The organism is Flavobacterium sp. J372, assembly GCF_024699965.1.
GTDB lineage: Bacteria > Bacteroidota > Bacteroidia > Flavobacteriales > Flavobacteriaceae > Flavobacterium.
Window position 1 is genome coordinate 2140856 of record NZ_JAJOMZ010000004.1, and the last position, 114588, is coordinate 2255443.

The following is a 114588-nucleotide window of genomic DNA, read 5'->3' on the forward strand; positions in this document are numbered from 1 at the left end:
TTCGCCATGAAGATGATTTTTGTGAAGCACACATACCTGGTTCAATATTTATAGGCCTGAACGGAAATTTTGCCCCATGGGTTGGTGCACTTATCATGGATGTTAACCAGCCATTACTGCTTGTAACCCCTGAAGGTAAAGAACAGGAGGCCATAACCCGCCTGGCCCGCGTTGGGTTTGATAATACATTGGGGTATCTTAAAGGTGGAATTTCAGCCTGGAAAAATGCAGGTTTTGAGACTGACAGCCTTGCAAGCATATCGCCGGAAGAATTTGAATCAGCCATAGCCAATGAGGAGCATACAATAATTGATTCACGCAAGCCCGGGGAGTTTTCCGGCGGGCATATACTTGAAGCTGTGAATATTCCGCTTGATAATGTAAATGAAAGATTAAATGAAATACCTGACAGGCATTTCTATATTCATTGTGCAGGCGGCTATAGAAGTGTGATTATGGCCAGCATACTTAAGGGCCGCGGAATACATAACATGACTAACGTACAAAAAGGTTTTGCGGGTATTAAAAACACCAATATACCAACAACGCTTAACAGTGCTGCCTGCAGCTAATTATTTCAATCGCAAAATATCTTAATGAAGTAATTTTAGATACATTTGCACCATAACAAATACAGAAAAATAAATGAAAAAGTACATTTTATTTTTTGCTGTAGCAGGCATGATAGTATCATGTAACAAGCTGGCAGAAAATGAGTTTGAAATTACAGGGAAAATTGACAAGTCACTTGACGGTAAAAATGTAATTCTGGAAAAACAAGGCGGAATGATGGGCTTTGTACCTGTTGATACCGCAAAGGTTGAAAATGGTAAATTTACTTTTAAAGGTACAGTAACCGACCCCTCTCTACACGTTTTAAATGTTGACGGTATGGTTGGCAAAACAGAGATTATTCTTGAAAACGGCGAGATAGAACTTGATGTTGACAAAGATTCAATCTTCAAGACAAAGCGTAGCGGTACATTCAACAATGATAAGCTTGATGAGTACTACACCAGCATAAACAAGATGCGCCGTGAAATGATGGACTTCCAGAAGAAGAACAAAGATGCAATGATGAAGGCTTATCAGTCTCAGGATACTGTTGCTATGAATAAACTTAACAAGAAGTATCAGGAACTTTCTAAAAGAATGCAGGATAATGCGATTGATTTTGTTGAAAAAAATCCTAAGGCATATATAAGTGTGCTGCTTATAACACAGATGGTTAGCATGCAGACAAAACCGATAACTGAACTTAAGAAATACTACGATAAGCTTGATGCTGACCTGAAGAAAACCAAAGAAGGCAAAGAGCTTGCTGAAATGATTAAAAACAATGGTATGCCTGCACCTATGGCACCACAATCTCCGGAGGGCAAAGCGGCTGCACAGCCGGGAAAGCAGGCAGCGGGGTTTAGTGCGCCAAACCCCGACGGAAAAACTGTTTCACTTAAAGAAAGCCTTGGTAAAGTAACCATTGTAGACTTTTGGGCATCATGGTGCGGCCCATGCCGTAAAGAGAATCCAAGTGTGTTGGCGCTTTATAACCGTTACCACAGCAAAGGCCTTAATATCATAGGCGTTTCGCTTGATGATAATAAAGAAAGCTGGAAAAAAGCCATTGCTGCAGATAAGCTTGAATGGACACATGTAAGCAATCTTAAAAAATGGGACGAGCCTATTGCCAAGCTATATCGTGTTGAAAGTATACCTGCCACATTTATACTTGATGCAAAAGGTAACATAGTTGCTGAAAACCTTCGTGGATCTGACCTTGAAGCTAAAATTAAAGCACTGATTGAGGCCAAATAATTTCTTTAAATATTTATATTGAAGGCTGCCATTGAGCAGCCTTTATTCTTAAACAGCTTCACTCCCAGCCTATTAAAAAATACTTATTAAAATACCTTACAATATCTTTGTTTTACCTGAAAAACAATATATATTTGCAACCGCTTATGAGGGGAGATACTCAAGCGGCCAACGAGGACGGACTGTAAATCCGTTGGGAAACCTTCGCAGGTTCGAATCCTGCTCTCCCCACGAAATGGGTTAAAATACGGAAAAACAAGCTTTTCCAAATTTTTCAAAAACCCTCAAAAAAACGTGTAAAACCTGCAAATTCAAGGATTTGCAGGTTTTTTTTATTTCCTGCACTCTACCAGATTTTTCAAAAGGCAGCAAAAGTTTTGTGGCAAAATCGTGGCACATTTGCCCGACAAAAAAAAGTGCCACAGAATTGCATGTAAAACCCTGTATATCAACCAGTAAAACAGGTTAACGACTTGATTTTGAGACGCTGTATTTCTACATTTATTAATCTAAAAAGTTGAATTATGTTAGAGAACAGTTTTGGGTTGTCCTTCTTTCTGAAGACACCCCGCAATGCAAGCAATGTCAGGAACATCTACCTTAGGATAACCGTTGACGGCATTCCACGGGAAACTTCTACCAAAAGGAAGTGGGATGTCAACCGGTGGGATCAGAATTCCGAAAGGGCTGTAGGAAACAAAGAGGATGCAAGGGCATTGAACTTTTTCTTGGACTCCCTGCTGATGAAAGTAAATGAATGCAAGACAGAGCTTTTTTACAGCGGCAAACCGGTCACCTCTGAAAAGATTATGGATTATATCTTGGGGAGGATTACGCCCCGTGTAAAAGTCCTCGAAGAGTTCGAATCCCACAACCGGGAGATGGCTGCACTTATCGGAAAGGGGTACGCCGAAGGTACGCTCGACAGGTTTAGCATTACCATTAACCACCTAAGGGAATTCCTGCGCATTAAATTCAATCGCGTGGATATGGAATTCGCGGACCTTGATTTGCAGTTTATAAAGGATTTTGAATTCTATCTGAGGTCGGTAAGGAATTGCAGCAACAACACCACGCTAAAATACCTGGCCAATTTCAAAAAAATTGTGCTTCGTGCAATTGACAAGGAAATAATACTGAAGGATCCGTTTAAGAATTTCAAGGGCCGTAAGACAAAAATGATTAAGAAGCCTCTATCAAGCCAGGAGCTATACGCGTTGGAGAATCATTACTTTACTACAGACAGGCTTGACGTGGTAAGGGATGTTTTCGTATTCCAATGCTATACTGGCCTCGCTTACATTGATGTTTACCAGCTAAAGAAGACAGAAATAAAAGAGGGTATTGACGGCAAACCATGGATCATTTCTGCCAGGCAGAAGACCGGCTCAGAAACGAATGTCCCCTTATTGCCTCAGGCGCTAAAGATAATTGAGAAGTATAAGGATAACGCGCTATGCCGCCAGCGCGGTACTGTACTACCCGTTTCGTCAAACCAAAAAATGAACGAATACCTTAAGGAAATAGCCAACCTGTGCGGTTTTCCCTTTACCCTGAATACGCACATGGCAAGGCGCACCTTCGGTAGCACTGTCACGCTCGCGAACAATGTGCCCATCCATGTAGTAAAGGAAATGCTGGGCCATGCATCTGTGAAACAGACGGAAGCTTATGCTATTACTGAACAAGCTTCTATAGGAAGGGAAATGGCATTGCTTGACAAAAAGCTTAATAAAAATGATAACAAGATGTCTAAGGCTGATATTGCCATATTGGGCAAGCTGGAAAAGGAAATCCGTATGATAAAGGAAAAGTATAATATCCACACTGTATGACCTCACAAAAAAAGCAACCTTATTTACAAGGTTGCTTTTTTAAATCCAGTTCGCTCCGGACTCCCGGGTGATACGAGGGCCGGTACACAATGTAGCCCAATTGTTGCAGGCTTTTAAAGTATTTGTGGTATGTAGGCAGCGTAGTGATGTGGGCAAGGCGCATAATCCTGCTCCGGCTGACTTTTACAGCTTCCGCCCTGCCCTGCTTCAGTGCGAGGAACAGTATTGCCGTTAACAGGCAAAGGTGCCACGCGGTAAGCCTGTTGTCTTTTTCAATCGTTGCGATGAAGCGCAGAAGTTCATTGGTTGTCATGGTCAGGATTTTCATCAAATAAACGCATAAGGTCCTCTTTACTGTAGTAGTAGGAACCCAACACCTTCTTGAAACGTACTTTGCCCGTTATCCTCAAATTTTGCAACGTTCCAGCCGATATATCAAGCAGTTTCCTGACTGCCCTGCTTTTCAGCCATTCCGGATCGGCCTTTTCCTTCCTTTCCCCCTTAGCGCCTTCGATGATCTTGCGGACGGTGCCGATCAGTAACGCGCCGAATTGCTGGAGGTCTTCTTTTGTGATTCCGTTCTCCATAGTCTGATTCTTTTATGCTTGCAGTGCTTAGTCATTAAAATGTATGGTGCTGGCCCTATTCTTCTTTTTCGAAGGTTTGTAGTTCAGGTACCCATAGTCGCTCAGGTCGTGCATGCAGCGGCTGTAGGTTCTGAGCGCTGATATCCTGGCAATCTTCATGATTTCATAGCTGAATGCCCTGATGGGATTAGAGCATCCCCTGTCAGCACTGTATTGTACCAAAGCGGCAAATATCCCGATGTGGGTTGTGCTGATGCGATGGTCGTCCTGGCTTCGGCCAAGAAAGGCTGACAAGGGATTCATAGGCTACATCTTTTGCGTTTTGCGGCGCTGCTTCTTTTCCTGCTGCTCACCCGGTATGTCTTCTTCACCAGCGGACTGCTTCGCTTTTGTATCCTGCTTTTTGGAGATGTCAGTTTTTTGACCCTGCTCCTGCTCCTTCGCCTGGCGCGTGTCAAGTCGCTTTTGGTTGGCATCGTAAAGGGTAAGCGTCTTGAATTGCGGGGTTGCCTCGATGTATTGTTTCACTTCCTGGCCATCCTTTACAAAAGTCGCGGACTGTCGGTTGCCTTTTTTAAGGGAATTGATTAGGTCGTCTTTGTGGGAGTCGTTGCCCAACTCCTTGATGGGATGCTTTGACAGCACGGCTTCGATATCATACCCGTAATTCTCATGGTAATGCTTCTGGCGGAAATTCCCATTGGCATCAGCATCCTTAAAGTCCAGCTCGACCCCGGCATACCTCAACGATGTAATGGAACAATTGGAAGGGCAGATCGCCTCTGCCAAGATTGCCCTGGCCAGGCTGTCCTCTCCCCAACTCTACTATGTGCTTTCAGGGAATGATTTTACCCTGGACATCAATAACCCTGATTACCCCAAGATCGTCTGCATGGGCAATAACCCGCAGAAGATACAGATATACGGAGCGGTGCTGTCACTCTATGTCACCCGGCTTGTAAAACAGGTGAACATGAAAGGAAAATTAAAGAGCAGCCTTGTCTTCGATGAGTTCCCTACCATCTACCTCAACAATATGGACAGCCTTATCGCCACCGCACGCAGCAATAAGGTCGCAACATGCCTGGGCATACAGGATTTCAGCCAGCTCCGTAAGGATTATGGGCGGGAACAGGCCGATGTGATCATGAATATCACGGGGAACATCATAGCGGGCCAGGTAACCGGCGATACGGCCAAGCAGCTCTCGGAACGCTTCGGGAAAATCATGCAGGACAGGGAAAGCCTTTCCATCAATAGCAACGATACTTCCATCAGCCGCTCAAAGCAATTGGATGCGGCTATCCCGCCCTCTAAAATTGCAGCACTAAGCTCAGGGGAATTCGTGGGTATGGTTGCCGATGACCCCTTATGCAAGATTGACCTGAAGGCTTTCCATTGCGAAATACTCAATGACCATGAAGCTATAAAAAAAGAAGAGGAAACGTATCAGGAGATCATGCCGGTAAGGAAAATAGATAACCTGATGGTGCAGCGGAATTATGAGCAGGTAAAACAGGATGTGCAGGAAATAATACAGTCGGAAATGGAGCGGCTTCTTGCCGACCCGGCGCTGGCGCATCTTGTGGTCAGGAAATAAGAACTAATAATGGAAATTATGATACAACAACAATTCGAGGAAGTTGCCGGGCTCATAAAAGCTGCCCGCAGCAATGCGCTTAAAGCCATAAACAGGGAAATGATTGACCTGTACTGGAATATTGGCCGGTATATCAGCGAACGTATAGAAAGCGCTGAATGGGGGCAGTCTGTAGTGGAGGACCTGGCCGGCTGGCTACAGTCCAAACAGCCGGAGCTCAAGGGGTTCTCCGGTTCAAACCTGTGGAGGATGCGGCAGTTTTATACCGCATACAGGGATTTTCCAATTCTCGCACCACTGGTGCGGGAAATTAGCTGGACCCATAACCTTGCCATATTTTCACGGTGCAAGGCTCCTGAAGAACGTGAGTTTTATATCCGCCTTTCCAAAGAGGAACGCTATAGCAAGAGGGAACTGGAAAGGCAGATATCAGCAGGGCTTTTTGAAAGGACAATGCTTGGGAATGCAAAACTCGCACCGGTGGTGCGGGAATTTCATCCCGAGGTGGCGAACGCTTTTCGGGACAGCTATATTTTCGATTTCCTGAATCTGCAGGAGCCCTATGATGAAAGCGATTTGCAGCAGGGGCTGGTCAGCCAGATGAGGAACTTTATCCTGGAATTAGGAAAAGACTTCCTGTTTTTCGGGGAGCAATACAAACTGCAGGTCGGCAGCAGCGATTTCTATATCGACCTGCTCTTTTACCACCGTAGCCTGCAATGCCTGGTAGCCTTTGAACTGAAGGCCGATAAGTTCCGCCCGGAGCACATCGGGCAGCTGAATTTTTATCTTGAGGCCCTGGACAGGGATGTAAAAAAGGCGCATGAAAATCCCAGCATCGGAATATTGCTCTGCAAGGATAAGGATAATGAGGTTGTGGAATATTCCCTTAGCCGCAGCCTTTCCCCTACCATGGTTGCCGAATACAGGACCAGGCTGCCGGACAAGCGCATGCTCCGGGATAAGCTGCACGATATCTTCAGCCAGATTGATGAAGGGGATAAAAATGAAAAGAAGTAGGTACATCCTACTTCTTTTTTGCTCTTAAGTTCTTCTTCCCTATACGTGGCTTTTAGTACGCCTTCAGCTAAGCACTGATACTACACCCTCAAGCCGTGCCTCATCCCGGTAGGCTGCTATGAGGCTCAGGGCCTCGGCATGCGATTCAGCTAAAAAAGTGTTGATGTAATGCTCCTCCCCTTCGTCACTGATATGGATGATATCGGTAAACCCCTGTCCAATGAGGGCACCCTTCAGGCGGATGACCTGCTTTTCCTGTTCCCTTGTAAGTTCCTTTTTGATCTTAAGGCGTATCGTTTTTTCCATTTTGGCTGGTATGCTAATTTTTATCTTTCAATTGTACTATCTCATTACGGAGTCCCTGAAGTAGGCTCCTGATATCCTCCTTAGAGATATCTTCCCTTTCAAAGTCTTCCGTTTCGATGCTCCCGGCGTATTTCCATATCTCCAAAACCTCTGAGAGATGGATGGTATAGGGCTGGTAAAAAGGGTTGTCTGACTCCAGGGTGAGCAAATTGCCCTCACTTTTGCCAACCCTCTTATACACTATCCCTTCGTCGCTGGTCAAAAGCACATATGTTTTACCTTCCTTAATGTCACTCCTGTCTTCCAGGTATTTCCCGATGATATAGGAACTGTCCCTGTGCGGGGGCATGGAATCCCCATCGATGGGCAATGCCCTGAATTTACCGCTTCCCAGAAACGGCAGTGAGATATGGGGCAGCTTTTCAATGAATCCCGGGTCACTATAGCCTGTAAGGTAGCCCGCCTTTGCTTTGTGCGGTACGATCTCTATGATATTCTCCCCGTTTTTGTCTACAGCGATAGGAAGCAGGATCCTGTTATCGTCAAGCTTCAGCAGGTTGTCCAAATCTATCTTCCTGATGTCAGTGGTCAAAAGAAGGTCTATGCTCATATGGTAATACTGCGACAGCTTGACCAGTATCTCAAAAGGGGGCTGTGACTTCCCTTCTTCATATTTTGCAAGCCTGTCACGTGTAATAGAAAGACTCTCAGCCACGATTGACTGGGAAACCTCTTTTTTCATCCTGAGATGCCTGATGTTGTCAGAGAATAGAGACATATGCGTTTTGGGATTATTTATCGCAACAAATATAATAAGTTTTGGTAATATCTGTCCTAATTTTGTTCAGTACAAAAATGAAGGATTATGGAACGCTCGATTGTACATATGGATTTAGACACGTTTTTTGTGTCCTGCGTGAGGCTGCAAAACTCGGCCCTTGAGGGCATTCCGCTTATCGTTGGGGGCGGTGACCGGGGCGTTGTGGCGTCCTGCTCGTATGAGGCCCGAAGGTTCGGCGTTCACTCGGCCATGCCTATTAAGATGGCGCTGAGGCTCTGCCCTGAAGCCAAAATAGTAAAGGGGGACATGGAATTATTTTCCCGCTATTCCAATACCGTATCGCAGATCATCGAGGAGAATGCGCCTGTAATGGAAAACGCCTCCATTGATGAATTCTATCTGGATATAACCGGGATGGACAAATTTCATGGTTCCTATAAATGGACCAATGAGCTCGTGGCGAAAGTCACCAAAGAGACGGGGCTTCCTTTAAGCTTTGCGCTGTCGGTAAATAAGACAGTCTCCAAGATTGCCACAGGCGAAGGCAAGCCCAAAGGAAACCTTGAGATACCCAAGCCCCTTGTGCAGCAGTTCCTGAACCCGCTTTCCATACGCAAGATACCGATGGTGGGCGATGCAACCTTCAAGCTGCTCTCGCGCATGAGCATCCGCAATATCCAGACCCTTTCAGAGATACCCGCTGAAGCCTTACAGGAAATGCTGGGTAAGAACGGCTTGGAATTATGGAAGAAAGCCAATGGTATTGACAACACCCCTGTCGAGCCGTATCGTGAGCGCAAGTCGCTATCCACAGAAGATACCTTCCACCAGGACACTACTGACATCCTGTTCCTGCGGGCAGTATTGTGCGGTATGGTGGAAAAGCTTGCCTACCAGCTCCGCAGCGAAGGCTGGCTGACTTCAAATATTACGGTGAAGATCAGGTATTCCAATTTCGATACCGAAACGCGGCAGGTCACCCTGCCCTATACAGCGGCGGACCATACCCTTACCCGCGCGGTGCTCGAGGCTTTCGAAAAGCTTTACCAACGCCGTATGAGCCTGCGCCTTGTTGGCGTGCGCTTCGGCAGGCTCGTGCGCGGGTCCTACCAGATCAATATTTTTGAGGATACACAGGAGATGATGTCCCTGTACCAGGCAATGGACAGGATAAAGAACCGCTTCGGCAGTACAGCTGTGATGCGCTGCAGCGGTGCTTTTTTAAAACCTAAAGTGATATAATATGTACCTGAATTGCCATTCTTTCCACAGCCTCCGTTATGGCACAATACCGGTCGATGAGCTTGTACTGCTCGGCAAAGCCTGTGGTGTCCGGGCTATGGCGCTCACCGACATCAATACGGTTACAGGTATTTATGAGTTTTACAAAGCCTGCAATGGATCCGGAATTAAGCCTTTGGTGGGCATGGAATTCCGTGAGGGCCAAAAAATGCTGTTCGTAGCCCTTGCCCTTAACCGCAAGGGGCTTGGCGAGATCAACCGGCTGCGTACAAAGCATAACCTAGAAAGCACTCCTGTTCCTGCACTGGCACCGGGTTTTGAAAATGTTGCGGTCATATATCCTATGGAAAATGCACCGTCTTCATTAAGGCCAAATGAATACATCGGCATCAGGCCTGATGACCTTTCCCTGCTGATACGCCCGCAATGGAAAACAAGGCTTGATCGTATGGTTGCCCTGCAGCCCGTTACCGTCCAGACAAAGACTGAGCATAACCTGCACAGGATACTCCGTGCCATAGACCTCAACACGCTGGGAAGCAAACTCAGTCAGGACGACTACTGTGCTGCAGGTGAGATGATGGTGCCTATAGAAGTATTGACAGGTAAATACAGCCAATACTCCCAGATTCTACACAATACCGCTACGCTGATTGATCAATGCAGTTTTGACTATGAGTTCGGGGTGCCCCGAAACAAAAAACACTATACCGCCGGGAGGGAAACGGACCTTGAGCTCCTTACCGGCTTAGCGCACCAGGGGCTGGCCAAAAGGTATGGAAGTGATAATGCTGCCGCGGCAGCGCGTGTAGAAAAAGAACTGAAAGTGATCCACCAGCTGGAATTCAGCGGCTATTTCCTTATCACTTGGGACATCATCCGCTACAGTAACTCCATGGGGTTCATGCACATCGGGCGCGGCAGCGGCGCAAACAGCATCATTGCCTATTGCCTTGGCATCACCGACATCTGCCCCCTTGAGCTTGACCTGTATTTTGAGCGGTTTTTAAACCTTAATCGCAAAAGCCCTCCTGATTTTGATATTGACTGGTCCTGGAAAGAACGGGACGTGATACTGGATTATATCTTTAAGCGCTATGGTGCGGACCATGTAGCATTCTGCGGCACCAATGTTGAATTCAAGTACAAATCCATATTACGTGAGGTGGGCAAGGTCTTCGGGCTGCCAAAAGAAGAGCTGGATGCCCTATCCGGCACTCCTATGGACCGGCATGACAAGAATGAAGTGGTGCAGTTGGTGCACCGCTACGGGATGATGCTGGAGAAATACCCGAACCAGCGCTCGATGCATTCCTGCGGTATCCTGATTTCTGAAGACCCGATTACGGATTTTACAGCCCTGGAGATGCCCCCTAAAGGATTCCCTATCGTTCAGTTTGATATGCATGTGGCGGAAGATATCGGGTTTGACAAATTTGATATCCTTTCGCAAAGGGGTATCGGGCATATTGATGAGTCTGTTAAGATCATAAAGAAGAATCGTGGTATTGATGTCAATATCAGGGATACTTCCATCTCAAAAGATGAGGCTTCCTGTAACGAATACTTAGGGCAGGGCAAAACCATCGGTTGCTTCTACATTGAGAGCCCTGCGATGCGCGGCCTCCTGCGGCGGCTCAAATGCAATAATTACAAGATTTTGGTGGCAGCCTCGTCAATCATCCGCCCCGGGGTCGCCCAAAGCGGCATGATGAAAGAATACATTTTCCGCCATAACTATCCGGATAAGTTTGAATATTTTCATCCTGTTTTTGAAGAGCAGCTGGGCGAAACTTATGGCATCATGGTATACCAGGAAGACGTGATCAAGATTGCACTGCATTACGGCGGGGTTGCCGCAGCCGACGGGGATATCCTTCGACGTGCCATGAGCGGCAAAGGGCGTTCAAAGGCAGCCTTGCAGAAAGTGAAGGATAACTTTTTTGCATCCTGTGCTGCCAAAGGGCACCCCGAACAGCTGAGCGCGGAAATTTACAGGCAGATCGAATCCTTTGCCGGCTATTCCTTCTGCAAGGCCCACTCGGCTTCTTATGCTGTAGAAAGCTATCAGAGCCTTTACCTGAAAGTACATTACCCTGTTGAATTCATGGTGGCGGTCATCAACAACCAGGGAGGCTTCTACCGCACGGAAGTATATGTACACGAAGCGCGCATGTCCGGTGCTGCCATCCATAATCCCTGCATCAACAAGAGCGAGGTGGAAACTACCCTATATGGCAAAGATATTTACCTGGGATTTATGCACCTTCAGGGATTACAGGGTGAAGTCGCCCATAAGATAGTACAGGAGCGGAATGAAAATGGCAGTTACACTTCCCTCGAGGATTTTATCAACCGTGTGCCGATTGGCATTGAAGGCCTTCAGCTGTTGATTTACATCGGCGCATTGCGTAGCACAGGCAAGGCAAAGAATGAGCTGCTGATTACGGCAAGGCGCATTATGATTAATTTTAAGCCTGAAAACCGCCAACCCCAGCTCATCTCCCAGCCGGCACGTGAGTTCAGGCTGCCCGAGCTTAAGCGCTCGCCGTTTGAGGATGCTTTTGATGAGATTGAGCTGTTGGGTTTTCCCGTATCGGTAACACCGTTTAACCTTCTGAAAACATCCTATCGTGGGGATGTGATGGCATGTGATTTGGTTAATCACCATAAAAAGCAGGTAAGGATGCTTGCTTACCTGGTCTCACGCAAGCATGTCCCAACCAAGATGGGCGCTATGTATTTCGGGACTTGGATCGATGCCAAAGGGGATTTTTTTGACACGGCACATTTTACAGGAAGCCTGAAAGAATATCCTTTTAAGGGAGGCGGTTGCTATCTTCTCTTAGGTACTGTCGAGGTGGATTACCACTTCCCCACCATCACCATATCCAAAATGGAAAAAATGCCCTTTATGCCCGATCCGCGCTACAGGGAGACTGATGCCGAGAGTTCCCGGACACAGGAGAAGCTGCGCGAGGATGTATCGATGACCCAACGGGCACCCTACCCACAGGAGCAGGAAATCAACCTTCCGAGGCATAAGATGAAAACAGTGATTAATTAAAGTGACCGCTATGATTTTATTTGACCAGACTGATATATTTACAACAGGGACGGCTGGCAGGAAAATATTTGACCTGCCGGACCTGGAACTCATGCAATATGATGGATTTATCCCAAAAGCGCATGCTGACAGCTATTATACTATACTGCTCAGCAATACCCCCTGGCAGGAATACCAGATGCCGATGTATGACAAAATGGTTACGGCTCCCCGGATGATCGCATGGTATGGCGAGCAGGAAGAAGCCGGCGAAACTGCCTTGCCATGGACACCTGAGCTGTTGGAACTTCGGGATCAGGTCCAGCAGGAAACAGGGCTTAGGTTCAATGCAGTGCTGCTGAACCTGTATCGTAACGGCAATGATAGTGTCGCCTGGCATTCGGATAGGGAGCATAAGATCGGCAAAAATCCTAACATAGCCTCAGTGACATTTGGCCAGACCAGGCCTTTCAGGTTCCGGCACAAGAACAACAAAGAGGTTGGGCAATTAGAGATCCCGCTGCATCACGGGACTTTATTGCTGATGTCAGGCACGACCAATACTTTTTGGGAGCATCATATCCCTAAGTCGGCAAAAAACATGCTGCCAAGGATTAATTTAACTTTCAGGCAGGTAAGAAACAATGGAAATTCGAACGGCCTGAAATAGGAATGCTTATATTTGGGTATCTAAAATATTGGGATTAAAAGTAGGTTTTGCTCTTTTATCACATTGGGCCTTCGGGGTGGCGTTCTCTGGCGTGTTAATTCACTCCCTGTTAGAAATGATTGTTGAACACATAAAACGAAGAATTATGGAAAAAGGACTGAACACAAAACGTGGAATTTTAACTTTAATCAAAAAAATCTTAGGTGGGGCCCTTTCGGGAAGCACGCTGTGGAGCGCCACCCCAAGATAGCTGAGTGTGATGGAGATAAAAGCATGCTTACTTCCCGATTTGAGGGCCCGGGGGTTCGATTCCCCCGCTTCCTGCCTCGCTACTGAACAATTTGAGCAATATTGATTGATTTTACTATGAATCCTGAAGAGGTTAAAAGATATTTTGAAAAGAACCCTCCCCCGCAGGAAGTTGCCTGGAAACCATGGGTAAGGATTACCGATACGCAGAAATTTCTGAACAGCTGCTATGTAACTATTGGCGGGTTTAAAGGAAATATTGAGGCCTGCCCTTCATGGTGGCACCTTAAAGAGTTTTATCAGGATATGCTGGAAAAATCCAGGCAATAATCTACCGTGATGTAATTACCGTTCCACAGCTATCTGAAATGAACAATCACAACCGCAGGATAAGATTAACATTACTGCCCTATTGGTCGCGTTTCTCAAACCTTAAATAGCTTATTGCGAAACTGTTCTAGCCCATACCAGGGATAAATAATCCGGGCTGCATTTGGTTAATTATTCCAATTTTACTTTCTTGCTGTGAAATTTACCTTACCAGTACGATGTCCACAAAGCGTAACAATAGTTTTTTGTCTGTAATATATATTATACTGTTGTGTCTGTCATTTTTTGGCATTTGGCTACTATACAAAAAATATATACTCCAAAAAAAACAAAGACAACTCCTAATATCCTATAAGGAAAAAATCAGCGAGGCTAATCACTATGGTAACAACCTTTTGGGCTTTCAAAAATATTTTGCCCGGTGGGATGAGCAACAGTATGCCCAAAAATTCAAAGACTTGCGTAAAGTAATCAAGCCGGGGTACGAAAATTTAGGATTAGATGAACAATATATAGCAGCCATTGAAAAATTCACCTGCACTTTCGATGAAATTAGTGAAATTCGAAAGGCATACAATGACGAGTTTGTAATAAAGGACAAAAAAGCATATCAACATTTGTTTGACAGCCTCGAAGAATATCCTCTATCAGCAGATCAGATAGAGGCTGTCATCCGTGACGAAGACAATAACCTTGTGTTAGCTGGCGCTGGTACCGGTAAGACAACAACCATATCAGCAAAAGTAGCTTACATCCTTGAAAAGAAACTGGCCTCACCCCAGGAGCTCCTGATCATCTCCTTTACCAATAATGCCGTGGAGGAAATGCGCGAAAGATGTAGGAAGTTTTGCAAGCATATCCCAGGGGCTGAAGATCTTGACGTAAGGACATTCAACAGTTTTGGATACCTGGTCAACCGACAATGTTCAAAACAGGAACTTCACCTTGCTTTTGGAGGTAAAGAGGACGCCGCAAAAGCATTCCTACAGGAAAATTTTGATAAACTATTTCTCGAAGATGCAGATTTTCAGCGAAAGGCCACCAACTTTATCGCCTTTTTTAACAGACCGGATCGTGATGAATTCAAATTTGAAACAAAAGACGATTTCATAAAGCACGAGCAAAGCTTCAAAAATGAGACACTTGATGGAAAGAAAGTCAATAGTAAAGAGGAAATGGAGATCGGAAATTTCTTTTGTTTATTCGGAATCAACTATGAATATGAGAAGCATTATCCATTAGAACCTGATGATCGTAACGCTGATTACAGCAGTTATCATCCGGATTTTTTCCTGACCGATTACAATATTTGGCACGAGCACTTTGGTGTGGACCGTGAAGGCAATGTACCCAATTGGTTTAAAACCAAGTCTCCATACCCCACGGCTAAGGAGTATTATCAGGCAGGAATGAACTGGAAGAGGGGCATCCATGCCAAATACGGAACATCCCTCATCGAATCGTACTCCTTTGAAAATGCGGAAGGCAGCCTAATCTCCAATTTAAAGCAAAAATTAGTGCAGCACGGAGTGATTCTTGAACCCCGAAAACCGGAAGATATTCTGCCCTTGATAAAGAAATCGGCATATTATGAGGACTTCATAAACCTTTTCTATACTTTCCTCGGGCTAATGAAGTCAAACGCGAAAGCACCAGATGACATTATCGCTAAAAGCCGTGACCGCAGGCTAAAAATATTTATGGATGTGTTCAAGCCGGTTTACCATCATTACGAAACGCAGTTACGTAACCGATCACATGTAGATTTCAACGATATGATTAATCATGCAGCGGACTATATAGCCACTGGGAATTACAGTAAGCCTTATAAGTACATTCTGGTTGACGAGTTTCAGGATATGTCCCTTGGAAGGTACGAACTTTTAAAAAGCTTAAAAAAGCAAAATCCCGGACTCAAACTATATGCCGTTGGTGATGACTGGCAGTCCATTTTTCGTTTTACTGGCAGCGATATTTCCATCATTACCGAGTTCGAGAAACATTTTGGATTTACCAGTACAACGGCTATATTTCGTACGTACCGCTTCAACGATGAGATTTTAGAGCTTTCCAGCAGCTTCATCCAGAAAAATCCATCGCAAATACGCAAAACCCTGATTTCGGAACGTGAGGCGGAAGAAAAGAGTTTTGCTTTCATCGGGTCGGAAATTACTGGTAACCGCGACGCTCACCAGGAAGCAAAAGAGCTGGCCATACGCTCCGTACTTCAGGAAATCAGCACTTTAAAAAAAGATGCAAAGGTTTTTCTGATTGGGCGCTACCATCATAACATACCGGCGGGATTCAAAGCACTGGTAAAAGACTATCAAGCGCTAAAAATTGAATATTACACGAGCCATGGTGTTAAGGGGATGACTTGTGACTACGCTGTCGTACTGGATGTAAATTCCGGCATTCTCGGCTTCCCTTCAGAAATGGCCGATGATCCATTATTGGGCTTTTTGCTCCATGAGGGGGACAGCTTCGAAAATGCAGAGGAACGCCGAGTATTTTATGTAGCGATCACCCGTGCCAGGCATAAGAATTTCCTCTTATACAATGTGCTTAACCCCAGCAAATTTCTTATTGAGATTATGGGGGAAACGGATGCCCCAGGCTCAATGGCAGGCAAATGCCCGGACTGTTCAGGCCAACTGGTCGAACGTAAAGGCCCCTATAGCGCATTTATAGGATGCTCAAATTATCCCCAATGCGATTTTAGGACGAGGAGTACAATTGCAACCAACAATGCTTAACCTGTAGCCGCACACTGTTCAGCGGCTGCATTACCATATTTTATTATGAAACCAATCGATATTATCGGATTAAAGAACTTCAGGATTTTTGATTTCACAACCGGCTTTTTAGGCGAATTATCATCAATTAATATTTTGACCGGCGCCAATAATTCCGGAAAGAGCTCTATTATAAAAGCCTTGCAAATGCTCAAAAACAGCAGCAAACAAAATCAATTTCCATTACAGCTGGATTTAAATCAGCAGGAACACTTTTAGGCGATTTCAATAATGTCCTGTTTGATAACAAATATCGGGACCTTACGGTTTCGCTTCCTTTCACTTTCCTGGGGATGAAAAATATTTATGTCGCTCTGAAATATGAAGTCCCTGCTTCCAAAAACACTTTTACGGCAAGCCTAAGGGCAATACAGGTCGTGGATAAATCTGATCAAAGTATTGTATTCTCCTTTACCTACAGGGATGCCACAGACCAGGAAAAACAAGATCATAGGGCTATTTTCGATGCTGAGATGACCGAGTATGAAGCACAGAAAGGAGAGACTACTGACTTGATGACCGCATTCATCAATGGTAATAGCCGTTGGCTCATACCTCCCCATCAAAATCCACTGGAAGGCTATATTGAGTGGTCTATGAACCTTGAAAAGCTAAAATCCTATTTGTCGAAACTCAGAAATTTTTACCTCTTGTATATTGAAAACAAAGGAAAGTGGATTGGTTTAGACAAGATTGATGATCGTGCCCACGATATATTCTTTATACCTTCTGTTTTGGTAAATTCTTTCACTAAGGATATTGGGCCGGAATCCTGGAATGACTTCATTGACAATGTCATTGGAGACCTAAAAAAAATTGAAGGCAAGGAGAAAATTGGACAAGATGCCTTCGAGTCGGATGAATATTTTTTGCCCCGTCCCGAAATTGAGGAGGTACTCTACTGGGAAACCTTAAAAATTTTCAAAAGCAAATTAGTATGGAATATTACTGATGATGAAGGGGCTAATCATTCCATTATGGCGAACAGTTTTGAGAGTAGCTGGAAAGCTTTAGCGCAACGGATTAGTACAATAAGCTATGTTTCAAACATAAAAGAGGAAAATGCCAGGATTTATAATGCTAATGTAAATTCGCCTTTTATAAATCTTCTGAAAGAATACAGCAACCTGGGCTATAAGGAAACAGACTTCATCCGAAAATATTTGAAGATATTTGATATAGGTAACGATATCAAAATTGATTATGATCCTAAATACCAGTTGATAAAGGTTATCATAGTTACATTCGATGGTATCGAAAGGGAACTTATTGATTTTGGATATGGCATAAAACAGTTGATACTTATTTTGATCCAGATCAGTATTCTGGCACAGAAGAGTAAAGACTTAAGGCAGGAATATGATGAAGAATACGGCGAGGTTTTTAACGATTATTATGCCCCGGGTATTTTGCTTATCGAGGAGCCGGAATCTAACCTTCACCCTAAATGGCAATCGGTTATGGCAACAATGTTCGCTGAGGCCAACAGCGAATTCAAAATTCAGCTCATCGTTGAAACGCACAGTGAATACCTGATCAGGAAGCTACAGAATTTAGTAGCTGATGGTGAGTTAAAACCACAAAGCGTTAAAATATTCTATCTCAGAAACCTTCATAAGATTGAAGTGGGAAAGGGGCAGGTCGAAAGCCTGTTTATCCAGGATGACGGCAGTATCGATTATACTATGTTTGACAGCGGTTTTTTTGATGAAAGCACTAATTTGGAATTCAGCTTGCTGAATATCCGCCGTGAAAATTTCATAAAGGAATTTGAAGATTTAAAACAAAATAATGACGACAACGTAGATAAAATTGCCGAACTGCAGCAGAAAGTTGATGCCTACACCGACAAGGTAGACCTAAATGCATATAGCCTAACGATTCATAGGCGATTTGACACCTCTAAGCTATCACCCGTAAGCGTCAAGTACCTTGTATCAGGCCAATACCTTTTAAGCAACATCAGTGCAGGAGATGATTTTTCGCCGGTAATCCTCCAGTACGGAAGGACTATTGAGAATGAGCTCCTAAAACTCTTTAACCGGGTTGATTCAAACGGGAACTGGTCTATTGGCAAAATGCAGGCGGCAATGGAACATGCACTTTCACGTAGAGTAATTTTGCGAGGAGCCTTAAATGATGTAACAACTGCACAACGTACCGCTTTGGGAACGCAGCTCCGCAGTACATTTGTTAACCATACAAATTTAAAGGTAGGTTTACTTGACCGCTTGCGAAAAAGACGTAATGAATCCGGACATCCGGGGCATACCAAAACACGGCAAGACGCTGTGGACTACATCCGTGATGCTAACGACTTTCTGGATAAGTGGATTGGTGAAATGCGGTAAAAATAGTATTAAGCAATCTATAGCGATGGCCCTATAATCAAGGTAGAATCGTGCAAGTATTCTTTTTGATACTGATATCACGATACATAATGGCATACCTTATTCAGTTACATTGAAATTAATGGGTCAGCGCTATTACTTATAGTCTAAGGCTTGGCAGCATTTTTTTTTATTTCTTCCTGTACCCATGTGCTAAGCCTTCCACTTTTATTTTCAGCGGCGTAAATTTTTCCGTTGGGCAGGATAACGCATTGGCACTTATCGATCAGCAATTTCAATTTTTGATTTTCCTCAAACACCAACCCGGTATTTTTCAATGATGTAATAAAATGATCGAGGCTATCGTAATTACCCTCCATTACAAATTCCTCTATGTTATCATCGGAACCAAGATCAATTTCACCATTTCTGCAGAGCTCAGCAATGATGACGTGCTGCTTCTCGTCAATCTCAACCGGTAACCATTTTGAATACGCTAAATCCGCCTTAAAAAATTCCTCACCTGGAGAAAAAGCATGATAATGCCATCCCTTGTGTCCCTGCAATTCACCATAGGTAGCATCCATAAAGGCATTCACCTGTTCAACCACCAGGTCATCACCGAATATTTCCGGATCAATACTTTCAAATCTGTATGTCAGCCTGGTCCATAGGACCTCCAGAAAAAATTTCGCAGCATCACGCGATGAACTGGTATAAAATGGCCAGGACCCGTCTTCAAATAGTGGTGCAGCGAAAGGCATTCCATTTTGTTTGTGCATTGTAAACCTATTGCAAATGATGAGATTTGGAAAATTATGCGGACCATAATGCCCTATTATATTTGATACATCAGTTGTGATATTTTCAGCAAGATGCGAATACAGCGATTCCCTGAAATTACGCTCACTGGCAAATCCGTTAAACCCCCAAACAATTCTCGCCGGCAGTAATGCATCAGCACGCAAAGATTGGTATATTGCCTTTTCAGCATCATTTAAGGTACTATAGCTTGTGATGTCTTTGCGGCAGATTGACCGGAACCCATCACGTAGCAACCTGACCATGTAAGGCTCGAGATCCCGATTCTCGTAATAGTCCAATATCAACTTCAAGTTACCATAACTCTCCTTCATATCAGCCGAATACAAATTCTTTTTTACCCCGATTATAGCAATTACCTGATCCGGCCTGCAAACGTATCTGTCGCTATACGGCAATTTGGATGCCTGTCCTTCAATAAGCATAACATCAAATTCCGTTGGGCAGCCCTCTATGAAACTATTGGTTACAACTTGTAAGTCAAGCGATGTAAAAATCGACTTATTCAGAATTTCTTGTGTCAGCCCTTCGTACATTGTGCCAATGGTTACAGGATGTGTGATGTTTTCATCTATAATCGCCTGCTCGATTTCGTTCATTCCTTGCGGGATAAATTTTGTTAGCAGGTCTGCTAATGTGTTTATCTGGATCATATCTGTAAAATTCAGTTTAAATTTTCAGCTACATTCCATCCTGAAATAATAGCTTAACATCTCTTTTGAGCTCAGGAAAAGCAAGTATCGGCATCGGAAGTGCTCCCGCCCTGATGTACGGCGTTGGAATTACCTGAGAAGATACCATAAGCGATTTTACTTTCACAGTGCCCTCCGCTTTAAATAATCCCTGAAGTTGTCCTGTGTTGGCTGTTAGCCATTGGTGTCTCTCCAGATGCTTATGCACCATGCCTTCTTTACCATCCCTGCCAAGATACCTGTCCATTTCTGTCTTCATTTCATGTATATTCTTGGCCTGCGTAGTATTTTTGCATTCGATGCTAAAGACCACACCTGTGGGCTCATGAAGGGCAAGCACATCGACATCGCCGTAAGGCTTATCGGTGTTCAGTGTTCCTCCTGGAGACATATCGACTTCATGGCTGATTACAATGAAATCAGGCTGCGCTGATAGCCATTCATATACGATCCTTCGAAAACGGTCGCCCCTTTCTTTGGTATACGACCCTAAAAGCGCATTGATCTCTTTCTTGCCATTATTAAGCCTGGCTCCTTCAAGAAGGCTGTTTAATTGGTGTTCCGCACCGCTTGCTGCCCGGAATCCCCATGTAAGAAGCGGCTCTCCGGATTTGTCATGATGCCTTATCAGGAAACGACGCAACAGGCTAAACTCACGATTGTACTTCCACGGAAAAACCTCGTTGTTTTGGAATCCCTCCGGTGCCTTCAGATAAGATTCTCGTGGGGAAAGGCTTAGCCGTTCAATGCCACACATAATTTCAGACTCTGGTATTTGTGTCTTTTCAAGCAGTTTTGAAATGAAATCTTTTTCAGGCATTGTAATCACAGATGTCTCCGCTTCAATGCAGAATACTACAGCAAAATGAAACAACAGGTGCATATGGCTCCAACTGATTCCCCAATCGGCCAAAAACGCTTTATCATGCCGGGCAACGGTTTCCAGCACTTCTTCAGAAGGTTCGCCACTTGGGGGAACGTATATCTCAAATTTGTCAGCAAAATTATCAATTTTTCTATCAATTTCTGCCTTTGTATTGGCAATCCCATACGGCGCAATTTTTTCTGAAAATAATAGGGACGTAAAACCTATCCTGCCCGACGGCAATAAACCTACTTCCGGGTCATCCATCTTAAAATGCACTGCATCACTCATCATTCCAAAATTGGTAATCTCATGCATTATTGCCAAGAGCCTGTCTACATCATCAAGCCCGGCGCGCTGTGTACCTTTACTTGGTACGGCAGCAAGATATTCAACAAGGTTTCGAAGCGATACGGAGGTTCTTGTAACTTTTGCCTGTTCAGCGTGAATCTTATCGACTTTATTTTCCAAATCCCCAAAGCAAATTAGTTGAGCCGGGGTGATTGTATGGTCATAATCCCGCTTCTGCACAATTGCTTCATGAAGGTTCAGCAGTAGGGTAAGCAACAATGCATTATCAAATTTACCAGCCTCTTCAGCCAGCTTTTCCAAAAGTACGGATGTTGCTGTATTAAAGAGTGCGCGCTTATCCTCTCCCGAGTCAATTTTTTCAGCTATGGGCATCTTTGCAGCAATTAGTCCCGGAAGCTCATCCATAAGCAATTCAGTCTCGGCATCCTCCATCAGAAATGCAGGCAGAAGCCAGCGCCTGTCTATCATTATATCTTGTTGGCTGTCAGATATCAAAATCATCTTAGCTGGTCCGAGCGGCATGTGACTGTCCAGCAGTTCTTCAATTTGGCGATCGTCTATTGCAACGCCTTCCAGTTCGTTGAAGGTTTTCAGGATATGGCTCATCATCCTCCTTTCACCCTCATTGGTCGGCCCGCTGAAAGAAAGTAGTGATGAAGCAGGTATTCCGATAGTGAGGATATAATTGTTGTAGCCGACAGTATAATCATCCTTATTTCGGTCGGCCATTTCACTAAATGTCAATAGTTTAAAAATATCCTCATGTAGCTGTATCCGCACTTCCAGCGGAAAATCCAGTCCTGGATCAAGCAGCATCCTCAGGGATGGCTCCATTTTGTACAGCCAAAAACCAATTGCATTTGTAAAAAGTCTTAACGTCCCGGCCATTGAATCGTTTCTTATCTGCCTGCTGACGAACCAAATTGGATTCCTATAAAGGTCCAATGCTTCTATAAAATATCCGACATGCTTATAGGGCTTGTATATTGGAGCATAATCAGCGCAGGATACTACCGGAAAGTATCCCATAACGCCTTTACTCAGAGCAGGTAGTGCCTTGAAGTTTTCCTGTCTTTTAGCATGCTTAATTAATTCAGCGCCTTCGTTAGTACCTGTTATCATAAAATCAGGCGTACGCTCATCGGAGAAATAAAAACTGGAACTCTTTTGTTTGTAGAGGCTATATAGCTCAAGGGTTCCCGCCATACTTTGTGTCTTTCTCAAAAAGATATCCAGCGCTTTGGCAAACTTCCATAGGCTTAGGCTTTCCCAATCCTCCCCTTTTGAAAGGTTTACAAAGTCATGGATGTTAAACGGCAAGCGATATTCTCGTTCGCCGGGTTTTTCAATACTGCCGAGATAGAAGCGTCCGCACGAATCGTATAGATGCAATACTAAGAACTCGTAATCCTCAAACCCTGGCTTTGCCTTAAGTTCTGCCATGACAGCTGCAATTCGTTCAGGAATTTTATCGGATACGCTGACAGCTTCGGGATTTTTCCAGTAGTCATCCAGACTCACCGGGCTGTCAAGCACAACATATGCGATACGATTTGTATCAAATTGCAGGATCGCTTCTGTAAGATTTGCTATTTTACTGCCGCTAATGGCAATATCCGTCAGTGCCCATCCCATTTGCCTACAGCATTCAAGAAAATGCCCCCAAGATTCAGCACGGTAGGCATCCAAAACCGGTTCCTGACAATTAAATTTCCTCGCCGCCCTTAAAATAAACTCATTAAGGCTGTTGAGTTGGTTGGATGGCAATACGAAGTAATACTTGCCATCGTACTGAATTATGGGATAAAATAGCAGAGGTGAATCCATTCCGCTTTGTTCAATGGAAGCCTTCCTTTCTTCCGTCAGGACAAAGTCTTTTACAATCCTGATATCGATACCGAGGCTACTACAAATAGTTTGAAGATCCTCATAAGCAATACCGTAATCATTGCCATCGGGCCCGAGTGATAATAATCCGTCCCCCTCTTCCGATTGCATGTAGCTTGTTAGGCCAGCTTGATTTGCGTACAGGTCAGCCAGATATAAAAGCAAAGTTACGCCGTGAAGGATTCCTTGGATGAATGCAGGTGGGAGTGCAATACCGCTATTAAAAATTACCTGCGTGAGTTGCCTGAAAATTTCATTGCTATGGTTAGCTATTCCCGGGAACACAATATTATTACCATGGTAAAAGACAGCGTTTTCCGTAAAAAAACCGCCCGGAGGGTCTTCATTATAATCAAAGGAATGTTCGCTGTCCAGGAAGCTTTTTAGTTCTTTTCTGTCCACATCTTTCCCAGGGCCTAAAGTCTGTAACGCTATATCTGCCAAGGCTTCAATCCTCATGTTCTTACCATGATTTTCAGCTACAAGCTGAAGGCCTATTATCTCGTTTAACACATCATGCGAATCATGTATGACAAAAAAGCTTTCAGTCAACGATACTGCGGACTGATGCTCTCTTTCGTGTTCAGGTAGTTTTTCCACATTGTGGCATTTTTTATTTTTTAAGCCTGATCCACAGGGACAAGGATCATTTCTTCCTATTTTTTTCATGGGGATGTAAAAAGCTAAAAGTAAAAAAATTCGCTCAGCCTGCAATACGTGAAATTACCTGTTTCATAGTGTAAGACACATTTCCAATGCGAAAACGGCTTAAAAGGGCAGCTAAGTTAGCGGGCGACGTGCGCTGCATGCGCATAATGGCCCCGCAATCGCGTGCCCACCCTTCGGGACTTATAGCACTCCGCGCCCTTACCGCCCGCTTTCAACTGGCTTTCTTTTTTTCCGTTTTTTCTTTTGGAAAATGTTATGCGGGATTTGAGGGAGCAGATGGGATTGAATGTCGAATTAAAAACTTTTACATCATGGAGATTACAGGAAGGTTGACAGGGGATGCGGTAGTGCGCAGCCTGTCAGAAGACAGGAAAGTAGTGAACTTTTCGGTGGCGGTCAACGACAGCTACAAGACAAAGAACGGCGAGCGGGTTACGCAGACCGAGTTTTTCGATTGCTCGTACTGGTTGGGCACAGGGATAGCCCCGTACCTGACCAAGGGCAAGATTGTGGAACTCTCGGGGCGTGTGAGCGTACGGGCATGGATTGACGGGGGCGGTCAGGCTAAGGCAGGGCTGAACTTCCACACAGCGAAGATAACGCTGCACGGCGGTGGGCAGGCTGTCGCAAATGAAGGCACGGGAAAACCACAGGAAGCGAAAGCGGCGGCGATGGAAGTGAATGCCGAAGTGGTACAGGGCAAGGAAGAGGAACACGATGACCTGCCTTTCTGAACAGAACGTATTGTGTTTAATTTTTAAATCAGAACATCATGGCACATAACCTGAATTTCAACGAACGTACGCAGGAATATTCTTTTTTCAGCGTGAAGCAGCCTGCATGGCACAGCCTTGGGCAGGTAGTGCAGGATTACCCGACCTCCCGCGAGGCGATAGCCTTTGCAGGGTTGGATTACCAAGTGGTAAAAGCCCCGCTTTTTGCCAAGACCGCCGAGGCGGGTGTTGATTTTGCCGTACCCGACCAGTACGCCACCCTGCGCACCGATACCAATGCCGTTTTCGGTGTGGTGGGCAAAGACTACCAAATCGTGCAGAATTCCGATGCCTTCGCTTTCTTCGATGCCATCGTGGGCGGCGGGGACGGCATCCTGTACGAGACCGCAGGGGCTATCGGGCAGGGCGAACGCATCTTCATCACGGCAAAGCTGCCCGGCTATATCCGCGTGGGCAACGGAGACGATGTGACGGAAAAGTACATTTTCCTGACGACCTCGCACGATGGCTCGGGAAGCATTACAGCCGCCTTTACCCCTATCCGTATCGTATGCCAAAACACCCTGAACGCCGCAATGCGCTCGATGTCCAATGTGGTGCGCATACGCCATACCGCAGGGGCAAAAGAACGCTTGGAGCAGGCTCACAGGGTCATGGGCTTGGCGGACACCCTTGGCGTTCAGCTTGAAAATGTATTCAACCAGTGGGCTAAAGTCAGGATTGAGGATAAGGAAGTCAAAAAACTGATACAGTTGGCACTATGCCCCAATACAGAAACCTACAACCTTTTGAAAAAAGGTGCGGAAGCGGAACTCTCAAGCGTATTCAAAAATGCCTGTGATGCCGCTTTCGGTTATGCGATGGCGAGCGAGGCGCAGCAGCTGCCCACCACTAAGGGGACAGTATTCGGGGCATACAATGCCGTGACGGGCTACTACCAAAACGTGCGCAATTTCAAGAGCGACACCGACAAGATGAAATCACTCTACCTCGGCGGCAAGGGGCAGGCACGGGCGCAGAAAGCCTTTGACCTCTGTACCGCGTTTGCCAAAAGCGGGGCGGCTGCCCTGCACCTGAACTGATGTTTAACCGCAGTCCCCGCCTTTGCGGGTCTGCACAAATCCTATAATTATGAAACCACTTCAAAGCATGAATAACGTGGACAAGGGCAAGCTGCTCGCAAGCCTTTTCCCTGAACATCTGAAGGGCATACTGGACAGCCTGACCGCAGGGTATGCTTTCCTGACAGCGAATGAGGAAGCCCTGCGCAGCACATGGGACAATGAACTGCTGACCTTCGACTTTTGGTACGTGCAGGCAGCAGAAGTTGCCAATACCGTAAACAGGCACAGCCGCGCACTGACCAAAAGCAGCAGCCTTTTTGCCGACCAGTTGTTTGACGGGTACAATGCCATCTTTACCATTGACTGCATCGTAAAGCAGGCGGCGGCATTGCCTCCCCTGCCCGAAAACCAACGCTACGGGCTTGCCGTGCAGCTGCTGTTTAACCATTACACCGCAATGCCATGAGCCGCCTGACCGATATAACCGAACAGGCAGCCATCAGGGTCATTGAGGATATACTCACCCGCTTTGAGGATTTGGATGGTTTGGGCGTAAGTGCCGAAGATGCCTTTGAAATCCGCAAGGCGGAAAACCTTTTGAGGGCGGTTGCCGAGAGCAGCCCCCATTACACGAAACGTAAATAACACGATTATGGCAATGACTAATTTTTTTCAGCCAGGTGGCAGCCCTCAAGTTCGAGGGTTGCCTGAACCTGACCCTAAAGAAGGAGGGCGAGCAGCTGACCGTGTCGGTACTGCTGCAAAACCCTGCCTGCGGGGACAATGCCAAAAGGCACATACCCCCGCTTATCCTGAAAGGTACGCCCAAGGAACTGGGCGAAGGCTTCTTTCCCAATATCGCCGAGCCTGTACAGGCTACCTCGCAGGTACTCGTCAATATGGAGCAGTTCCTAAAAGGACAGGAAGAAGCTAAGAAGCAATCCGCACTCGAGAAGAAGAAAGCGGAAAAGACCGAAAAACCTGCCACGCAAGACCCCAAGGAAAAGAAATACCTTGAGGCGATGGCGCAGGTGGACAAACTGGAGCAGGAGGGCAAATTTAAGGAGGCATGGAGCAAAGTGCCGCAACCGTCCGACTATCCCGACCGCGCCGAGGCACTGCGCGAGCGCAGGGCAAGCCTTTCCAAGCAGTTCGCCCCCGACCTGTTCGGCGGGGAACAGCCACAGAACGTAGCACCTAATACCCAAGAAGATGATAACAGCACAACTGATGCCGAGGCTGTTCCTGATGAAGGACAAGGGGCAGGAGATTGAACTCGCCGACCCCGACAGCAACTGGAGCGTGGACGCGGTAATGCAGTTCTACGCCAATACCTACCCGATACTCACGACCGCAAAAGTCAGCGGCCCTGTGATTGATAACGATGCGGTGCAGTACCGCTTTGAGGGCATGATGGGAACGAAAGGATAAATTAAGAATATGGACTATGCAACAGCACATCGCAGGGCAGCTACGGCTGCCCAAAAGCAAAAGGCAGCAACTGCTCCACCAAAGCGCGGGGCAGTTCCTGCTCGGGCTAAACCGCAGGCGGGATGCCGCCGAGGTGCAGCGCGACAGGATGCAGGCAGCCCCTGCGGGGCTGCTGCCTATGGTTTTCTGAAATGCCGCTTCCTGCCCCACTATACGGGCGAGGGCAAAGCAGCAGCACCGCAGCAGGAAACGGATTTCTTTGGGTCGCTTGCGCTGCTGTGCGACCACTATGGCATCCGCCCGATGGACACCCGACACCTTGGCTACCCCTACAGCCGCGAGGTCGCCCTGTGGGATGCGCAGCGGAAGCTGCGCACTGCCTGCGAGCAGGGCGTGGAGATTGGCACAGTAGAAAACGCGGGGAGGCTATACCTTACGGCAACCGAAAATTACCGTACAGGCAACACGCTTTACTACATCCCTGTCGTGCCGCTGCACCGCCTTATGCGCTCCCGCACCACCCGAAAGGGCGCACAGCTGCTGCTCGGGGTCTGCGCCTACCTCTACCATGTGGCAGGCGTGCCGTTCTACCGTGATGAGGATAGCTACCTTTCTTGGCAATATGACATGATTGGGCAATGGGTTGAGGATGACCCCGAAGGATGGGAACAGGAACACTATTGGCAAAACCGTTCACAGCTGCACGAAGCTACCCACATCGGGAATGTGATGCTGCGCAGGCTAAAGCATGGGTTTCATCCTGTGAGGCTCTCCGCAGCTGCTGATGCCTTTCTGCCGCCCGACCTGTTCGGCAGCAGCTGCCTTGACCTTGCGACCGATGCCCTTCAACTGTGGCGGGATTATCCCGAGGCGCACCTGTGGTGGCATGCCGATACGAGCATATTGCCCGACCCTGACGATTACGATGGTGCGGAATGCATCACGATGGAAAAGTACATCGGCTTCTGCGCCGATACGGCAGGGTGGCTCTACACTACCCTCGCCGAATGCGTGAACAACGAGTTCAACGAATGCAGCGACATACAGGAACCCGTGCTGCACCGCACCTTTGACGGAAACGCGCAGGACGACAGCCTCGACTTTGAATGCAGGCTATTCCGCCTGATAAATAACCTGTGCGAACTGCTAAACGACACCGACAATGGAAACAGCTGACACCCTCTACCACCCCACTGCAGCACTCGTGCTGTTCAAGCCCGAAGGAAGCGATACCGATTTGTATATCGAGTACTATGATATGGACGTAAACGGCGTTCCCGTGAACCCCCGTCCCCTGACGGTGCGGCAGGCGCAGGGGCTGTCAAAAGCCCTTGACACCTCCAAAGAAGTGGCAAAGGCATTCCTCAAGCCAAAGGGCATCGTGCCATCCAAGGTGCTGCACTTTAACCCTGCTGAAAACGGCAGCGCAGTATGGTACACCAAGCCAATGTGCCAAAAGCTGTATTTCTCGCAGCACCTTGGGCTGCCGAGCGGAAAGGTCACCCTGCCTGCCTTGGTGTGGGCAGCAAACAGGCAGCAGCTGCATATCTATGCACTTAAAGGCAAAGGCAAGCCACGGCTCTCCACTCCCCTTTTCCACGCCCCATTCCTAAACCTGTACCATAACGGGAACGTGTGCATGGGCAATGTCGATGTACGGATTTCAAAGGCGGCTTCGCTTGAGGATTTTATGGCGGGATGGGAAGGGTATTTTTTCGGGAGTTATTTCAGCCACCTTATCAACACGCATAATCCCATCAAGGGCGACCTTATCGCCCTTTATAGCCAACTTATGAAAACGGAAGAAGCTTTCCCTGTGGAAGAACTTCTGCCTGTCGGTAAAAACCTTCAACAACTATTGCGATGAAAACGAAAGCGCACTTCATAGCCCCCGAACTTTTGAACCCAACCAACCCCATAGAGGTATGCCTTATCGGGGCAGGCGGCACAGGTTCGCAGGTGCTGACGGGCTTGGCACGGATGAGCCACAGCCTTATTGCCCTCGGGCATGCAGGCTTTCAGGTAAGCCTTTGGGACGATGATGTAGTAACCGAAGCCAATCTCGGCAGGCAGCTGTTCGCCGCAAGCGAATTGGGGCTGCCCAAGGCTTCCGCACTGGCAACGCGCTGCAACCGTTTCTTCGGCACGGGATGGAAAGCGGTCTGTAAGCCGTTCGGGAAGGCTGACAACCAACGGGCAACGATTTATATCTCCTGCGTGGACAGCGCGACAGCGCGGTTCGGGATTGCGGACGTTTTGAAAGGAATGGGCAGCGAACGCCGCTACAGTGATGTGCCAAGGTACTGGATGGATTTTGGGAATGGCAGGGAAAACGGTCAGGTCATACTCTCGACCATCGGGGATATAGAACAGCCTACTTCGGGAAAGTTTGAAACGGTGGGCAGCCTGCCATTCGTGACGGATGAATTTACGGAAATGCTATTACAGGCTGACATCGATGACCTGCCGAGTTGCTCGCTTGCCGAGGCTCTTGAAAAGCAGGATTTGTTTGTCAATTCTACATTGGCGCAGATGGGCTGCTCCCTGCTGTGGCAACTGTTCCGCAACTGCATCACCACGCAACGGGGGCTGTTTTTGAATGTTGCAGGCTTCAGGGCAGCACCGCTGCCCGTTTGAGGCGCGCGGCGCGCCGCGCAAAACCTTCACGGGGTATTGTGCGGCGCTGACTGCCCCAACCTCAGGAATGCTTTGGGTAATATTTATAGGGGGCAGCAACTATAGCTGCCCCCTTGCTGTGCTGTGATGCTCCCATGCTCACAACGCAACATTTCTGTTAAGTTCCTACCATGTAAGAGTGAGTTCACAGTTGCCTGTATTGTCCAGGGAAGTTGCTGCGTAGTGCGATGCCTGGGTGCTGCTGAGCAGGAGGCAGGCATCGGCAGGCAGCTTTTCCGAACCGGGGTGAATAATCCTGATCGTAACGGGACGTCTTGCAAGCAATGCAGCACCCAGGCTCCACGAAAAAATGGTACGGGCATGCTCACTGATATCGCGGAGGTATTCGAGATGGCCTACCGCGAGCTCGAAATTTTCAGACAAGTAAGCAATCGGGTCAGTCGCGAAAGCGCTAACCTCCAGCGTAAGCTTTGCATCGTCCAAAGCATAAAGCTTTGCGGTGTAGGACATCACACCCTCGGCTGTAAACATAAACTTTTCCATTGGCTTAAAAAAAGGAGCTGTAAAGTTAACCGCACCTTTGAAGTGAACATTGATAAAAACAGTCAAAAAATTGCAAGAACCACGCAAGTTTAATGGCAACATAAAAATTTAAAAACCAACCAATTGAAAATTACGATATATTTGACACATGAAATTGTTGGCCTGCATCATCAGCATCTACATCCTCAGCCTGGCATTTGCTCCCGCAGCAAAGCTCGTCATGTCGGTGCATGCTGAAAAGTGCGGAGGCAGTTGCTCATCCAAGCCCGAAACGCAAAAAGATGCGGACGGCTGTGCCGAGCAAACCTGCTCGCCGTTTTCATGCTGCCTGAAAACCCTTGTTTTTATAGAAACCTCTTTTTTCTACAGCCAAAAACCATCTCCCGGTTACGACACCGACGACAACTACGTATTGAAATCCCTTTTCGACTCGGGAAGGGTTAAAGGTGTATGGCATCCGCCCAAATTTGCCCGGATAGGATAGCTTTATTGGTACCGGAAGGCTTCCGGCTGCCTTATTACACACTTTTTTTAAATTTAAATACGTATATCTATGAAAAATATCTTCATGGCTGCCCTGATGCTTATAGCCTTCAGTGCTGCAGCCCAGTCACAGGAAAATAAAAAGCAGCCGGAAAAAGGCTCGTGCTGCGCATCGGAAAAAAATCAGAGGCTGTAGCTACTGCCTCCGGGTGTACTGCCTCTACAGTGCACGCCGATGACAGCACGGCAATACCTGCACCGCAGGATAAACCCAAGCCGTCATGTGCTGCGACAGCCACGGTTTCGGGAAATCCTCCGGCAGAAGGCGCGGTTAAGGGATCGTGCAAGGCTGACGCCTCCTGCTGTGGGGCCAAGCCACAGACCAAAGCTTAATTATTCACGGGAGCGCCGGCCGGCGCTCCCAATATCCTTATACAATGAAAGCATTATATATTATACTGCTCGCAGGTACATTCTCCTGCTATTCCCAAAATAAGACAGTTATGGCCACAGATAACCATTCTTCATGCTCACCGGGTTGTGAGGCGAAAAGCAGGGATACCCAGTTGTCCTGCAAATTAACGAGTCCCGAACTGCAAACGCGCAAGGCAACAATCATCGCATCACTGAAAAGCAAGATAAAAGAGCGGAAAGAGCTCAGCAATGGTTTTGCTTACCGGTTTGATGGCAGTGATGCCGTTGTTGATGAGTTGGCGGACTTTATCAAGACAGAGAGGGAATGCTGCGGCTTCTTCACTTTTACGGTTTCAGTCAGTGGCGATAAAAGTGAAGCCTGGATGGAGCTCAAAGGCCCGGACGGCGCTAAGGAGTTTATAAAGGCTGAGCTTGACCTGTAAAAAGACGCACAGTTTTTATAGTTATGGCTGTCCTTCGGGGCAGCCATATTTTTTTCTGTATATCGGTTTATTTCTCCTTTTGCCTTGTCAATATGGGAATGGCTTTGATGTATACCAGTTCTGAAAGTATTTCGATAATGGTCTGTGTCACAATTACCGCAGCCACAATCCTGTTTTCAGGTGCCGGAAGCGAAAGGGCTAACGGAAGCACTACAAGGGAATTCCTCGTTGCGGTGCTGAACGATACCGCGCGGGAACCGTAATAGCCTACCCTGAAAATCATGGATGAAACCTTTCCCAGCAAAGGCGATAGAACGGCATAGGCCAGGTACACCGGCACGGCATCCACAACGGGTGCAGTGTTTTCCTTTAAGGAAGGTACCTGTGACCCGACCACCACGAAAAAGGTCATTGCCATCGCCGGGACGGGTATCCAGCCTGAATAATCAAGAAGCCTTTCCCCCCACCCTGTTCCTTGATTTCGCAGCCAGCTGTGTCAGCACGGATAACGAAAATGGAATCACTATAAGATACAGGAATGATTTAACGAAAGGGGCCAATTCAATGATCTCTATTGTTTCCCTCCCAAGAAAAACAAGCATATAGATGGGCAGCAAGGCCATCTGCAGGGCAAAAAGAAGGGGTGTTGAGGCCAGCACGGATTTGTAGTCCCCTTTGCCCATGTGCGTAAATACTATCACATAATCGATACAGGGGGTTACCAATACCAAAACAATACCTATCGCCACGGTGCTGTCAGGGGAAAATACCGTGACGAGCCCCCATACCAGGAGCGGTACAAGTATAAAGTTGCCAAAAAGCAGGGCTTTAAAGAAGGACCGGTTTTTCAGCGCACCCTTCAGCTCAAGGAAAGGGATCTGGCAGAACATACTGTAAAGCAGGATTCCGATTACCGGCTCAATCCAAGATTCCAGGCCGTGGCTGCCGGGCCAGTATATCCCAACAATGCCGCTTAGGATAAGTACAACAATATATATATAGATCTGTTGCTCTTCAAGCCACTGTTTTGTCATGTTATTTTGAGTTAATGGTTCGAGGCACATGTCCCGGCTGCGTTAGTGCTTCCTGAAAACGCAGAAGGTAAAATTCTGCACTGTATCAAATGGGGTGCGATGGTCTGATGCAAAGCATTCAATTGGCTCGAAACCGTCTTGGAACATCGCTTTCATTGACTTTTCGGAATATTGCCTGATATCTATACCACTACACTTTTTTGGCCCATTCTCTGAAAATGTGCCAAGAATCAACATGCCATCAGGTGCGATTCCTGATAAAGCTGACCTTGTGTAGTTGCTGATGTCGCCCCCGGCTGTCAAAAAATGGAATGCGGCGCGGTCATGCCATATGTCGTATTTCCTTTCAGGGAGAAAATTAGCAGCATCTGATACAATCCATTTTACCTTATCGGCTTTTTCTCCAAGCCTTTCTTTTGCCCTTGCTATGGCTGCCTCAGAAATATCCAGTACCGTAATATCGGTATAGCCAAGGTTTAGCAGGTGGTCGGATAAGAAGCTGTCTCCCCCGCCCATATCAATGATGGCCGCATCTTTTGATGCAGCATACTTGGTGATCATTTCAAGTGAGGTTTCCGGTACAGGCTGGTACCAGCTTACCGATTCAAGTGATTTTGTAGTATATATATTTTCCCAATGTTCTTTTGTACTGGCTTTTTCTTCCATGTTTTTGTTGTTTTGTAGTGCACCAAGACACGTTTTTATATGATCAATAGCTTCTTCTATTTCCTTTTCGGAGGTATAAAGTCCCAAACTGAAACGGATGGCTGTAGAGGCAACTTCTGTTGATTTACCCATTTGCAGCAATACCGAAGATGGTGTCGCATCCCCGCTATGGCAGGCAGCTCCCGTAGAACAGGCGATCTTGGATTGCAATCCTTCAATAAGCCTGCCCATATCTAATCCCGGAAAACTGATGTTAAGCGTATTGCAAAGCTTTTCTGTAACATGCCCATTGTAGACCGCATCAGGATAGGCATCCTTAATGGCATTATGTAATTTTTCTGTAAGGGCGGTAATACCCCCAGCCTTGGCCAAGGCTGTATCAGCTGCCAGCTCACAGGCTTTGCCTAAAGCCACGATGTAAGGAACATTCTCAGTTCCTGCCCTTAATCCGTATTCGTGGCTCGCACCATGTATTAAAGACTCCAAGTTTACACCCTCTTTCACGATGAGCGCTCCAATGCCTTTAGGTGCGTATATTTTATGTCCCACAATCGTCATCAGGTCAACGCCTAACTCCTGAAAAGAAACCCTCATCTTACCTATCGCCTGCGCTGCATCAGTATGCATCAAAATTCCATTTTGGTGGGCTATCGTAGCGATTCCCTTTACAGGCTGTACTGTTCCGGTTTCATTATTAGCCAGCATTACGCTGATTAATATGGTATCATCCCGAAGGGCAGCGGTTACATCAGCCGGGTTGATCCTACCCTGCCCGTCAACCGGAATAACTGAGATGTCGTAGCCTTCTTTTTCAAGGTATGCGGCAGGTAATGAGATTGCCGGGTGCTCTACTGCAGATATTATGATGTGTTTTCCTTTATAGCGAAGGGCATGGGCGATTCCTTTAAGGGCCAGATTATTGCCCTCGCTACCGGTAGCTGTAAATATGATCTTGGCTCCCTCGGCATCCAATGACTGCGCAACAGCACGCCTTGCAGCAGCAATTGCAGATTTGGTCTTTTCTCCCAGTGCATGGACACTCGATGGATTTCCATAATGCTGCGAAAGATAAGGCAGCATGGCTTTCAGCACTTCAGGTGCAACGGGTGTCGTGGCATTGTAATCGAGATATATCATGTGTAGGTCTATAATTTTTAAGATAAAATATAAGCGTGTGGAATAAAAAAATCCTCTCTATTACTAAACAGCCTTCTCCACGGGATAACCTTTAGACATCCAGTCAGGAAAGCCCTCAGAAAGCCTGTTGGCCTTATATCCATACTCCGTAAGTATTTTAACAGCCTGATCGGCATATATGCAAAACGGTCCACGGCAATAGGCTATAATTTCACTTTCTTTAGACAACTCCCTGATACGCTTAATTATTTTATCGTAAGGCATCGAAAGCGCGGAATGGATATGCCCACGATTAAATTCAGCTTCCGGGCGTACATCCAGCACCAAAACTTGATTTTTACCAATTTTTTCAAGCAAATCTTCGGCAGATATTGGTGCAAGATTGTGAAAGTTCGACCTGAAATCTTTTACCAATCCTTCAATTTCCGTGTTGTTTTCCATACCTAACTCCCTAAGCGAGCGCCAGGCTGCAAAGACCTTTTCATTACGCAGGTGGTAAAAGATAAAATTTCCGTCCTTGCTGGTTTCGACCAGCTGTGCCTTTTTAAGCACCTGCAGATGCTGCGAGGCATTGGCAACGCTCATGCCGGTATAGTCTGCAATGACCTCAACGGAAAATGGGCCCTGAGCCAAAAGATCGACTATCTCCAAACGATGCGGGTTGGCAAGGGCTTTGGAAATCTTAGCTAACTCCTGATATACTGCATCCTTAAATTCTCTCTTATTCATTTCTGATTTCAAACTATTGTAATCCAATCCTAAAAACTTAACCTAAAAGGATTAGTGTTTCTGCGGGCTTTCCGTTATATCTTTAATGTCACCCAGATAAACCCTAACATCTTTATAACCATATTTTTTCAGTATGGAATAAGCCATTGCTGCGCGCGTACCACTTTTACAGTGCACAATTATCGCCTTATCTGTTTTAATCTGTGCAAGATTGTCCTCAAGTGAGGCAAGGGCTATATTTTCTGCTCCTTTTACATGCCCTGTGTTGAACTCCGAGGATGTCCTGACATCAATGACTTTGGTTTTGGTCCCAACTGCCTTCAGCAAATCGTCACGCCCGGCGATTGAAAATTTTTCTAATTTTTGACCTTGCGCATTTACATCGGTTATGTAACCATACATATTGTCCATTCCGATTCGCATTAGTTTACGTGTCAGGTCTTCAATTTCATCTTTATCAGCGATAAGAACATATTGCTGCTCATAATCCAATAGCCAGCCCATAAATGTCGAAAAAGATTTGCTTCCCTCGATATGAAGGCTTCCCGGTATATACCCGTTAGCCACAACTTCTTTTTTTCGCGTATCAATAATGATTAAGCCGTTTCTTTGCGCCTCACTGAATTCTTCTTTCGAAAGTTCATAGTACTTAGGAACTTCCACCAGAAGGCTGCGTGGCTCTCTGTTCCATTGCTTCATGACTGCAAAATACTTAGGTGGCTCTGGCTGGCCATCCAGTATATATTTTACAAAACCTTTTTCATCGTTGTGGAATTGGAAAGCTTTGTTAGTCGCTTTCTCAATTTTTAATGTGGATTGCGGAACACTGCTTAAAGACTTTCCGCAAAATGACCCTGCTCCATGTCCCGGCCAAATCTCCAACTCATCCGGCAATTTAGAAAAGCGCTGTAAAGACGCATACAAGGATTTAGCGCCTTTATCCTGAGACCCGATCTGGCCCGCTACTTTCTCAAGAAGATCAGGACGGCCTACATCACCCACAAAAACGAAATCCCCTGTAAAGGCTTTTTGCGGTTTATCAGAAACCGACTGGTCCATTAGGAGAAACGTAAGGCTCTCGGGAGTATGCCCGGGAGTATGCATAACGGTAAGAACTATTTCTCCCATTGATATCTTGTCTCCATCTTTAAGCGGTGAATGCGGAAATTCATAGGCCCAATTGCTGTCCGTTTCTCCGGATAACAATAATTCAGCTCCGGTTGCAGATACAAGTTCACGTGTGCCGCTAAGGAAATCCGCATGAATATGGGTTTCAGTGACTTTAGTAATTCTAAAATTATGCTTTCTGGCTATTTCTAAATAGGTATCAATATCACGCTTAGGATCAATTACAATAGCTTCCTTAGTCTGCAGATTAGCTATCAGATAACTTGTTTGTGCAAGGCTTTCGTCAAAAACACGTTCAACAAAAGCAGTCTGTGCCATGGACTTGGGGGTTGTGCCGAAAAAGGTAAAAAACAGGATAACTGCTGAAAATCTTATGGAACTCACGATATTTTTATTTGGATTCATAACTATGTTATATTATCAAGTTGCTAATATAAATAAAAACCGTAATCTATTCAATGTTTTTATTGAATAGATTACGGTCAAAATTTAAAAAAACTTTGGCTGGCTGATCCGAAATAGTTCTAAATAAAAAACTCTCATCAGTGATGAGAGTTTTAAGATTACTTTTTGCAGCAACCGTCGAGGTTTTTGTAGCCTGCCGGGTCTGCTTTCACGTCATCGGCATCATAGCCTAACTTGCTGATTGCAGTCTTTACTTTGCCAAGGTCCGTCTTCTTTGTATTGTAGGTAACCTTTATGGTCATCTTTTCCTCATCCAGGACTACCATCTGTACTCCCGGCTCTTTCAAAAGCTTTTGGTTGAAAAGCTGGCCGCAGGTCTCGCACACTTTACAGTGGTCGCAATAGATTGTCGTCTTAATTGTGGCGGTCTGGATTTTTTTCTCCTGTGCAGAAACATTTGTTGAGAAAAGCATTACCGTAAAGGCAATAAGGAATGTTTTAAAAATTGTTTTCATAATTAGATAATTGTTAAGCAAACATAATGATTTTTTATAATAATTTAAATAAACAGGGATGTCACTATTGCCGAGCCAGGCGTGTGCCCTGTATACGGACGGCATTGAGTATGGCCAGCAGCGCAACACCCACATCGGCTATTACAGCCTCCCAAAGGTTTGCCATTCCGGCTGTACCCAAAATCAGCACCAGGGCCTTTATGCCGATTGCAAGGCAGATATTCTGCCAGACGATCCTTTTGGTCAGCCTCCCGATCCTGATGGCGGAGTCTATTTTCGTAAGCCGGTCATTCTGTATCACGATATCGGCGGTCTCGATTGCTGCATCGCTGCCAAGCCCTCCCATGGCGATGCCGGTATCAGCAAGGGCGAGTACAGGGGCATCGTTTATGCCGTCTCCCACGAACGCCAGTTTCCTGCCTGAGGATTTCAGCTGTTCCAGCTTACTGACCTTGTCTTCCGGCAGCAGGTCACCGTAGGCATTGTCAATGCCCAGTTGCCGGGCTACCCTGTCTACGACAGCCTGTTTGTCTCCTGATAATATGGCTGTCGCAATGCCTTTTTATGCAGGGCTTTTATAACCGCTGCAGCGTCATCCCGGATTACGTCAGCTATCGTGATGTGCCCCGCGAATTCGCCGTCAATGGCGACCAGTACCGTTGTTTCTGTAACCTCGTCCAGCGCTGGCGGGTAAGGCACTGAATGGCTCCTGAGCAGCTTCGCATTTCCTGCCAAAACCTCTTTGCCCCCAATAGTACCTTTGAGTCCCAATCCTGGCAGCTCCCCGACATCGGCAGGCCCAGGAAAGGGAGCAATCCCATTACCGGAAGCGTACTCTACGATGGCTTTCGCCACGGGGTGGGCTGAATGCTGCTCAAGGGCACAAACGGCCCGGAGCAACGTATTTTCGTCCAACGTATAGGCATGGATCTCACGCACTTCGAAAACACCTTTGGTAAGTGTGCCGGTCTTGTCGAAGACCACGGCCTGCACCTCGCTTATCGCATCAAGGAAGCCAGCGCCCTTAAATAAGATGCCGTTGCGTGATGCAAGCCCTATGCCCCCGAAATAGCCCAATGGTATGGAAACCACCAGTGCGCAGGGGCAGCTGATCACTAAAAAGACCAGCGACCTGTAGGCCCATTCCCGGAAAACGTAGCCCTCGACAAACAGCGCGGGAACAAGGCAGACCAGCACTGCAAGCGCGAAGATAACCGGGGTGTACACCCTGGCGAAGCGGCTGATGAAAAGCTGTGTCCTTGATTTCCGCACCGTGGCCTCCTCCACCATCTTCAGTATGGCACTCAGCTTGCTGTCGTTATACATAGCGGTTACGGTTATAGCACAGACTTTATGCATATTGATCATCCCGGCCAGCACTGTTTCGCCCTCATACTTGGTATCAGGCTTGCTTTCTCCTGTAAGCGCTGCAGTATTAAATGCAGCACCTGAGGATGACAGGGTACCGTCGAGGCCCACCTTCTCGCCTGCTTTCACTATGATGGTTTCACCTATCCGGACCTCAGAAGGATGTACTTGCATGGTAGTGTCTGCCCGTAAGACCGTGACTACATCCGGCCGTGCGTCCAAAAGGGCGGCGATGCTCCGCTTTGCACGCCCTACAGCGGCATCCTGGAACCATTCTCCAATGGAATAAAAGACCATCACGGCAACCCCTTCACTGTAAGAGCCCAGAACGAACGCGCCGATAGTGGCAATGCTCATAAGGAAAAACTCATTGAAGAAATCCAGCCTCAATGCCTTACGCCAGGCGAGAAGAAGCACATTGTTTCCTGACAGCAGGTAGGCTGTTAGGTACAGGAACAGGTCCAGCGGGAATTGGACTGCCCGGGAGAAGACAGACTCTAGGACAATCAGTGCCAAAAGGATTGCCAGACCCGCCAGCAGCGGCCATCGTCTTTGCAGGGCACCGGGTACAGCTGTACCCTGTGCCTGCGGATTTGGGGCAGCGGCGGAACATCCGCCACCGTTGCCCTGGCAACATGTATCGCTCATAATAATAAACTGGTATTAATAAAGATATCCCCCGGAAGGTTTACCGGGTGGGGTTACTGCACCAGCATCAGGGCACAGGGAAAGATTCCTGCGGCCACGGCTGACCATACTTAAATCAGCTAACGCGGGGAGGCTGCCAGATAGACGATTGTGCGTTCCGCACAATCTGGCACTGGAGCGGATACGAATTCACCTGTTCCTCATGGCTGGGAGGCGGGAATTCAAAAGTTTGCGGTGCGGTGGCAAAAAAACCGCCGCAGCCGTTGCAGAAAGAATACTGAAGGCAGTCACTGCATCCATCATCTGCCTGGCTGCTGCAGCCGTGGTCATCGCTATGGTGCTCCGTATGCGAAAGGGCATCGGAAATGGCACAGCAAGGCAGCGCCGTGGCAGCCAGCATGGAAAATGAAAGTATGAACAGCAGTATCCTCAAGCGCAATGAATCTTTAATGCAAGCAAATATACGACTATTTGCAGGCCATTTCAATTCTTTTGCAACTATTGTGCCGAACCCTCCGCGCCCAAACCTTCCGTTGTTTTTAATGGCTATGCCCGCGCTTTTTCTTCCTGCTGTGGGACGAGTTGGGGAACGTCACCGAAAGCCGCTCCCCTTCTACATCCAGTATGATCATGCAGTGCTCGAAAGAGGCTGCAGAGGCCGGTATGGTCGTAACGAAATAGCCTTTGTCGCTTTTTACCAAGAAGGCCTTCTCGGATGGTTTCTTTCCAAAAATGAACTCCGCCTCGATGCCCGTATACTGAAGCGATGGTTTCCCCTCTGCTTCAAGCACATAGATAGTCAGCTGGCTGCCCGACTGTACCATCTCAAAGTGATAGCCATTCGACTCTTCCACTATCCCGCCGTGACGGGGTTCATCTTTATGTGCCTGCGCATTTGCTAAACCTGTGGCAAGGCACCATAATGCGAGGGTAATCAATAATCTCATATATCCCGGATTTAAGTTATTTATGGCGATAGTCCTGTACATCCTTTGTCAACAGGTCTGAAATAGCCTGAAATAAGACGTCTTCATCGTTCTTATTTGTATCGAAAGCAAGGCTGCCATTGCCGTAGGGCGCATATTTCTTCGGGTTCGTAACATTGAACAGCCCGATGACAGGGATTCCTGATGCCGATGCCAGGTGCATGATCCCACTGTCGGCACCTATGAAAAGGTGGCAGTTGGCGATTACCGAGGCTAATTCCCGCACCTGGGCGGTATAATAGCAGGGTGCTTTGAAGCCGAGCTGCGAAACATTCTCTACAGGCAGGGCCTCAATTACCGCATGCTCGGGGAATTCAGTCTGGATGCGCCTGTAGATGCGCTCCCAGAATGTGGCGCTGAGTTTCTTTGTGTCTGTGGCGTGCGTGAACAGCGCAATGACCTTTGCATTGCCCCTGGCCAGTTTTCTCACGGTTTCACTGGCCTGATTTAATTCTGTTCCGGTTAGCAGGATATCAGGCATCGGTACCGGATACCGGGTTACCGCTTGATGTTGCGTTGTAGACAGGAAATACCTTAGATTATATACCGGCTTTTTCGCCAGATGCCCATAATCCGGGAGATGGGCAGCCTCTTGCTCCGGCAGGTTGCCGTTGATCCGGAAACGCCCCCTTGCAAATGCTGTCGCCATCCTGCCCGATGAAGAGCCGGGATCGATGTTGATGACCAGATCGTAGGGTTTCAATCGCAACTGCAGCCAGCGATACGTATACAGGTACAATCGGCTGAAATGCTTTTTGGGGAGTGCGATAACCTTGCCGACATTCTCATAATTCCGGAAAACCGCTCCGGCGGTATTCCCTTTACGAAAAGGTCTACCGTAGCGCCGGGCAGCAGGTGGTTTATTTCCCGTACAAGAGGGGTAAGCATCAGTGTATTGCCCAGCCTGTGGTTGGGGCGCACCACCAATATCCGCTCAATTGTGGCAGCATCGAGGCCGGGCGGTGCCGCCTCTACTTCCGAACCCAGGCTTTTGGTGAGCGCACCCAGCAGGGAGCGCTTGTGGCTGTTGGCTTTCCTTAAGAAGTTTTTCATCATAACGCAGCGAATTATTGGATTGGCGGTGTGGTCATGCTCAAGCGGCTAAAGTAACAGCCAAATCTGAAGGAATTCTGTAGCGGGACTATGCGATATCCTTACAAATAATGCTTCTCGAGGCTTGCTGAAAAACCTTTTCTACCGTACCTTTGGCGGGCTAAGATTTGTAATGAGGATACTGCATTGGATACCTGGTTTTATTGTTGCCGTGATGTTCGTGACCATCGCGCAGAATTCAGTGCTCAGCATTTTATATGATGTGGATCCCTCACTTTTCATCGCGACGTTCTGCCGCAATACTGACAGGCCGGAACTCCATTGCAACGGAAAGTGCAGGCTGGCAGAAATGCAGCGCGAAGAGAGCCGGCAGCAGGCCAAAGACCTGCTGAAGCAACTCTCCGAGATACCGCTTTTCATTGCAGCCGGGTTTACAAAATTGCCTGAGCTTCCCCTTATAGTTGCAGTTGACCGCAGGCCGGTTAGCTTCAATCCCCAGGATTATAACTTCCTCTACGCAGACAAATCGATCCGCCCGCCCTGCTAGGAGGGCAACATTCCCAAAACTATACTATTAAATACAGCCTGTACAAACCATACAGCGGCTGCGCAGCATTGTGTTGCGCTTTGGGGCATGGTATGCCCACGGACGATTTATAAACCTCAATATTCTTTAATGAAAACAATACAAAAATTCAGATATATCCTGGCTGTTGTTGCAGCCCTTGCTTTTGGCTCATGTTCTTCGGACGATGGGCAAAGTGCCACCGATCCCCTTCAGGGACTCCGCCTTGCTACTACCCTGTCAAACCAGGCGCATAGCCTCGAACTCTACACCTCCAGCGGTACTTTCGAAACCGGCTACAATGCCGTATACGTTAAGGTTAAGGATAATGATAATGGGACTTATGTAGGCAATGTTCCGCTAAGCTGGAATCCCGTGATGCAGATGTCCGGCATGAGCCATTCCTGCCCCGCCTCAGCAGTTAGCCCGGTAGAAGGCCAATCGGCTGTTTATTCAGGCTACATCGTATTCCAGATGGCCGGGAACGCTATGGAATACTGGACACTTAGCCTTGACTATGAGATTGACGGGACTGCCTACCAGGCATCAGCAGCGATAGATGTAAATCCTTCTGCCAGGAGGCGCGTTGAATCGTTCCAGGGTACAGACGGGAAAAATTATGTCTTAGCCCTGGTGGAACCCTCACAGCCCAGGGTTGCCATAAATGATATGTCAGCAGTGCTGTATACCATGGAAAGCATAATGGATTTTATGCCTGCAGCAGGTTATGCCATCCATATCGACCCAAGGATGCCGGGCATGGGCAACCACACATCTCCCAATAATGAAAGCCTGGTGCCGTCCGTGGGCAGCGATGCTTACAAAGGCAGGCTGAGCCTTACCATGACCGGCTACTGGAAGATAAACCTCCGCCTGGCTGACTCGGCGGGTACGGTAGTTAAGGGAGAGCCGGTTACCGAATCCAACCCCTCAAGCAGCATCTTTTTTGAAATAGAGTTTTAAGATGGAAAATATCCTGAATGCATTTCCCCGCAACGCGTGGGGATTGCTGTGCTGCCTCCAAAAGGGCTGTTTGTTCCTATACCCTTTGGCCATTGGTTTGTGGGCTTCGGGAACTGCCGCACAGGAAAGGGCCGGTTTTCCTGCCGATACCGTCCAGCCTGTCCAACTGCAGGAAGTGATGGTGGTCTCCGGCCGCAGCCCGTCCCAAAAGGCAGATAAGCCCCTGGCAACCATCGACCATTACCTTGCGCAAAGCCTTTCCCTCGATATGGTCCGGCGCGGTACCTATGCGTGGGAGCCGTACCTTAACGGCATGGCTTCCGAGAGAAGCGTGACCACCATAGACGGGATGCGCATCTATGCTGCATGCACCGACAGGATGGACCCGGTTACTTCCTACATTGAGGTGACCAACCTTGAGGAGGCGGTGATCACATCAGGACAGCATGGGGCCACGGGTGGCGCGACGATTGCAGGAGGCCTGGACCTACGGCGGAAAAAAAGCTATTTCGGCGAAAAGGAATTCCGGGGGACTGTCCTGGGTGGGTTTGAATCGAACAACCGGCAAAAGATTGCCGGGGCGGATTTTTCATATCGCAGCCAGAAGCTATATGCCGACATTGACCTGATGTACAGGGATGCGGGCAATTACACTTCTGGAAGCGGCAGAGAGCTGTTGTATTCTCAGTTTACGAAATATAATGTTTCGGCAATTACAGGATATAAGATAAGTGAACACCAGCAGCTGGAGGCTTCGGTGATTTATGACCATGCGGTAGATGTAGGCTACCCGGCGCTTCCCATGGACGTATCCTCGGCAAAGGCTGTGATAGGCTCCATGGTCTATATCCGGCACCATCTTTCGGACGTGGTCCAGCGCTGGGAATCTAAAGTGTACTACAACAGCATCGCGCACATGATGGATGACACCAAACGGCCGGATGTCCCGGTCAGGATGGACATGCCCGGCTGGAGCAGGACGGCAGGGCTGTACTCCGTTATTAATGGAATTTCAGGCAATCATCGCTGGAAAGCCAATGTCAGCGCCCACCACAACAAATCAAGGGCAGAGATGACAATGTTCTCTAATACACCCGCTGAAAACGATATGTTTATGCTGACCTGGCCGGGGGTACAGACCAATTATAGCGATATATCCCTTGAGGATGCCATAATCACGGGCCGGAATACGGATGTGACACTTACCGCCGGTGCCGCCGTACACAACAATATCGTGGCGGAGCGCTTCGGGCTGCAAAGCCTTCAGATATTTTATCCCAGGATGGAAAAAAGCAGAACCAGGATGCTCCCGCGCCTGGCGGCCTCAATCCGGCACAGCCGGGAGGCTTTCAGTTATGTAGCCGGCCTTTCCTACGGAGAGCGGGCACCGGGCGTATCCGAAGGCTATGGCTTTTACCTGTTCAACAGTTTTGACCGCTTCGACTACATTGGCAATCCCCTGATGAAAAATGAGAAATCGGCTGCCATAGATGCCGCTGTGTCGTACGATGCGCCGGGGTTCCGGCTGAAGCTCTCGGGCAACTATTTCCACCTGTTCGATTACATTATCGGCAGGCCGGATGCCAGCCTGAGTGCCATGACAATCGGTGCAGCAGGGGTCAAGGTCTACGGTCAGCTGCCCCAAGCCGGGATAGCGAACCTCTCCGCTGAGATGGGCTATGATTTCAGCGAGCGCTGGAAATCATCTGCATCGGTATCTTACCGCAGGGGCTCAGGAGATGGTGTTGGCGACCTTCCGCTCATGCAGCCATTTGCTTACCGGGCGGGACTGGGATACCTCCTTTCGTCCTTCACAGCCAAACTTGACATCTCAGGGGCGGCAAGCCAGCACCGGTTCAACCCCGCGTTCGGGGAAACCGCACTGCCTGCCTATTGCATCCTGAATGTTGGGGTTACGAAAGCATTCAGTTGGGACAACGGATCGCTTTTGCTCAAAGGAGGCATCGAAAACCTGTTTGATACCGAGTATACCACCTTCGCGGACTGGAACAGGCTGCCAAGGATGGGCAGGAATTTCTTTATCAATATCTCGTATAATTTTTAAAACCTAAAATAAACGGTGAACCTGTGAAAGGTTCACCGTTTATTTGTAATTTACTGCTGCATTTCCCGTAAATAATTATTACTCATGCTACTGAACAAAAAAATTTCAATACTGTATTTCATACGACAGATCAAGTTCCAGATACTCTTCATAGTACTTTTTGCCATTGCCATAGGCTTTGTGGACATGCACCCGTGGCTGAAAGGGGTGACTGTGCCAGTCGGCATCCCTGCGCTTTTGGGTACGGCAGTATCGCTACTGCTGGCCTTCAGGACATCACAGTCCTACGAGCGTTGGTGGGAAGCGAGGATCATTTGGGGTGCCATCGTCAATGACTCACGTACACTGGTGCGACTCTCGCTGCAATTCCTTCCGAAAGAGGAGGCAGGCCAAATGGCACTGCGCCAGGTCATTTGGGTGTATTCCCTTTCGGAATCACTCCGGAGGCAGCCGTTTTCAGGTTTTGTGGTTAGCTATCTGGAAAGAGAAGGGATTAAGGCGACAAACATACCCAATGCGCTGCTCGACAGGCATTCCGAACAGATAAAAGCTGCTACCGGCAAGGGGCAGGTATCGGATTTCGGGCAGATACAGCTCAATGAGATCATAACGCGGTTGTGTGACAGCATGGGACGGTGCGAACGCATCAAGAACACCGTTTTCCCCCGCTCCTATAGTGTATTGCTGCATACGCTGATTTACGTGTTTGCTGCGATGCTACCCTTCGGGCTGGATGATGAGCAGCTTGTGGTGGAGATCATACTGACCATACTTATCCCGATAATCTTCCTATCGATTGAGAAAACGGCCATCATCATGCAGGATCCTTTTGAGAATTCACCGGCGGATACCCCCCATGACCAAATTGTGCCAGACCATAGAGACCAACCTGACAGAAATGTGTGGTATGGAAAAAGTCACCAATACGGTGGAAACTACAGGCTACTACCAGATGTAAGCTGTTAAAAGCTCCGCTATGCTAATGTTCTACGTGCTGACGCAGGTGGGTTATGGCAATAGCAACCTGTAGTACAAGGAAAACGATAAGGAGTATGACCGCAAGCCAGATCAGGCCCATCTTGACCTTCCTCACGAGTTTTGCCTTTCTCCAAAAACTGGTTTTGGGGATGGCTTTTTTATGGTTGCGCTGTGCCATGGGAAGGCATTTTTAGTTAGGTCAAAAAGTAATGCCTACGCTGTGGCAGGGCATTACAGCAGTATATAGATAAAAAAAAGGGATACGAGTACAAGGATAAATATAACAATCCTGTCCCGTGCATCTTTGTATTCACGGACTTTCGCTCCGTAGCGCGATTTGTTGTGGTGGGGCCTCGCGCCTTTTCTGTTACGCTTCATCGGATTTAAGAGGATGGGTTTACGAAAACCGATAGTAAGCTCCCAAGCCTAAGGCCAACACCCAGGTCAACTATTACCTAAACCCTGGCATCTGGTCCTGTTCCGGCAAGGGAGCAGTACTACGGAGTAACAACTAAACTTAAAACATGATTAGGGTCATGGTTTTCTATGGGCAGGCTGCCAACTGCTTTGCCTCCCTGCTACACTATGAAAAACACCTTACTAATTAACCAATCTGCAAGGAGGCAGCAGCCGGACCAACCAACCTACTTATTTTTATACACCAGCAATCGCAGGGCATTGAATACGACAATTAATGTGGAGCCCTCGTGCGCCATTACCGCAGGCCCGATAGAGGCTACCCCTGCAATGGTAAGGGGTATCAGTACGGCCACGACGCCAAGGCTGATCCAGAGGTTCTGCTTTATTATGGCACGCGATTTTCTGCTCAGGCCGATGGCGAAAGGCAGCCCTTCCAGCTTATCGCCCATCAGGGCGATATCCGCGGTCTCCAAAGCGACATCGCTCCCAGCGGCTCCCATGGCGATGCCAACAGTGCTTTTGGCCATAGCCGGGGCATCGTTAACCCCATCGCCTACCATAGCTACCTTGCCATACTGCTTGTCCAGCTTTTCTACGGCAGCGACCTTGTCCTCCGGCATGAGGTTGCCCATGACTTCGGTCACCCCTATCTCTTTGGCTACGGCTTCCCCAACCTGCTGGTTGTCCCCGGTGAGCATGATCATCTGCTTTATGCCGATAGATTTCAGTTTTTCCAGTACGCCTTTGGCTTCCGGCCTGGCCACATCCATCAACGACAATATGCCGATGAATTTACCGTCATACTGTACGATCATCGTAGTGTTCCCTTCCTTTTCCAGTGCCGTCACCTTATCTTCAAGGTCTTTGCCAAGGCCTTTGTCCTTGAAGAGTGCCTTGTTGCCGATGAAGACTTCCTTGCCATCGAACTCGGCGCTAACCCCTTTGCCCACGATTCCCTTCACTTTGGACGCATCGCCCGTGGAGAGGTCGGGATATTTTTCCTGTACCCCTTTTACGATAGCGGCTGCAAGGGGGTGGTCGCTCTGCTTTTCCACCGCCACGGCAATCTGCAGGAAGTGCTGCTCATCGGCATCTTCCCAGGGAATGATATTGGTCAGCTTCGGCTTGCCTTCGGTAAGCGTACCGGTCTTATCAAATGCCACGGCTTCTAGATTGCCCAGGTCTTCAAGGGGCTTGCCCCCTTTTATGAGTACGCCGCCCCTTGCTGCGCGGGCTACCCCGCTGAGTACAGCGCTAGGTGTGGATATGGCTAGGGCACAAGGGCTTGCAGCCACCAGTACCGACATCGCCCTGTAAAAGCTTTTGCTGAACGGCTCATCGATTACCAGGAAAGCAAAGCACAGCACCACTACCAACACAAGTACTGAGGGTACGAATATCTTTTCGAAACGGTCGGTGAAGAGCTGCGTCGGGGACTTCTGCTGCTCCACCTCATTGACCATTTTTATCAGCCTGGATATGGTAGAGTCCTGCGCTTTGCGTATGACCTTTACCTCTAGGGCGGAAGAGCCATTGATGGTACCGGCGAACACGCGGTTCTCCGGCTTGATGCTTTTTTCTTTGCTATAATCTTTCTGCAGGTCGTCAACCGGCTTTTTATCGACCGGAACGCTTTCCCCGGTAATGGGTGCCTGGTTGACGCTTCCCTCGCCTTTTACCACCACACCGTCGGCAGGCACCTTGCTGTTGGGCTTTATGACGATGGTATCGCCAAGTTCAAGCTTTTCGATGGGCAGCTCCTCTTCCCTGCCGTCCCGTTTTACGAGGGCTACAGGAGGTGCCAGGCTCGCAAGGGCCTCAATCGATTTCCGCGCTTTTGCCATGGCGTAATGCTCCAGGGCATGCCCGAGGCTGAACAGGAAGAGCAGGAGTGCGCCTTCGGCCCACTCGCCCAAAATCCCTGCACCCGCGGCTGCCACAAGCATAAGGGAATCGATCTCAAAAACACCTTTCTTTATATTTTCGATTGCTTCCTTAAGGGTAAAGAAGCCACCGAAGAAATAGGCGCCCCAATAAAAGGCATTGCTTACCCAGGAAGGCAGGCCTTCCGAAAAGGAAAGCCCATAGCCTGTACCCAGTAATAGTCCGGAAATAATGGCAAAGTATAATTCTGTATTCGCCCCGAAAATACCTCCGTGCTCATCGTTGTGGCCTTTTTCAGCCTCCAGTTTTTCTTTGTTGCTTTCCATATCTTTATCTTTAAGTTTTAATGCGCGTGTCCTCCGCCGCCCGCGCTCTTGATCAGGTGGCTCTGGATATAATAGGCTCCTTTAAGGACTATTTTTGCATCTTTCGGGATTTCCTGTAGTGGCGTTACCTGCACAAAACCAAGTTGTGAGGTACCTGTCTTCACCTCAATACGCTGGAAATGGAACATATTCCCCTCATCCTCATGTGCGTGCCCGTCGTCATGGGCATGTCCTTCTTTCTCATCGTGAGCATCTTCATGCCCATGCCCGTCACCATGGTCGTGTCCCTCTTTCTCATCATGGCTTTCCTCTTTATGCCCTTCTTCAAGGATGAAGATGTATTCCCTTCCTTCTGCCCTCACAACCGCATCGGCAGGCAGCGCATTTACAGGCTTAGCGCCCACATCGATAAGCGCGTTCACGTACATTCCGGGGATCAGGGACGTTCCTGGGTTCAGGATTTCAGCATGTACGGCTACCGATTTGGTATCGTTCTCGAAAGACTGGCTGATGTTGAATACCCTGCCTTTGATTTCCGTATTATCCTGGTTGGTCAGTACAAAGCGTACGGTCTGTCCCGGCTTTACCTTCCCAAGGTCTTTTTCGTATACCAAAAGGTCCACATGGAGCTTGGAATTGTCAACGATGCTCAATAGCGGCTTGCCCACCTCGGCATTACTGCCAATCTTGATATTGATATTCGTAACACTTCCTGAAATTGGGGCTACAAGCGGCATAGAGCCGGTTGCCGAAGAGCTGCTCAGGTTCATCAGCGAAAGCTGTTTACCTAGAGAGGCAAACCTTGCTTTTTCAGTCTCGTAGTCCGCTTTGGTACGCTGGAAGACCTTTTTGGAATTCACGTTCTCCTCACTAAGGGTCTTCTGCCTCTCGAATTCAAGCTTCAGGAACTCCAGGTTGCTCTTGGAGGTAATATAGGACTCTTGCAGCCTGGCAAATTCCGGGCTCTCTACCGTGGCAAGGACCTGCCCTTTGCGCACCTGCTGCCCTTCGATGACATTGATCCTGCTTACCACACCGGTAACATGCACCGATACATCGGCCTGGTTTTGAGGGGGCAGTTCCGTATAGCCGTTGGCATTTACCACCTCGCTGAGATTCTTTTGGGCGAAGGTTCCCAGCTCAATATTGGCAGCCTTGAACTGCGCTTCATTCAATTCCACTTCTTTTGCAGCCGAGCTGCTTTCTTCTTTTTCCTTTTCCCCCCCGGCATGCTCTTCATGGTTGTGCTCATCTTCGGCTACCGTGTTGCGCAAAAGGAAATAATCAAGGGCAAAAACCGCGGCAAGGCCCAGGATGATATAGATAACGATTTTAAAATTTATTTTTTTCATGGGATGATATTATAGGTTAAGCAGGTACTGAAGGTTGATAACAGCCTGGTTGTAATTATTGATGGCGTCAATGTAATTGATCCTGATGGCAAGGGCCGTCTCCAGTCCCTGCACGTACTCCACGTAGCTGATATCGCCGTTCTGGTACGCTTTGGTGGCATTGCCGGATATGGTATTGGCATTAGGGAGCGCTGTTCCTGTGTAATACTCCAGCATTGAGCGGAAGGTTTCCAGCTGCTTTTTCTCTTGTTCAAAACTGCTTACGAGCTGTGTCCTTGTATAGGCGGCATTGGCCTGTTGGACTTCGATATTGGTTTTGGCTGCCTTAACGCGGGCTGATGAAGCGCCCCAGAAAAGCGGTACGCTGATACCTACCGAGAATCCCTGGAAACGCAATGTGTTATCATAATATGTGCTTACGCCATTAAAATCCTGGTTGCCTGTGAGTGACTGTATGAAGTAACCCGCAGTAAGGTCAGGCATCAACAGGGAACCTTCAGCCCTTCTCTCGGCTTTCGCTACATTCACCTGCTGCTCCGCAAGCAACAGGGTGCTGTTCTGCCTGAGTGCCGTAGAATCCTGCAATGTGGCAAAAACGCTGGCAGTATATTGTTCCGTACCGGAAACTATAACATCGCCATCCAGCTGCAACAGGGCTTTAAGCCGTAGTTTTTCCGCTTCGATAAGCGCATTGTTACGCTTGATCTGCTGCTGTAGTTCCTGCTGCTTGGCCTTGGCTGTCGTATTCTCGAGTGATCCGGTCTCCCCAGTCTGGAACTTCAGTTCGGCCGAGCGGACGAATTGCTGCATAAGCTTGTTCTGCTCCTCCAGCACTTTGTTGAGTTCCATATAGTAGAGCATGGTATTCCAGCTTTGGCGTATCGAATAAGTTACTTCCTGGCGGGTCTGGCTCAGCCTGAGCTCGCCTGCCTTAACGTTCTCCATAAGGACTTTCCGGCGTGCGCCTATCTGGAAAGGGCTGATGGTCTGCGAAACGCTGAGGTTCTTATCCTGTGCACGGGTATTGATCTGCCCGAAGGTACCGTTGAGTTCGGTCTTGGGAAGGTCGAAAGCTGTACCGCGCAACTGCTGTTGGCGCGTTACATCCAGCGTGGATGCCTGTATGGCACCATTATTTTTTACACCTGTGGCGATTGCCTGGTCCAGGGTCATCGGCTGTTGCGCCTGCGATAGGAAGGGTAGCAGCAATAAGGCCACAACAGCTAGTTTTCCTGCGCCTTTCGGAGCACCGCCCTTGATTCCCCTTTCGAAATAATAGTACAATATAGGAAGTACCACAAGCGTAAGGAGCGTGGCAGTGATAAGCCCCCCTATAACCACTGTTGCCAAAGGCTTTTGCACCTCCGCACCTGCTCCGGTGCTGAGTGCCATCGGCAGGAAGCCCAGGGATGCCACTGCTGCTGTAAGCAGTACCGGCCTTAGCCTTACCTTTGTACCTTCCTTGATGCGTTCATAAATATCGTTCATGCCTTCGAGTTTTAGCTGGTTGAAATAAGCTATCAGTACGATGCCGTTTAGCACTGCCACACCAAAGAGGGCAATGAAGCCGACACCGGCCGAAATACTGAACGGCATGCCGCGCAGCCATAGGGCGAATACGCCCCCGATAGCCGAGAGTGGTATCGCGGTGAATATCAGTATGGATTGCTTAACCGACTTGAATGTGAAGTAAAGCAATACGAATATCAGTCCAAGCGCTACAGGCACTGCCACCATCAGGCGCTTGTTGGCCTGCTGAAGGTTTTCGAACTGTCCGCCATAGGTCGTGTAATACCCTGCCGGCAGTTTCAGGCTCTTGTCCAGTTTCGCCTGTATATCCTTGACAACGCTCTGCACGTCACGCCCGCGGACATTGAAGCCTACCACGATGCGGCGGCGGCCTTCCTCACGGCTGATCTGCATCGGGCCGTCCTCAAACTGGATGTCGGCTACCTGCTCCAATGGTATCTGGCTGCCCGAAGGTAATGTGACATAGAGTGATTTGAGGTTGTTTATGTCTTGCCTCTTATCTTCTGCAAGCCTTACCACTAGGTCGAACCGCTTTTCGCCTTCATAGACGGTACCGGCAGCCTCGCCTGCAAAGCCCATCCTGACTACCCTGTTCATATCGCCAACGTTTAATCCATATAACGCCAGCTTGTCTTTGTTGTATTTAACGGTGATTTGCGGAAGCCCGGCCACCCTTTCTGCCCTGGCATCCGTAACGCCCGGTACGCCTTGTATAAGGCCCATCACCTCATCGCCTGCGCTCACAAGGCGGTCAATATCCTCCCCGAATATCTTGATGGCGACATCGCTTCGCACGCCCGTCATAAGCTCGTTCATACGCATCTGTACCGGCTGGGAGAATTCGGTGGTTGCACCCGGGATCTCTTCAAGGGCTTCTTCCATCTTAGCCATAAGCTCTTCTTTAGTTTCAGCCGAAGTCCATTCGTCCTTATCTTTCATGATGATGATCATATCGCCTGCTTCCATCGGCATTGGGTCCGTCGGTATCTCGGCGCTACCTATTTTGGTAACGATCATTTTTATCTCAGGGAATTTCGCGCGCAATATCTGCTCGGCTTTGGTTGTGGCCTCAATCTCCTGCGACAGCGAACTGCCCGAAGAGATGATAAGGTGGGTAGCGATATCGCCCTCGTCAAGTGTAGGGATGAACTCCCCACCCATAGTACTGAATATGTAGAGTGCAATGGCAAATAGCCCTATTGAGGCTGCGATCACTATCTTTTTAGCGTTGAGCGCTGCGTTCAAAAGCGGCCTGTACACCCTGTACGCCGCAGCGATGATCTTATCGCTGATGTTCGGCGTATGCCCTGTGGCTTTTTTAAGCACCAGCGAGCTCATCATTGGTACGTAGGTCAATGACAGTATGAAAGCGCCAAGGATGGCAAACGATACTGTAAGCGCCATAGGGCCGAACATCTTGCCTTCGGTCCCGGTAAGGGCAAGGATCGGTAAATAAACGATAAGGATGATGATCTCACCAAAGGCAGCGCTGCTCCTTATCTTGGATGCTGCGCCATACACCTCTTCGTTCATCTGGTCCTGGGTGAGCTTTGCTTTCTTCTTGACCTCCAGCCTATGGATGATGGCCTCGACAATGATCACGGCACCATCGACAATAATACCGAAGTCAATCGCGCCAAGGCTCATAAGGTTGCCCGATACCCCAAAGAATTTCATCATGCTGATGGCAAACAGGAGCGCGAGCGGGATCACTGAAGCCACGACAAGGCCGGCCCTCCAGTTTCCAAGCAGCAATACCAGTATGAAAATTACGATAAGGGCGCCCTCTATAAGGTTGGTCTGTACTGTACCGATGGCATTGTCAACAAGCTTGGTACGGTCAAGGAAAGGTTCTATGGCAACGCCTTCCGGCAGTGATTTCTTGATCTGCTCGATTTTTTCCTTTACGCGGTCCACCACCTGGCCGCTGTTCTCGCCCTTGAGCATCATAACCATACCGGTTACTTCCTCTCCTTTTCCATCCTTGGTGGTAGCACCGTAACGGATACCACCGCCAATCTGTACTTTGGCAACATCACGTACCAATACCGGTACATTGCCCTTGTTTTTGATGACGATCTTATTGATATCGTCCATACCGCTTACCATACCAATCCCCCTGATGAAGTAGGCATACGGTTTCTTATCGATATAGGCGCCTCCTGTGTTCTCGTTATTGGACTCTAGTGCCGCAAATATCTCAGCGATGGTGACATCCATGGCTTTAAGCCTGTCCGGGTCCACCGCGATTTCGTATTGCTTAAGCGAGCCGCCCAGGGTATTCACCTCAGCTACACCTGGCGTACCAATGAGCTGCGGCTTGATGATCCAGTCCTGTATGGTACGCAGCTGTGTCGCGTCAAATTTCTTCTCGTACCCTTTTTTCGGGAAAACTACATATTGGTAAATTTCCCCTAATCCAGTACTGATTGGGGCCATCTCGGGCGTACCGAGGTTTTTAGGAATAACATTCTCGGCTTCTTTGAGGCGTTCCGATATTTGTGCCCTGGCCCAGTACAGGTCGGTATCCTCTTCGAATACGACCGTTACCACGCTGAGGCCGAAACGGCTCACCGAACGCAGCTCCACAATTTCAGGGATCGGCTTAACGGATTGCTCAATGGGATAGGTTATGAATTGCTCAACATCCTGGGTGGCCAGCGATGGCGATGTTGTAATGATTTGCACCTGATTGTTCGTGATATCAGGCAGGGCATCAATAGGCAGGTTCGAAAGCGAATACGCGCCTGTAATTATTAATGCTATGGTGAAAAGACCAATAATGAATTTATTATTGATACTAAAATGAATGACTTTATCTAACATTTGATGTCAATTAATATAATGTATGAGTGACAGGCATGGCTTATGGCCATGCAATTCCTACCGGCTCATCGCCGGCAACATTATACTAACTGGGGCGGTTGCCAGATGGCACCGTAAAAGTCGGATTTGAAGGAGGTATAGAAATTTGATATTTCTGTAGTCGTGTTTTCAGTATCGAAGAACTGGATGTCAAGTGCAGGATGCACTACTATTGCTATTACGCAGCTGCTGCAAATGCAGAACGGCGTACAGATTTCCATCTGGTGATGGTCATCGTCATTGTCCTTCTCTTTACCATGGCCGGATTGCTCAATAGCGATGCTGCCGTTGCTTGCATGCGCTTCGCTGCAAGGCAACGCCATCAGCACTATAAGATAGACTGAAAAGCTGTATAATAGTATTTGCTTAATCCTGTTCACTTTAACAAATATACATTTTTTTCGATTACGGGATAAAATTTAATGGCCATTTGAAAATAATCCATCACGGCAGGCGTATCTTTTTTTTGCAGACAAAGTAAGGGAGCAAATTTGAAGGAATTCTGTAGCGATAGGCAGAATTCGAAAAAAATATAATCGTGGCACAGATTTCCTTCAAAATTTAAACCTAACTTGGTTGTCATGAAAATACTGATCATCGAAGACGAACCCGAAATTGCGGAAGGCATCAGGCAATACCTGCTGGCGCATGATGTCCAGTGCGAGACCGCCAGGGCTTTTGCTGAGGCTACCGAAAAGATAAGCCTATACAGCTACGACTGCATACTCCTTGACCTGAACCTCCCGGGCGGCAGCGGTTTCGACATCTTGAAAGAGATCAAGGACATGGAGAAGGACGACGGGGTGATCATCGTCTCGGCGCAGGAAACGCTTGATAGCAGGATAACGGGCTTTGACCTTGGGGCGGATGACTACGTGACCAAGCCTTTCCATCTCTCTGAACTCTATGCCCGCATCCTGGCGCTCATCCGCCGTAAGAATTTTGGTGGGAGCAACACCGTTACCTATAATGAGATAACCATCGACTTACGCCAAAAGACGGTTAGGGTAAACCAAACAATGCTGGATATGACCAAGAAGGAGATAGATCTCCTGCTGTACCTTATTGGCAATGGGAACCGAATACTTTCAAAAAGCGCCATAGCCGAGCACCTCTCGGGCGATATGGCCGATATGCTGGAAAGCCATGACTTTGTCTATACGCATATAAAAAACCTGAAAAAGAAGATTTCGCAGGCCGGCGGCGGGGAATATATAAAGACCATATACGGTATGGGCTATAAATGGGAAAATGAGTAAAAAACTATTGATAAAAACCAGGCAGGGCTACCTCGCCTTCTCTGTTGTTGTGCTGCTGCTCGCAGCACCGGCTTTCTATTACCTGAGCCAGTGGCTGCACCTCTACCAGACCGACAGGGTATTGCAACTCCATAAGGATGCCTTTTCCAGGCTCGACCTCGACACGTTCTCAGATGAAGACCTCGTAGTATGGAACAAATACAATCATGACGTAAAGATCCTGAGGGGCGGGGGCCTGTCAAAAGATACTGTCTTTACCACGACAATTTTTGACTCCTTATCCGGGCATCATGAATTGTATAGGGAGATGCGCGCACCCCTTACCATCAATAATAAGCCCTATACCTATATTGAGCGGAACCACCTTGCCGAAATGCAGGATATGGTCTATGGGGTAGCCTTTATTTTTATAGTGGTTATAGGGATATTGCTTATCGGCATTACCCTGTTTTCCAACAGGTGGGCCAAAAAGCTTTGGACCCCTTTCTATGATACGCTGAAGCAGATACAAAGCTTTGACATCGACAAGAGCAGGGAACCGAGGTTCATACCCACGGGCACTGAAGAATTTGATTACCTCAACAACAGTATCGGGAAGCTGATCGAGAAAAACACCGCAATTTACAGGAACCAGAAAGAGTTCATTGAGAATGCCGCGCACGAACTCCAGACCCCCCCTCACGGTTATCCAGACCAAGCTGGAATCCTTATTCCAGTCGGCCGAGCAATCCGAACACCAGGCGGTATTGATCGAATCCATTAATGGCGACCTTTCGCGCCTGCACCGGCTGAGCAAAAACCTGATGCTGCTCTCCAGCATGGAGAATGAGGCGTATGCTAACAAACAGGCTTTCCCGGTTTCACAATACCTAACTAAAAATATAGAATTCTTTACTACACAGGCAGAATCAAAGGATATTGAGATAACGCTGGAAATCAGGGAAGACCATATCGTCCATGCCAACCCTGCTCTGCTGGAAATCCTGGTGAACAACCTTTTTGCCAATGCCATACGGCACACAGCTGCAGGAGGTATTATCATTACAGAACTGTCGGGTGTTGAGCTTAAATTCTCAAACACCGGCACTGCAAGCCTTGACCAGTCGCGGCTTTACAACCGCTTTTCGAAGTCGGAAAGTGCAGGCAAAGGCAACGGCCTTGGATTGTCCATCGTAAAAAAGATCATTGAGATAAATAATTGGGAAATCGAATATGGATTTTTAGGCGAAATGCATCATTTTACCGTAAAATTCAGGTAAATATACATCGCTACAGAATTTCTCCAAAATCGTTTAAGAACCTTGTGCTTTTAAACTCCCGGAGTCATGATGTATTATGTAATTCCCTCCCGCCGCTATTCGGCTATAGGCCACTTTGCCCTTTTTTACCTGTCGGTGTCATTCCTGCTCCGGCTCGCCTTCATGGTTTGGCAATATGATGAAGTTGACTGGCATCCCGTTGATTTTCTTCGGACGATCATTAGCGGTACATTTTTCGACCTTGGGGCACTGGCATACCTGGTTGCGCCCTGCATCCTGTACATTACCGTATGGCCTTCAAGATGGATCGGCACCTTAGCGGATAAAGCGATCATTTGGTTCTTCACGTCGCTGGGCGTAGTGATCCTGGCATTCACTTTTTTCGCAGAGGTAACCTTTTGGGAAGAGTTCAGGTCACGCTTCAATTTTGTTGCGGTCGACTACCTCATTTATACGCATGAAGTGATTGCCAATATCAATGAATCCTATCCCCTGCCGCTGCTCATAGGCGGTGTGCTTGCGGTAAGCCTTCTGGTGCTATGGCTTTTCTTTAAAGGGAAGGTATTCAAAAATACATTTGCAGGAAAGCCGGGGATTGGCGAACGGGTACTGTTTCTTATGATTACAGCCGCCTTCATCGGCTTTTACAGCCTCGCAATCCGGAACTTCCATGCCGAATGGTCGCCGAACCGCTATAACTCCGAAATCTCAAAGAATGGGATTTACAGCTTTTTCGCCGCCTTCCGTAACAACCAGATGAAATACCCTGAATTCTACACGGCTATTCCCGACACGGAAGCTTTTGCCCTTGTACGGGAAAAACTCGGGGCATCAGGTACGAAGTTTAATGCCGTGGGGCTTTCCATCAGGCGCGATGTGGAAAATACTGCCGGGCCGGAGAAAAAATATAATGTGGTGTTCGTATTAGTGGAAAGCCTTAGCGCCTCCTTCATGTCTGAATTCGGCAACACCGAAAACATCACCCCGTTCCTGGACAGCCTGGCACAACAGAGCACCTTTTTTGAGAACATGTATGCTACAGGCAACAGGACAGTGCGCGGAATGGAAGCGGTAACGCTGTGCATACCACCCACACCAGGCCAAAGCATCGTGAAAAGGCCGGAAAACCAGGGGCTGTACACAATCAATTCCGTCTTTGAGGCGAAAGGTTATACGACTTCATTCCTTTATGGCGGGGATGGGTATTTTGATAACATGAATGCCTATTTCGGTGGCAACGGGTTCGATATCTACGACCGTGGGCGTGGCAGTATATTGAGCGACAAGATCAGGGCAACGCGGACGCTTATCCGTGACAATGAAGTCCGCTTTGAGAATGCCTGGGGAATTTGCGATGAGGATATCTATTCGAAGATGCTGTCGGTTGCCGATGAGAACTACCGGGCGGGAAAACCGTTTTTTAATTTTGTGATGACCACATCTAATCACCGCCCTTACACCTATCCCGCAGACAGGATAGACATTCCTTCAGGTACCGGGCGCAAGGGGGCTGTAAAATATACCGACTATGCCCTAAAAAAAATGCTGCAGGCAGCGCGCAGCAAGCCATGGTTCAGCAATACGGTGTTTGTAATTGTTGCCGACCATTGCGCGAGCAGCGCCGGACGTAATGAAATTGATGTGGCAAATTACCGTATCCCAGCATTCATATTCAATATACCGCAAGCCGCTACGCAAAAGGTAGGCAAGCAGTGCTCACAAATTGACCTCTTCCCTACCCTTTTTGGGATGATGGACTGGAACTATACCTCAAACTTTTTTGGAAAGGATGTTTTTGGGCCGGATTTCGAAGAGAGGGCATTGATTGCAACCTACCGGAAACTGGCATTGCTGAAAAAAGACCGGGTCATGATACTGTCTGACCAGAAAAAGCAAAACTTTTACCGTTGGGACAGCAAAAGCAATAACCTAAGCTTGTTGCCAACCGACAAATCTTTCCTGGATGAAACCATAGCATGGTACCAAACCGCTGACTACCTGTTCAACCATAAACTCCTGAAATAATGGCCTTAATACACTTTATCATAAATCCCGTTGCAGGCGGGGGAAACAGCCTCGAAAAACTTGTAGAGGCTATCAATACAGCCTTCAACAGGGAAACCTATACAGCGCAGCTCCACTTTAGCGAATATCAGGGTCATGCTAAGGAAATCGCTGAATTATTAGTAAAGAAAAGCCCCTCATTTATCGTAGCCTGCGGCGGGGATGGCACTATCAACGAAATAGCATCCGTAATAGTGGGATCGGATATCAAGCTGGGTATTGTGCCGATTGGTTCGGGAAACGGGCTGGCCGCTAATCTCAGGCTTCCAAAGAACATTTCGATAGCATTGCAGCTTATCAAACAGGGAAATACTAAGAAGATCGATGCAGGCCTTATTAACGGGAAATACTTCTTCAGCAATACAGGCGTGAGCTTTGATGCGGAAGTGATAAAAATTTACGAACAGCAAAAGGCCAAAGGCTTTGCGGGTTACCTAAAGGCCTGCTTTTTTGCGACACTTTCCTTTAAGCCGGTTAATGCGCACATAACCTTCGGTAAACATACTGTCGAAGGGCCGCAGTTCCTGCTGTTCGTATCCAATTCGAACCAGTTGGGTTATGGTAAATCCCTAACTCCTAATGCCCTTCCCGACGATGGCCTTCTTGACATTGCCACGGTTGAAAAGATTGGATTTTGGGAAAAAATACGCCTCGGCTACCTGTTGCTCAGGGGAAAAACGCTAAATTTCGAAAAAATTAAAATTGAACGGACACCGCAAGCGGCGATAGAGCTTCCTGAAAAAATATTTACAACAGCTCAGATTGACGGCGAATTCATTTATTTTAAAACCAACAAATTTACAATAACCGTACAGCCTGCCTGCCTTACGGTAATAGTACCCTGATAAAGTAACCAAATATCCATAATATGAAACGAATCATTATCATTTTTGCGTTAGCGATCGCTACCACCGGATTTGTTGCCTGCAATGGCAAAGAAGAAAAGAAAGACGCTACTGAACATGCGGGACATGACCATAGCGAAGGCGACGGGCATGACCACGCTAAGGGAGACAGCCACGACCACGAGTTGGCGTACCAATGCCCTATGGACTGCGAAAAAGGGAAAACTTATGATGCCAAAGGAAAATGCCCTGTATGTGAGATGGAACTGAAAGAAGTACACACGGACAGCCATGAGGGGCATGACCATGAAGGCGAGGACCATGGCGACCACAAGCACTAATCTACTTATCCTATAGAATTATGCAGATAGATATCGCTTCCGAACTTATCATACTCATCAAACTGGTCGTATCCTTCCTTCTCGGAGCCTTCATTGGCCTGGACAGGGAACGCCATGGCAGGGACGCGGGCATCCGTACCTATGGGGCGGTATGTGTCGGGGCTACATTATTTACTGCCGTGACAATGCATTTGGCGGATGACCCTACGGCAGCATCGAGGGTCATCGCCAATATCATAACGGGCATAGGTTTCCTCGGGGCCGGCATCATTTACAGGAATGGGGCTTCCGGAACATCGCAGGGGCTTACCACAGCGGCAACGGTATGGTGCACTTCAGCCGTAGGGGTGGCGGTAGCGCTGAATATGTTCATTATTGCCGGGGCAAGCGCAACTTTCCTCTACTTCCTTTTATCACTCCACCACCAAAAATGGTACATGCGATGGAAAGAAAAGCTAAAACAAAAGGAATACGAAGACCACGATTAATTCTTTTTACACTGATAAGCTTCCCGGCCTTTTACATACTACACATACTAACCATGCCAGGGATGCCAAAAGAACCACTCTCAGATTCCCGGAAAATATCCAGATCATTTATGTGCCATAAATGCCAATTCGATATTGCCAATTAAGTCAGGAAGTGCCAATGTTGAATAATACTAAGACGAATGGGCTCGCTTAACTAAAAACAGAGCATATCGGAAGGACGACCATCCCTAATTTTATCCCTACATTCACAGCGCGTGCGGTGCAGCCCGAAACTTTCGTGGGTGTCGACTTCAAAAAATTTCATCCGGTTATCTTCAACCTTATAGAATAAAAGACACATTGCTTTAGCATTAAGAATCTTGATGCCAACATCGTATTGGTCTTACCGAAGCTCCATATTTTATAAAAATTTGTTTTGTTGAAATATATTTTTAGTTTTGTCTAAAAATAAAACAGCACAAAACAATGAAGTATATTTCGTCTTATTTAAAAAAAGATCTTTCCAGAAGCTCGGTATTGTATGTATTGGATTATTATCATTTTCCTGTTCAAATTTTGAAACAGAGGCTCCCGATGACGACCATATCCTCGATGGGCCGTTGGAAGGGCTTACACATGAGCAAAACAGGCGTTTCCTTGCCGGTGATGTGGCTTTTAACGATGAGATATTTTTCTCGCAAACCGGCCTTGGCCCAACATTCGTGGCCAACAGTTGCGTAGCGTGCCACGCAGGAGATGGCAGGGGTACGCCATCAACTACACTGACCCGCTTTGGACAGGTCGATGAAACAGGGAACCAATTCCTGCATTTGGGAGGTCCCCAGCTTCAAAATCGTTCGCTACCGGGCTACATGCCTGAACAGATTCCTTTTGGGGCGACGTTCTCTAAGTTCACCCCCCCGGCGAATACCGGTCTGGGTTTTATTGAGCTGGTATCTGATACCGATATCCTGGCTATAGCTGATCCGGATGACCTCGATGGCGATGGCATATCAGGCGTACCCAACTGGAACCATGTCCCCGGCTATGTAAACATCCCGCAAGGGGCAGCGGAACAGAATGGCAAGTACATTTGCCGCTTTGGAAAGAAGGGTGCTGCATTTGACCTTTTACAGCAAACAGCCACCGCCTACAACCAGGATATCGGGGTAACCTCCACTTTTGAGCCCCTCGATCCTTATTCGGGGCTGACAGGCGACCCGGAGGTTAGCGATGCGACTATCCGTAACGTGGTGTTTTACCTCCAAACCCTCAAGGCACCGATACCCCGCAACCAAAATGACCCGAAGGTTTTGCAGGGGAAGGCTTTATTCAGCCAGATACAGTGCGCTGCCTGCCACAAGCCACAATTGCAGACGGGGTATTCCCCTGTACAGGCTCTATCCTATAAGGCGTTTTACCCGTATACCGACCTCCTGCTCCACGATATGGGGCCGGGACTCGACGATGGTTACACCGAAGGTTCCGCTAAAACATACGAATGGCGGACACCCCCGCTATGGGGGCTGGGATTGTCGCCCAATTCACAAGGCGGGAATTTCTTCCTGATGCACGATGGCAGGGCCAGGGTCCATTGAAGAAGCTATACAGCTGCATGGCGGTGAGGCTGCCGGAAGCCGCAGCCGTTACAACCAGCTTACCCAGGATGAGAAACAAGCCCTGATCAAATTTTTAAATTCCCTTTAACCATGGACAGAAAACAATTCCTTAAAACCTGTGGGCTGGCATGCTTCGGCGGACTCGCAGCTATGGCAGTACCTGCCGGTTGTGCTCCCGCCAAAACAGTGAATAGTGCTATTGACGGCGATAACCTGGTAATCCCGGTATCCGATTTTGGCGATGAGGCCACAGGATACCGAAAATACATAGTAGTTAGTAATGAACTGCTCCGTTTCCCAATTTGCGTATTTAGGCACAGCAATGATGAATATGCCGCCCTTTGGATGGAGTGCAGCCACATGGGTGCAGAATTGCAGGTCTTTGGAGATACGCTGCAATGCCCTGCCCATGGCAGTGAGTTCAGCAATATCGGTGCGGTGCGAAATGGCCCAGCTGACCGGGCGCTAAGAAAATTCCCTACGGCTGTTGAAAACGGTTTCATCAAAATATCCCTGAAAAAGCAATGAAGAAAATAACTACTATACTCTCGCTTCTGTTCACTACTACCCTGCTGGCTCAAATCGACCCTGTGCTTCTTCGCCGCATACCCAAGGATACCGTCAAGAATGCCCTGAATATGGATGCAGTGTATGACCGTCCTTTCCTTGGCATCGGTAAATTACCGGTTTCTGTCGGAGGCTACGCAGAAGTAAACTGGCAGCGCCTGAGTACTGATGGGGTCTCGGAAGGGCACCAATTCGAATTCAGGAGGATGACTTTGTTCGTTTCATCAACGATATCCACACGTATCAAGTTCCTCAGTGAACTGGAATTTGAAGAAGGTGGCAAAGAAATCGCAATAGAATTTGCGGCCATTGATATGGAACTTATACCACTCGCCAACCTAAGGGCGGGTATAATACTTAACCCGATAGGCTCTTTCAACCAGAACCACGACGGCCCAAAATGGGAATTCACCGACAGGCCTATCTCTTCCACCGAGATGCTGCCTTCAACATGGAGCAATGCGGGATTCGGGATTTACGGCAAGGAATACTCTAAGGATTGGATGTACGGATACGAACTTTACCTTTCGGGCAGCTTTGACGACCGCATCATTGATAACAATTTAGGAAGGACATCGCTCCCTGCGTCAAAACTTAATCCTGAACGGTTTGAAGCCATCAACAGCGGGATTCCTTTATTTACCGGAAAGGTTTCAGTCAGGAATTCCAAATATGGTGAGCTTGGGGTATCCTACATGGGCGGTGTATTTAATAAATTTGAGGAAGATGGGCTCGCCTTGGACAAAAAGCGCAGGGTTGATGTCTACGCCCTTGATTACAATAACACCCTGCCATGGATTGATACGTTCATTACCGCTGAATGGGCATGGGTGTGGGTGGATGTTCCCGAGACGTTCGGCCAACAATACGGCAGCAGGCAAATGGGTGGCTTTGCTGATATTGTCCAGCCCATTATCAGGCGTAAGATTCTTGATTGGGAAAACGCATCTGTAAACCTGGCCTGCAGGTTTGAATATGTGGACTATAATGTTGGGAAATTTAATGAGACTGGCCACAATATCGGTGACCAGATATGGAGCATCATGCCGGCAATAAGCTTCCGTCCCTCAGCGCGGACAGTGCTCCGCCTGAATTACAGGATACTTGAGGCAACAGACCTAATTGGCAATCCACCCAGCCTGACAAAAGGTTTCAGCTTTGGATTGAGTACGTATTTTTAATGCTTAGGCAGAATGGTAGCCATTTGAAAGTCAAGTCCATCATATTATATTATAGTAGGCACATTAATTTTTTAAACTTTAAAATTTTATCACTAAATTTGCAAAAGAAGCGGCGTTCTTTAATAGTCAAATAGTTAGCTCTAGCTACCACTTTATAAATCTGTGGCAAAATCGTGGCAATCACTTTTTACGATTTTGCTTTTTGCAGCACTGATGCGGGTTTCAGCCGAAAGGTTCAAATCCTGCTCTCCCCACGAAAAGGGTTAAATACGGAAAATCAAGCTTTTCCAAATTTTACAAAAACCCACAAAAAAATGTATAAAACCTGCAAAATCAATGATTTGCAGGTTTTTTTATTTCCCTGCACTTCACCAGAATTTATAAAACGGCACAAAAGTTCTGTGGCAAAATCCCGGCAAAATACAGCGCAGAAAAATTTTGCCACAAGATGGTAATTTTAGGTTGTTGCTTTTTTTAAAAGTATTTCCATACATTAGCTGTAGTATACGGTATTTTATATGAATTTCATTAAAATTTAGGAAAGTGTACAATACAGGATTAGCAGATTTTTTGAGCAGCCGTATAGAGGTTAATGATACAGAAATTCAGGATTTCCTGAAAATGTTTGTATCCAGATCTGTGAGAAAGAAACAATTAATTGTACAACCCGGCTTTACCGCATCTAAGAGATTTTATATTGTAGACGGGGCACTACGCTCATTTGTAATCAATGAATCTGGGCAGGAAATTACCATTGCTCTTGCTGTCAAAGACTGGTGGATTACAGATTATAACTCCTATATTTATCAACAACCAGCCACTTTATTTGTTGAAGCACTCTCCCATTCTGTGATTATGGAACTCTCCTTTGATGACGAAAAATATTTAAAGCAACTCAACCCTAAATATGAGTCCTTTTTCCGGATCATAGCAGAAAGGGGCTTAGCGGCACAACAGAGGCGTATGATAGCCCTTCATACTCAAACTGCTGTGCAGCGTTATGAAAATTTTGCCAGGCAGTATCCGCAGTTTATACAAGAGATTCCACAATATATTATTGCTTCTTTTTTAGGCATGTCTACAGAGTTTTTGTCAAAAATCAGGAATAATAAACTCTGAATGTTGAACTACTTCAACCTTATTTTTTAAAATACTTCATTTTCCCTGTCAGCATCCAAGGTGAACTTTGTACTGTAATCAAAATACAATGCAAAATGAAAGCACTTTTCAGCCCGTTAAGCCTGCGGGGCTTAACTTTAAAAAACAGGATTGTACTGTCGCCAATGCAGCAGTACAGTGCACAAAACGGAAAGCCCGGCCAATGGCATCTGGTTCATCTCGGTAGCCGCGCTGTAGGGGGATCGGGATTGATTTTAACCGAATGCACCGCTGTGTCTCCGGAGGGTATGTGTACCTTATCAGATGTTGGAATCTGGAACCAGGAACAGGTACAAGCATGGAAAGAAATTACAGACTTTGTACATGCGCAAAATTGTAAAATAGGTATCCAGCTATGGCATGCAGGAGGTAAAGCCAGTACAAGCCATCCTGAGCAGGGCTTTAAACCATTAAAAGCTAAAGACGGAGGATGGAGTCCTAAAAGCTCTTCAGCAACTTCAATTAATGAACACCAACCACAGGAAATGACTTTGGAAGAAATTGAAAAAGTAATAAATGATTTTCAGCAAGCTGCAAAAAATGCTTTAGACGCCGGATTTGACGTTATTGAGCTTCATGCTGCCCACGGTTATCTGCTGCACCAGTTTTATTCGGCTTTAATCAATAAAAGAAAAGACATGTATGGCGGCGGTTTTGAAAACAGGATCCGGTTGTTGCGGGAGGTAGTAACCTCAGTACGTGAAGTAATACCTGATACTATGCCATTATTTGTACGGCTCTCAGCAGTTGATTACAGCAATAGTATAGATGCGTGGACTATAGAAGAAAGTGTAAGGCTAAGTGAAATCCTGAAGGAATTGGGTGTAGATTTTATAACAGCTTCCGGAGGCGGCTTTGTACAGGTTGATCAAAACATTGTGAAGCCTGGATACCAACTGCCACTGGCAACATCTATTCGTAACCAGGTAAATATTCCTGTAGGGGCCGTGGGAATGATTGTGGATGCGTTTCAGTCTAATGAGATCATCGAGAACAAACAGGCAGATCTCGTGGTAATAGCCCGTGAGCATTTACGTGATCCTTATTTCGGCATTCATGCAGCTATTGAACTTGAGGAGCCTGCAGATGTACCATGGCAATACAAAAGGGCATTTTAAAATTAAAAATTATCTAATAATGGAAAAAATAATATGGATTATTCTTGCCTTCCTGGCAGGAGCGTTTCTGCCGTTTCAGGCAGGGATGAATAGTAAATTAGCGAAAACCGGAGGTAGTCCTGTGCATGCCTCAATGATCTCTTTTGCTATTGGGGTAATAGCTTTGGTCATGTATATCGTTTTAACGTCTCAAAATGTATCGTGGAAAGGTTTAAAAGATGCTCCTGCATATGCCTGGCTTGGAGGAGTTTTAGGTGCATTTTATGTCACGGTAATAGTGCTGGCTTTTCCTAGAATTGGTCCGGGAATGACTTTCGGACTTGTAGTAGCAGGCCAGCTGATTATCTCTGTGCTCATGGAGAACTTTAATATTATGGGTGCTCAGGAACACAGTATCAGCTTTGGCAGAATTATTGGTATGGCCCTGATTGTAGGCGGCGTTATTATAATGAAAAAATATTAAGTCTTAAATCTCGTGAAGCAAACTAATTATAATCATTAGGTTTATATAAAAAGCCCCTCATTTATCACGAGGGGCTTTGTTATAAGAACTTATACTATAATATTATACGTTAAAACGGAAGTGCATAACATCACCGTCTTTTACAATATATTCTTTACCTTCAACGCGTAGTTTCCCGGCTTCTTTTACTTTTGCTTCAGAACCGAATGCTACATAGTCATCGTACGCTATTACTTCCGCACGGATAAAGCCCTTTTCAAAATCGGTATGGATAACTCCTGCTGCCTGCGGCGCTGTATCACCTACCTGTATTGTCCAGGCCCTTACCTCTTTTACCCCGGCTGTGAAGTAAGTTTGCAGTTTTAAAAGTTTATAAGCAGCCCTGATTAAAGCTGAAGCTCCGGGCTCTTTAAGGCCAAGGTCTTCTAGAAACATCTGGCGCTCTTCGTAAGTTTCCAGTTCAGTAATATCGGCCTCTGTACCAACAGCCAATACAATAACCTCTGCATCTTCTTCTTTCACAAGTTCACGAACCTGCTCTACATATTTATTACCGGTAGCGGCAGAGCCTTCATCAACATTACAAACATAAAGCACAGGCTTTGTAGTAATCAGCTGGAAGCTTTCCATCAGGTCGGTTTCATCCTGGTTCTTTGGCTGTACTACCCTGGCAGATTTACCCTGAAGCAGCACTGCTTTTATATTTTCAAGCAAAGCATCTTCAACAACTGCTTCTTTAATACCGGCTTTTGCAGTGCGCTTTACTTTTTCAAGACGTTTTTCTACAGTTTCAAGGTCTTTTAGCTGAAGCTCAATATCAATAGTTTCTTTATCACGTATCGGGTTTACACTGCCGTCAACGTGCACAATATTGTCATTGTCAAAGCAACGCAGTACATGGATGATGGCATTACACTCACGGATGTTCCCCAGAAACTGGTTACCAAGCCCTTCGCCCTTACTGGCACCCTTTACAAGCCCGGCGATGTCTACAATTTCAACAGTTGCAGGTACCACACGCTCAGGGTTTACCAGCTCTTCAAGCTTTTGCAGCCTGGGGTCGGGTACATTCACCACACCCACGTTTGGCTCAATAGTACAAAACGGAAAGTTGGCGCTTTGTGCCTTAGCGTTTGACAAACAATTAAAAAGTGTTGATTTACCCACGTTTGGTAATCCTACAATACCTGCTTTCATGTAAAGTTGTTATTTTAAGGGTGCAAAGATAATCATTTAGGTTGTTGAATTAATAAGATAATTAGACCTTTCGGCTTTTGACTAATGGCGTGTTGCTTATGGCTAAGCAGACTTTATGACTACTTTATCTTTTCTTTATCAACCATTTTAACAATACGCAGGTACTTTTGTAAGTGTAAACCCATTAAAACGGAAAATCATGAAAAATATAGCTTTAGCATTGGCACTGGCTTTGGGGCTTTCTGTAAATGCACAGGTAAACAGGAATGTTACACAGGAAACTACAACTAAGCGTACCACAGTAAACAATGGTGTACAGGGAGTAAAAAGTACCGAAGTAAACCAAACACGCACAGCGCAGCAAGAACTTGATTTTAAAGATGCTGAATCAAATAAATTAAATAAAGACTTGAGGACCACTCCGGTAGCGGTAACAACCTCTACAACGGTGTCGGGTGATGGTATCCCTACACAGGAAATTGACCGCTCAAGCTACTACACCCTGAATGGCCAACGCTATCAGTTTGTTACAGACAAAACCGGTTACCGTGTGATTTCTGGTGATAACCAGAACTTTGGTACAATGAGGAGAACATCAAATAACAACTATATTTACCGAAGCGGCACTACAACATCAATTGGTTACTTTGATAAAGACGGAAACTTTGTAGTTGAAAGTTATGATGATAAAACCGATGGTGTTACAGTGCAGACATACAGCCGTGTAAGGCCGTAAAAATTCTGAAAGATCACAATATATACTCTATGAAAAAGAAAAAATCCTGAAGTTATGCTTCAGGATTTTTTATTACACTAATGTTAATTACTCATCGCCATGTAAAAACGCCTGGCGATTAAGCAGCGTTTCTTCGCTTTCCACGTGATTTTCGTCAGGCACACAGCAGTCTACCGGGCATACTGCAGCACACTGCGGCTCATCATGGAAACCCTTACATTCAGTACATTTATCAGGTACGATGTAGTATATATCGTCTGATATCGGCGTATGAGGCTCTTCAGCATCAATCTCCTCGCCTGTCGGTAAAACAATCCTTCCGCGAAGTTTGGTTCCGTCTTTGTAGCGCCAGTCATCAGCGCCCTCATATATCGCAGTATTAGGACATTCAGGTTCGCATGCCCCGCAGTTTATACATTCATCTGTTATAACGATAGCCATAGCTTGTCTTAAGTATTTTAGTAGTAAATTTGCACCAAAATTACGCCCAAAACTATTCATACGCAAATACATTAGCATGACTTTAGCAGCACGTAAAGCAGCATTCGCAGAACTTGGCAGGTTTTTATCGCAGTTTCATGAAAATGGAAGTGTGGAAGATGCAATTGTAAAAAATAATTCACCCTTTTTTGAAGACTTTTTACAACTTATACAATTGTCGCAGTCACACAATCGCTGGTTTACGCCTGAACAGGTTTATTTTGCGATTGAATCATGGGCTGAAGCGCTCACTCCTCAAAATCTTGATAAATGGCTATCAGCCTATGATACAGAGAATGTTCATCCTAAAAAAGTAGGCCTTATACTGGCAGGGAATATCCCGCTTGTAGGGTTTCATGATTTTTTGAGTGTATTGATCACAGGCCATAAAGTTTTGGTGAAAACATCATCAAACGACCAGCACCTCTTGCCATTCCTGGCAAAATACCTCATCACAATTGAACCGAAATTTGCTGACTATATTACATTTATTGAAGGAAAGCTTGAAGGCTTTGATGCCGTTATTGCAACAGGCAGCAACAATACCGCCCGCTATTTTGAATACTATTTTAAAGACAAGCCGGCTATCATCCGTAAGAACCGTAACTCGGTAGCAGTGCTCACAGGCGATGAAACCAAAGAAGAGCTTGAAGCGCTGGGCGAAGACATTTTCAGGTATTTTGGCTTAGGCTGCCGTAATGTATCAAAGCTGTTTGTGCCTGAAGGCTATGACTTTACAAAGTTTTTTGAAGCGATGTATAAATACAAAGATGTTATTGCTTATGAGAAATATGCTAATAACTATGATTATAACAAAGCGGTTTTCCTGATGAGTAATTTCAAAATTCTCGACAATGGCTTTTTGACGATTAAGGAAGATACCGGCTATGGATCACCCATATCGAGTGTTTTTTACGAGTACTACAACGATAAAGTTGCTTTAAAAAACAGGCTTGAAGCGGACACTAATCAATTGCAATGTGTTGTAAGTCAACTTAATATACCTAATAAAATAGCTTTTGGCGAAGCTCAGCATCCACGGCTTTGGGACTATGCCGATAATGTGGATACAATTTCATTTTTGCTAAAAATATAGCCGAATTATTGCGGATTTTTTCTGCGATATTTCTCCTGCATTTCAGAAATTTGCATACACAATTTAACGGTTCATTAACAGATGAAAATACATAATTTCAGTGCGGGTCCTTCAATCCTTCCGCAGGAGGTTTTTAAAAAGCTGCAGAAGCTGTAATCGATTTTAACGGCAGTGGTCTCTCACTTCTTGAAATATCGCACCGCAGTAAAGATTTTGTAAAAGTAATGGACGAAGCCCGTGCTCTTGTTCTGGAACTTATGGGGCTTGAGGGTAAAGGCTATCAGGCATTATTTCTGTCTGGCGGTGCGAGCCTTGAATTTGTGCGGGTACCTTACAACCTAATGAAAAAACTGGGCAAAGCGGCCTATCTTGATACTGGTACCTGGGCTGCAGGGGCAATTAAGGAAGCCCGTAATTTTGGCAATACAGAGATTGTAGCATCTTCAAAAGCAGACAATTACACCTATATCCCGAAAGACTATAACATTCCGGCTGATGCAGATTATTTCCATTGTACCAGCAATAATACCATTTTCGGCACGCAGATGTTCAGTTTTCCTGAAACAAATGTGCCAATTGTGTGCGATATGAGTTCTGACATTTTTTCGCGTGAGCTTGATTTTTCTAAGTTCAGCCTGATATACGCAGGTGCTCAGAAAAATATGGGTCGGCCGGTACAACACTTGTCGTGATAAAAGAAGATTTACTTGGTAAAACAGGACGCACTATTCCCGGAATACTTGACTATAAGCAGCATATCGACAAAGAAAGCATGTACAACACACCATCTGTTTTTGCAGTGTATACATCTTATCTCACCCTTCAATGGTTAAAGGCTAATGGCGGTATTTCAGCTATGGAAAAACAGAACAATCTGAAAGCAGAACTGATATACAAAGAAATTGACCGTAATCCGCTATTTGTTGGTACAGCAAAAGCAGAAGACCGCTCAAAAATGAACGTAACCTTTCTACTAAAAGATGAGGCACATACCGAAACGTTTGATAAATTGTGGAAGTCTGCCAATATAAGCGGCCTCAACGGTCACAGAAGTGTTGGCGGATACAGGGCGTCTATCTATAATGCTATGCCATTAGAAAGCGTGCAGGTGCTTGTAGATGTAATGAAAAAGCTGGAAGAAATTGTTTAAAGTTTTAGGTTTGCCAATCTCACACGAGACAATAGCCGAGCACGTGCAGCAAATCTTAATTCATAAATCTTAAATCTTAAATCGAGAATGAAAATATTAGCAAATGACGGTATTTCAAAAAGTGGTATAGCTGCACTTGAAACAGCCGGTTTTGAAGTCATAACAACAAAAGTAGCGCAGGAACAGGTGGCTAATTACATCAACGCCAATAACATCAGCGTGATACTGGTGCGCAGTGCTACAAAAGTCCGCAAAGATATTATAGATGCATGTCCGGGACTGAAAATTATTGGCCGCGGTGGTGTAGGCATGGATAATATTGATGTTGACTATGCCCGCGAAAAAGGCATCCACGTGATAAACACTCCGGCTTCATCATCAGATTCTGTTGCGGAGCTTGTGTTTGCGCATTTATTTACCGGAGTACGTTTTCTATATGATGCTAACAGGAATATGCCGCTTGAAGGCGATACTAATTTTGAAGGCTTAAAGAAGGCTTATGCTAATGGTATTGAGCTTCGTGGCAAAACTCTTGGCATTATTGGTTTTGGTAAAATAGGCCGCTCGGTAGCAAGAATTGCTTTAGGCCTTGGCATGCGTGTTATAGCGAGCGACAAGTTTGTAGGCAATGCCGATATACGGGTTGATTTCTACAATGGCCAGTTCATTAATGTTGAGATAATCACTGAGCCTATTGAAGATATATTTAGGCATGCTGATTTTATAACACTGCATGTACCGGCACAGGACGGCTATGTGATTGGTGAAGCAGAACTTATGGCAATGAAAGACGGTGTGGGCATAATCAATGCATCACGCGGTGGCATTATTAATGAAGTTGCCCTGATTGATGCACTTGAAGGCGGTAAAGTTGCATTTGCAGGGCTTGATGTTTTTGAAGATGAGCCAAAACCGGCAGTGCAGGTGTTGATGCACCCAAAAATTTCTCTTACACCACACATTGGCGCTGCTACGCTTGAAGCGCAGGACAGGATAGGTACAGAACTTGCCGAGCAGATAATAAGCCTGCTAAAAACTGAGAATACTTAATCATGTTTTATTAAATTATTATGAAGCGCCTATTGAGGCGCTTTTTTGTTTGTATATTAGAAATAAAAATACAATATGACGGAAAGTAATAAGCAAATACTGCAACGGGCAAATGAAGCTATTGCACGTGGTGATTATGAAGGTTTCCTGGCAGAATGTACCGAAGATACAAAATGGGAATTTTTAGGAGACCGCACATTGCAGGGTAAAGAAGCGGTAAGGCAATATATGGCAGAAGTTTACAATGAGCCACCGAAATTTAAAGTTAATCAATTAATTGCTGAAGGTAACTATGTAACTGCCATTGGCCAGATAACATTAAAAAATGAAAACGGCCAGATAGTTGACTACGATTATTGTGATGTCTGGCGATTCACGAACGGTAAAATGGCCGAGTTAAAGGCTTTTGTAATTGAAAGAAAATAGATACTGACGTTAAATTACTTAAAATGCGCCCATTGCGGCGCTTTTTGTTTTGTACTTTTATGGTAAATCTATCCGTATGAAATCATATCTTGTAACATTTGCGCTTGCCATAATATTTGTTGTAAGCTGCAACTCAACTTCAAAACTGCCTACAGGGCAAAATGGTGAAGTGGCTGCCAAACGGGGGTGATACTGTACGCATAGCCAATGATGAGCTTGAATACGAAATACTTATTATAGATCCGGGTTTTGACGGATGGCTTGCCCGGGCAAAACCAAGAGGATTTTATGAACAGCATTATCTTGAAAATAAGAACATACGATGGGTGACAGAGTGGAATAACCGCTTCAACCAGAATAACCGTTTTTATGATATGCGTATAGAATACAGCCCAAATATAAATTATGGTTATGAAGTGAATTACATGCTCTACAATTACCTTGTTTACTTTCAACAGAAAACCGGGCAGAGGCTTGGCGGAAATGTCCCAGAATTTTAAGCTAACAATGATAATTGTGCTGAAATACATTATTTTTGAGGCTAATTCTTACATTACATAATGATTTCATATAATCCGAAAGAGTGGTTTTCTTTCATATTCAGGTTTCACCGCGGTGATACATTTAAAAAACTTATACCTGTAATGTTCGGAATTGGACTATATTCAGCAGGCATAGCTTATCTTGAGCTTGAGTACTGGCAGCTATCTGAAACCAGCCATGTAAAAAACATTACAATCATGCATACAATGCTGGGGTTTGTAATATCATTGCTGCTTGTTTTCCGTACAAATACAGCTTATGACCGCTGGTGGGAAGGCCGCAAAATGTGGGGCGCATTGGTAAATAACAGCCGCAATTTTGCATTAAAGCTGGCAGTAATGCTTACTGAAAGCAGTGATAAAGAGATTATGCGCAGGCTTATTCCTGCTTATGCTGAAATACTTGACAAGCATTTGAAAAACGAAGATATAAACCATGAACTTTTCGATGATGCCACACTTTCAAAAGACCATTATAGCCATAAGCCGAATCAGCTCGCTAAGAGTATTATCGGAAAAATCAATGAGTTTTATTTAGCAGGTAAAATAACAGGTGACCAGCTTATCGTACTTAATGCGGAAGTACAATCATTTACCGACATCTGTGGTGCTTGTGAACGAATTAAGAACACGCCCATACCCTACTCTTACAGTGCATTCATCAAGAAATTTATTTTCTTTTATGTGATGACGCTGCCTTTTGGGTATGTTTTCCAGTTAGGGTATTATGTAGTACCGGTAGTGGTCTTTATATTTTATGTGCTGGCAAGCCTGGAATTAATTGCCGAAGAAATTGAAGAACCATTTGGCAATGACCCTAATGACCTGCCAACGGCAAAGATTGCATCCAATATAAAAAAGAATGTAGAGGAACTTCTGTATTAAAGTTATGAAAGACAACAAAAACAACAACCCTGGCACAAGAAGCGCTGACGATAAAGTTGACAACAATGCGCACTATGATGATAAAGGTAAAATAACCCGTGATGATGAGCGTGACCGTAAAAACAGCTCTGATGACTGGAACGCTGAAGACAGCCGCACAGGCAGAAATAAATAGTGGCGTTATTTTTGCTGAGAACTTTATAAAATATCAGCGCTGTAAAGCCGTTACATATTTATGAGGAATTTTTTACTTATTTTCTTTGTTCTTTTTATGGCCCAGGTTGCATCAGCGCAGTTTGACAGCCCTATTAAAGGCACTGCTATACCAAAAGCAAAAAAGAAACCTAAAAAGAAAGACCCTCCCAAGCCTGAAGCGCCGAGAGTATTCTCGATAACTCCGCCTAAAGAAAGCAGTCCTGTTTACCAGATTGGCAGCAATAAAGAGGAGTTCAGTATGATGCAGCAGGATAAATTTGTTAACCGCAGCCGCGAATACCAGGGACCGTGTTACTATAAAACCGCGTGGAGAGTCTAACGAGCCATATAAGGGCAACCAGTTTTTTGGTGAGTTTAAGACAAAATCGCTATATATTAAAGTACTTGCACGTGATTTTGGCGCTGAAGATGGCGACAGGATCAAAGTACTGGTAAATGATGTAACGCAGGTTGAAAATATTACGCTGCTAAATCAGTTTCAGTCAATACAGGTAACATTGCAGCCCGGTTTCAACAAGGTAGATTTTGAGGCGCTTAATCAGGGCTACTCCGGCCCTAACACAGCAGAATTTCAGGTGTATGATGACCAGGGTAAACTACTCTCAGCCAATGAATGGAACCTGGCCACAGGATTTAAAGCTACATTTATATTTGTGAAGGAGTAAAAAATTATCTGAGCACCTAAGTCTCTTTAATAGCCAAGCAACTACGTATCAAATTTACTCAGGTATTAAATCAACTAAAAAAGGAATTACCATAAAAAATGAGAAATTCCATAACATATGGTATAATATTCCGTAGTAAAAATTGAGTCGGACTCTTAAAAAAGTTATTACCAAACCGGTAATAAACTGAGGGACTACCAATGCCGGTAATAGCAACCATGAATTTGACGAAAAAGAAAAATTAAATAAGTGGATTGCACCAAACGTAATAGCTGAGAAATAAACAAGCCATGGAAAGACAGCATTCCATTTTTTTAAGCTAATCAATTTCGGATTAATTCTGTCGTATCTAAGAAAATATCTGAATATAAATTCTTCAACAACAGGCATCACTAAGATCGCACCTATAGCCACTATTGCTTCGGTATAATCTGTGTTACGTTTAAATTCGCTTTCAGTTTCTTCTGCAACTAATACCAAAAGGGGTAAAAACGCTAAAAAAATCACAGCGTTAAAAACGAACAATCTCAGCAAAAAGTATATCTTTTCTTTCGGCGTTAGCTGTATCCTGCTATCGTCTGGCTTTTTTAGAAACTTTACCAGCTCATAAATTACTTTTAACACCATACATTCATAAAATATAACACTCCGAAAACTAAGCTAAAAATCCCCTGCTATTGCAGAGGATTTTTTATTGCTAAGCAGCTTAGAACCTCAGTAGCTAAGCAGCTTCTCTTAATCATTCATCGATATAAGGAACTCCTCATTATTCCTCGTCTTTTTAAAGCGGTCGTTAATGAAGTCCATGGCTTCAACTGGGTTCATATCAGCAAGGTATTTCCTCATGATCCACATACGCTGTATTGTCTTTTCATCAAGAAGAAGGTCATCCCTCCTGGTGCTTGATGATGTAAGGTCAATAGCAGGGAAAATACGCTTGTTGGCAATCTTCCTGTCAAGCTGAAGCTCCATGTTGCCGGTACCTTTAAATTCTTCAAAGATAACCTCATCCATCTTAGAGCCGGTATCGGTAAGCGCAGTAGCAATGATACTAAGCGAGCCACCGTTCTCGATATTACGAGCCGCACCAAAGAAACGCTTAGGTTTTTGTAGCGCATTGGCATCAACACCACCGCTCAATACCTTACCCGATGCCGGCTGAACTGTGTTGTATGCACGTGCAAGACGGGTTATCGAGTCAAGAAGTATCACTACATCATGCCCGCATTCTACAAGGCGCTTGGCTTTTTCAAGCACGATGTTGGCAACCTTTACATGTCGGTCGGCAGGCTCATCAAAAGTTGAAGCAATAACCTCTCCCCTTACGCTGCGCTGCATATCGGTAACCTCTTCCGGCCGTTCATCAATTAGTAAAACGATAAGATATACTTCAGGATGGTTGGCAGCTATTGAATTTGCTATATCTTTTAGTAGCATTGTCTTACCAGTTTTAGGCTGGGCTACAATCATACCGCGCTGGCCCTTACCTATAGGCGAAAACAAGTCAATGATACGTGTTGATACAGAGCTCTGCCTGCCTGCAAGGTTAAATTTCTCTTCAGGGAAAAGCGGCGTAAGGTGTTCAAATGAAACCCTGTCGCGCACTACCTGCGGGTCATGGCCATTTATTTTAAGCACTTTTACAAGCGGGAAATATTTCTCTCCTTCTTTTGGCGGGCGTACCACACCTTTTACAGTATCACCGGTTTTAAGTCCGAAAAGGCGTATCTGTGAAGTTGAAAGATAAATATCATCAGGAGAGGCAAGATAGTTGTAATCACTTGAGCGCAGGAAGCCATAACCGTCTGGCATCATTTCCAGTACGCCTTCGCTTTCTATTATACCGTCAAACTCATAGTCTGGCTCGCGGTAATTTTGTTTTTTAGGTTGATTTTCAGCGTTGCGCTGCGGCTGGTTTTCACGTGCCGGCTGATTTTCCCTTGCAGACTGGCTGTCTTTTGCCTGGTTTGGCTGCCCTTCATTATTTAGCTTATCACGATGCTTATAGCTCGGGTGGTTAGGGTTGTTGGCATTAGCACGCTCAATCATAGCCTGCCTTTCCTCTTCCGTCAGTACACGTTTCTTTGGCCTGTTATCGTTATTATCAGCTTTTTGCTCTTGCCTGTTGTCACGATTTTTTTTGCTCTCAGGCAGTACTTTGTTTTCGTGCGGCTCTTCGTTTTGCGCTTGTTCAGCTACAGGAACAACATTTTCAGCCTCAGCCGGTTTTTTGATGATAATCCTTTCCTTTTTTGGCGTACGCTCTGTATTTTTAATTTCTGCAGGCGCTTCAGGAGCAATCACTTCAGTCGCAGGAGCATCTTTACTTATCCTTGCACGCTTAGGCTTATCGGCAACAACTTTTTCTTCTGCTTTTTCTTTTAGCGGTACAACCTTATCAGGGTTTGCAGCCTGGTGGTCAAGTATCTGGTAAACCAGTTCTTCTTTTTTTAAACCCCTGTACTTACTGATATTGGCTTTCTTGGCAATTTCCTGAAGTTCAGGCAGCTTCATTTCTTTTAATTCAGAAATTTCGAACATGTATAATTAAATGGTTAAATTAAGGGTAATTTCAAAATGTGTGGGGAAGTAATTTTTTTGAAAAGGCAATGCTTCGCAGAATGAAGCACTTATGATTTTGTATGGCAATATTACGAATTAATTTTTACTATCCAATAGCAATTATAAAAAGAAAACATATTTTTGTACAGCAAAACAGCAGGTATGATACAAAGAATACAGAGCGTTTACATGTTTGCGGCACTTATTGCCTCGGGTGTATTGCCTTTTGTATTTCCATTATGGGTAACCAAAAGCGGCATGGAGTACTACTTTATGCTCAACCTTGCGTTTGTAGTTTTGTTCAGCTTCAGCACCACGTTGTGCATCATCAGCATCTTTACTTATAAAAAGAGGCAAAAGCAGTTTGTAATGAACCGGCTGAACATATTGCTTAACTTGATTTTACTAGGCTTATTTATATACCAGTCACTAAATTTATCCGGAGAGACCGATCCTGAAAAGGTGGTTTCAGAGAAGGGTATTGGGATGTTTCTTCCTATCATTTCTATCGTTTTCCTCAGCCTTGCCAACAGGGCTGTAAAAAAGGACGAAGATCTCGTAAAATCTGTTGACAGGCTTAGATAACTCTATTAACTTAGTTTTATTAGTGCGTAAAGAATCCGGAACCTGCCAGTTCCGGATTTTTTTATTTTAACCCCTTTTCCCCAGCTCTATCACTTCAAGGTTTTGCACTTTGCCTTTCTCTACTTCAAATCGCAGCATAGTACGCACCTGGTGAAATCCTGATATGCCTGCCGCGCCGGGATTCATGTGCAGCAGATTCAGCTTCTGGTCAAACTGCACTTTGAGTATATGTGAGTGTCCGCAGATAAACAGCCCCGGCGGGTTTGCTGTAATCTCGCTGCGTATAGCGGGACTGTACTTGCCCGGGTAGCCGCCAATGTGGGTAATCCATACATCAAGACCTTCACAATCAAAACGGTTATGCAACGGGAACTCAAGCCTTGCTTCACCATTATCTATATTCCCGTAAACTGCCCTTAATGGCTTCTCTTTTTTGATGGCATCGGTAACTTTCAGGTCACCGATATCACCTGCATGCCAAACCTCATCAGCCAGCTTTACATATTTTAATATAGTACCATCCATGTAACTGTGGGTATCGCTAAGCAGAAGGATTTTTTTCATTTTCTTGGTTAAAGAGTAGCAAAGTTACATAGTTACAAAGTCATTTACACCACTTTTTTAAAAACTGAAACTTTATTTCTCTGAAGCTTTGCAACTTTAACTTTGCGACTTATTGAGTATCTTTGCAGTGCAACAAACACAGCCTTGAGATACTTCATAGAATTTGCTTATAACGGGAAAAATTACTGCGGATGGCAATACCAGCCTCATAGCCCGTCGGTACAGGAAACACTGAACAAAGCCCTATCTACCCTACTTCGGACGCAGATTGAAGTAGTTGGGGCGGGCCGTACCGATACAGGTGTTCATGCCCGCCAGATGTTTGCACATTTTGATTATGGTGAGGTTATAGACTCTGATTCGCTGACGCAAAAACTGAACTCTTTTTTGCCGAAGGATATCGTCGTGTACCGGTTTATCCCGTTACATGATGATGCCCATGCAAGGTTTGATGCTGTGAGCCGTACATATGAGTACCACATACATACTTTTAAAGATGCTTTTGACCACGAGGGCAGCTGGTATTTCTTTCATAAGCTGGATGTTGATGCCATGAACGAAGCCGCTAAAATACTTTTTGAATATAGTGATTTCCAGTGTTTTTCTAAAACACATACCGATGTAAAAACGTACATTTGCGACATAAAAAAAGCGTACTGGGCACAGAATGGCAGCAAGCTGGTGTTTACAATAACTGCCGACCGTTTCCTGCGGAATATGGTGCGCGCAATTGTAGGGACATTGGTAAACATCGGGCTGGGAAAAACATCTGTTGAAGACCTGAGAAAAATCATCGAAAGCGGAGACCGCAGCAATGCCGGCGCATCGGTCCCTGCACATGGGTTATATCTTACCAAAGTTGAATACCCTTACATTAAAAGCCGTTAGATTAATAATGAAAGCCAAAACATCATCATCATTAAAAAAAGTAATGCACTATGCTGCCCCTTACCGCTCGCGGTTTGCCTGGGTTATAGTATTTGCCATCACACTCTCTATATTCGCTGCTGTACGTCCTTATTTACTTAAGCAAACAGTTGACAGCTATATTGTACAAAAAGACAGTACAGGACTGTTATTTTACATTATGCTCATGGCCGGGGTGCTTCTGCTTGAAGTGGCTTCGCAATACTATTTTACATATTGGGCCAATTGGCTCGGGCAGGATATCGTGAAAGATATCCGTGAAAAACTGTTTCGCCACATCGGCGCTTTCCGTATGAAGTTTTATGACAATGAGCCTGTGGGTAAGCTGGTTACGCGTACTGTTTTCGATATTGAGTCGATAGCACGCATCTTCAGCCAGGGATTGTTTATGATCATCAGCGATTTGTTAAAAATGGTGGTTATCCTCGGTGTCATGTTCTACATGAACTGGAAGCTTACCATCATCGTGTTGCTTGCCATGCCGATATTGGTTTATGCCACACGCATCTTCCAGAAGAAAATGAAAGGTGCTTTTGAGGAAGTCCGTACACAGGTAGCCAACCTAAATACCTTTGTGCAAGAGCGGGTTACAGGGATGAAGATTGTGCAGCTTTTTAACCGTGAAGATATTGAGTACGAAAAATTTAAGCAGATAAATAAAAAGCATAATGATGCCTGGCTGAAGAATATTCTTTACAACTCTATCTTCTTCCCTATTGCTGATATCATCTCGTCGCTAACCCTTGGTTTCGTAATATGGTACGGGGGTATTAGTATCATCAACGGCGATAACATTACCACACCAGGTGACCTGTTTGCCTATACCATGTTCATCCCGATGCTGTTTAACCCACTGCGCCAGATTGCAGATAAGTTCAATGAATTGCAGATGGGTATCATCGCATCTGACCGTGTGTTTGAATTGTTGGAATCTGAAGGCCAGGTACAGAAAAACGGGACAATTGAGGCAACCCACTTTAAAGGTAACCTTGAGTTTAAAGATATTCGCTTCAGCTATATTGACGGTGAGGAAGTAATCAAAGGGATTAACCTTGCTGTACCTGCCGGGCAAACCGTGGCCATCGTAGGCTCAACCGGTGCGGGTAAATCTACCATCATTAACCTGCTGAACCGTTTCTACGAGATCAACAGCGGAACTATTACTATCGATGGGACCAACATAGACGATTTTACCCTCGACAGCCTTAGAAAGCAAATAGGCATTGTGTTACAGGATGTATTCCTTTTTGCCGATACCATCCTCAACAATATCACCCTTTATGACCCCAACATAACCCGCGAACAGGTGGTTGCCGCGGCGAGGGCTATTGGTGTACATGACTTCATTAACAGCCTGCCGGGCGGTTATGAGTACAATGTAAAAGAACGCGGCGTGATGCTGTCGTCAGGCCAAAGGCAGCTTATAGCGTTCCTTAGGGCTTACGTGAGTAATCCGAGTATATTGATTCTGGATGAGGCGACATCTTCTGTTGATACCTACAGCGAAGAACTGATCCGCAACGCCACGGAGAAAATCACCCAGGGGCGGACTTCAATCGTCATAGCCCACAGGCTTGCAACGGTAGTAAACGCTGATAAGATAATCGTAATGGACAAAGGCCGGATTGTTGAAGAAGGCCGCCATTATGAGCTTATCAACCGTGAGCAGGGCTATTACAAGAATTTGTATTATTCACAATTTGCGGTGGAAAGTGAAGGATAATCATCAAAAGTATAATTCATGGACAACCAGATCAAATCACTGCAAAATCAGATTCGACAACTTCGCCTTGCTTTATTAAGCCTGTCGGGAATATTAATTATTGCCATGTTAGCATCCTTTACATTTGAAAAAAATGATATTATACGAACGAAAGGAATAATCATAGAAGACGTAAATGGCAAGCCTTTTATAATGATGGGCAACCCAATACCAACGCATAAGCTTCGCGACAGGAAAGATACAATGGCAGGCCTTGTGTTTCTGGACGAAAAAGGCACTGACCGACTTTATATGGGAAAAGACGGAAAATTACAAATGGGCGGAAAACTTGAGGGACCGAAATTCTGCAGGATGGTCTTATATCATTAATGACACTACAGGAGATGAAAGGGGTGGTTTTGGTTTCGCAGATGATGAAGACCGCATTGGCTTAGGGCTTGATTATGGCGGAAAGGACGGTGGCGAGGCAATTTATCTATATGCTTCAAACGATATAGCGTACCTGCTTATGAATACTAATACTAATGACAGGGTAAGGCAGCGCGCAGTTTTATGGCATGAAACTAAAAATGATCTGACACAAATAAAAATAGGTGATAAAACAACTGATGAAAGGCTTGTATTGCGTACGGTAGGAGAAAAAGCTGTTATTTCTTATAAAGCTGACGGTAAAAACAAGAACATCCTGGAATAGTGAGGTGAAACTATCAAATTCACTTTTAACATTTTACCATAATCAAATAAATACCTATTTTCGTACGCATAAATTAAACCTGCAAATTACATTACCATGAAATACGATATTATAGTTTTAGGCAGCGGCCCCGGCGGATATGTTACAGCCATTAGGGCTTCACAGTTAGGCTTTAAAACAGCAGTTATAGAGAAAGAAAGCCTTGGCGGAATCTGCCTTAACTGGGGATGTATCCCTACCAAAGCGCTACTTAAAAGTGCACAGGTTTTTGATTACCTGAAGCATGCAAGTGATTACGGACTTACCGTTAAAGAATTTGACAAAGACTTTGGCGCCGTGATACAACGCAGCCGCGGCGTAGCTGACGGCATGAGCAAGGGTATACAGTTCCTTATGAAGAAAAACAAGATCGACGTTATCGAAGGCTTTGGCAAAGTGATGCCTGGTAAAAAAGTAAGCGTTGAGAAAGACGGCAAGAAAGAAGAATATTCAGCTGACCATATCATCATTGCGACAGGCGCACGCTCACGCGAATTGCCTAACCTGCCGCAGGATGGTAAAAAGTAATTGGTTACCGCCAGGCAATGACGCTTCCTGAGCAGCCAAAATCAATGATAGTTGTTGGTTCAGGAGCTATTGGTGTTGAGTTTGCACATTTCTACAATTCAATGGGCACGCAGGTTACTATTGTTGAATTTATGCCAAACATCGTTCCGGTTGAAGATGAAGACATTTCAAAACAATTTGAGCGTTCGCTTAAAAAATCGGGCATAAACATTATGACCAATGCATCTGTTGAGAAGGTTGATACATCAGGCAACGGCGTGAAAGCTACCGTAAAGACAGCAAAAGGTGAAGAAATCCTTGAGGCTGATATATTGCTTTCTGCAGTAGGCATTAAGTCGAACATCGAGAACATAGGCCTTGAAGAAGTTGGCATCGCGACAGATAAAGATAAAGTTCTTGTAAATAAATATTACCAGACAAACATACCGGGTTACTACGCTATTGGCGACATCGTTCCGGGCCAGGCGCTTGCACACGTAGCTTCTGCTGAAGGTATTCTTTGTGTGGAGAAGATTGCCGGGCTGCACGTAGAGCCGCTTGATTATGGCAACATACCTGGCTGTACCTATGCAACACCAGAAATCGCTTCTGTCGGCCTTACAGAGAAACAAGCTAAAGAAAAAGGCTATGAGCTGAAGATTGGTAAATTCCCATTCACAGCTTCAGGTAAGGCAAAAGCTGCAGGAACACCAGATGGTTTCGTAAAGGTTATCTTTGACGCCAAGTACGGTGAGTGGCTTGGCTGCCATATGATTGGCGCCGGCGTAACCGATATGATTGCCGAAGCTGTTGTGGCGCGCAAGCTTGAAACTACAGGACATGAGATAATCAAGTCGGTTCACCCTCACCCTACCATGAGTGAAGCTATCATGGAAGCCGCTGCGGCTGCTTATGACGAGGTGATACATATATAGATTTAATATCTAAGATTTCAGAATTAAATCCGTTCTCATTGAGGGCGGATTTTTTTATGCAGTACTTAGAAAATAATTTGGTACTCTTTTCTAAATGCCTATTTTTGGAAAAACTTAACGTATGGCTCCAGCAAAATCAATTCAGCCCGCTGCAACAAAGCGTAACAAATATATAGCCTCGCTGCTGGCGTTAACCGTCGGAATTTTTGGGATACATCAATTTTACCTCGGCAACAAGAAAGTTGGGAAAGAATTTCTGTTCACTTGTATTTTCATAATCCCTATAATTCTTGCTTTTTTTCAGGGTATTGGGTTATTATTCATGAGTCAGCAAAAGTTTGATGAAAAATACAATATGAAACATTGTATTGACTGCGATGAAGATTTGGGAATCATGTCAACTGAGACATACTGCTCAGACTGTGCACCGTCTTCTTCATCAGAAAAATTGTCTTTCAGATCAGATGATAGTGATAGTGAGATTTATATCGATTCAAAAGGAAATTTAGTGAGCCGGACCCGACATAAAAAAGAAAAACCAAAAATCGCTTAAAGTTTCACCAGCATCAACCAAAGAAACCCTTGATGACATTATGAAGGAGATGGATGAGCTTGTAGGCCTTGAAGGCGTGAAAGAAGAGATCAGTACACTTGTAAATTTCATAAAGGTTCAGAAACAAAGGGAAAAAGCAGGCCTGCAGTCTTCAACGTTATCTTACCATATGGTGTTTACAGGTAATCCGGGAACAGGTAAAACAACTGTAGCAAGAATAATTTCAAGAATATACAAGCAATTGGGAATATTAGACGGCGGGCATCTTACCGAAACAGACCGTTCTGGGCTTATTGCGGAATATGAAGGGCAAACCGCTGTAAAAGTGAATGATGTGGTTGATGCCGCTCTTGACGGTATTCTCTTTATTGATGAGGCTTATGCATTGAATCTTGGCCATAATGAAACTTACGGTAAAGAAGCAGTAGCAACGATTATTAAAAGAATGGAGGATGACCGCGAGAAACTTGTTGTGATACTTGCCGGCTACACTGGCGAGATGAAAACATTTATTGAAACAAATCCCGGATTTGAATCTAGGATAAACCGCTATATAAATTTCCCTGATTACAAACCTGAAGACTTAGTTGAAATTTTTAAACGTCAGTGTGCGAAAGCCGATTATACACTGACATCTGATGCAGAAAACAAAGTTAAGGACGTTTTTGCGGCAGCTTATGCAGAGCGTGACCAATCATTTGGTAATGCCCGTTTTGCACGAAATGTGTTTGAAAATGCAATGGAACTTCAGTCAAACAGGCTGGCATCAGGCAGGAACCTCTCTAAAAGCGAACTTTGCACTCTTATACCCGAAGATATTGAGGCACCAATGAGCCTGGCATAATCACGAAAAAGTATAAACAAATCTTAGCAGGATGTTATATTGCATCCTGCTTTTTTATTTTAACCATAACTTTATTAAAAAATGAAGCTATGGCGACAAAGACAAAAAACAAAAAGAAAAAAGGCAGCACCAAAAAAAATAAACTTGGTGTAAAAAATTCATTAGTCAACAATATCAACGCGAGGAAAAAGAAAAACAAATCACGTTCAAAAAGAAGTCTACCGTTTCTAAGAAGTCTTATAAGAACCTGAAAAACAATTGGGGCAAGCGCAAAACAAAAAAGAAAAAGCAACAAGACGAAATCACGCAACAGGAAAACACGCAGCACTAAATCGCGTAAGAAAGCTAAATAGTTTTCAGGGCCTCAATCAGCAGGTCGATATCTTCTTTAGTATTATAATGACTAAAGGAAATCCGCAATGAAGGTTTTTTAAGGTCATCATCACAAAGTATTTCCTGTAATACATGAGACGGTTTTATGCTGCCCGACTGGCAAGCACTGCCACGGCTTACGGCTACACCTTTCATATCAAGCTGGAAGAGTATCATTGAGGTCTTTTCTTCCGGCAAAGGCAGCATGACATTGGCTATGTTATAAAACAACATCTCATGCCCCACTCCCTTGTCAGTGCCGTTTACTTTATATCCGGGGAAATGGTTATCCAGCTGCTCAAAAAGATAACCTTTAAGATTACTGATATGCTGTCTCTCAATGTCCAAATTAATGTAAGATAGCTCCAAAGCTTTGGCCATCCCCGCAATTTGGTGTACAGCTTCTGTACCGGCACGCAGGCCTTTTTCCTGCTCACCGCCTGCAATTATTGGCTGTATTCCTAAACCTTTCCTGATAAATGCAAAGCCAACACCTTTTGGCCCGTGAAATTTATGTGCACTGGCAGCAGCAAAATCTACCGGCAAGTCTTTAAAACTTATTTTTTCTTTGCCAAAAGTTTGAACCGTATCGGTATGAAACAGCGCATTATATTGCCTGCATAAATTACCAACAGCTTGTAGGTCTAAAACAACGCCAGTTTCATTATTTATATGCATCAAGCTCACCAGCGTAGGAATATTATCTGAAAGTAACGCTTCAAGATGTGAAAGTTCCGGTTGGCCTTTACTATCAAGCCTAACCATATTGACCTGCGTGCTGAATTCTCCAGCAACAAGTGCCACAGTATTTAGCACGGCATGGTGTTCAGCACGGCTCGTGATAATTCGTTTTACGCCAAGATTTCGTACCGCACTTTGTATTACCCAACTGTCGGCTTCAGTCCCGCCTGATGTAAAGATTATCTCTCCTGCATCTGCACCTACCAATGCGGCAATCTTCTTACGTGAAGCCTCCACAATTGTTTTAGCGCTCCTGCCAAAACTGTGTGTAGATGACGGATTACCATATGCAGATGCCATTACTTCGGTCATTTCTGCAATCACTTCAGGCCGTAATGCAGTTGTTGATGCATTATCAAGATAAACTCTTTTCATGCTGCAAAATTACTGAAAAGAATTTACGTTATATATCGGTAAACAATGCGCTTAAAAACATTATTTTTGCTGAAAACAAAATTGAAAATGAAAAAGATATTTGGGCTTTTTGCCATGCTGTTTCTGCTTACAGGCTGTGATGATGGCGATATAACTTTTAAATCATTCAACTTTACAAATGCTACGGCACAGGCATGTACAAACAGCGGCATCATATATAAAGTTCAGGGTAGCGAAGCGCTATTACTTCAGTTAGCTCCTAACACGCTTATAAATGCTGAAAATAAAAATGAAGTAGGTGATGATATTCCGAGAATGATTACCCTTGGAGGCTCAAACACACTAGTCTATCGCACCTACAACGGCCCAGTGAGCTCTACAAGCATTTGCAGCGCTGTGCCACCCGCAAACCCAGCTGTAGTAGAAGAATATAGTGCACAGGCAGGTGGAATGCTTAGCATTATTACCAAAGCAGTTCGCAACAGTCAAAATGTACTCACAGGTTATAATCATGTCATCACAATCATTAATGCTACATTTAGCCGCGAAGAAGAATCAATCATTATTACTGATAATGTTTTTGGATCGTTTATAAGCCCTGTAACATACAGGTTTAGTTTTAAAGATGAGGCATCAACCGTTAGCCTTCAAAACTGCGATGGAAATCTTATCCCTGCCGGAAATGCCTTTATAGTTAATGGCGATGAGGCATTATTTTTCGACATTGAACCAGCGACATATCCGACCACTGACGGTGGAATAGCAGTTGTAAATTTTGGAATAGCAGGCGAGACACAGGAAATAATTTTTAATGAATATAGCGGCACCGCAGTGGCTACGTTATTTTGTGATGCTGTACCGCCTATAACACCGGTAGTTACAAAACAGTGGGAAGCAATAGCCGGCGAACTTAGAATTCAGACTAGTATAGTTGCAGGGGTGAGAGAGCACATATTTTTTCTCGATAATGTAACTTTCATGAATAGGGCTCAAAATGCAGAGCAGTTCACTATAAGTGCGACTGGCGGCTACAGGGTAGGAAAACTCACGGTTGCGAATTAGAATTACCTTTTAGGATTTTGTTTTATGTAGACCTGTAGTGCACCAAGGCCGTATTTTTGGTAATCAGCTTCGCTTACTATAATATTGTCATATCTGCCGAATAAGAATTCAAGTTCGGCTTTCAGCACACCTTCGCCAACGCCGTGTATAAAAACAACTTTGGGTATGCGGTTGGCAATGGCAAAGTCAAGCTGGCGCCTGGCTGTTTCAGACTGTAATGTAAGGATTTCATAATTGCTCATACCGCCTTTTTTCTTCACAAGCTTTTCAATATGAAGGTCAATCTCAAGGGTAATATCATCCTTACGGGATTTCTTCTCTCTTGTAAAACTGCGTTTTTTGGGTTCTTCTTTTTCCCGAAGCACAGCACCTAAACTCTTACCTTTAAACAAAGAACCTAAATCATTATCATTGTTTATTTTAATAAGTTCTGAAGCATCAAATTGAAGAAGAAAACCTTCACTAGTTTCAAGCGTTACCTTTCCATTGCTGCACGACTTTACTACCCCGCTGAAAGAATCGTCAAGCACTGCCGCTTTATCCCCTATCTTAAACTTCTGTGTCGTCATTACGGTTGTTTTTACTTGGCACTTTGTTCATGAGCCTCATTATTCCCAACATAAATATAACTATACCACCAACCATTATGTATTTGTTGGGGTTTGTTTTGGATTGTTCATAGAGTGCCAGAAATGCACAGGCAAAGGGAATAACTGTCAGAAGAAAATTTTTCATATTTCAAAAATACTACAATTCAAAACCATAAAAAAATCCCGGGCGCAAACCCGGGATTTATATTGATAGAAATCAGAAATTACATATTTGCGCTTACATTGCTTGCAAAAAACACGGCCATAGCAATTATACCAACAATGTAACTCGCAATAACAATTATCATTACAATTCCTAAAAATTTGTAGTGCGACTTAAGATTTTCAAAGGCATCAGTAAGACTGTCGCTGTTGTTAGAGTTAAGAGCTTTTTTGGTGTTCGAAGCAAACTTAAAAAGGTAAAGCACCGGGAAAAAATACAGCAAAGCCAGGATAAAATAAATCCCGCCTAAAAGGGCCGGTGTAATGAATGACGACGCACCCAATCCGCCGCTCTCACTTAAGGCTCCGCCGGCTGCAAATACAAACAGTCCTGCCAGCACCATGAAAGCAATGCCAATAAAACCAATAATTGCTAAAAACATAGCCCACTTTGCGGCCGTCTTAAGGTAATCGCGTGCAGCTGCAGATACCTGTAATTCAAAAGAATCAAATGGTGAATTGTACTCCATAATTGGTTGGTTTGGTTATTAATAATTTGGGTTGATTATTTTTCAAATTCGGTAAGCGTCTCTGTAATGATACGTACACAGTCAAGAAGCTGCTCTTCATTCATTACCAACGGCGGTGCGAAACGGATAATATTACCATGCGTTGGTTTTGCCAACAAACCTTTTTCGCTCATAGCCATGCAAATATCCCAGGCTGTTGAGCTGTCTTCCGTGTCATTAATCACTATAGCGTTTAAAAGTCCTTTACCGCGTACCAGTTTTACTATATTGCTGTGGTTGCAGTACTGACTAAGTTTATCTCGGAACAAGCGCCCAAGCTTCTCTGCGTTCTCGGCAAGATTTTCTTTTTCAACAACTTCAAGTGCAGCAATGGCGACTGCTGCTGCTACAGGGTTACCCCCGAAAGTTGATCCGTGCTGGCCTGGCTTGATTACATTCATAATTTCGTCATTTGCCAGTACGGCCGACACAGGGTATGCTCCGCCCGACAATGCCTTGCCCAGTATCAGGATATCCGGCTGTACATCTTCATGGTTAACAGCCAATAGTTTACCTGTGCGTGCAATACCGGTTTGTACTTCATCAGCTATAAATAACACATTATGATTTTCGCATAGCTGTTTTGCTTTTGCAAGGTAACCTTCAGAAGGTACGTAAACACCGGCCTCGCCCTGTATAGGTTCTACAAGGAATCCTGCGATGTTTTCCTCAGATTTCAACACATTTTCAAGCGCATCAAGGTCATCATACGCAATTTTGATAAATCCGGCAGTATATGGCCCGAAGTTTTTTCTTGCGTTTTCATCATTGCTGAACGATATGATTGTGGTTGTACGCCCATGGAAATTATTTTCGCAAACAATGATTTTCGCTTCCTGTTCAGCAATGCCTTTACGTTCATAAGCCCATTTACGGCAAATCTTTATTGCGGTTTCAACGGCTTCAGCTCCGGTATTCATTGGCAGCACTTTGTCAAACCCAAAATATTTGGTGATATATTCTTCATAAACCCCAAGCTGGTCATTGTAAAATGCACGGGATGTAAGCGTAAGCTTTTGGGCCTGTGCAATCATTGCATTAATGATTTTAGGATGGCAATGCCCTTGGTTTACTGCAGAATATGCCGATAAAAAATCGTAATATTTTTTCCCTTCAGCATCCCATACATATACTCCTTCACCCCTGCTTAGCACCACCGGCAGCGGATGGTAATTATGTGCACCGTACTTGTCTTCTAACGCAATTGCATCTTTTGAACCCAATGTTTCTAAAACCGACATTCTAAAATAATTTTTATTCTTTGTATTAGCAATTCCTGCTTTTGGAGAGAAATCATCCGTATATGGTGCAAATTAATAAAAATTAAATTAAGCATTGTTTATTTTATATTAAATGCAATAAAAACCCCAACTAATGGGGTTTGCAAATCAAAAGGCAATATCATCGGCACTTGGGCCGTAACTGCCGGGAATAGGCACATCAAGCAGCCTGAGGTAAACTCCGAGCTGTGCCCTGTGGTGTATCGTTTGTGATATTGACATACGTATCACCTCATATTTAGTCTCCCTGCTATGGATGATGTCTCCGCTACGCAGTACCCATTCTTTACTAAGAAATTCTTCATCGGCAGTTTCAAGCGCTGCTTTTCCTTCTGCCAGGCAAGTTTCAAAAAAGTCAAGCAATTCACCCGTGCTGGCAACCTGCCTATGTTCGTATGGATTGTTTTCAAAATCAAGTCCATCTGTAGTCATCGTCATGGCAACCCAACCAGGAAGTTCTGCAAGGTGTACTGCAAGCCTCATTAGGCTCATGCTTTTCGGGTGCGGCTGCCAGTCAAACTTTTCTGCAGGAACGCGCGCCAGCATTTTACGGGTTGTTTTGGCTTCCTGCTCCAGTTCATTTAGCAATAATGCAACAATTTCAAAATTGGTAGTTTCCATAATATCAGTAGTTTATTTGTTATTATGGAACAAAGTTGCAACCGCGTAGTGACAACCCTATGTCAGCAGTTTTTGAAAGTGCATTTTTTTGCAGCATTTTTTCCAGAAGTTCTGCAACACGAATTTTAAGTGACTCAGGTTCAACTATTTCTCCATAATCAGCAAACATCATAAAATAGCGTGCAAGCCCGTCTTCAATGTGTTGGGATAAAAATGTCATCTCAACATAATCACCATCAATTCTTTCAGATACAAAACCGTGTCGGTGGCGACTTTCCTGCATGTATAAAGCCACTTTTTTTCAAGGCGTATTACTGCTTTCTGCATGGAAAGTGTTGATTTTTGTTTACTTTGGAGGTCATAATATGCTGACAGTGAAGTATCCTGGCTATGCGAAATTGAAGTTAACTGCACGCTCACAATCCTGTCGGCGCGGAACTGCCGGTATTCATTGCGAAGATGGCACCACGCAACAGTATACCAGTTTTCATATTCATGGAAAATCCCAATAGGCTCAACTAGCCGCTGACTGTCTTTTTCATTTCCAAACGCACGATATATAAGCTTTACAGCCCTTTTTTCAGCAATACCTTTAAGCAGAACATCCAAAACATTTACAGGAGGAGAATTATCACGCCTTTTGTTGTTAACGATTATATTGCTATCGAGATTTTCAAGCAGGTCTTTTTCTGTTCCGCGCAACACGGCTTTTATTTTAAACATAGCAGATGTGTAATGCTCTCCCAGCGTTTCATCTGTAAATTTTTCCATGAGCTTTTCTGCTGTAAGGAATGCCATTGCCTCTTCACGGGTAAACATTACAGGGGGCAGCCTGTAACCATCTACTAATGAATATCCTATACCTGCTTCGCCATACAGCGGAACTCCGGCTTCTTCAAGCGTACGTATGTCGCGATACACCGTCCGCAAGCTTATATCAAATCTCTCAGCCAAATCCTGAGCTTTTACAACTCGCTTGGATTGTAACTGGATAAGTATAGCGGTAATGCGGTCAAAGCGGTTCATTATTTTAAGAAAATTGATTCTCAAATATAAAATAAAATCCCGACGGAAAGCCGGGATTTTATTTTTGCAATGTATCAAAAATTAAGCAAGTGTAGCGCTTGAAGATATCTCGGTATTTAATAACCTGGATATAGGGCAATTTTTTTCTGCTTTAGTTACAAGCTCCTGGAATTCAGAATCTTCAATCCTTTCAACTTTTGCTGTAAGGGTAAGATGAGAGCTCACAACCGAGCCATCCTTAAAATCAACATCACATTTAGTAGAAATTTCACCAACTTCATAGCCGGCCTCATTGATATATGCCGTAAGCTGCATGGTGAAACATCCTGCGTGTGCAGCAGCGATAAGTTCCTCAGGATTAGTGCCTACGCCCGATTCAAAACGTGTTTTAAACGAATATTGGGTATTATCAAGTACACCGCTTTGTGTTGATATTTTACCTGCGCCTTCTTTCAGAGAGCCGTTCCAAACGGCTGTAGCGTTTCTTTTCATGATATAATGTTGATTAAGTTTTGCGGCAAAACTGCCAAGGATAAAGTTACCGAATTATGAAACCCGCAAGAAGGCAAGTGATAACAATTAACAAAATATTAATACGTTGTTTCGTTCAGGAATTTACCCTCAAAAGGTCAAGCAGTTTTAGTGTGACATTCCAGTTTCGGGTTGTCGCTTTCACCTTAAGTTTATTTTCAATAAGATTATTTGACAATTTAGATTCAGATGCTTTTGATTCCAATTTAAAATACAGCACATCTTCATATAATGAAATCAAATCATCGCCAATCGGGGCCTGCATCAGTTTTTCAATATTTTCTGCTGTCGGAATTTCGGACAAAAACGTTACATACAGCTTTTTGCTCCCCTGCCCTTCCGGTTCGCGGCCATCGGTGTAAGGCATATTGTCAATAGCTTTTTCAACTTGCTGTGAATCAAGAACAAAAACCGTTACATCAAAGCCGTATTCAGCTAATATCATCTTTTCAATTTGAGAAGCAACTTCTTGTTTTGATGATGATTTAGCTTTGAATATCACATTTCCGCTTTGTATATAGGTCTTTACATCAGTAAATCCTGCCGCTTCAAAAAGTGTACGCAGGGCCTCCATTTTAATTATCTTCTTTCCGCTCACGTTGATGCCGCGAAGCAAGGCCAGGTATGTATTCATAGCGAAATTGATTGGAATACGAAGGTACAAAAGCCACTTTAAATTAATTCAGTGAAATTCACTGCAAAGCCTTATTTTTGCCGCATGGGAAGAAAAAGGACAGACAAGATTATTTTTGAAAATATACGTGTGCTTGATGCCGGCGCCAAGGGCGTATCGGTAGCCAAGGCGCCGGACGGTAAAGTGATATTTATACCAAACGTAGTGCCGGGTGATGTTATTGATGTGCAGACATTTAAAAAGCGTAAGGCATATTACGAAGGAAAAGCCGTCCACTTCCATCAATACAGCGAAGACAGGATTGAGCCGCGTTGCCCACATTTCGGTTCGTGCGGTGGCTGCAAATGGCAGAACATGGACTATAAAAAGCAGCTGTTTTATAAAAATCAGGAAGTGTACAACAACCTGAAGCGCATTGGCAAGATTGACCTGCCCGAATTTGAGCCTATTGCCGGGCCGGAAGAGCAATTCTTCTACCGTAATAAAATGGAGTTCTCCTTCAGCAATGCCCGCTGGATGACCGAAGCTGAAATACAAAGCGGTGTTGAGTATGAAAACCGCAACGCGTTGGGCTTCCATATCCCGAAGATGTGGGATAAAATTCTTGACATTACAGATTGCTACCTGCAGGAAGACCCAAGCAACGCCATACGTAACGAGATACGCGATTTTGCCAACGCCAATAACCTGGCGTTCTTCAATCCGCGTGAACATTCGGGGTTATTGCGTACACTGATGATACGTACCGCTTCAACGGGCGAGATCATGGTGCTTATTCAATTCTTTGAAGATGATAAGGCGGCGCGTGAGTTGGTGCTTGACCATCTGATTGCGAAATTCCCGCAGATAACATCGCTGCAATACGTTATCAACAGCAAGGCAAACGATACGCTGTATGACCAGGACGTGATTCTGTATAAAGGCCGTGACTATATTCTCGAGGAAATGGAAGGCCTGAAGTTCAGTATAAATGCCAAATCATTCTACCAAACCAACTCAGCCCAGGCATATGAGCTGTACAAAATAACCCGCGAGTTTGCAGGACTCACCGGTAAAGAACTGGTATATGATCTTTATACCGGCACAGGCACTATTGCACAATTTGTTTCAAAAATGGCCGGGAAAGTAATTGGTGTAGAGGCTGTGCCTGAAGCCATTGCCGACGCTAAAGTAAACGCAGAGCGCAATAATATAACTAACTGCGAGTTTTTTGTGGGAGACATGAAGGTTGTGTTTAATGACGAATTCATTTCGACACACGGCCACCCAGATGTTATCATTACCGACCCGCCGCGTGATGGTATGCATAAAGATGTGGTTGACCAGATACTGAAGATTGCGCCACAAAAAGTGGTTTATGTAAGCTGTAATTCAGCTACACAGGCACGGGACCTTGCCCTCATGGATGCTGATTATGAAGTTACCCGCGTGCGCCCTGTGGATATGTTCCCGCAGACGCACCATGTGGAAAATGTTGTACTTTTGGAAAAAAGAAAGAAATAACCGCTATGAAAAAAGCCCTTGTGCTTACTGCTGTACTTCTTGCAGGCAGCTTTTACCTCAGCTGCGAGAAAGATGATATATGTGCCGAAGACACACCTACTACACCGAGTGTAGTGGTTGAATTTTATAATAAAGATAACGCAACAGTACTTAGAACAGTTGATGACTTAGCCATAATTGCGATAAATGAAACCGACACCCTTCCGCTTAATGATACCGGTACGCTGGTTGGTACTGTAAGCAGGGTGCTGCTGCCGCTTCGCACAAATCAGGATGTTACAGAATACAGGCTTATATACCGCTCACGTGCTACAGACGGCACACGAAATGAAGATTTACTGAAGTTGGACTATACCCGTACTGAAACTTATGTATCACGCGCCTGTGGGTACAAAACAACGTTTACGCTCATACCCCCCACACCTGTTACAAATATAATTACACCCGGCGCAGATGGTACCCGCTGGACTGCGGCAAACGGCATCAGCATAGAAAATACCAGTATAGAAAACGAAACCGAAGCTCATGTCAAAATTTATTTTTAGCCTATCGCTTTTACTGGTGAGCATTACCGGCTTTGCCCAGACTGCAAATGATACAACCACTGCTCCAGAGCCTGTTTATAAAGACCGCTATGGCCTGCGTGTAGGCGCTGACCTGTACCGCCTTACCAGAGGTTTATATAATGATAATTACAGAGGATTTGAAATTGTGGCCGACTACCGACTTACAAAGAAATACTATGTGGCGGGAGAAATTGGCAATGAAGATTTTACTGTTGATGATGACCAGCTGAACTTTACCACACAGGGACAGTATATTAAGATTGGTTTTGACTATAATGCCTATGAAAACTGGCTCGACATGGAAAATATGATATATGCCGGTGTGCGCTATGGTTTCAGCCGTTATAGCCAAAACCTGAACTCATACCGCATTTATGACGCATCTGGATATTTTGATGAAACTATCTTTTATCCTGACCGAAAATTCGATGGGCTTACCGCGCACTGGGCCGAGGTTGTTGGCGGTGTAAAAGCAGAGATATTTGATAACCTTTTCCTTGGCTTCTCAGTAAGACTCAACTACCTGATCACCGACAAAAAGCCAGAGAATTTTGACAACCTCTACATACCGGGCTTTAACCGTACGTATGAAGGGAGCTTTGGCGCAGGTTTCAATTACTCATTATCGTATTTTATTCCGCTGTATAAGAAGGATAAAGTACCGAAGGAAGAAAAGAAGTAAATCAATTACTTTTCAATTTGATTACCCGATTGATATGCCATGTCAAGCGATCGTATGATCCATTATCAAGTGCTCTCTGTCCTGAAAGCATACTTGTAAAAAATACCGGCGTATCTTTCAAAGCACTGTCTTCTATAATTTTGTTGGATCCTATCTCCCTCACAAAATTCATGCTTAAAAGGGAAAAGGCCACGGCAAAATGCATTTGCTACGACAATCGCCAATGGCTCGATTTTTTCAATATTTTTTTTGGAAAGAGCGATTTGTGAATCTAAAAATGTCTTCCTTCAATATGATTATAATATATGTGTTTTACGAAGTTTTGATTTGTTTCTCTTAAATAGAGTAAATCAATATGTGACCAATCTTTATTAACCTTCTTTGAAATTTCTATAAATTTATTGAAATAACGGTGGCTTTTATCGTTATAAAATAATCTTTCTTCTTTATCTATTGGAGATAATATGATGGGTTAATCCCAACAAACAATAATGATTTAGTTTTTGTTTCATCAGGAATTGCATATCCTCGATCATAAAGTGGTATGCTGCGAAATTGCTCAATATTCCATAAGCTGTTAATTTCATCTTCGAAAATTTCTTTTATACTAAATTTATCCATTAGCTTCAACATTAAGTTTACTGTTTCTCCTGCTGTACCCAAAGTATATAGCCAGGCCTATCAATAGCCAGATAGTGAAGTAAATCCAGTTCCAAACGCTAAGTTCTGCCATCATGTAAAGACAGCAGATAAGCCCCAGCAATGGTATAAGAGAAAGGTTTTTCCTGTAAGCCCAAACAGCCAACCCAACCAGCGTGAATAAAAATATCCACATAGGTATCTTGTGTTTGAAGAGTTCAAAACCGCTTTCGTATTTTTGAGCATCAGGTATGGGCATGTTTTCAATCAATGAGTTATAATTGCCGGGGGCATTTTCCTGCTTGTGCAACAGTATCCGGGTAAGGTCGTCAAGGCTGCCCCTGTCATTTGGCACAAGGTAAGCATGAACATCAGCAATCTGTTCATCGTGCAAAGATGTCACTATTTCTTCGGGCGATTTTACCCTTGTCTCATTTGTAAGGAATGCCATGGTGGATTCTTTAAACTGGGTAAAAAGTATAACTAATCCTGCAACCAGCCCCAATGGCATGATATATTTGGCATTTACATATGGTGTGCGGAATTTACCTCGTGGTACATCAGGCCTGTTCTGCAACACTAATACTCCTGCACAAACAAGCACAAAAGCGAACAGCGTACCAATACTGCACAGGTCTGTCACTATGGTAAGGTTCAGGAAAAGCGCCGGCACAGCCACCACAAATCCGGTAACTATTGTAGCGTATGACGGTGTTTTAAACTTCGGGTGCACTTTAGAGTAGCGCTTTGGCAGCAGGCCGTCGCGGCTCATGCTCATCCATATACGTGGCTGCCCCATCTGGAAAACCAGCAGCACACTCGCCATGGCAACAACCGCACTAACTGCTATAATTCCGCTCATCCATTTCAGGTCAAGTGTATCAAATACAAACGCTAAGGGGTCGCCAACGTTCAGCTGGTTATACTTTACCATACCTGTTAATACTAAGGCAATAGCAATGTATAATGTTGTACATATTATAATCGCCCACATCATACCTTTAGGCAGGTCGCGCTGTGGGTTTTTGCATTCTTCCGCAGTAGTAGATATAGCATCAAAACCAATATAAGCAAAAAACACTGCCGAAACACCTTTAAGCACTCCTGCAGCTCCATTAGGCGCAAACGGATCCCAGTTGCTGGTATCAACATAAAATATACCCACTGCAATTACAAGCAGTATAATACACAGCTTCACTACTACCATAAGGTTACTGGCATTGCGCGATTCTTTCATGCCGCGGTAAACCAAGGCTGTTATCAATATTATAATGAAAAGTGCAGGCAGGTCAGCCACAAAGTGAATCGGCCCAAGTGTAGGTGCAGTTGTCCATGCGGTATAAGCAGCCTGCATCCCGGCATCAAGGTCAGCAAAAGCTTTACCGCCTTTCATGAGTGCGGTAGCATCGGCAAAGCCGTTTGAAGCTGAAAGGTAATCCATCTGTATCCATTGCGGAAGATGGAGGCCGCCACTTTCGAGTAATCCGATAAAATAATCGCTCCAGGAAATGGCAACCGTTATATTACCTATGGCATATTCCATGATGAGGGCCCAGCCAATAATCCAGGCTATCAATTCACCAAAAGCAACATATGAATAAGTGTAGGCACTGCCCGATACCGGAACCATAGAGGCAAATTCGGCATACGCAAACGCCGCAAAGCCGCAGGCAAGCGCCGTAAACAGGAACAGGAAAATTACTGCAGGCCCACCATCAGCGCTGGCCTTACCTATGGTACTGAAGATACCTGCACCTATTATAGCCGCGATGCCAAATGCAGCCAAGTCTTTAACTGTGAGGTGCCTGCCTAGCGACGGCCCGTGTGATTCGTCATTAACCCGTTGTAAAATATCTTCTACCCTTTTTTTCCTGAATAAATTGTTTAGTCCCATTTGTTTTATTGCGAGGCATTTTGCACCTTAAAACAAATATAAAAAAAGTTGCGGGCATTTGGTTATTTCTTAAATATTTCCTAAATTCTGTTTAATAAGAATTTTCTATACCACTATAAACATTTACAATCAATAAATACTATAAGCAAAATTGATTATATCTAAATTTGCTATATCAAAATAACACATTAAACCTAAACGATATGTCATTAGTAGGAAAAAAATTCCCAAACATCTCAGTTGACGCGATTTCAGAAATGGGCGACAACATGAAGATAAACATTTTTGAAGAAGCAGTAAACAACAACAAAAAAGTATTGCTTTTCTGGTACCCGAAAGATTTTACTTTTGTTTGCCCTACAGAGCTTCACGCTTTCCAGGCTGCGCTTCCTGAATTTGAAAAGAGAAACACAATGGTGATAGGCGCATCATGTGACACTAACGAGGTTCACTTTGCATGGCTTAACACTGCAAAGGATAATGGTGGTATTGAAGGCGTAACATACCCGCTTCTTGCTGATACCAACCGTAACCTTTCAAACATCCTTGGCATCCTTGATATTGAGTCGACTTCATACAGCGAAGAAACTGACTCTGTAGTAATTGAAGGAAGCAACGTTACGTACCGTGCTACTTACCTGGTAGACGAACAAGGCAAAATTTTCCACGAAAGTGTAAATGATATGCCGCTTGGCCGTAATGTGAATGAATATCTTAGGCTGATTGATGCTTATACACACGTACAGGTTAAAGGTGAAGTTTGCCCGGCTAACTGGGAAGAGGGCAAAGAGGCTATGACGGCTGACCGTAAAGGTGTTGCTTCTTACCTTTCAAACAATTAATTACTAACACTTTAACAACACACCTTAAAAATTATGTTACAGGAATTAGAAAGAGATAATCTTGCGGAAATTGTTGCAGCAGAGCCTGTTGTAGTAGTACAGTACTCAGCCGGATGGTGTGGCAACTGCAGGATAATGAAGCCAAAATTTAAAAAAATGGCTGGTGAGAATGAAAATGTAACTTTTGTACTGGCTGATGCAGAAAACTTTCCTGAATCGCGCAAGCTGGCCAACGTGAGCAACCTGCCAACGTTTGCAACTTTCAGGAATGGTGAGCTTGTAAACCAGATACAAACAAATAAAGTAGAACTTTTAACCGACCTTGTAAATGAAGTTACCAGTAATTAAGCACCTAACGCAGTTTATTGAAGATAACGACCAGGACTACGTTATTGAGGCCCTTGAAGTACTTGAGGCGCTTACAGAGGTTCCGTCATTAAAAGACGAAGAGCTAGATGTAGTTGGTGAACTTATCTCAAACATGTATGGTGCACTTGAGGTACACAAAATGATAAAGGACGGTATGGAAAAGAAAGAAGCGCTTAACGCATTTATGATGCGGGTGCTTGGCGCTATAGATAAAGGTTAGCAGTACGCTTAACTTTGTTTTTCATAATTTGGTTATTAAGAAAACGCTCCTTAAAAAAGGAGCGTTTTTTATTTAAAATCAAGACGTACAATGCTGTTTTGCCCTGCAGCTATGGCAGATTTATCGTTAATAAAGCGTATAGTGTGGAATGATTTTTCATCGTGAATCTTTTTCCATGTAGCGCCGCGGTCATAGCTGTACCACACACCGGATGGCCCAACAGTTACCAGACCATCGCCATCGCTTTTTGGCACAAACTGCACGCACGAAGCATACCCGAATGCTGTACCATCGGCCATCACTTTCCATGACTTCCCACCGTCTTCCGTGAGTATTTTGTTACCTTTATTTCCTGAAGAGTTGGAATAGTCGCCGCCCACTGCAAAACCGATATTATCATCATAAAAATCTACAGAAAACATTCCGGTTGGGGCATCCCCCTGCAAGATGGGTGTTTCGGTCACCGACCAGTTTTCGCCTTTGTCTGCAGAATAAAACACGCGCGATTTTTTACCCCCTGAAATGATCCACGTTTTATTGCCATGAACTACAAGGTTAGTATTGCTTGCCGCAAAACAGGCTTCTCCCTCTTCTACCATAGGGAGTTTAATGCATGACATTTTTTTTCCATGTATTGCCGCCATCTCGTGTAAAAATTACAGAGAGACATTCATTTACCGGGTCGCCAATGGCTATACCTTCGTCATCATTCCGGAATTTCATGCTGTCGTAAAACACTTTTTCGCCCGTTTCGGTGTAAACCAGCTTGTTGTGCTTTGTGTCTTTGGTAACTTTATAAAGCAACGCCGGAGTACCTGCATTTAATAAAAACACAGCATCTTTAGTTTGGGCAATAGAACGGAATTCAGGATAAAGTGTATCTTTTGAGATTACACCGGTCAGGGCTTTACCTCCATTTAATGGTAATGCACCAAAATTTCCCATACTGCCGGCATACCATACTTTGTCGCCGTCAATGGTAATGGCACGAACACCTATGTCCTGTTGCTCATGAAGGGTTGTTGTTGTAACCGTGGTGAATTGTGGCTTGTAGTCTTTCTTTTCTTTAGCGCATGAGAAAAATAACATGGCGCTGAAAAGCCCTGCGAAGTACTTCATTAGTGGTTGGTTTTACGCTAAAGTACTCAAATTTTCAGCTTATGCGAAAGAACTTTATGATTTCATAATGACACTAAACCGTCCTGTCCTTCCCGTCAAGCATATAAATCCATATCATACGTGATAGCCTGAAATTGAATGTGCTAAGCAGTACAGCCATAATTGCGATTATCAATAATATCAGTGCATAATTATCTGTAATTAAAAATGAAATGATGAACACCGCAATCATTTCTGCTACAGTCAGCCCATAGCTTACGTACATAGAGCCGAAAAAGTAGCCGGGCTCTTTTTCAAATTGGTGACCGCAAACCGGGCAATGCTCGTTCATGCGTGGCATGGTAAAAAGTAAAGGGTTGCCTTTTTTGTAAAACACTTTTCCTTTTTCACACTTCGGGCATCTTTCGCCCAGTATTCCTTTAATAGCAGACATGGCTTTTATTTTTACCAAAGGTACAAAGGTTTTACAGTTACAGGGTTACACAAATTTCGCAATAATTTGTACTTTTAAGACATGGAAAAAACGGAATTACTTGACATTGAACTTTTCAGCGGAAAAGAAAATCATGACGGTTTCTATATTAACATACTGGAAAATCATCTCGAAGCTTTCCATAAAGATATTTCTGTACCGCATAAGCATGACTTTTATGTGGCTGTACTTTTCACGCACGGAAGCGGTGTGCATGAAGTTGATTTTACTTCTTACGCTGTTTCCCGTGGTGCATTATTTTTCCTAAACCCGGGGCAAACCCACCATTGGGAACTTTCAGATGACATCAGTGGGTACGTTTTCCTCCATACACGTGCTTTTTATGAGCAGCATTATACGCAGAACCGCCTAAGCCAGTTCCCTTTCTATTATAGTATTCATAATATGCCTGTGGTTATGCTTGATAAAGATGAGACACAATCTGTTGAAGAATTGTTTGCCAATGCACTACATGAAAGCCTGAGTAATGACCTCATGAAAAGGCAAAAGCTCCTCAGCCTGGTTGACCTGATTTATATTGAAAGCACGCGCGAATATCTTAAGATAAATAATGACACTGCCGCTTCCGGCCCTTATTCTGATATCTATATACGTTTTGAGGCTTTGGTTGAGAGAAACTTCCTGACGATAAAGTCGCCATCGCAATATGCCGATATGCTCGCCATCAGTGCCAAACACTTAAACAGGATTGCAAAGGCCGTAGCGGGAAAAACCGCATCTGATATTATACAAGACAGGGTATTGCTCGAAGCGAAAAAGAATTGCTGCTGCACCGTGATAATTTTGCAGAAATTGCTGCATATCTTGGCTTCGAAGACTACGCCTATTTCTCACGCGTGTTTAAAAAACGTACAAGTGAAACGCCGTCGGAGTTTGTGGGGAGGTATCGAACAACTTAACACTTAAATGCCCGAGAAAGAGAAGTTCTCGGGCATTTGATATTAATTACAATATTAGGTCTTATGCTTAATATGCCATCAACTCCTGCAACGCCTCTTCAAAACGTTGTTTCGGCAGGTATTGGTCTTCAAGTGCCTTGGTGAATGGTATGGCGCTCTCAAGGCTTCCTACACGTTTTACCGGGCCATCAAGCCACTCAAAGCAGTTCTCCATAATCATGGCTGATATATCACTGGCCACACCGCCAAACAATGTATCTTCCTGAAGGATTATAATCTTGCCTGTTTTCTTAACCGATTTATAGATAGCCTCTGTATCAAGCGGCTGCAGCGTGCGAAGGTCAAGCACATCAGCTTTAATTTCAGGGTTTTTGTCAAGCGTTTCAAGCGCCCAGTGGACACCTGCACCAAATGAAATCACCGTAACTGCATCTCCCTCTCTTAAAAGCGCAGCCTGCCCAAATGGTATGGTGTAGTAATCTTTTGGTACATCCTGGTAAACGCTCCGGTACAGAGCTTTATGCTCAAAGAACATCACCGGATTGGGGTCGTTTATAGCGGTAGCCAGAAGTCCTTTTGCATCATACGGGAAAGCCGGATACACCACTTTCAGTCCCGGGGTTTTAGTAAACCATGCCTCATTGGTCTGCGAATGGAAAGGCCCTGCCTGTACACCCGCACCGCAAGGCATACGCACCACCACATCAGCATTTTCCTGCCAGCGATAGTGTACTTTTGCTAAATAGTTTACAATCGGGTTGAAGCCCGTAGAAACGAAATCTGCAAACTGCATCTCGATCACCGACTTATATTTATTAATGGATAAGCCCATACCTGCCGAAACTACGGCCGACTCACATATTGGTGTGTTTCGAACACGGTCTTTACCGAACTTCGCTACAAAGCCATCGGTAATCTTGAAAGCGCCACCGTATTCAGCTATGTCCTGGCCCATGATCACAAGATTTTCATGACGCTCCATCGATTGGCTAAGGCCTTGCGAAATTGCATCAATCATTCGCACATTCTCAACATCACCTGAAGGCTTAACTTCTTCAAAATTATATGGTTTGTAAACATCATTTAATTCTTCACTTAAGCTGGCTTCAATGGCAGGCTCGGCAGAAGCACGTTGGTAATGTTCATCAATTTCTGCTTTAAGTTCAGCTCGAAGCGCTTCGTCTTTTTCATCGGTAAGCACACCTTCTTCTTTAAGGTATTTGCGGTAGTTGTCAACCGGGTCTTTTATCGCCCACATGTCCATCAACTCCTGCGGAACATATTTGGTACCACTCGCCTCTTCATGCCCACGCATACGGAACGTCTTGAACTCCAGCAAAACCGGGCGCGGATTGCTGCGCATCGACTCTACAATACCCGTCAGCTGCGTAAAGACCTCAAGTATGTTATTCCCGTCGATTATATGCGACTCAATGCCATACCCTATGCCTTTATCAGCCAGGTTTTCACAACGATATTGTTCGTTTGTAGGTGTTGACAGCCCATAACCATTATTCTCGATGATGAAAAGCACCGGAAGTTCCCATACGGCAGCAATATTCAACGCCTCGTGGAAATCCCCCTCACTGGTGGCGCCTTCTCCTGTAAATACAGCAGTTACTTTGCCTTCGCCGCGAAGTTTGTGAGCTAGTGCAATACCATCGGCCACGCCAAGCTGCGGCCCAAGGTGCGATATCATCCCGATGATCTTAAACTCCTGCGTACCGAAGTGGAAAGAACGGTCGCGGCCTTTGGTAAACCCGTTAGCCTTACCCTGCCATTGCGAAAACAATCTGTACAGCGGAATATCACGCCCTGTGAAAACACCCAGGTTACGGTGCATTGGGAGAATGTATTCGTCTTTATCCAGTACGGCAGTAACGCCAACTGAAATAGCCTCCTGCCCTATGCCTGAGAACCATTTTGAAACCTTACCCTGGCGGATTAGGATAAGCATCTTTTCCTCTATAAGGCGTGGTTTTATTAATTTCTTATATAAATCAAGTAATTGTTCGTTGGTAAGCTGTTTCCTGTCGAATTTCATGGTGATTTTTGAAAAATCGTTAATGTGTTTGCAACGCCAAAGGTAAAAAAATAACAAGTGAAAGGCACAGTGTGATAAAAATTTATTTTGACGATTTAGGGCATAAAAAAAGGATATCCCAGATCCGGAATATCCTTTTTAACTGTAAATTATTTCTCGTTAGCGGAGGTTGAAACTTGAATTAGCAACAAGCACATCCTTATCAAACACATTTACAAAGTAAGTGCCTTTGGCAAAGTCTTTACCCGAAAGTGTCTCGCTTATATCAACTGTCTTGTTCTGGAAGTTTGCAACAGTTGTAAAGCTGTAGGTAAGGGTGTAGTCTCCAAACACTTCTGTTTTCTTTTCGCCCAGCACATTGTTCTTGCTATCGATGATCTGTACATAATACATTCTGTCGCCGGCTTTAGCTACTTCGTTACCTGCAATTGTAAAGCTTATCCTAAGCTTATCAACCCTGCTGGCTTTATCAGTCGCCACAAGCTTACCTGAACTACGTTCCTTAAATGATTCTGTTTTCAGGTTAAGAATTGTAAGCTTTTGTGCTTTCTCAACAGTTTTGGTAAGATTGTCATTTTGCTTCACAAGGGTATCACTGTACCTTCTTGATTCGCCCAATGCAGCAGCAGTTGTATCACGCTGCATCGTAAGGTCGGCATTCTCGCCTTTCAGCCTGTTATTTTCAGCCATCAGCCTGTCCATGTCACGCTTCAGCCTGCGGTAATCATCACGGAAACGGCTCAGCGTAGCAACATCACCTTTAGATTTCTCTACCTGGGCAATCAACTCCTCAATTTTAGCGCGTTCTGCTTCCAGCTCGCCTTTAAGTCCGCTGTTTTCAGCAATGGCTTTGTCATAATCGGCCTTGGCGGCATTTAGTTCAGCCAGCAAAGTATCTTTCTCGTTTGTAAGTTTTACTTCAGTCTCTTTGCTGTCAGTGCTCATTTTATACATATACGCCAAACTACCCAACAGTAAGATAGACAGTACAATAATGATAGCTTTTAAACTTGAATTGCTTCTTTGATATTCCATTGTTGTAAGTTTTTTTTCAAATTTATGGCTTTTTACATTTTGCCTTTATCTTTTTTAACGAAAATTAAACTAAAATAGTATTTTTGGTTACCACAAAATTGCCATGGAAAATATAGTAAGGTTCACAGAAAACAGCCTATTGAAGTATACTGCCGAGCGCAGCGGCGAGATTAAATATGGTGAGCGTATACAAGTGCTGCCACCGGGTATTACCATTGAAGAAGGGCTTGCTGCAACCGATGCTGAATTTGTATTATTAGGAATACCCGAAGATGTAGGCGTACGTGCCAATTATGGCCGTCCCGGCACTGCAACAGCCTGGGAAGGCGCTCTGAAAAGCATAGTAAACCTACAACATAACAAATTTTTTAAAGCCGGAAGGCTGTTAATACTCGGCTGTGTAGATACTGCCGAAGCCCTGCAGCAGGCTGAAGGCCTTGACCCTAACGAAAAAGCAGACCGTAAAAAGCTTTCGGCCCTTGTAGAGCAGCTTGATAAAGAGGTATCGCACATAATAACCCTTATTGTGCGTGCAAAGAAAACACCCATCATTATAGGCGGTGGCCACAACAATGCCTACGGTAATATTAAAGGTACAGCGCTGGCAAAAGGCCGCCCTGTAAATGCTGTTAATTTTGATGCGCATACCGACTTCCGCTTGCTTGAAGGGCGCCACAGCGGTAACGGTTTCAGCTACGCTTATGAAGAAGGCTTCCTAAGGAAATACTTTATCTTCGGGCTGCATGAAAATTATTGCGGCAAAGGTGTAATGGAAACCATTAAGAAAACCGAGGGCCGCGTTAAATACAATACCTACGAACAGATTGCCGTAACGCGTGAAAAAGGTTTCACTGCCGAAATGCACAACGCCCTTGAGTTTATAAATGATGAACGATACGGTGTTGAGCTTGACCTTGATGCGATTGTAAACGTGGCCAGCAGTGCCATGACACCTTCAGGCTTTAGCGCTGAAAGGGCAAGGCAGTTTGTTTACTTCTTCGGGAAACAGAAAAATGCGGCATACCTGCACATATGCGAAGGCGCACCAAGCCTTGATAACGCTGCCAACAGCCATCTTACAGGAAAACTCATTGCTTATCTTGTAACTGATTTTATGAAGGCAAAGACATCATTAGTAAACAATGCTGCAATAACTGACGAATCTGCTAAAAATTCCGCTAAATATTAAAAGCGTATCTTTGCCGGGCCGCAATACTTATGCTGCGGCTTATTTAGAAACGATTAGATGAAATTTGAAGATTTAAACCTGCTGAAAAATATACAGCAGGCCCTGGCCGATGAAGGCTATGAAACCCCCTACCCCTATACAGCAACAGGCAATACCTGTTATACTTGAGGGGACAGACCTTGTGGGCTGTGCGCAGACCGGTACCGGAAAAACGGCGGCCTTTGCCATACCTATACTTAACAGCCTGCACCGTATTGTAGGCAGCGAAAAGAAACGCAAATACATACGCACGCTTGTAATAACACCAACACGTGAACTTGCCCTGCAGATTGGCGCCAGCTTTGACACGTATGGAAAATATACCAACGTAAGGCAGCTTACCATTTTTGGCGGTGTGAACCAGACATCCCAAACCGACCAGCTTAAAAAAGGCGTTGATGTGCTTATTGCCACACCTGGCCGACTGCTAGACCTGCACAAGCAGGGCTTTATTGACCTGAACCACATGCACCACCTGGTGCTTGACGAGGCTGACCAGATGCTGGATATGGGTTTTATAAATGATGTACGGAAAATCATTAAGCTCACTCCGGATAACAGGCAGACGCTTTTATTCTCTGCTACTATGCCGATGGCAATACGCGAACTGGCAGATACTTTCTTAACCGACCCTAAGTATGTAGCGGTGGCACCAGTATCATCTACCGCTGAGCGTGTGAAGCAGCAGCTGTACCACGTAGATAAGGGTGATAAGCGCAAATTGCTATACCACCTTATCCGGAACGAAAACCTGAGCAATGTGCTCGTATTTACACGTACAAAGCACGGCGCTGACAATGTGGTAAAAGCATTGAAAAAGCATGGGGTAAATGCTGAAGCCATTCATGGCGACAAAAGCCAGAATGCCCGTGTGCGCGTGCTTGAGGGCTTTAAGAACAAAGAAGTATCGGTACTGGTGGCTACAGATATTGCTGCCCGCGGTATTGATATTGAAAGCCTGCCGTATGTGATAAACTTTGACCTGCCGAATATTCCCGAAACTTATGTACACCGTATTGGGCGTACAGGACGTGCGGGTAATGAAGGGCTTGCCATATCTTTTTGCAGTAAAGATGAACTGCCTTACCTTAAAGATATTGAGAAGCTGATACGCATGCAACTTAAAGTTATTGAGGGGCACCCCTACCCAATAGGCAACGCACCTGAACCTAAACCGGATGCAAAACCCGACCTGCGGAATAAAAATAAAAACCCGAATAATAAGAACAATTCGCGTAAGAGCGATGCTTCAAAAAAGAATAAAAAACGCTGGTACTAACCGGCGTTTTTAATTTAATTAGAAAGGGCTGCCTAAGCAGCCCTTTCATCATATCAGATAAATTTAAAAACTATTCAGTCCAGAAATATGGGCTTTTTGCAGCAACTGAAAATGCAGCTAAAAGCGCTTCTTTTTCCGTATCATTCAGATTTGAATTTTCAATTTCAGCAACATAAAATTTAATGATAGTTTCAAAATCTTCAAATGATTCAGCCTTATTGTAAACATTTAAGAATAAATCTAAAACATCATAAAGGTTTTGATTAATCAATTGATCATTAAGCAGGCTTTGTAATAAAACCTTGTAATCAAATTTATCGTCCTGAGAATATTTACCAATTGCATTGCTTATACCGCTCTTAACATTTGCCAGTTCACTTGACTGGAAGAGTGTATTCATTAATGATTTACTATCATCTTCACTGGCTGTTTTCAAAAGATATGAAGTTCCGCTGATAGATTTTGCCGTTAACCAGTCTTTTTGGCTTATACCACCATAATATGACTCTTCAAGGATGCTGTTGTGCAGATATCCTAACTCATTAAGGTTTACAAATTTTGGGTTTGTAATTTCAAAATTAATATCATACCTGTCTTCATATTCAATTAGTTCAGGCATACCTCCCCTGTTATTTGCACACGCTCTTGGTTTCACTGTACAATAAGCCATGTATGACCCACCGGCCGCACCAACAACAGCTCCCGCAGCAGAAACCACTGCATAACCTGTACCGCTGGTTGCCGCACCTGCAGCAATTGCCAGTTTCTGAACTCCCCATACACCTGCTGCAGCACCTGAAAGGTCTCCTGTTGCAACAGCTGCTACCTGCAACACTTTACCCCAAAACCCGCCTCTTTGGCTTGCAGCGCTTTGAGGATGTTTTGTAATGAAGTCATTATTGAATGCCTTAAGATTTTCAAGCATTACAGCATGAGAATCCTGCACCTGTACACTTTCATGCTCAGAGCAAGAATATATACCCACTGCCAATACGAATAATCCAATAATTGTAAAAAATCTACTTTTTTAAAGTTTTCATTGTGAATTGATTTTAAATAAAACGAAGTATTATTTCAAACTGGCCAATTTGATAATGCAAATATAAGATTATATTCTTATATAGAAAAAGTGATATCGACAAAATACGAAAATAATCGATGAATATTTTCTAACAATACGTTGGCTATATTGTCAGGAGTATATATCAATGAAATGTATTCTTTCTAATGTATATATTTGCTCTTATGAAATATTTTGGCAAGTACATTGTAATTTTTTGTACCCTTTTAGGAATAAGCGCTTTATCTCAAACAAGATATGAGCAGGATTTCCTTGAACTGTGGAATGACTATAACGACAACTATGCCTATTTTGAAAAGCAACACATTGACTGGGCAAAGGTTAAAGATATATATCAGCCACAGGCTGCTGCTATCAAAGACGACGCACAATTTATAACCTTTCTTGAGCAGGTGCTGCAGGAGTTTCATAACGGGCATGTTTCACTTACAACCAATCTGCCATCATCAAACAGGATAATTCCCTCAGGTAACGACCTGTTTGCAGAAAAGCGGGGTAACTATTACTTCATTGCAGATGTAAAACCACAATCCGGCGCTGAAGCATGCGGACTGAAACCGGGAATGCAGTTACTGAAGTTTAATGGTAAAGCTGTTGGTGAGGAGCTAAAGCGCTTTCTCCCAAAATATATAACATCTTATAATGAAAGCATGTATTCTTATGCTTTAAATATGCTGATGGCAGGCACGCATGATACACAGCGTGAAATTACACTCATAGAAAATGGTATTGAAAAAATATACTATCCTGATGCGCATAAACCTGTAAGGCCGGAAAAACTTCTTGACTACAAATTACTGCCGGGCAACATAGGCTATATTAAAATAAATAACAGCCTGGGTAATACCGATGTTATTGCTGAATTTGATAAAGCGCTGGACGATCTTATAAAAACAAAATCTATAATACTTAACCTTACCGATACTCCCGGCGGTGGCAATACTACTGTGGCGCGAGGTATAATGGGCAGGTTTACCTGCAGCCCATTGCCTTACCAGAAGCATGTAATCAACGAAAAGCAATATGGCACTGTACGCAGCTGGGTTGAATTTGTATCGCCGAGAAAAACAAACTACACAGGAAAACTTGTAGTGATGGCAGGCCATTGGACGGGCAGCATGGGCGAAGGCATGGTAATTGGGTTTGACGCCATGAGACGCGCAAAAATAACGGGTACGAAAATGGCGGGTCTGCTTGGGGCAATTTACACCTACCGGATGAAAAACACAAACATCGGTTACCAGATTCCCATCGAAGGCATGTACCATGTTAATGATACGCCACGAGAAGATTTTATGCCAAAATATATCACAGCCAATTCTTCAGAAACTTTTGCGAAAGCTCTATCACTCGCCAGATAGTTTCTGCAAAACTTGCCGTGATGTCAAAGAACGATTTTGGTTCAAAAATCTTTTGCAAAATTACGATGCCTTTTCAACATCATTGTTACAAAACCCTTTCAAAAAAGTGCAGTTCATCGATTTTATTTAACTCGAAATACAAATACTTGTTTTTCAATTATTTAATTAAGACTAAATTGCCTTTTGCATGAGAAAATAAATCTTACAGAAAACTAGTAATTCAGACTACTAATTATTTGTTAATTGCTGCACTCGCAAAAAACAATAGTGCAATAAAATTTATGGCCTGAAAATACGTTGAAGGATTTTAGTAATTTTACCTCATGAAAAAATTAGGATTGCTGCTTGCACTTTTTTGCTTCCAGATAGCATTTGCACAAAAGCCAGCTGTAAAAAAACAGTCACCAAATGACTGGGATGAACTTGACAAAAACTTCGTTCAGTTAGTTGATGCTTTAGTTAAAGGCGACAAAGCTAAATTTCTTAGCCTCAGCCTGAAAGAAGTTGATTGCGTTGACTGTGTTGGCGCTATGGACGTAGCTGCTGACGGCACTATGTTTGTACCCGCCGAATTCTTTTTTGCGGTAATAGGCCAAAAGTTTACTGAGTCGCCGGTATACAAGGCCATGGCAAAAAAAGGTTACTCATTCAGCTCTATAACCTTAAAAGGTTTCAAGCCCAAAGTAATGCCTAAAGATTACCCTAAAGACCTGAAGCTGTACGAAGTATGGGTTGAAACATACTACCCGGGCGAGTTCTCAAAAGTTCATAAAGGCACGAGCCATAGCTTTAGATTTGTGAAAGTAGGTGGCAAATTCAGGTTTTACGGGCTAACATCAATCCCGTAATTATGCGGGCTCTCTTTGTTGCTATATCATTGATATCGTTTGCCTTATACTCACAGGTAAAGGTAATGACATATAATATCCGGCTTGATTTGGTAAGCGATGGTGAAAATCGCTGGGACAACAGGAAGGATATGATGGCAAGCCAAATTTTGTTCTATGAGCCTGATTTTATGGGAGTTCAGGAAGCCCTGCCGAACCAGATGCAGTTTTTAGCAGATAAATTAACCGGATATAATTACATTGGCGAAGGCCGCGATGGCAATGGTAGTGGTGAGTACTCGGCTATCTTCTATAATAAGCTCAAGTACAAGCTGGTACAGCAGAAAACATTTTGGTTATCACCTACTCCCGATGTTCCTTCAAAAGGATGGGATGCTGCTTATAATCGTATTTGTACCCTATGGTTTGTTTGAAAATATCAGGACAAAAAAGAGGATTTGGGTTTTCAACACACATTTTGACCATGTTGGAGAATTAGCACGAATTGAAAGTACAAAGTTGATTATCAATAAAATAAACGCAGTAAATACTAAAAACTACTCAATTATTCTCACGGGCGATTTTAATCTTGAAGATTCTGCCGAAAGTATTAAACTATTGTCGGCACAACTGCATGATTCTAAACTACATGCGTTGCAAAAGCACGGGCCTGAAGGCACATTTAATGCTTTTAAATTCGATAAACCCGTTATTACGAGGATAGATTACATTTTTACGTCTCCAAATGTAACAGTAAACAAATATGCCGTTCTAAGCGATTCAGACCATTGCAGGTATCCAAGCGATCACCTGCCGGTTTATACCGAACTGGATATCAAATAATTATTTAAAATTTATAGATTTGGTTGTAGTAATTGATGCAATACAGTAAGGCTGAGATAGCGCCATTGTTGCCATACCTTCAGGCGATTTCTTTTTATTGTAACTGTTACACTTTTGCCATCGTCTGTAACATTTTCAATACCGATACTATAGCCACCGCTGTTCTTTTGTCCCATAAACAATGCTATGACAGCCTGTTTTGAAAAGTCAACTACAGGCGCAGTGCCAATTCCAAGTTGGCTGTATAAACTATTGAGTTCAGCCTGGGTTTTCACAACTACATTACCCTCAATTTCCCTGCCACCGTATTCTTCCTGCTTCAGAATTTCATAGCTAATAGATGATGCTGCAGACTTATCTGCCTGATTATCTTTTGTTTTAGAATCTTTACCTGCATTGCAGGCAGCAAATAAAATTACAGTAAATGCTATAACTAAGTTTTTCATGCGTGCTGTTGTTGTTTTAGGGCTTTGCGGTAAAGCTGTTCGTACATTGGTAAAATATTCTTTATATCAAACTCCTGCGCTACTTTTAAAGCATTAGACTTAAATTCATACAGCCTGTTGTCATCTTCAAGTATAGCTATCGCTTTTTTTGCCATACTCTCAACATCGCCTACATCAGCCATATAGCCCGAGTACCCGTCCTTATTTACTTCAGGCAAACCACCGGAATTGCTAGAAATTACAGGTACTCCACAAGCCATAGCCTCAAGCGCAGCAAGCCCGAAACTTTCTGTTTCAGACGGTAACAGGAACAGGTCACTATAGCATAAAATCTGGTCTATCTCGCTGCTGTTACCAAAGAAAATTACTTTGTCAGAAATTCCTAATTCACTGCAAAGCTTCTCAGCGGCTGCACGTTCGGGCCCGTCACCTACCATCATAAGTTTGGCAGGCATAACTTTTTGTATCTCGTTGAATATCTTCACTACGTCAGGAATGCGTTTTACTTTCCTGAAGTTGCTTATATGTGTTATAATCTTTTGCTTATCGGTTGCCATAAGCCCTCTATGACATGCAGAAGTTTCATCAACTTTATTCTTGTTAATCTCAATGAAGTTAGGGATTACAACAATATCACGCTTAATGTCAAACAACCTATACGTTTCATCTTTAAGGTTTTGCGATACCGAGGTTACAACATCACTGTGATTGATACTGAAGCTTACTGCAGGTTTATAAAACGGATGGTTGCCCACCAGTGTGATATCCGTGCCGTGAAGCGTTGTTACCATTGGTATCCTTATACCCTGCTCTTTCAGCATTTTCTTGGCCATGTAGCCCGCGTAAGCATGCGGAATAGCATAGTGCACATGCAGCAGTTCAATGTTATGGAGCTTGACCATATCTACCAGTTTGCTTGATAGTGCCAGTTCGTAGGGCTGGTAATGAAACAGCGGATATTCAGGCACATGCACTTCGTGGTAATGCACATTTGGGTTAAGCAGCGCAAGGCGAACCGGCTGGCTGTAGGTTATAAAATGTATTTCGTGGCCACGGCGTGCCAGCTCAAGGCCCAGTTCTGTTGCTACTACCCCGCTTCCTCCAAAGGTTGGGTAGCATACAATAGCTATTTTCATCAGGAAACATTAAAGTACGAAATTACATAAAAAAAACAGGCCTCAACCTGTTTTGTGTATAATTAACGAATGCTTGCCAGCTACATCATCAGCGTTTCAGGTTAGCTTCATATCGGTCTATCCACTGCTGTACAGTCATTTTGGTAACAAGTTCGCCTATAAGGTCAAACGGAATACTCTCCGGCTTTTTAAAGCGGATACAGCTCTTACCCATATCAAGCTTAGTCTTCACATATTTTGGATATTCTCCTACAAACCAATCATGAAGGTCTTTGTCGGCATAAATGCCCATGTGGTACAGTGCAATAAAATTCTTTTGAGATGCTATGCCCAAAAAAGGCAACGGCTGCTTTGGGTCGCAATGATAACCTGCCGGATAGATTGAATGTGGTACGCCCCAGCCCAGCATGCCATACCCCATGCTCTCGCTAAAGCCCTCTGGTAGATTTTTTACTATTACTTCCCGCAGTTTTTTCATAGCCGCCCTTCTTTCTTCAGGAATAGCTTCAAAATATTCATCAGCGTTTTTAGCGTCAAGGTATTGCATAATTTTTCTTTTAATCTTTATATTTTGAAGCACAAATTCTACTCATGTATTAGCTTGTGCCCAACGGCTGGCTACTTGATAATCGCTTCTTGTAGAACCCGTTGTATATCTTCTCGAATATTTTCTTTTGATAGTTTGTTTTCGCCTGCTTCAGGATAGGTACGGTTACTCAGGAACACATACACAATTCCGCTCTCCGGGTCAGCCCATGCCATAGTGCCTGTAAAACCGGTATGCCCAAAGCTTGACTTTGAAACACATCCACACGTTGGCCCTGATTTTTCAAGCTGTGGCTTATCAAAACCAAGCCCGCGCCTGTTACCTGATTTGCATTCCCAGCATGTGTTAAATGTATCAAATGTTTTTGAAGAAAAATACTGCTTATTCCCGTAGTTACCCTTCTGCAGGTACATTTGCATTATTTTGGCTACATCCATAGCGTTTGAAAAAAGCCCTGCATGCCCGGCAACACCATCCTGCATTGCTGCGGCCATATCATGTACGTAACCCTGGATCACCTGGTAACGGAAGTAGTTATCTACCTCTGTGGGAGGCATTTCAAACATATCCCACTTACGCAGCGGATTATAGGTTGTGGCAGCCGCCCCTAATGGTTTATAGAATGAGTCATTA

120 protein-coding genes, 1 tRNA gene and 9 pseudogenes (2 of these 130 only partly in view) are annotated in these 114588 nt (G+C 44.8%); 80 read left to right on the forward strand and 50 right to left on the reverse strand.

Features of this window, described 5'->3' with window-relative positions:
- The 4 genes from LRS05_RS10570 to LRS05_RS10585 form a co-directional block, all read left to right on the forward strand.
- Positions 1-572 carry the final stretch of a rhodanese-like domain-containing protein gene (locus LRS05_RS10570; protein ID WP_257868299.1) on the forward strand. Its footprint begins 835 nt before the window's first position, so 572 of the gene's 1407 nt are visible here — the last part of the coding sequence; its start codon lies beyond the left edge, outside the window; the stop codon is at positions 570-572.
- 73 nt (positions 573-645) lie between these two features.
- Positions 646-1815 (forward strand): TlpA disulfide reductase family protein, encoded by a 1170-nt coding sequence (locus tag LRS05_RS10575; protein ID WP_257868300.1) that lies wholly within the window; start codon positions 646-648, stop codon positions 1813-1815.
- A gap of 150 nt (positions 1816-1965) precedes the next feature.
- A tRNA-Tyr gene (locus LRS05_RS10580) sits at positions 1966-2046 on the forward strand.
- Between the two features lie 293 nt (positions 2047-2339).
- Entirely contained in the window at positions 2340-3650 is a 1311-nt protein-coding gene (locus LRS05_RS10585) for a site-specific integrase (protein WP_257868301.1), read from the forward strand.
- 19 nt (positions 3651-3669) lie between these two features.
- On the opposite strand, the gene LRS05_RS10590 is transcribed toward LRS05_RS10585, so the two are convergent.
- The 4 genes from LRS05_RS10590 to LRS05_RS10605 are packed head-to-tail and all read right to left on the reverse strand — an operon-like array spanning position 3670 to position 4984.
- Positions 3670-3963, reverse strand: coding sequence for a hypothetical protein (locus LRS05_RS10590; RefSeq protein WP_257868302.1), 294 nt, complete (start codon positions 3961-3963; stop codon positions 3670-3672).
- Positions 3950-4237, reverse strand: a complete 288-nt coding sequence (locus tag LRS05_RS10595; RefSeq protein ID WP_257868303.1) for a helix-turn-helix domain-containing protein — start codon at positions 4235-4237, stop codon at positions 3950-3952. Before LRS05_RS10595 ends, LRS05_RS10590 begins: the two co-directional genes overlap by 14 nt.
- Positions 4238-4264: 27 nt before the next feature.
- Positions 4265-4540 carry a hypothetical protein gene (locus LRS05_RS10600; protein ID WP_257868304.1) on the reverse strand — a complete coding sequence of 92 codons (276 nt, stop codon included), beginning with the start codon at positions 4538-4540 and terminating at the stop codon, positions 4265-4267.
- 3 nt (positions 4541-4543) lie between these two features.
- A complete protein-coding gene (locus LRS05_RS10605; RefSeq protein ID WP_257868305.1) occupies positions 4544-4984 on the reverse strand; it encodes a hypothetical protein in 441 nt (146 codons plus the stop codon).
- Positions 4985-4991: 7 nt separating this feature from the next.
- On the opposite strand from LRS05_RS10605, the gene LRS05_RS10610 reads away from it, so the two are divergent.
- Together LRS05_RS10610 and LRS05_RS10615 are read left to right on the forward strand one after the other, a co-directional pair.
- Entirely contained in the window at positions 4992-5837 is an 846-nt protein-coding gene (locus tag LRS05_RS10610) for a TraM recognition domain-containing protein (RefSeq protein WP_257868306.1), read from the forward strand.
- 18 nt (positions 5838-5855) lie between these two features.
- Positions 5856-6857 carry a YhcG family protein gene (locus tag LRS05_RS10615; RefSeq protein ID WP_257868307.1) on the forward strand — a complete coding sequence of 334 codons (1002 nt, stop codon included), beginning with the start codon at positions 5856-5858 and terminating at the stop codon, positions 6855-6857.
- A gap of 63 nt (positions 6858-6920) precedes the next feature.
- Here the strand turns inward: LRS05_RS10615 and LRS05_RS10620 are convergent, their stop codons facing one another.
- Both LRS05_RS10620 and LRS05_RS10625 read right to left on the reverse strand, forming a co-directional pair.
- On the reverse strand, positions 6921-7163 hold the full coding sequence (locus LRS05_RS10620; RefSeq protein ID WP_257868308.1) for a hypothetical protein: 243 nt from the start codon (positions 7161-7163) through the stop codon (positions 6921-6923).
- 13 nt (positions 7164-7176) lie between these two features.
- On the reverse strand, positions 7177-7941 hold the full coding sequence (locus LRS05_RS10625; protein ID WP_257868309.1) for a LexA family transcriptional regulator: 765 nt from the start codon (positions 7939-7941) through the stop codon (positions 7177-7179).
- Between the two features lie 87 nt (positions 7942-8028).
- On the opposite strand from LRS05_RS10625, the gene dinB reads away from it, so the two are divergent.
- The 8 genes from dinB to LRS05_RS10660 all read left to right on the forward strand — a co-directional run bounded on the left by dinB (position 8029) and on the right by LRS05_RS10660 (position 18627).
- Complete coding sequence (dinB, locus tag LRS05_RS10630) at positions 8029-9186, forward strand: DNA polymerase IV (RefSeq protein WP_257868310.1); 1158 nt, start codon at positions 8029-8031, stop codon at positions 9184-9186.
- Between the two features lies 1 nt (position 9187).
- The gene (locus LRS05_RS10635) at positions 9188-12253 is read left to right on the forward strand and encodes a DNA polymerase III subunit alpha (protein ID WP_257868311.1); all 3066 of its coding nucleotides are present in this window, start codon (positions 9188-9190) and stop codon (positions 12251-12253) included.
- Positions 12254-12263: 10 nt separating this feature from the next.
- Positions 12264-12902: an alpha-ketoglutarate-dependent dioxygenase AlkB gene (locus LRS05_RS10640; protein ID WP_257868312.1), complete on the forward strand. Its 639-nt coding sequence runs from the start codon at positions 12264-12266 to the stop codon at positions 12900-12902.
- A gap of 28 nt (positions 12903-12930) precedes the next feature.
- Positions 12931-13152, forward strand: coding sequence for a hypothetical protein (locus LRS05_RS10645; RefSeq protein WP_257868313.1), 222 nt, complete (start codon positions 12931-12933; stop codon positions 13150-13152).
- Positions 13153-13253: 101 nt separating this feature from the next.
- Positions 13254-13481: a hypothetical protein gene (locus tag LRS05_RS10650; RefSeq protein ID WP_257868314.1), complete on the forward strand. Its 228-nt coding sequence runs from the start codon at positions 13254-13256 to the stop codon at positions 13479-13481.
- A 245-nt stretch (positions 13482-13726) separates the two neighbouring features.
- Positions 13727-16237: a UvrD-helicase domain-containing protein gene (locus LRS05_RS10655; RefSeq protein WP_257868315.1), complete on the forward strand. Its 2511-nt coding sequence runs from the start codon at positions 13727-13729 to the stop codon at positions 16235-16237.
- A gap of 45 nt (positions 16238-16282) precedes the next feature.
- Positions 16283-16495 (forward strand): AAA family ATPase, encoded by a 213-nt coding sequence (locus LRS05_RS17650; protein WP_374707770.1) that lies wholly within the window; start codon positions 16283-16285, stop codon positions 16493-16495.
- Between the two features lie 74 nt (positions 16496-16569).
- A complete protein-coding gene (locus tag LRS05_RS10660; protein WP_257868316.1) occupies positions 16570-18627 on the forward strand; it encodes an AAA family ATPase in 2058 nt (685 codons plus the stop codon).
- A gap of 146 nt (positions 18628-18773) precedes the next feature.
- On the opposite strand, the gene LRS05_RS10665 is transcribed toward LRS05_RS10660, so the two are convergent.
- The 3 genes and pseudogenes from LRS05_RS10665 to LRS05_RS17655 form a co-directional block, all read right to left on the reverse strand.
- The gene (locus tag LRS05_RS10665; RefSeq protein WP_257868317.1) at positions 18774-20081 is read right to left on the reverse strand and encodes a DUF6602 domain-containing protein; all 1308 of its coding nucleotides are present in this window, start codon (positions 20079-20081) and stop codon (positions 18774-18776) included.
- 28 nt (positions 20082-20109) lie between these two features.
- Positions 20110-23784 (reverse strand): hypothetical protein, encoded by a 3675-nt coding sequence (locus LRS05_RS10670; RefSeq protein ID WP_257868318.1) that lies wholly within the window; start codon positions 23782-23784, stop codon positions 20110-20112.
- 3 nt (positions 23785-23787) lie between these two features.
- Positions 23788-23853 (reverse strand): annotated as a pseudogene (locus LRS05_RS17655) (SEC-C metal-binding domain-containing protein); the annotation flags it as partial.
- 311 nt (positions 23854-24164) lie between these two features.
- On the opposite strand from LRS05_RS17655, the gene LRS05_RS10675 reads away from it, so the two are divergent.
- The 10 genes from LRS05_RS10675 to LRS05_RS10720 all read left to right on the forward strand — a co-directional run bounded on the left by LRS05_RS10675 (position 24165) and on the right by LRS05_RS10720 (position 29719).
- Complete coding sequence (locus tag LRS05_RS10675; protein ID WP_257868319.1) at positions 24165-24587, forward strand: single-stranded DNA-binding protein; 423 nt, start codon at positions 24165-24167, stop codon at positions 24585-24587.
- A 38-nt stretch (positions 24588-24625) separates the two neighbouring features.
- The gene (locus LRS05_RS10680; RefSeq protein WP_257868320.1) at positions 24626-25669 is read left to right on the forward strand and encodes a DUF932 domain-containing protein; all 1044 of its coding nucleotides are present in this window, start codon (positions 24626-24628) and stop codon (positions 25667-25669) included.
- Between the two features lie 49 nt (positions 25670-25718).
- A complete protein-coding gene (locus tag LRS05_RS10685; protein WP_257868321.1) occupies positions 25719-26117 on the forward strand; it encodes a hypothetical protein in 399 nt (132 codons plus the stop codon).
- Complete coding sequence (locus LRS05_RS10690; protein WP_257868322.1) at positions 26114-26296, forward strand: hypothetical protein; 183 nt, start codon at positions 26114-26116, stop codon at positions 26294-26296. The genes LRS05_RS10685 and LRS05_RS10690 overlap by 4 nt, the downstream gene beginning before the upstream one ends.
- Positions 26297-26331: 35 nt before the next feature.
- Entirely contained in the window at positions 26332-26925 is a 594-nt protein-coding gene (locus LRS05_RS10695) for a PRTRC system protein E (protein WP_257868323.1), read from the forward strand.
- Positions 26882-27082, forward strand: coding sequence for a PRTRC system protein C (locus tag LRS05_RS10700; protein ID WP_374707771.1), 201 nt, complete (start codon positions 26882-26884; stop codon positions 27080-27082). Before LRS05_RS10695 ends, LRS05_RS10700 begins: the two co-directional genes overlap by 44 nt.
- Before the next feature lie 16 nt (positions 27083-27098).
- Complete coding sequence (locus LRS05_RS10705) at positions 27099-27272, forward strand: hypothetical protein (RefSeq protein WP_257868325.1); 174 nt, start codon at positions 27099-27101, stop codon at positions 27270-27272.
- A 203-nt stretch (positions 27273-27475) separates the two neighbouring features.
- Positions 27476-28258, forward strand: coding sequence for a hypothetical protein (locus LRS05_RS10710; RefSeq protein WP_257868326.1), 783 nt, complete (start codon positions 27476-27478; stop codon positions 28256-28258).
- The gene (locus tag LRS05_RS10715) at positions 28245-28949 is read left to right on the forward strand and encodes a prokaryotic E2 ligase family D protein (RefSeq protein ID WP_257868327.1); all 705 of its coding nucleotides are present in this window, start codon (positions 28245-28247) and stop codon (positions 28947-28949) included. The genes LRS05_RS10710 and LRS05_RS10715 overlap by 14 nt, the downstream gene beginning before the upstream one ends.
- Positions 28946-29719 carry a PRTRC system ThiF family protein gene (locus LRS05_RS10720; RefSeq protein WP_257868328.1) on the forward strand — a complete coding sequence of 258 codons (774 nt, stop codon included), beginning with the start codon at positions 28946-28948 and terminating at the stop codon, positions 29717-29719. The genes LRS05_RS10715 and LRS05_RS10720 overlap by 4 nt, the downstream gene beginning before the upstream one ends.
- Positions 29720-29884: 165 nt before the next feature.
- On the opposite strand, the gene LRS05_RS10725 is transcribed toward LRS05_RS10720, so the two are convergent.
- Positions 29885-30262, reverse strand: coding sequence for a hypothetical protein (locus tag LRS05_RS10725; RefSeq protein WP_257868329.1), 378 nt, complete (start codon positions 30260-30262; stop codon positions 29885-29887).
- A gap of 148 nt (positions 30263-30410) precedes the next feature.
- Here LRS05_RS10725 and LRS05_RS10730 point away from each other — a divergent pair, with 148 nt between their 5' ends.
- The 4 genes from LRS05_RS10730 to LRS05_RS10745 all read left to right on the forward strand — a co-directional run bounded on the left by LRS05_RS10730 (position 30411) and on the right by LRS05_RS10745 (position 31602).
- Positions 30411-30746 (forward strand): hypothetical protein, encoded by a 336-nt coding sequence (locus LRS05_RS10730; RefSeq protein ID WP_257868330.1) that lies wholly within the window; start codon positions 30411-30413, stop codon positions 30744-30746.
- 69 nt (positions 30747-30815) lie between these two features.
- The gene (locus LRS05_RS10735) at positions 30816-30941 is read left to right on the forward strand and encodes a hypothetical protein (protein WP_257868331.1); all 126 of its coding nucleotides are present in this window, start codon (positions 30816-30818) and stop codon (positions 30939-30941) included.
- Positions 30908-31138, forward strand: coding sequence for a hypothetical protein (locus LRS05_RS10740; protein ID WP_257868332.1), 231 nt, complete (start codon positions 30908-30910; stop codon positions 31136-31138). The genes LRS05_RS10735 and LRS05_RS10740 overlap by 34 nt, the downstream gene beginning before the upstream one ends.
- A 44-nt stretch (positions 31139-31182) precedes the next feature.
- A complete protein-coding gene (locus LRS05_RS10745; RefSeq protein ID WP_257868333.1) occupies positions 31183-31602 on the forward strand; it encodes a hypothetical protein in 420 nt (139 codons plus the stop codon).
- A 67-nt stretch (positions 31603-31669) separates the two neighbouring features.
- Here LRS05_RS10745 and LRS05_RS10750 read toward each other — a convergent pair whose 3' ends face one another.
- The 11 genes and pseudogenes from LRS05_RS10750 to LRS05_RS10810 all read right to left on the reverse strand — a co-directional run bounded on the left by LRS05_RS10750 (position 31670) and on the right by LRS05_RS10810 (position 41274).
- On the reverse strand, positions 31670-32020 hold the full coding sequence (locus tag LRS05_RS10750) for a hypothetical protein (protein WP_257868334.1): 351 nt from the start codon (positions 32018-32020) through the stop codon (positions 31670-31672).
- 28 nt (positions 32021-32048) lie between these two features.
- Positions 32049-32636: an arsenic resistance protein gene (locus LRS05_RS10755; RefSeq protein WP_257868335.1), complete on the reverse strand. Its 588-nt coding sequence runs from the start codon at positions 32634-32636 to the stop codon at positions 32049-32051.
- Positions 32637-32678: 42 nt separating this feature from the next.
- A complete protein-coding gene (locus LRS05_RS17315; protein WP_308224892.1) occupies positions 32679-34439 on the reverse strand; it encodes an aminotransferase class V-fold PLP-dependent enzyme in 1761 nt (586 codons plus the stop codon).
- Between the two features lie 63 nt (positions 34440-34502).
- Entirely contained in the window at positions 34503-35168 is a 666-nt protein-coding gene (locus tag LRS05_RS10770) for a metalloregulator ArsR/SmtB family transcription factor (protein ID WP_257868336.1), read from the reverse strand.
- Positions 35169-35219: 51 nt separating this feature from the next.
- Entirely contained in the window at positions 35220-36614 is a 1395-nt protein-coding gene (locus LRS05_RS10775; protein WP_257868337.1) for a rhodanese-like domain-containing protein, read from the reverse strand.
- 245 nt (positions 36615-36859) lie between these two features.
- Positions 36860-37216 carry a heavy-metal-associated domain-containing protein gene (locus LRS05_RS10780; protein ID WP_257868338.1) on the reverse strand — a complete coding sequence of 119 codons (357 nt, stop codon included), beginning with the start codon at positions 37214-37216 and terminating at the stop codon, positions 36860-36862.
- A gap of 64 nt (positions 37217-37280) precedes the next feature.
- Positions 37281-39232 (reverse strand): annotated as a pseudogene (locus LRS05_RS10790) (heavy metal translocating P-type ATPase).
- Positions 39233-39347: 115 nt separating this feature from the next.
- Complete coding sequence (locus tag LRS05_RS10795) at positions 39348-39665, reverse strand: hypothetical protein (RefSeq protein ID WP_257868340.1); 318 nt, start codon at positions 39663-39665, stop codon at positions 39348-39350.
- A 106-nt stretch (positions 39666-39771) separates the two neighbouring features.
- On the reverse strand, positions 39772-40179 hold the full coding sequence (locus LRS05_RS10800) for a hypothetical protein (protein WP_257868341.1): 408 nt from the start codon (positions 40177-40179) through the stop codon (positions 39772-39774).
- 16 nt (positions 40180-40195) lie between these two features.
- The gene (locus LRS05_RS10805) at positions 40196-40957 is read right to left on the reverse strand and encodes a glycosyltransferase family 9 protein (protein WP_257868342.1); all 762 of its coding nucleotides are present in this window, start codon (positions 40955-40957) and stop codon (positions 40196-40198) included.
- On the reverse strand, positions 40918-41274 hold the full coding sequence (locus LRS05_RS10810; protein WP_257868343.1) for a hypothetical protein: 357 nt from the start codon (positions 41272-41274) through the stop codon (positions 40918-40920). Before LRS05_RS10810 ends, LRS05_RS10805 begins: the two co-directional genes overlap by 40 nt.
- A gap of 121 nt (positions 41275-41395) precedes the next feature.
- Between LRS05_RS10810 and LRS05_RS10815 the strand changes: the two genes are divergently transcribed.
- From LRS05_RS10815 to LRS05_RS10830, 4 genes and pseudogenes are all read left to right on the forward strand, one after another.
- Positions 41396-41818, forward strand: coding sequence for a hypothetical protein (locus tag LRS05_RS10815; RefSeq protein ID WP_257868344.1), 423 nt, complete (start codon positions 41396-41398; stop codon positions 41816-41818).
- 129 nt (positions 41819-41947) lie between these two features.
- On the forward strand, positions 41948-42799 hold the full coding sequence (locus tag LRS05_RS10820) for a hypothetical protein (protein ID WP_257868345.1): 852 nt from the start codon (positions 41948-41950) through the stop codon (positions 42797-42799).
- A 1-nt stretch (position 42800) separates the two neighbouring features.
- The gene (locus LRS05_RS10825; protein ID WP_257868346.1) at positions 42801-44864 is read left to right on the forward strand and encodes a TonB-dependent siderophore receptor; all 2064 of its coding nucleotides are present in this window, start codon (positions 42801-42803) and stop codon (positions 44862-44864) included.
- A gap of 84 nt (positions 44865-44948) precedes the next feature.
- A pseudogene (locus LRS05_RS10830) lies at positions 44949-45822 on the forward strand (bestrophin family protein).
- Between the two features lie 664 nt (positions 45823-46486).
- Here LRS05_RS10830 and LRS05_RS10835 read toward each other — a convergent pair.
- The 4 genes from LRS05_RS10835 to LRS05_RS10850 form a co-directional block, all read right to left on the reverse strand.
- On the reverse strand, positions 46487-48472 hold the full coding sequence (locus tag LRS05_RS10835) for a heavy metal translocating P-type ATPase (RefSeq protein ID WP_257868347.1): 1986 nt from the start codon (positions 48470-48472) through the stop codon (positions 46487-46489).
- Between the two features lie 17 nt (positions 48473-48489).
- Positions 48490-49824 (reverse strand): efflux RND transporter periplasmic adaptor subunit, encoded by a 1335-nt coding sequence (locus LRS05_RS10840; protein ID WP_257868348.1) that lies wholly within the window; start codon positions 49822-49824, stop codon positions 48490-48492.
- Positions 49825-49833: 9 nt separating this feature from the next.
- A complete protein-coding gene (locus LRS05_RS10845) occupies positions 49834-54180 on the reverse strand; it encodes a CusA/CzcA family heavy metal efflux RND transporter (RefSeq protein ID WP_257868349.1) in 4347 nt (1448 codons plus the stop codon).
- Between the two features lie 80 nt (positions 54181-54260).
- Complete coding sequence (locus tag LRS05_RS10850) at positions 54261-54599, reverse strand: DUF6660 family protein (protein ID WP_257866462.1); 339 nt, start codon at positions 54597-54599, stop codon at positions 54261-54263.
- A gap of 201 nt (positions 54600-54800) precedes the next feature.
- On the opposite strand from LRS05_RS10850, the gene LRS05_RS10855 reads away from it, so the two are divergent.
- From LRS05_RS10855 to LRS05_RS10925, 15 genes are all read left to right on the forward strand, one after another.
- Positions 54801-55478 (forward strand): response regulator transcription factor, encoded by a 678-nt coding sequence (locus LRS05_RS10855; protein ID WP_257868350.1) that lies wholly within the window; start codon positions 54801-54803, stop codon positions 55476-55478.
- Positions 55471-56241: a hypothetical protein gene (locus LRS05_RS10860; RefSeq protein WP_257868351.1), complete on the forward strand. Its 771-nt coding sequence runs from the start codon at positions 55471-55473 to the stop codon at positions 56239-56241. The genes LRS05_RS10855 and LRS05_RS10860 overlap by 8 nt, the downstream gene beginning before the upstream one ends.
- Positions 56225-56737 (forward strand): HAMP domain-containing sensor histidine kinase, encoded by a 513-nt coding sequence (locus LRS05_RS10865; protein WP_257868352.1) that lies wholly within the window; start codon positions 56225-56227, stop codon positions 56735-56737. The genes LRS05_RS10860 and LRS05_RS10865 overlap by 17 nt, the downstream gene beginning before the upstream one ends.
- 66 nt (positions 56738-56803) lie before the next feature.
- Positions 56804-58762: an LTA synthase family protein gene (locus tag LRS05_RS10870; protein ID WP_257868353.1), complete on the forward strand. Its 1959-nt coding sequence runs from the start codon at positions 56804-56806 to the stop codon at positions 58760-58762.
- Positions 58762-59646, forward strand: a complete 885-nt coding sequence (locus tag LRS05_RS10875; RefSeq protein ID WP_257866457.1) for a diacylglycerol kinase family protein — start codon at positions 58762-58764, stop codon at positions 59644-59646. Before LRS05_RS10870 ends, LRS05_RS10875 begins: the two co-directional genes overlap by 1 nt.
- A 23-nt stretch (positions 59647-59669) precedes the next feature.
- Positions 59670-59987 carry a heavy metal-binding domain-containing protein gene (locus tag LRS05_RS10880; RefSeq protein ID WP_257866456.1) on the forward strand — a complete coding sequence of 106 codons (318 nt, stop codon included), beginning with the start codon at positions 59670-59672 and terminating at the stop codon, positions 59985-59987.
- 20 nt (positions 59988-60007) lie between these two features.
- A complete protein-coding gene (locus LRS05_RS10885; RefSeq protein WP_257866455.1) occupies positions 60008-60475 on the forward strand; it encodes an MgtC/SapB family protein in 468 nt (155 codons plus the stop codon).
- A 440-nt stretch (positions 60476-60915) separates the two neighbouring features.
- Positions 60916-62055 carry a di-heme oxidoredictase family protein gene (locus LRS05_RS10890; protein WP_257868354.1) on the forward strand — a complete coding sequence of 380 codons (1140 nt, stop codon included), beginning with the start codon at positions 60916-60918 and terminating at the stop codon, positions 62053-62055.
- Positions 62033-62164, forward strand: coding sequence for a di-heme oxidoredictase family protein (locus LRS05_RS10895; RefSeq protein WP_257866454.1), 132 nt, complete (start codon positions 62033-62035; stop codon positions 62162-62164). Before LRS05_RS10890 ends, LRS05_RS10895 begins: the two co-directional genes overlap by 23 nt.
- A gap of 2 nt (positions 62165-62166) precedes the next feature.
- A complete protein-coding gene (locus LRS05_RS10900) occupies positions 62167-62604 on the forward strand; it encodes a Rieske (2Fe-2S) protein (protein ID WP_257866453.1) in 438 nt (145 codons plus the stop codon).
- Positions 62601-63824 carry a hypothetical protein gene (locus tag LRS05_RS10905; RefSeq protein WP_257868355.1) on the forward strand — a complete coding sequence of 408 codons (1224 nt, stop codon included), beginning with the start codon at positions 62601-62603 and terminating at the stop codon, positions 63822-63824. The genes LRS05_RS10900 and LRS05_RS10905 overlap by 4 nt, the downstream gene beginning before the upstream one ends.
- A 173-nt stretch (positions 63825-63997) precedes the next feature.
- Positions 63998-64279: a hypothetical protein gene (locus LRS05_RS10910; protein ID WP_257868356.1), complete on the forward strand. Its 282-nt coding sequence runs from the start codon at positions 63998-64000 to the stop codon at positions 64277-64279.
- Positions 64280-64367: 88 nt separating this feature from the next.
- On the forward strand, positions 64368-64943 hold the full coding sequence (locus LRS05_RS10915; protein ID WP_257868357.1) for a Crp/Fnr family transcriptional regulator: 576 nt from the start codon (positions 64368-64370) through the stop codon (positions 64941-64943).
- A 95-nt stretch (positions 64944-65038) separates the two neighbouring features.
- The gene (locus LRS05_RS10920) at positions 65039-66100 is read left to right on the forward strand and encodes an NADH:flavin oxidoreductase/NADH oxidase (RefSeq protein WP_257868358.1); all 1062 of its coding nucleotides are present in this window, start codon (positions 65039-65041) and stop codon (positions 66098-66100) included.
- Between the two features lie 19 nt (positions 66101-66119).
- Entirely contained in the window at positions 66120-66563 is a 444-nt protein-coding gene (locus tag LRS05_RS10925; RefSeq protein ID WP_257868359.1) for a DMT family transporter, read from the forward strand.
- Positions 66564-66665: 102 nt separating this feature from the next.
- Here LRS05_RS10925 and ychF read toward each other — a convergent pair whose 3' ends face one another.
- A complete protein-coding gene (gene ychF, locus LRS05_RS10930; protein WP_257868360.1) occupies positions 66666-67760 on the reverse strand; it encodes a redox-regulated ATPase YchF in 1095 nt (364 codons plus the stop codon).
- A 199-nt stretch (positions 67761-67959) separates the two neighbouring features.
- Here ychF and LRS05_RS10935 point away from each other — a divergent pair, with 199 nt between their 5' ends.
- Entirely contained in the window at positions 67960-68496 is a 537-nt protein-coding gene (locus LRS05_RS10935) for a hypothetical protein (RefSeq protein WP_257868361.1), read from the forward strand.
- A gap of 87 nt (positions 68497-68583) precedes the next feature.
- Here LRS05_RS10935 and LRS05_RS10940 read toward each other — a convergent pair whose 3' ends face one another.
- Entirely contained in the window at positions 68584-68937 is a 354-nt protein-coding gene (locus LRS05_RS10940; RefSeq protein WP_257868362.1) for a 4Fe-4S dicluster domain-containing protein, read from the reverse strand.
- A 76-nt stretch (positions 68938-69013) separates the two neighbouring features.
- Between LRS05_RS10940 and LRS05_RS10945 the strand changes: the two genes are divergently transcribed.
- From LRS05_RS10945 to LRS05_RS10985, 9 genes and pseudogenes are all read left to right on the forward strand, one after another.
- Complete coding sequence (locus LRS05_RS10945; RefSeq protein WP_257868363.1) at positions 69014-70072, forward strand: acyl-CoA reductase; 1059 nt, start codon at positions 69014-69016, stop codon at positions 70070-70072.
- An 81-nt stretch (positions 70073-70153) separates the two neighbouring features.
- Positions 70154-71222: pseudogene (gene serC, locus LRS05_RS10950) on the forward strand (3-phosphoserine/phosphohydroxythreonine transaminase).
- An 87-nt stretch (positions 71223-71309) separates the two neighbouring features.
- A complete protein-coding gene (locus LRS05_RS10955; RefSeq protein ID WP_257868364.1) occupies positions 71310-72272 on the forward strand; it encodes a D-2-hydroxyacid dehydrogenase in 963 nt (320 codons plus the stop codon).
- Positions 72273-72347: 75 nt separating this feature from the next.
- The gene (locus LRS05_RS10960) at positions 72348-72698 is read left to right on the forward strand and encodes a nuclear transport factor 2 family protein (RefSeq protein ID WP_257868365.1); all 351 of its coding nucleotides are present in this window, start codon (positions 72348-72350) and stop codon (positions 72696-72698) included.
- Between the two features lie 161 nt (positions 72699-72859).
- Positions 72860-73198, forward strand: a complete 339-nt coding sequence (locus LRS05_RS10965) for a DUF6146 family protein (RefSeq protein ID WP_257868366.1) — start codon at positions 72860-72862, stop codon at positions 73196-73198.
- 60 nt (positions 73199-73258) lie between these two features.
- The gene (locus LRS05_RS10970; RefSeq protein ID WP_257868367.1) at positions 73259-74125 is read left to right on the forward strand and encodes a bestrophin family protein; all 867 of its coding nucleotides are present in this window, start codon (positions 73259-73261) and stop codon (positions 74123-74125) included.
- A 4-nt stretch (positions 74126-74129) separates the two neighbouring features.
- The gene (locus tag LRS05_RS10975) at positions 74130-74300 is read left to right on the forward strand and encodes a hypothetical protein (protein WP_257868368.1); all 171 of its coding nucleotides are present in this window, start codon (positions 74130-74132) and stop codon (positions 74298-74300) included.
- A gap of 60 nt (positions 74301-74360) precedes the next feature.
- The gene (locus tag LRS05_RS10980; protein WP_257868369.1) at positions 74361-74660 is read left to right on the forward strand and encodes a hypothetical protein; all 300 of its coding nucleotides are present in this window, start codon (positions 74361-74363) and stop codon (positions 74658-74660) included.
- Entirely contained in the window at positions 74599-75006 is a 408-nt protein-coding gene (locus LRS05_RS10985) for a hypothetical protein (RefSeq protein ID WP_257868370.1), read from the forward strand. The genes LRS05_RS10980 and LRS05_RS10985 overlap by 62 nt, the downstream gene beginning before the upstream one ends.
- Before the next feature lie 54 nt (positions 75007-75060).
- Here the strand turns inward: LRS05_RS10985 and LRS05_RS10990 are convergent, their stop codons facing one another.
- Both LRS05_RS10990 and rho read right to left on the reverse strand, forming a co-directional pair.
- Positions 75061-75633 carry a CPBP family intramembrane glutamic endopeptidase gene (locus LRS05_RS10990; protein WP_257868371.1) on the reverse strand — a complete coding sequence of 191 codons (573 nt, stop codon included), beginning with the start codon at positions 75631-75633 and terminating at the stop codon, positions 75061-75063.
- Between the two features lie 108 nt (positions 75634-75741).
- Positions 75742-77547 (reverse strand): transcription termination factor Rho, encoded by a 1806-nt coding sequence (gene rho / locus LRS05_RS10995; protein WP_257868372.1) that lies wholly within the window; start codon positions 77545-77547, stop codon positions 75742-75744.
- A 183-nt stretch (positions 77548-77730) separates the two neighbouring features.
- On the opposite strand from rho, the gene LRS05_RS11000 reads away from it, so the two are divergent.
- Positions 77731-78153 carry a DUF4293 domain-containing protein gene (locus tag LRS05_RS11000; protein ID WP_257868373.1) on the forward strand — a complete coding sequence of 141 codons (423 nt, stop codon included), beginning with the start codon at positions 77731-77733 and terminating at the stop codon, positions 78151-78153.
- A 66-nt stretch (positions 78154-78219) separates the two neighbouring features.
- Here LRS05_RS11000 and LRS05_RS11005 read toward each other — a convergent pair whose 3' ends face one another.
- The gene (locus LRS05_RS11005) at positions 78220-78717 is read right to left on the reverse strand and encodes a metallophosphoesterase (protein WP_257868374.1); all 498 of its coding nucleotides are present in this window, start codon (positions 78715-78717) and stop codon (positions 78220-78222) included.
- 144 nt (positions 78718-78861) lie between these two features.
- On the opposite strand from LRS05_RS11005, the gene truA reads away from it, so the two are divergent.
- From truA to LRS05_RS11040, 7 genes and pseudogenes are all read left to right on the forward strand, one after another.
- Positions 78862-79605, forward strand: coding sequence for a tRNA pseudouridine(38-40) synthase TruA (gene truA / locus LRS05_RS11010; protein ID WP_257868375.1), 744 nt, complete (start codon positions 78862-78864; stop codon positions 79603-79605).
- A 7-nt stretch (positions 79606-79612) separates the two neighbouring features.
- The gene (locus tag LRS05_RS11015; RefSeq protein ID WP_257868376.1) at positions 79613-81367 is read left to right on the forward strand and encodes an ABC transporter ATP-binding protein; all 1755 of its coding nucleotides are present in this window, start codon (positions 79613-79615) and stop codon (positions 81365-81367) included.
- A gap of 18 nt (positions 81368-81385) precedes the next feature.
- Positions 81386-81736: a hypothetical protein gene (locus tag LRS05_RS11020; RefSeq protein WP_257868377.1), complete on the forward strand. Its 351-nt coding sequence runs from the start codon at positions 81386-81388 to the stop codon at positions 81734-81736.
- Positions 81696-82061, forward strand: coding sequence for a hypothetical protein (locus tag LRS05_RS11025; protein WP_257868378.1), 366 nt, complete (start codon positions 81696-81698; stop codon positions 82059-82061). Before LRS05_RS11020 ends, LRS05_RS11025 begins: the two co-directional genes overlap by 41 nt.
- A 96-nt stretch (positions 82062-82157) precedes the next feature.
- Positions 82158-83542, forward strand: a pseudogene (gene lpdA, locus LRS05_RS11030) (dihydrolipoyl dehydrogenase).
- Positions 83543-83663: 121 nt separating this feature from the next.
- Positions 83664-84095 (forward strand): TM2 domain-containing protein, encoded by a 432-nt coding sequence (locus LRS05_RS11035; RefSeq protein WP_257868379.1) that lies wholly within the window; start codon positions 83664-83666, stop codon positions 84093-84095.
- 40 nt (positions 84096-84135) lie between these two features.
- On the forward strand, positions 84136-84939 hold the full coding sequence (locus LRS05_RS11040; protein WP_257868380.1) for an AAA family ATPase: 804 nt from the start codon (positions 84136-84138) through the stop codon (positions 84937-84939).
- Between the two features lie 345 nt (positions 84940-85284).
- On the opposite strand, the gene LRS05_RS11045 is transcribed toward LRS05_RS11040, so the two are convergent.
- Complete coding sequence (locus tag LRS05_RS11045) at positions 85285-86427, reverse strand: cysteine desulfurase family protein (RefSeq protein WP_257868381.1); 1143 nt, start codon at positions 86425-86427, stop codon at positions 85285-85287.
- 87 nt (positions 86428-86514) lie between these two features.
- Here LRS05_RS11045 and LRS05_RS11050 point away from each other — a divergent pair, with 87 nt between their 5' ends.
- Complete coding sequence (locus LRS05_RS11050; RefSeq protein ID WP_257868382.1) at positions 86515-87489, forward strand: hypothetical protein; 975 nt, start codon at positions 86515-86517, stop codon at positions 87487-87489.
- Positions 87490-87491: 2 nt separating this feature from the next.
- Here the strand turns inward: LRS05_RS11050 and LRS05_RS11055 are convergent, their stop codons facing one another.
- The 7 genes and pseudogenes from LRS05_RS11055 to LRS05_RS11085 form a co-directional block, all read right to left on the reverse strand.
- A complete protein-coding gene (locus LRS05_RS11055; RefSeq protein ID WP_257868383.1) occupies positions 87492-88058 on the reverse strand; it encodes a DNA mismatch repair protein MutS in 567 nt (188 codons plus the stop codon).
- A 245-nt stretch (positions 88059-88303) separates the two neighbouring features.
- Complete coding sequence (locus tag LRS05_RS11060; RefSeq protein ID WP_257868384.1) at positions 88304-88771, reverse strand: DUF5362 family protein; 468 nt, start codon at positions 88769-88771, stop codon at positions 88304-88306.
- 35 nt (positions 88772-88806) lie between these two features.
- Positions 88807-90051: an ornithine--oxo-acid transaminase gene (gene rocD / locus LRS05_RS11065; protein WP_257868385.1), complete on the reverse strand. Its 1245-nt coding sequence runs from the start codon at positions 90049-90051 to the stop codon at positions 88807-88809.
- Between the two features lie 147 nt (positions 90052-90198).
- Positions 90199-90711 carry a DinB family protein gene (locus tag LRS05_RS11070; RefSeq protein ID WP_257868386.1) on the reverse strand — a complete coding sequence of 171 codons (513 nt, stop codon included), beginning with the start codon at positions 90709-90711 and terminating at the stop codon, positions 90199-90201.
- A 22-nt stretch (positions 90712-90733) separates the two neighbouring features.
- Positions 90734-91737, reverse strand: a pseudogene (locus LRS05_RS11075) (helix-turn-helix transcriptional regulator).
- Between the two features lie 81 nt (positions 91738-91818).
- A complete protein-coding gene (locus LRS05_RS11080) occupies positions 91819-92229 on the reverse strand; it encodes an OsmC family peroxiredoxin (protein ID WP_257868387.1) in 411 nt (136 codons plus the stop codon).
- A 115-nt stretch (positions 92230-92344) separates the two neighbouring features.
- The gene (locus tag LRS05_RS11085) at positions 92345-92902 is read right to left on the reverse strand and encodes a DUF1697 domain-containing protein (RefSeq protein WP_257868388.1); all 558 of its coding nucleotides are present in this window, start codon (positions 92900-92902) and stop codon (positions 92345-92347) included.
- A gap of 84 nt (positions 92903-92986) precedes the next feature.
- Here LRS05_RS11085 and rlmD point away from each other — a divergent pair, with 84 nt between their 5' ends.
- The 3 genes from rlmD to LRS05_RS11100 are packed head-to-tail and all read left to right on the forward strand — an operon-like array spanning position 92987 to position 95653.
- Positions 92987-94405 (forward strand): 23S rRNA (uracil(1939)-C(5))-methyltransferase RlmD, encoded by a 1419-nt coding sequence (gene rlmD / locus LRS05_RS11090; protein WP_257868389.1) that lies wholly within the window; start codon positions 92987-92989, stop codon positions 94403-94405.
- A 5-nt stretch (positions 94406-94410) separates the two neighbouring features.
- Positions 94411-94950, forward strand: a complete 540-nt coding sequence (locus LRS05_RS11095) for a DUF6452 family protein (RefSeq protein WP_257868390.1) — start codon at positions 94411-94413, stop codon at positions 94948-94950.
- Positions 94931-95653 carry a DUF6048 family protein gene (locus tag LRS05_RS11100; protein ID WP_257868391.1) on the forward strand — a complete coding sequence of 241 codons (723 nt, stop codon included), beginning with the start codon at positions 94931-94933 and terminating at the stop codon, positions 95651-95653. The genes LRS05_RS11095 and LRS05_RS11100 overlap by 20 nt, the downstream gene beginning before the upstream one ends.
- A 450-nt stretch (positions 95654-96103) precedes the next feature.
- Here LRS05_RS11100 and LRS05_RS11105 read toward each other — a convergent pair whose 3' ends face one another.
- A complete protein-coding gene (locus tag LRS05_RS11105; protein WP_257868392.1) occupies positions 96104-96274 on the reverse strand; it encodes a hypothetical protein in 171 nt (56 codons plus the stop codon).
- On the reverse strand, positions 96267-98186 hold the full coding sequence (locus LRS05_RS11110) for an amino acid permease (RefSeq protein ID WP_257868393.1): 1920 nt from the start codon (positions 98184-98186) through the stop codon (positions 96267-96269). The genes LRS05_RS11105 and LRS05_RS11110 overlap by 8 nt, the downstream gene beginning before the upstream one ends.
- Before the next feature lie 203 nt (positions 98187-98389).
- Here LRS05_RS11110 and LRS05_RS11115 point away from each other — a divergent pair, with 203 nt between their 5' ends.
- Genes LRS05_RS11115 through LRS05_RS11125 form a run of 3 tightly spaced genes read left to right on the forward strand, consistent with a single transcriptional unit; the run spans position 98390 to position 99617 of the window.
- Entirely contained in the window at positions 98390-99028 is a 639-nt protein-coding gene (locus LRS05_RS11115) for a peroxiredoxin (RefSeq protein ID WP_257868394.1), read from the forward strand.
- Positions 99029-99061: 33 nt separating this feature from the next.
- On the forward strand, positions 99062-99376 hold the full coding sequence (locus LRS05_RS11120) for a thioredoxin family protein (protein WP_257868395.1): 315 nt from the start codon (positions 99062-99064) through the stop codon (positions 99374-99376).
- Positions 99357-99617: a hypothetical protein gene (locus LRS05_RS11125; protein ID WP_257868396.1), complete on the forward strand. Its 261-nt coding sequence runs from the start codon at positions 99357-99359 to the stop codon at positions 99615-99617. The genes LRS05_RS11120 and LRS05_RS11125 overlap by 20 nt, the downstream gene beginning before the upstream one ends.
- A gap of 68 nt (positions 99618-99685) precedes the next feature.
- On the opposite strand, the gene LRS05_RS11130 is transcribed toward LRS05_RS11125, so the two are convergent.
- The 3 genes from LRS05_RS11130 to LRS05_RS11140 form a co-directional block, all read right to left on the reverse strand.
- Positions 99686-100237, reverse strand: coding sequence for a hypothetical protein (locus LRS05_RS11130; RefSeq protein WP_257868397.1), 552 nt, complete (start codon positions 100235-100237; stop codon positions 99686-99688).
- The gene (locus LRS05_RS11135; RefSeq protein WP_257868398.1) at positions 100224-100736 is read right to left on the reverse strand and encodes a hypothetical protein; all 513 of its coding nucleotides are present in this window, start codon (positions 100734-100736) and stop codon (positions 100224-100226) included. Before LRS05_RS11135 ends, LRS05_RS11130 begins: the two co-directional genes overlap by 14 nt.
- A 73-nt stretch (positions 100737-100809) precedes the next feature.
- The gene (locus LRS05_RS11140) at positions 100810-101169 is read right to left on the reverse strand and encodes a DUF983 domain-containing protein (RefSeq protein ID WP_257868399.1); all 360 of its coding nucleotides are present in this window, start codon (positions 101167-101169) and stop codon (positions 100810-100812) included.
- A gap of 81 nt (positions 101170-101250) precedes the next feature.
- On the opposite strand from LRS05_RS11140, the pseudogene LRS05_RS17660 reads away from it, so the two are divergent.
- Positions 101251-101718: pseudogene (locus tag LRS05_RS17660) on the forward strand (AraC family ligand binding domain-containing protein); the annotation flags it as partial.
- A 272-nt stretch (positions 101719-101990) separates the two neighbouring features.
- Positions 101991-102128, forward strand: a complete 138-nt coding sequence (locus tag LRS05_RS17665; RefSeq protein ID WP_374707791.1) for a helix-turn-helix domain-containing protein — start codon at positions 101991-101993, stop codon at positions 102126-102128.
- A 67-nt stretch (positions 102129-102195) separates the two neighbouring features.
- Here the strand turns inward: LRS05_RS17665 and LRS05_RS11150 are convergent, their stop codons facing one another.
- Together LRS05_RS11150 and LRS05_RS11155 are read right to left on the reverse strand one after the other, a co-directional pair.
- Entirely contained in the window at positions 102196-104172 is a 1977-nt protein-coding gene (locus LRS05_RS11150; RefSeq protein WP_257868401.1) for a dehydrogenase E1 component subunit alpha/beta, read from the reverse strand.
- A gap of 159 nt (positions 104173-104331) precedes the next feature.
- Complete coding sequence (locus LRS05_RS11155) at positions 104332-105207, reverse strand: hypothetical protein (RefSeq protein WP_257868402.1); 876 nt, start codon at positions 105205-105207, stop codon at positions 104332-104334.
- Between the two features lie 103 nt (positions 105208-105310).
- Here LRS05_RS11155 and LRS05_RS11160 point away from each other — a divergent pair, with 103 nt between their 5' ends.
- Both LRS05_RS11160 and LRS05_RS11165 read left to right on the forward strand, forming a co-directional pair.
- Positions 105311-106396: a formimidoylglutamase gene (locus LRS05_RS11160; protein ID WP_257868403.1), complete on the forward strand. Its 1086-nt coding sequence runs from the start codon at positions 105311-105313 to the stop codon at positions 106394-106396.
- 57 nt (positions 106397-106453) lie between these two features.
- A pseudogene (locus LRS05_RS11165) lies at positions 106454-107714 on the forward strand (DEAD/DEAH box helicase).
- Positions 107715-107784: 70 nt separating this feature from the next.
- On the opposite strand, the gene LRS05_RS11170 reads toward LRS05_RS11165, so the two are convergent.
- Positions 107785-108699, reverse strand: a complete 915-nt coding sequence (locus LRS05_RS11170; protein WP_257868404.1) for a hypothetical protein — start codon at positions 108697-108699, stop codon at positions 107785-107787.
- A 260-nt stretch (positions 108700-108959) separates the two neighbouring features.
- Here LRS05_RS11170 and LRS05_RS11175 point away from each other — a divergent pair, with 260 nt between their 5' ends.
- The 4 genes from LRS05_RS11175 (at position 108960) to LRS05_RS17330 (ending at position 111826) form a co-directional block, all read left to right on the forward strand.
- The gene (locus LRS05_RS11175; RefSeq protein ID WP_257868405.1) at positions 108960-110156 is read left to right on the forward strand and encodes a S41 family peptidase; all 1197 of its coding nucleotides are present in this window, start codon (positions 108960-108962) and stop codon (positions 110154-110156) included.
- A gap of 323 nt (positions 110157-110479) precedes the next feature.
- On the forward strand, positions 110480-111004 hold the full coding sequence (locus LRS05_RS11180; protein WP_257868406.1) for a hypothetical protein: 525 nt from the start codon (positions 110480-110482) through the stop codon (positions 111002-111004).
- Between the two features lie 2 nt (positions 111005-111006).
- Positions 111007-111417 carry a hypothetical protein gene (locus tag LRS05_RS17325; RefSeq protein WP_308224898.1) on the forward strand — a complete coding sequence of 137 codons (411 nt, stop codon included), beginning with the start codon at positions 111007-111009 and terminating at the stop codon, positions 111415-111417.
- On the forward strand, positions 111377-111826 hold the full coding sequence (locus LRS05_RS17330) for an endonuclease/exonuclease/phosphatase family protein (RefSeq protein WP_308224900.1): 450 nt from the start codon (positions 111377-111379) through the stop codon (positions 111824-111826). Before LRS05_RS17325 ends, LRS05_RS17330 begins: the two co-directional genes overlap by 41 nt.
- An 11-nt stretch (positions 111827-111837) precedes the next feature.
- Here the strand turns inward: LRS05_RS17330 and LRS05_RS11190 are convergent, their stop codons facing one another.
- From LRS05_RS11190 to LRS05_RS17670, 4 genes and pseudogenes are all read right to left on the reverse strand, one after another.
- Positions 111838-112272 carry a protease complex subunit PrcB family protein gene (locus LRS05_RS11190; protein WP_257868407.1) on the reverse strand — a complete coding sequence of 145 codons (435 nt, stop codon included), beginning with the start codon at positions 112270-112272 and terminating at the stop codon, positions 111838-111840.
- Positions 112269-113408 carry an N-acetyl-alpha-D-glucosaminyl L-malate synthase BshA gene (bshA, locus tag LRS05_RS11195; RefSeq protein WP_257868408.1) on the reverse strand — a complete coding sequence of 380 codons (1140 nt, stop codon included), beginning with the start codon at positions 113406-113408 and terminating at the stop codon, positions 112269-112271. Before bshA ends, LRS05_RS11190 begins: the two co-directional genes overlap by 4 nt.
- Positions 113409-113496: 88 nt before the next feature.
- The gene (locus LRS05_RS11200) at positions 113497-113955 is read right to left on the reverse strand and encodes a DUF1801 domain-containing protein (protein ID WP_257868409.1); all 459 of its coding nucleotides are present in this window, start codon (positions 113953-113955) and stop codon (positions 113497-113499) included.
- 71 nt (positions 113956-114026) lie between these two features.
- A pseudogene (locus LRS05_RS17670) lies at positions 114027-114588 on the reverse strand (glycoside hydrolase family 3 N-terminal domain-containing protein) (it continues 2344 nt past the right edge of the window).

What these genes read in the sequence shown, in the direction of transcription:
- LRS05_RS10955 (WP_257868364.1), top strand. Translation starts at nt 71,310, where the DNA reads ATGAAAATATTAGCAAATGACGGTATTTCAAAAAGTGGTATAGCTGCA.
- LRS05_RS11135 (WP_257868398.1), bottom strand. Translation starts at nt 100,736, where the DNA reads ATGAAGTACTTCGCAGGGCTTTTCAGCGCCATGTTATTTTTCTCATGC.
- LRS05_RS11040 (WP_257868380.1), top strand. Translation starts at nt 84,136, where the DNA reads ATGAAGGAGATGGATGAGCTTGTAGGCCTTGAAGGCGTGAAAGAAGAG.
- LRS05_RS10680 (WP_257868320.1), top strand. Translation starts at nt 24,626, where the DNA reads ATGGCACATAACCTGAATTTCAACGAACGTACGCAGGAATATTCTTTT.
- LRS05_RS10990 (WP_257868371.1), bottom strand. Translation starts at nt 75,633, where the DNA reads ATGGTGTTAAAAGTAATTTATGAGCTGGTAAAGTTTCTAAAAAAGCCA.
- LRS05_RS11000 (WP_257868373.1), top strand. Translation starts at nt 77,731, where the DNA reads ATGATACAAAGAATACAGAGCGTTTACATGTTTGCGGCACTTATTGCC.
- LRS05_RS11110 (WP_257868393.1), bottom strand. Translation starts at nt 98,186, where the DNA reads ATGGGACTAAACAATTTATTCAGGAAAAAAAGGGTAGAAGATATTTTA.
- LRS05_RS11095 (WP_257868390.1), top strand. Translation starts at nt 94,411, where the DNA reads ATGAAAAAAGCCCTTGTGCTTACTGCTGTACTTCTTGCAGGCAGCTTT.
- LRS05_RS10640 (WP_257868312.1), top strand. Translation starts at nt 12,264, where the DNA reads ATGATTTTATTTGACCAGACTGATATATTTACAACAGGGACGGCTGGC.
- LRS05_RS11155 (WP_257868402.1), bottom strand. Translation starts at nt 105,207, where the DNA reads ATGGAATATCAAAGAAGCAATTCAAGTTTAAAAGCTATCATTATTGTA.
- LRS05_RS10820 (WP_257868345.1), top strand. Translation starts at nt 41,948, where the DNA reads ATGAAAACAATACAAAAATTCAGATATATCCTGGCTGTTGTTGCAGCC.
- LRS05_RS10745 (WP_257868333.1), top strand. Translation starts at nt 31,183, where the DNA reads ATGAAAGCATTATATATTATACTGCTCGCAGGTACATTCTCCTGCTAT.
- LRS05_RS11125 (WP_257868396.1), top strand. Translation starts at nt 99,357, where the DNA reads ATGAAGTTACCAGTAATTAAGCACCTAACGCAGTTTATTGAAGATAAC.
- LRS05_RS10585 (WP_257868301.1), top strand. Translation starts at nt 2,340, where the DNA reads ATGTTAGAGAACAGTTTTGGGTTGTCCTTCTTTCTGAAGACACCCCGC.
- LRS05_RS10600 (WP_257868304.1), bottom strand. Translation starts at nt 4,540, where the DNA reads ATGAATCCCTTGTCAGCCTTTCTTGGCCGAAGCCAGGACGACCATCGC.
- rho (WP_257868372.1), bottom strand. Translation starts at nt 77,547, where the DNA reads ATGTTCGAAATTTCTGAATTAAAAGAAATGAAGCTGCCTGAACTTCAG.
- LRS05_RS10715 (WP_257868327.1), top strand. Translation starts at nt 28,245, where the DNA reads ATGGAAACAGCTGACACCCTCTACCACCCCACTGCAGCACTCGTGCTG.
- LRS05_RS10700 (WP_374707771.1), top strand. Translation starts at nt 26,882, where the DNA reads ATGCCGAGGCTGTTCCTGATGAAGGACAAGGGGCAGGAGATTGAACTC.
- LRS05_RS11080 (WP_257868387.1), bottom strand. Translation starts at nt 92,229, where the DNA reads ATGAAAAGAAACGCTACAGCCGTTTGGAACGGCTCTCTGAAAGAAGGC.
- LRS05_RS10975 (WP_257868368.1), top strand. Translation starts at nt 74,130, where the DNA reads ATGAAAGACAACAAAAACAACAACCCTGGCACAAGAAGCGCTGACGAT.
- LRS05_RS11200 (WP_257868409.1), bottom strand. Translation starts at nt 113,955, where the DNA reads ATGCAATACCTTGACGCTAAAAACGCTGATGAATATTTTGAAGCTATT.
- LRS05_RS10875 (WP_257866457.1), top strand. Translation starts at nt 58,762, where the DNA reads ATGGCCTTAATACACTTTATCATAAATCCCGTTGCAGGCGGGGGAAAC.
- LRS05_RS10855 (WP_257868350.1), top strand. Translation starts at nt 54,801, where the DNA reads ATGAAAATACTGATCATCGAAGACGAACCCGAAATTGCGGAAGGCATC.
- LRS05_RS17325 (WP_308224898.1), top strand. Translation starts at nt 111,007, where the DNA reads ATGCGGGCTCTCTTTGTTGCTATATCATTGATATCGTTTGCCTTATAC.
- LRS05_RS10660 (WP_257868316.1), top strand. Translation starts at nt 16,570, where the DNA reads ATGAAAAATATTTATGTCGCTCTGAAATATGAAGTCCCTGCTTCCAAA.
- ychF (WP_257868360.1), bottom strand. Translation starts at nt 67,760, where the DNA reads ATGAAAGCAGGTATTGTAGGATTACCAAACGTGGGTAAATCAACACTT.
- LRS05_RS11175 (WP_257868405.1), top strand. Translation starts at nt 108,960, where the DNA reads ATGAAATATTTTGGCAAGTACATTGTAATTTTTTGTACCCTTTTAGGA.
- LRS05_RS10835 (WP_257868347.1), bottom strand. Translation starts at nt 48,472, where the DNA reads ATGGAAAGCAACAAAGAAAAACTGGAGGCTGAAAAAGGCCACAACGAT.
- LRS05_RS10705 (WP_257868325.1), top strand. Translation starts at nt 27,099, where the DNA reads ATGCAACAGCACATCGCAGGGCAGCTACGGCTGCCCAAAAGCAAAAGG.
- LRS05_RS10775 (WP_257868337.1), bottom strand. Translation starts at nt 36,614, where the DNA reads ATGGCACAGACTGCTTTTGTTGAACGTGTTTTTGACGAAAGCCTTGCA.
- LRS05_RS10920 (WP_257868358.1), top strand. Translation starts at nt 65,039, where the DNA reads ATGAAAGCACTTTTCAGCCCGTTAAGCCTGCGGGGCTTAACTTTAAAA.
- LRS05_RS11060 (WP_257868384.1), bottom strand. Translation starts at nt 88,771, where the DNA reads ATGGAGTACAATTCACCATTTGATTCTTTTGAATTACAGGTATCTGCA.
- LRS05_RS11055 (WP_257868383.1), bottom strand. Translation starts at nt 88,058, where the DNA reads ATGACGACACAGAAGTTTAAGATAGGGGATAAAGCGGCAGTGCTTGAC.
- LRS05_RS10770 (WP_257868336.1), bottom strand. Translation starts at nt 35,168, where the DNA reads ATGAATAAGAGAGAATTTAAGGATGCAGTATATCAGGAGTTAGCTAAG.
- LRS05_RS10825 (WP_257868346.1), top strand. Translation starts at nt 42,801, where the DNA reads ATGGAAAATATCCTGAATGCATTTCCCCGCAACGCGTGGGGATTGCTG.
- rocD (WP_257868385.1), bottom strand. Translation starts at nt 90,051, where the DNA reads ATGTCGGTTTTAGAAACATTGGGTTCAAAAGATGCAATTGCGTTAGAA.
- LRS05_RS10575 (WP_257868300.1), top strand. Translation starts at nt 646, where the DNA reads ATGAAAAAGTACATTTTATTTTTTGCTGTAGCAGGCATGATAGTATCA.
- LRS05_RS10965 (WP_257868366.1), top strand. Translation starts at nt 72,860, where the DNA reads ATGGTGAAGTGGCTGCCAAACGGGGGTGATACTGTACGCATAGCCAAT.
- bshA (WP_257868408.1), bottom strand. Translation starts at nt 113,408, where the DNA reads ATGAAAATAGCTATTGTATGCTACCCAACCTTTGGAGGAAGCGGGGTA.
- LRS05_RS11015 (WP_257868376.1), top strand. Translation starts at nt 79,613, where the DNA reads ATGAAAGCCAAAACATCATCATCATTAAAAAAAGTAATGCACTATGCT.
- rlmD (WP_257868389.1), top strand. Translation starts at nt 92,987, where the DNA reads ATGGGAAGAAAAAGGACAGACAAGATTATTTTTGAAAATATACGTGTG.
- LRS05_RS10690 (WP_257868322.1), top strand. Translation starts at nt 26,114, where the DNA reads ATGAGCCGCCTGACCGATATAACCGAACAGGCAGCCATCAGGGTCATT.
- LRS05_RS11035 (WP_257868379.1), top strand. Translation starts at nt 83,664, where the DNA reads ATGGCTCCAGCAAAATCAATTCAGCCCGCTGCAACAAAGCGTAACAAA.
- LRS05_RS10595 (WP_257868303.1), bottom strand. Translation starts at nt 4,237, where the DNA reads ATGGAGAACGGAATCACAAAAGAAGACCTCCAGCAATTCGGCGCGTTA.
- LRS05_RS11115 (WP_257868394.1), top strand. Translation starts at nt 98,390, where the DNA reads ATGTCATTAGTAGGAAAAAAATTCCCAAACATCTCAGTTGACGCGATT.
- LRS05_RS10750 (WP_257868334.1), bottom strand. Translation starts at nt 32,020, where the DNA reads ATGGCAATGACCTTTTTCGTGGTGGTCGGGTCACAGGTACCTTCCTTA.
- LRS05_RS10940 (WP_257868362.1), bottom strand. Translation starts at nt 68,937, where the DNA reads ATGGCTATCGTTATAACAGATGAATGTATAAACTGCGGGGCATGCGAA.
- LRS05_RS11050 (WP_257868382.1), top strand. Translation starts at nt 86,515, where the DNA reads ATGAAAAAGATATTTGGGCTTTTTGCCATGCTGTTTCTGCTTACAGGC.
- LRS05_RS17330 (WP_308224900.1), top strand. Translation starts at nt 111,377, where the DNA reads ATGCTGCTTATAATCGTATTTGTACCCTATGGTTTGTTTGAAAATATC.
- LRS05_RS10590 (WP_257868302.1), bottom strand. Translation starts at nt 3,963, where the DNA reads ATGACAACCAATGAACTTCTGCGCTTCATCGCAACGATTGAAAAAGAC.
- LRS05_RS10980 (WP_257868369.1), top strand. Translation starts at nt 74,361, where the DNA reads ATGAGGAATTTTTTACTTATTTTCTTTGTTCTTTTTATGGCCCAGGTT.
- LRS05_RS10905 (WP_257868355.1), top strand. Translation starts at nt 62,601, where the DNA reads ATGAAGAAAATAACTACTATACTCTCGCTTCTGTTCACTACTACCCTG.
- LRS05_RS10725 (WP_257868329.1), bottom strand. Translation starts at nt 30,262, where the DNA reads ATGGAAAAGTTTATGTTTACAGCCGAGGGTGTGATGTCCTACACCGCA.
- LRS05_RS10900 (WP_257866453.1), top strand. Translation starts at nt 62,167, where the DNA reads ATGGACAGAAAACAATTCCTTAAAACCTGTGGGCTGGCATGCTTCGGC.
- dinB (WP_257868310.1), top strand. Translation starts at nt 8,029, where the DNA reads ATGGAACGCTCGATTGTACATATGGATTTAGACACGTTTTTTGTGTCC.
- LRS05_RS10730 (WP_257868330.1), top strand. Translation starts at nt 30,411, where the DNA reads ATGAAATTGTTGGCCTGCATCATCAGCATCTACATCCTCAGCCTGGCA.
- LRS05_RS11140 (WP_257868399.1), bottom strand. Translation starts at nt 101,169, where the DNA reads ATGTCTGCTATTAAAGGAATACTGGGCGAAAGATGCCCGAAGTGTGAA.
- LRS05_RS10720 (WP_257868328.1), top strand. Translation starts at nt 28,946, where the DNA reads ATGAAAACGAAAGCGCACTTCATAGCCCCCGAACTTTTGAACCCAACC.
- LRS05_RS10895 (WP_257866454.1), top strand. Translation starts at nt 62,033, where the DNA reads ATGGCAGGGCCAGGGTCCATTGAAGAAGCTATACAGCTGCATGGCGGT.
- LRS05_RS10810 (WP_257868343.1), bottom strand. Translation starts at nt 41,274, where the DNA reads ATGATGAAAAACTTCTTAAGGAAAGCCAACAGCCACAAGCGCTCCCTG.
- LRS05_RS10610 (WP_257868306.1), top strand. Translation starts at nt 4,992, where the DNA reads ATGGAACAATTGGAAGGGCAGATCGCCTCTGCCAAGATTGCCCTGGCC.
- LRS05_RS11020 (WP_257868377.1), top strand. Translation starts at nt 81,386, where the DNA reads ATGGACAACCAGATCAAATCACTGCAAAATCAGATTCGACAACTTCGC.
- LRS05_RS10945 (WP_257868363.1), top strand. Translation starts at nt 69,014, where the DNA reads ATGACTTTAGCAGCACGTAAAGCAGCATTCGCAGAACTTGGCAGGTTT.
- LRS05_RS10780 (WP_257868338.1), bottom strand. Translation starts at nt 37,216, where the DNA reads ATGAAAACAATTTTTAAAACATTCCTTATTGCCTTTACGGTAATGCTT.
- LRS05_RS17650 (WP_374707770.1), top strand. Translation starts at nt 16,283, where the DNA reads ATGAAACCAATCGATATTATCGGATTAAAGAACTTCAGGATTTTTGAT.
- LRS05_RS10665 (WP_257868317.1), bottom strand. Translation starts at nt 20,081, where the DNA reads ATGATCCAGATAAACACATTAGCAGACCTGCTAACAAAATTTATCCCG.
- LRS05_RS10970 (WP_257868367.1), top strand. Translation starts at nt 73,259, where the DNA reads ATGATTTCATATAATCCGAAAGAGTGGTTTTCTTTCATATTCAGGTTT.
- LRS05_RS10685 (WP_257868321.1), top strand. Translation starts at nt 25,719, where the DNA reads ATGAAACCACTTCAAAGCATGAATAACGTGGACAAGGGCAAGCTGCTC.
- LRS05_RS10935 (WP_257868361.1), top strand. Translation starts at nt 67,960, where the DNA reads ATGAAAAATATAGCTTTAGCATTGGCACTGGCTTTGGGGCTTTCTGTA.
- LRS05_RS10880 (WP_257866456.1), top strand. Translation starts at nt 59,670, where the DNA reads ATGAAACGAATCATTATCATTTTTGCGTTAGCGATCGCTACCACCGGA.
- LRS05_RS10735 (WP_257868331.1), top strand. Translation starts at nt 30,816, where the DNA reads ATGAAAAATATCTTCATGGCTGCCCTGATGCTTATAGCCTTCAGTGCT.
- LRS05_RS10845 (WP_257868349.1), bottom strand. Translation starts at nt 54,180, where the DNA reads ATGTTAGATAAAGTCATTCATTTTAGTATCAATAATAAATTCATTATT.
- LRS05_RS11005 (WP_257868374.1), bottom strand. Translation starts at nt 78,717, where the DNA reads ATGAAAAAAATCCTTCTGCTTAGCGATACCCACAGTTACATGGATGGT.
- LRS05_RS11085 (WP_257868388.1), bottom strand. Translation starts at nt 92,902, where the DNA reads ATGAATACATACCTGGCCTTGCTTCGCGGCATCAACGTGAGCGGAAAG.
- LRS05_RS10860 (WP_257868351.1), top strand. Translation starts at nt 55,471, where the DNA reads ATGAGTAAAAAACTATTGATAAAAACCAGGCAGGGCTACCTCGCCTTC.
- LRS05_RS17315 (WP_308224892.1), bottom strand. Translation starts at nt 34,439, where the DNA reads ATGATATATCTCGATTACAATGCCACGACACCCGTTGCACCTGAAGTG.
- LRS05_RS11070 (WP_257868386.1), bottom strand. Translation starts at nt 90,711, where the DNA reads ATGGAAACTACCAATTTTGAAATTGTTGCATTATTGCTAAATGAACTG.
- LRS05_RS11100 (WP_257868391.1), top strand. Translation starts at nt 94,931, where the DNA reads ATGTCAAAATTTATTTTTAGCCTATCGCTTTTACTGGTGAGCATTACC.
- LRS05_RS11190 (WP_257868407.1), bottom strand. Translation starts at nt 112,272, where the DNA reads ATGAAAAACTTAGTTATAGCATTTACTGTAATTTTATTTGCTGCCTGC.
- LRS05_RS10840 (WP_257868348.1), bottom strand. Translation starts at nt 49,824, where the DNA reads ATGAAAAAAATAAATTTTAAAATCGTTATCTATATCATCCTGGGCCTT.
- LRS05_RS11120 (WP_257868395.1), top strand. Translation starts at nt 99,062, where the DNA reads ATGTTACAGGAATTAGAAAGAGATAATCTTGCGGAAATTGTTGCAGCA.
- LRS05_RS10870 (WP_257868353.1), top strand. Translation starts at nt 56,804, where the DNA reads ATGATGTATTATGTAATTCCCTCCCGCCGCTATTCGGCTATAGGCCAC.
- LRS05_RS11150 (WP_257868401.1), bottom strand. Translation starts at nt 104,172, where the DNA reads ATGAAATTCGACAGGAAACAGCTTACCAACGAACAATTACTTGATTTA.
- LRS05_RS10620 (WP_257868308.1), bottom strand. Translation starts at nt 7,163, where the DNA reads ATGGAAAAAACGATACGCCTTAAGATCAAAAAGGAACTTACAAGGGAA.
- LRS05_RS11160 (WP_257868403.1), top strand. Translation starts at nt 105,311, where the DNA reads ATGGAAAATATAGTAAGGTTCACAGAAAACAGCCTATTGAAGTATACT.
- LRS05_RS11045 (WP_257868381.1), bottom strand. Translation starts at nt 86,427, where the DNA reads ATGAAAAGAGTTTATCTTGATAATGCATCAACAACTGCATTACGGCCT.
- LRS05_RS10925 (WP_257868359.1), top strand. Translation starts at nt 66,120, where the DNA reads ATGGAAAAAATAATATGGATTATTCTTGCCTTCCTGGCAGGAGCGTTT.
- LRS05_RS10885 (WP_257866455.1), top strand. Translation starts at nt 60,008, where the DNA reads ATGCAGATAGATATCGCTTCCGAACTTATCATACTCATCAAACTGGTC.
- LRS05_RS10625 (WP_257868309.1), bottom strand. Translation starts at nt 7,941, where the DNA reads ATGTCTCTATTCTCTGACAACATCAGGCATCTCAGGATGAAAAAAGAG.
- LRS05_RS10635 (WP_257868311.1), top strand. Translation starts at nt 9,188, where the DNA reads ATGTACCTGAATTGCCATTCTTTCCACAGCCTCCGTTATGGCACAATA.
- LRS05_RS11180 (WP_257868406.1), top strand. Translation starts at nt 110,480, where the DNA reads ATGAAAAAATTAGGATTGCTGCTTGCACTTTTTTGCTTCCAGATAGCA.
- LRS05_RS10755 (WP_257868335.1), bottom strand. Translation starts at nt 32,636, where the DNA reads ATGACAAAACAGTGGCTTGAAGAGCAACAGATCTATATATATATTGTT.
- LRS05_RS11130 (WP_257868397.1), bottom strand. Translation starts at nt 100,237, where the DNA reads ATGTCATGCATTAAACTCCCTATGGTAGAAGAGGGAGAAGCCTGTTTT.
- LRS05_RS10960 (WP_257868365.1), top strand. Translation starts at nt 72,348, where the DNA reads ATGACGGAAAGTAATAAGCAAATACTGCAACGGGCAAATGAAGCTATT.
- LRS05_RS11105 (WP_257868392.1), bottom strand. Translation starts at nt 96,274, where the DNA reads ATGGATAAATTTAGTATAAAAGAAATTTTCGAAGATGAAATTAACAGC.
- LRS05_RS10800 (WP_257868341.1), bottom strand. Translation starts at nt 40,179, where the DNA reads ATGAGATTATTGATTACCCTCGCATTATGGTGCCTTGCCACAGGTTTA.
- LRS05_RS10615 (WP_257868307.1), top strand. Translation starts at nt 5,856, where the DNA reads ATGATACAACAACAATTCGAGGAAGTTGCCGGGCTCATAAAAGCTGCC.
- LRS05_RS10675 (WP_257868319.1), top strand. Translation starts at nt 24,165, where the DNA reads ATGGAGATTACAGGAAGGTTGACAGGGGATGCGGTAGTGCGCAGCCTG.